This is a genomic window from Cyanobacteria bacterium FACHB-DQ100 (assembly GCA_014695195.1).
Classification (GTDB): domain Bacteria; phylum Cyanobacteriota; class Cyanobacteriia; order Leptolyngbyales; family Leptolyngbyaceae; genus Leptolyngbya.
Genome location: JACJNW010000016.1, coordinates 1 through 114,475, shown reverse-complemented (window position 1 = coordinate 114,475; position 114,475 = coordinate 1). Strand labels below are relative to the sequence as shown.

Annotated in this window: 119 protein-coding genes and 1 pseudogene (1 of these 120 cut by a window edge); 65 read left to right on the top strand and 55 right to left on the bottom strand. The window is 47.2% G+C overall.

The features are described from left to right. Together H6F51_04600 and ssuE are read right to left on the bottom strand one after the other, a co-directional pair. Positions 1-599, bottom strand: a pseudogene (locus H6F51_04600) (FAD-binding protein); it reaches 472 nt to the left of the window's first position. Between the two features lie 539 nt (positions 600-1,138). After that, positions 1,139-1,705 carry an NADPH-dependent FMN reductase gene (ssuE, locus tag H6F51_04595; GenBank protein ID MBD1821779.1) on the bottom strand — a complete coding sequence of 189 codons (567 nt, stop codon included), beginning with the start codon at positions 1,703-1,705 and terminating at the stop codon, positions 1,139-1,141. 444 nt (positions 1,706-2,149) lie between these two features. Between ssuE and H6F51_04590 the strand changes: the two genes are divergently transcribed. The 6 genes from H6F51_04590 to H6F51_04565 all read left to right on the top strand — a co-directional run bounded on the left by H6F51_04590 (position 2,150) and on the right by H6F51_04565 (position 6,917). Next, on the top strand, positions 2,150-2,557 hold the full coding sequence (locus tag H6F51_04590) for a DUF202 domain-containing protein (GenBank protein ID MBD1821778.1): 408 nt from the start codon (positions 2,150-2,152) through the stop codon (positions 2,555-2,557). 356 nt (positions 2,558-2,913) lie between these two features. Further along, a complete protein-coding gene (locus tag H6F51_04585) occupies positions 2,914-3,897 on the top strand; it encodes a sulfonate ABC transporter substrate-binding protein (GenBank protein ID MBD1821777.1) in 984 nt (327 codons plus the stop codon). 6 nt (positions 3,898-3,903) lie between these two features. After that, on the top strand, positions 3,904-4,686 hold the full coding sequence (locus H6F51_04580; GenBank protein MBD1821776.1) for an ABC transporter permease subunit: 783 nt from the start codon (positions 3,904-3,906) through the stop codon (positions 4,684-4,686). 13 nt (positions 4,687-4,699) lie between these two features. Then, entirely contained in the window at positions 4,700-5,491 is a 792-nt protein-coding gene (locus tag H6F51_04575; GenBank protein ID MBD1821775.1) for an ATP-binding cassette domain-containing protein, read from the top strand. Between the two features lie 19 nt (positions 5,492-5,510). Continuing rightward, on the top strand, positions 5,511-6,665 hold the full coding sequence (gene ssuD, locus H6F51_04570; GenBank protein ID MBD1821774.1) for an FMNH2-dependent alkanesulfonate monooxygenase: 1,155 nt from the start codon (positions 5,511-5,513) through the stop codon (positions 6,663-6,665). Positions 6,666-6,701: 36 nt separating this feature from the next. Further along, the gene (locus H6F51_04565; GenBank protein MBD1821773.1) at positions 6,702-6,917 is read left to right on the top strand and encodes a hypothetical protein; all 216 of its coding nucleotides are present in this window, start codon (positions 6,702-6,704) and stop codon (positions 6,915-6,917) included. Positions 6,918-7,174: 257 nt separating this feature from the next. Here H6F51_04565 and H6F51_04560 read toward each other — a convergent pair whose 3' ends face one another. Further along, positions 7,175-7,765 carry a pentapeptide repeat-containing protein gene (locus H6F51_04560; protein MBD1821772.1) on the bottom strand — a complete coding sequence of 197 codons (591 nt, stop codon included), beginning with the start codon at positions 7,763-7,765 and terminating at the stop codon, positions 7,175-7,177. A 347-nt stretch (positions 7,766-8,112) separates the two neighbouring features. On the opposite strand from H6F51_04560, the gene H6F51_04555 reads away from it, so the two are divergent. After that, entirely contained in the window at positions 8,113-8,922 is an 810-nt protein-coding gene (locus tag H6F51_04555; GenBank protein MBD1821771.1) for a PhnD/SsuA/transferrin family substrate-binding protein, read from the top strand. Here the strand turns inward: H6F51_04555 and H6F51_04550 are convergent. Both H6F51_04550 and H6F51_04545 read right to left on the bottom strand, forming a co-directional pair. Beyond that, entirely contained in the window at positions 8,909-10,165 is a 1,257-nt protein-coding gene (locus tag H6F51_04550) for a tetratricopeptide repeat protein (GenBank protein ID MBD1821770.1), read from the bottom strand. The two genes, H6F51_04555 and H6F51_04550, sit on opposite strands and share 14 nt — an antisense overlap. Positions 10,166-10,470: 305 nt before the next feature. Then, on the bottom strand, positions 10,471-11,337 hold the full coding sequence (locus H6F51_04545; protein ID MBD1821769.1) for a lysophospholipase: 867 nt from the start codon (positions 11,335-11,337) through the stop codon (positions 10,471-10,473). 321 nt (positions 11,338-11,658) lie between these two features. Between H6F51_04545 and H6F51_04540 the strand changes: the two genes are divergently transcribed. Both H6F51_04540 and H6F51_04535 read left to right on the top strand, forming a co-directional pair. Further along, positions 11,659-13,041, top strand: a complete 1,383-nt coding sequence (locus H6F51_04540) for an LLM class flavin-dependent oxidoreductase (GenBank protein MBD1821768.1) — start codon at positions 11,659-11,661, stop codon at positions 13,039-13,041. Positions 13,042-13,270: 229 nt separating this feature from the next. Continuing rightward, the gene (locus H6F51_04535; GenBank protein ID MBD1821767.1) at positions 13,271-13,540 is read left to right on the top strand and encodes a hypothetical protein; all 270 of its coding nucleotides are present in this window, start codon (positions 13,271-13,273) and stop codon (positions 13,538-13,540) included. 4 nt (positions 13,541-13,544) lie between these two features. On the opposite strand, the gene H6F51_04530 is transcribed toward H6F51_04535, so the two are convergent. Further along, positions 13,545-14,138, bottom strand: coding sequence for a Crp/Fnr family transcriptional regulator (locus tag H6F51_04530; protein ID MBD1821766.1), 594 nt, complete (start codon positions 14,136-14,138; stop codon positions 13,545-13,547). Between the two features lie 388 nt (positions 14,139-14,526). Beyond that, complete coding sequence (locus H6F51_04525) at positions 14,527-14,820, bottom strand: hypothetical protein (GenBank protein ID MBD1821765.1); 294 nt, start codon at positions 14,818-14,820, stop codon at positions 14,527-14,529. 669 nt (positions 14,821-15,489) lie between these two features. On the opposite strand from H6F51_04525, the gene H6F51_04520 reads away from it, so the two are divergent. Then, positions 15,490-15,927, top strand: coding sequence for an Rrf2 family transcriptional regulator (locus tag H6F51_04520; protein MBD1821764.1), 438 nt, complete (start codon positions 15,490-15,492; stop codon positions 15,925-15,927). Positions 15,928-16,231: 304 nt separating this feature from the next. Here H6F51_04520 and H6F51_04515 read toward each other — a convergent pair whose 3' ends face one another. Next, on the bottom strand, positions 16,232-16,537 hold the full coding sequence (locus H6F51_04515; GenBank protein ID MBD1821763.1) for a hypothetical protein: 306 nt from the start codon (positions 16,535-16,537) through the stop codon (positions 16,232-16,234). 359 nt (positions 16,538-16,896) lie between these two features. Then, positions 16,897-17,871 carry a sulfurtransferase gene (locus tag H6F51_04510; GenBank protein MBD1821762.1) on the bottom strand — a complete coding sequence of 325 codons (975 nt, stop codon included), beginning with the start codon at positions 17,869-17,871 and terminating at the stop codon, positions 16,897-16,899. 1,157 nt (positions 17,872-19,028) lie between these two features. On the opposite strand from H6F51_04510, the gene H6F51_04505 reads away from it, so the two are divergent. The 6 genes from H6F51_04505 to H6F51_04480 are packed head-to-tail and all read left to right on the top strand — an operon-like array spanning position 19,029 to position 23,851. After that, positions 19,029-20,486 carry an APC family permease gene (locus H6F51_04505; GenBank protein MBD1821761.1) on the top strand — a complete coding sequence of 486 codons (1,458 nt, stop codon included), beginning with the start codon at positions 19,029-19,031 and terminating at the stop codon, positions 20,484-20,486. Between the two features lie 2 nt (positions 20,487-20,488). Then, positions 20,489-21,211 carry a cadmium resistance transporter gene (locus tag H6F51_04500; protein MBD1821760.1) on the top strand — a complete coding sequence of 241 codons (723 nt, stop codon included), beginning with the start codon at positions 20,489-20,491 and terminating at the stop codon, positions 21,209-21,211. 10 nt (positions 21,212-21,221) lie between these two features. Further along, positions 21,222-21,839 (top strand): hypothetical protein, encoded by a 618-nt coding sequence (locus H6F51_04495; protein ID MBD1821759.1) that lies wholly within the window; start codon positions 21,222-21,224, stop codon positions 21,837-21,839. A 14-nt stretch (positions 21,840-21,853) separates the two neighbouring features. Next, positions 21,854-22,570 carry a phosphatase PAP2 family protein gene (locus tag H6F51_04490; protein MBD1821758.1) on the top strand — a complete coding sequence of 239 codons (717 nt, stop codon included), beginning with the start codon at positions 21,854-21,856 and terminating at the stop codon, positions 22,568-22,570. A gap of 15 nt (positions 22,571-22,585) precedes the next feature. Then, a complete protein-coding gene (locus H6F51_04485) occupies positions 22,586-23,422 on the top strand; it encodes a sulfite exporter TauE/SafE family protein (GenBank protein ID MBD1821757.1) in 837 nt (278 codons plus the stop codon). Then, a complete protein-coding gene (locus H6F51_04480) occupies positions 23,423-23,851 on the top strand; it encodes a DUF1634 domain-containing protein (GenBank protein ID MBD1821756.1) in 429 nt (142 codons plus the stop codon). On the opposite strand, the gene H6F51_04475 is transcribed toward H6F51_04480, so the two are convergent. Next, on the bottom strand, positions 23,842-24,696 hold the full coding sequence (locus tag H6F51_04475) for a prohibitin family protein (GenBank protein MBD1821755.1): 855 nt from the start codon (positions 24,694-24,696) through the stop codon (positions 23,842-23,844). The genes H6F51_04480 and H6F51_04475 overlap by 10 nt on opposite strands. Before the next feature lie 85 nt (positions 24,697-24,781). Here H6F51_04475 and H6F51_04470 point away from each other — a divergent pair, with 85 nt between their 5' ends. Continuing rightward, positions 24,782-25,447: a cadmium resistance transporter gene (locus H6F51_04470; protein ID MBD1821754.1), complete on the top strand. Its 666-nt coding sequence runs from the start codon at positions 24,782-24,784 to the stop codon at positions 25,445-25,447. Between the two features lie 15 nt (positions 25,448-25,462). On the opposite strand, the gene H6F51_04465 is transcribed toward H6F51_04470, so the two are convergent. The 5 genes from H6F51_04465 to H6F51_04445 all read right to left on the bottom strand — a co-directional run bounded on the left by H6F51_04465 (position 25,463) and on the right by H6F51_04445 (position 29,015). Next, positions 25,463-25,750, bottom strand: a complete 288-nt coding sequence (locus H6F51_04465) for an NIL domain-containing protein (protein MBD1821753.1) — start codon at positions 25,748-25,750, stop codon at positions 25,463-25,465. 39 nt (positions 25,751-25,789) lie between these two features. Further along, the gene (locus tag H6F51_04460; protein MBD1821752.1) at positions 25,790-26,587 is read right to left on the bottom strand and encodes a sulfite exporter TauE/SafE family protein; all 798 of its coding nucleotides are present in this window, start codon (positions 26,585-26,587) and stop codon (positions 25,790-25,792) included. Positions 26,588-26,589: 2 nt separating this feature from the next. Continuing rightward, positions 26,590-27,018: a hypothetical protein gene (locus tag H6F51_04455; protein MBD1821751.1), complete on the bottom strand. Its 429-nt coding sequence runs from the start codon at positions 27,016-27,018 to the stop codon at positions 26,590-26,592. 208 nt (positions 27,019-27,226) lie between these two features. Then, positions 27,227-27,688, bottom strand: coding sequence for an Rrf2 family transcriptional regulator (locus H6F51_04450; GenBank protein ID MBD1821750.1), 462 nt, complete (start codon positions 27,686-27,688; stop codon positions 27,227-27,229). A 313-nt stretch (positions 27,689-28,001) separates the two neighbouring features. Then, a complete protein-coding gene (locus H6F51_04445) occupies positions 28,002-29,015 on the bottom strand; it encodes a TOBE-like domain-containing protein (protein MBD1821749.1) in 1,014 nt (337 codons plus the stop codon). Positions 29,016-29,278: 263 nt separating this feature from the next. Here H6F51_04445 and H6F51_04440 point away from each other — a divergent pair, with 263 nt between their 5' ends. Beyond that, positions 29,279-30,184 carry a LysR family transcriptional regulator gene (locus H6F51_04440; GenBank protein ID MBD1821748.1) on the top strand — a complete coding sequence of 302 codons (906 nt, stop codon included), beginning with the start codon at positions 29,279-29,281 and terminating at the stop codon, positions 30,182-30,184. Between the two features lie 301 nt (positions 30,185-30,485). On the opposite strand, the gene H6F51_04435 is transcribed toward H6F51_04440, so the two are convergent. Beyond that, positions 30,486-31,226 carry a phosphatase PAP2 family protein gene (locus H6F51_04435; protein ID MBD1821747.1) on the bottom strand — a complete coding sequence of 247 codons (741 nt, stop codon included), beginning with the start codon at positions 31,224-31,226 and terminating at the stop codon, positions 30,486-30,488. A 364-nt stretch (positions 31,227-31,590) separates the two neighbouring features. On the opposite strand from H6F51_04435, the gene H6F51_04430 reads away from it, so the two are divergent. After that, the gene (locus H6F51_04430) at positions 31,591-32,757 is read left to right on the top strand and encodes a sulfate ABC transporter substrate-binding protein (GenBank protein ID MBD1821746.1); all 1,167 of its coding nucleotides are present in this window, start codon (positions 31,591-31,593) and stop codon (positions 32,755-32,757) included. A 6-nt stretch (positions 32,758-32,763) separates the two neighbouring features. Here the strand turns inward: H6F51_04430 and H6F51_04425 are convergent, their stop codons facing one another. Together H6F51_04425 and H6F51_04420 are read right to left on the bottom strand one after the other, a co-directional pair. After that, complete coding sequence (locus H6F51_04425) at positions 32,764-33,039, bottom strand: hypothetical protein (GenBank protein MBD1821745.1); 276 nt, start codon at positions 33,037-33,039, stop codon at positions 32,764-32,766. A 311-nt stretch (positions 33,040-33,350) separates the two neighbouring features. After that, a complete protein-coding gene (locus H6F51_04420) occupies positions 33,351-33,974 on the bottom strand; it encodes a hypothetical protein (GenBank protein MBD1821744.1) in 624 nt (207 codons plus the stop codon). Positions 33,975-34,576: 602 nt separating this feature from the next. Here H6F51_04420 and H6F51_04415 point away from each other — a divergent pair. Next, positions 34,577-35,077, top strand: coding sequence for a DUF1003 domain-containing protein (locus H6F51_04415; GenBank protein MBD1821743.1), 501 nt, complete (start codon positions 34,577-34,579; stop codon positions 35,075-35,077). Positions 35,078-35,435: 358 nt separating this feature from the next. Here H6F51_04415 and H6F51_04410 read toward each other — a convergent pair whose 3' ends face one another. Beyond that, on the bottom strand, positions 35,436-35,780 hold the full coding sequence (locus tag H6F51_04410; GenBank protein MBD1821742.1) for a hypothetical protein: 345 nt from the start codon (positions 35,778-35,780) through the stop codon (positions 35,436-35,438). On the opposite strand from H6F51_04410, the gene H6F51_04405 reads away from it, so the two are divergent. Continuing rightward, positions 35,774-36,154, top strand: a complete 381-nt coding sequence (locus tag H6F51_04405; protein MBD1821741.1) for an SMP-30/gluconolactonase/LRE family protein — start codon at positions 35,774-35,776, stop codon at positions 36,152-36,154. The two genes, H6F51_04410 and H6F51_04405, sit on opposite strands and share 7 nt — an antisense overlap. Positions 36,155-36,507: 353 nt before the next feature. Here H6F51_04405 and H6F51_04400 read toward each other — a convergent pair whose 3' ends face one another. Further along, the gene (locus H6F51_04400) at positions 36,508-37,047 is read right to left on the bottom strand and encodes an NAD(P)H-dependent oxidoreductase (GenBank protein ID MBD1821740.1); all 540 of its coding nucleotides are present in this window, start codon (positions 37,045-37,047) and stop codon (positions 36,508-36,510) included. 112 nt (positions 37,048-37,159) lie between these two features. On the opposite strand from H6F51_04400, the gene H6F51_04395 reads away from it, so the two are divergent. Continuing rightward, complete coding sequence (locus H6F51_04395; GenBank protein MBD1821739.1) at positions 37,160-38,962, top strand: oligoendopeptidase F; 1,803 nt, start codon at positions 37,160-37,162, stop codon at positions 38,960-38,962. A 136-nt stretch (positions 38,963-39,098) separates the two neighbouring features. On the opposite strand, the gene H6F51_04390 is transcribed toward H6F51_04395, so the two are convergent. From H6F51_04390 to H6F51_04345, 10 genes are all read right to left on the bottom strand, one after another. Then, a complete protein-coding gene (locus tag H6F51_04390) occupies positions 39,099-40,532 on the bottom strand; it encodes a hypothetical protein (GenBank protein ID MBD1821738.1) in 1,434 nt (477 codons plus the stop codon). Between the two features lie 43 nt (positions 40,533-40,575). Then, a complete protein-coding gene (locus tag H6F51_04385) occupies positions 40,576-41,754 on the bottom strand; it encodes a glycosyltransferase (protein ID MBD1821737.1) in 1,179 nt (392 codons plus the stop codon). Between the two features lie 53 nt (positions 41,755-41,807). Continuing rightward, positions 41,808-42,761, bottom strand: coding sequence for a glycosyltransferase (locus H6F51_04380; protein ID MBD1821736.1), 954 nt, complete (start codon positions 42,759-42,761; stop codon positions 41,808-41,810). 9 nt (positions 42,762-42,770) lie between these two features. Continuing rightward, positions 42,771-43,763, bottom strand: a complete 993-nt coding sequence (locus tag H6F51_04375; GenBank protein MBD1821735.1) for a glycosyltransferase — start codon at positions 43,761-43,763, stop codon at positions 42,771-42,773. 31 nt (positions 43,764-43,794) lie between these two features. Continuing rightward, positions 43,795-44,964 carry a glycosyltransferase family 4 protein gene (locus H6F51_04370; protein MBD1821734.1) on the bottom strand — a complete coding sequence of 390 codons (1,170 nt, stop codon included), beginning with the start codon at positions 44,962-44,964 and terminating at the stop codon, positions 43,795-43,797. 43 nt (positions 44,965-45,007) lie between these two features. Further along, the gene (locus H6F51_04365) at positions 45,008-46,165 is read right to left on the bottom strand and encodes a glycosyltransferase family 4 protein (protein ID MBD1821733.1); all 1,158 of its coding nucleotides are present in this window, start codon (positions 46,163-46,165) and stop codon (positions 45,008-45,010) included. A gap of 82 nt (positions 46,166-46,247) precedes the next feature. Further along, on the bottom strand, positions 46,248-47,165 hold the full coding sequence (locus H6F51_04360; GenBank protein ID MBD1821732.1) for a hypothetical protein: 918 nt from the start codon (positions 47,163-47,165) through the stop codon (positions 46,248-46,250). A gap of 54 nt (positions 47,166-47,219) precedes the next feature. Further along, a complete protein-coding gene (locus tag H6F51_04355) occupies positions 47,220-48,653 on the bottom strand; it encodes a lipopolysaccharide biosynthesis protein (protein MBD1821731.1) in 1,434 nt (477 codons plus the stop codon). After that, a complete protein-coding gene (locus H6F51_04350) occupies positions 48,650-49,636 on the bottom strand; it encodes a glycosyltransferase family 2 protein (GenBank protein MBD1821730.1) in 987 nt (328 codons plus the stop codon). The genes H6F51_04355 and H6F51_04350 overlap by 4 nt, the downstream gene beginning before the upstream one ends. Positions 49,637-49,722: 86 nt before the next feature. After that, on the bottom strand, positions 49,723-50,406 hold the full coding sequence (locus tag H6F51_04345) for a sugar transferase (GenBank protein ID MBD1821729.1): 684 nt from the start codon (positions 50,404-50,406) through the stop codon (positions 49,723-49,725). A 960-nt stretch (positions 50,407-51,366) separates the two neighbouring features. On the opposite strand from H6F51_04345, the gene H6F51_04340 reads away from it, so the two are divergent. Next, positions 51,367-52,287, top strand: a complete 921-nt coding sequence (locus tag H6F51_04340; protein ID MBD1821728.1) for a WecB/TagA/CpsF family glycosyltransferase — start codon at positions 51,367-51,369, stop codon at positions 52,285-52,287. Between the two features lie 293 nt (positions 52,288-52,580). Here H6F51_04340 and H6F51_04335 read toward each other — a convergent pair whose 3' ends face one another. Further along, a complete protein-coding gene (locus tag H6F51_04335) occupies positions 52,581-53,867 on the bottom strand; it encodes an O-antigen ligase family protein (protein MBD1821727.1) in 1,287 nt (428 codons plus the stop codon). Positions 53,868-54,425: 558 nt separating this feature from the next. Here H6F51_04335 and H6F51_04330 point away from each other — a divergent pair. Then, the gene (locus H6F51_04330; GenBank protein MBD1821726.1) at positions 54,426-56,486 is read left to right on the top strand and encodes an AAA family ATPase; all 2,061 of its coding nucleotides are present in this window, start codon (positions 54,426-54,428) and stop codon (positions 56,484-56,486) included. A gap of 75 nt (positions 56,487-56,561) precedes the next feature. Next, positions 56,562-56,924 (top strand): hypothetical protein, encoded by a 363-nt coding sequence (locus tag H6F51_04325; GenBank protein ID MBD1821725.1) that lies wholly within the window; start codon positions 56,562-56,564, stop codon positions 56,922-56,924. A gap of 7 nt (positions 56,925-56,931) precedes the next feature. On the opposite strand, the gene H6F51_04320 is transcribed toward H6F51_04325, so the two are convergent. The 5 genes from H6F51_04320 to H6F51_04300 all read right to left on the bottom strand — a co-directional run bounded on the left by H6F51_04320 (position 56,932) and on the right by H6F51_04300 (position 63,811). Continuing rightward, a complete protein-coding gene (locus H6F51_04320; protein MBD1821724.1) occupies positions 56,932-58,329 on the bottom strand; it encodes a glycosyltransferase family 4 protein in 1,398 nt (465 codons plus the stop codon). Positions 58,330-58,339: 10 nt separating this feature from the next. Continuing rightward, on the bottom strand, positions 58,340-59,086 hold the full coding sequence (locus tag H6F51_04315) for a class I SAM-dependent methyltransferase (GenBank protein ID MBD1821723.1): 747 nt from the start codon (positions 59,084-59,086) through the stop codon (positions 58,340-58,342). 269 nt (positions 59,087-59,355) lie between these two features. Next, on the bottom strand, positions 59,356-60,699 hold the full coding sequence (locus H6F51_04310; protein MBD1821722.1) for a glycosyltransferase: 1,344 nt from the start codon (positions 60,697-60,699) through the stop codon (positions 59,356-59,358). A 5-nt stretch (positions 60,700-60,704) separates the two neighbouring features. Continuing rightward, the gene (locus H6F51_04305) at positions 60,705-61,919 is read right to left on the bottom strand and encodes a glycosyltransferase (GenBank protein MBD1821721.1); all 1,215 of its coding nucleotides are present in this window, start codon (positions 61,917-61,919) and stop codon (positions 60,705-60,707) included. 104 nt (positions 61,920-62,023) lie between these two features. Beyond that, entirely contained in the window at positions 62,024-63,811 is a 1,788-nt protein-coding gene (locus tag H6F51_04300; GenBank protein MBD1821720.1) for an ABC transporter ATP-binding protein, read from the bottom strand. A gap of 667 nt (positions 63,812-64,478) precedes the next feature. Between H6F51_04300 and H6F51_04295 the strand changes: the two genes are divergently transcribed. After that, positions 64,479-66,530, top strand: a complete 2,052-nt coding sequence (locus H6F51_04295) for a hypothetical protein (protein ID MBD1821719.1) — start codon at positions 64,479-64,481, stop codon at positions 66,528-66,530. Positions 66,531-66,650: 120 nt separating this feature from the next. Here H6F51_04295 and H6F51_04290 read toward each other — a convergent pair whose 3' ends face one another. Further along, positions 66,651-67,871 carry a M28 family peptidase gene (locus tag H6F51_04290; GenBank protein ID MBD1821718.1) on the bottom strand — a complete coding sequence of 407 codons (1,221 nt, stop codon included), beginning with the start codon at positions 67,869-67,871 and terminating at the stop codon, positions 66,651-66,653. A 441-nt stretch (positions 67,872-68,312) separates the two neighbouring features. Between H6F51_04290 and H6F51_04285 the strand changes: the two genes are divergently transcribed. Then, on the top strand, positions 68,313-68,867 hold the full coding sequence (locus H6F51_04285) for an FHA domain-containing protein (protein ID MBD1821717.1): 555 nt from the start codon (positions 68,313-68,315) through the stop codon (positions 68,865-68,867). On the opposite strand, the gene H6F51_04280 is transcribed toward H6F51_04285, so the two are convergent. Continuing rightward, positions 68,864-69,832, bottom strand: coding sequence for a tetratricopeptide repeat protein (locus H6F51_04280; GenBank protein ID MBD1821716.1), 969 nt, complete (start codon positions 69,830-69,832; stop codon positions 68,864-68,866). The two genes, H6F51_04285 and H6F51_04280, sit on opposite strands and share 4 nt — an antisense overlap. Positions 69,833-70,009: 177 nt before the next feature. Here H6F51_04280 and H6F51_04275 point away from each other — a divergent pair, with 177 nt between their 5' ends. From H6F51_04275 to H6F51_04265, 3 genes are read left to right on the top strand one after another with little or no spacing between them, the layout of a single operon-like run. Continuing rightward, the gene (locus H6F51_04275; GenBank protein MBD1821715.1) at positions 70,010-70,453 is read left to right on the top strand and encodes a cobalamin biosynthesis protein; all 444 of its coding nucleotides are present in this window, start codon (positions 70,010-70,012) and stop codon (positions 70,451-70,453) included. Further along, on the top strand, positions 70,404-70,928 hold the full coding sequence (locus H6F51_04270; GenBank protein ID MBD1821714.1) for a pentapeptide repeat-containing protein: 525 nt from the start codon (positions 70,404-70,406) through the stop codon (positions 70,926-70,928). Before H6F51_04275 ends, H6F51_04270 begins: the two co-directional genes overlap by 50 nt. 9 nt (positions 70,929-70,937) lie before the next feature. Then, positions 70,938-72,053, top strand: a complete 1,116-nt coding sequence (locus H6F51_04265) for a 5-(carboxyamino)imidazole ribonucleotide synthase (protein MBD1821713.1) — start codon at positions 70,938-70,940, stop codon at positions 72,051-72,053. 180 nt (positions 72,054-72,233) lie between these two features. Here H6F51_04265 and H6F51_04260 read toward each other — a convergent pair whose 3' ends face one another. Both H6F51_04260 and H6F51_04255 read right to left on the bottom strand, forming a co-directional pair. Next, on the bottom strand, positions 72,234-73,205 hold the full coding sequence (locus H6F51_04260; protein ID MBD1821712.1) for an ABC transporter substrate-binding protein: 972 nt from the start codon (positions 73,203-73,205) through the stop codon (positions 72,234-72,236). Positions 73,206-73,410: 205 nt separating this feature from the next. Beyond that, positions 73,411-73,665 (bottom strand): hypothetical protein, encoded by a 255-nt coding sequence (locus H6F51_04255; protein ID MBD1821711.1) that lies wholly within the window; start codon positions 73,663-73,665, stop codon positions 73,411-73,413. Positions 73,666-73,892: 227 nt separating this feature from the next. Here H6F51_04255 and H6F51_04250 point away from each other — a divergent pair, with 227 nt between their 5' ends. The 7 genes from H6F51_04250 to H6F51_04220 all read left to right on the top strand — a co-directional run bounded on the left by H6F51_04250 (position 73,893) and on the right by H6F51_04220 (position 81,392). Next, entirely contained in the window at positions 73,893-74,621 is a 729-nt protein-coding gene (locus tag H6F51_04250) for a phosphoribosylaminoimidazolesuccinocarboxamide synthase (GenBank protein MBD1821710.1), read from the top strand. 155 nt (positions 74,622-74,776) lie between these two features. Continuing rightward, positions 74,777-77,209, top strand: a complete 2,433-nt coding sequence (locus H6F51_04245) for a BamA/TamA family outer membrane protein (GenBank protein ID MBD1821709.1) — start codon at positions 74,777-74,779, stop codon at positions 77,207-77,209. Continuing rightward, entirely contained in the window at positions 77,210-78,064 is an 855-nt protein-coding gene (locus H6F51_04240) for a UDP-3-O-acyl-N-acetylglucosamine deacetylase (GenBank protein ID MBD1821708.1), read from the top strand. Positions 78,065-78,099: 35 nt separating this feature from the next. Beyond that, positions 78,100-78,603 (top strand): 3-hydroxyacyl-ACP dehydratase FabZ, encoded by a 504-nt coding sequence (fabZ, locus tag H6F51_04235; GenBank protein MBD1821707.1) that lies wholly within the window; start codon positions 78,100-78,102, stop codon positions 78,601-78,603. 53 nt (positions 78,604-78,656) lie between these two features. After that, a complete protein-coding gene (gene lpxA, locus H6F51_04230; GenBank protein MBD1821706.1) occupies positions 78,657-79,466 on the top strand; it encodes an acyl-ACP--UDP-N-acetylglucosamine O-acyltransferase in 810 nt (269 codons plus the stop codon). After that, positions 79,463-80,656, top strand: coding sequence for a lipid-A-disaccharide synthase (gene lpxB / locus H6F51_04225; protein MBD1821705.1), 1,194 nt, complete (start codon positions 79,463-79,465; stop codon positions 80,654-80,656). The genes lpxA and lpxB overlap by 4 nt, the downstream gene beginning before the upstream one ends. Before the next feature lie 58 nt (positions 80,657-80,714). Further along, positions 80,715-81,392, top strand: coding sequence for a GvpL/GvpF family gas vesicle protein (locus H6F51_04220; protein MBD1821704.1), 678 nt, complete (start codon positions 80,715-80,717; stop codon positions 81,390-81,392). 2 nt (positions 81,393-81,394) lie between these two features. Here H6F51_04220 and H6F51_04215 read toward each other — a convergent pair whose 3' ends face one another. Continuing rightward, on the bottom strand, positions 81,395-81,745 hold the full coding sequence (locus tag H6F51_04215) for a zinc ribbon domain-containing protein (protein MBD1821703.1): 351 nt from the start codon (positions 81,743-81,745) through the stop codon (positions 81,395-81,397). 50 nt (positions 81,746-81,795) lie between these two features. After that, positions 81,796-82,113: a TIGR03792 family protein gene (locus H6F51_04210; GenBank protein MBD1821702.1), complete on the bottom strand. Its 318-nt coding sequence runs from the start codon at positions 82,111-82,113 to the stop codon at positions 81,796-81,798. A gap of 75 nt (positions 82,114-82,188) precedes the next feature. Between H6F51_04210 and H6F51_04205 the strand changes: the two genes are divergently transcribed. From H6F51_04205 to H6F51_04195, 3 genes are read left to right on the top strand one after another with little or no spacing between them, the layout of a single operon-like run. Then, a complete protein-coding gene (locus tag H6F51_04205) occupies positions 82,189-83,037 on the top strand; it encodes a TIGR02587 family membrane protein (protein MBD1821701.1) in 849 nt (282 codons plus the stop codon). Between the two features lie 9 nt (positions 83,038-83,046). Next, on the top strand, positions 83,047-83,439 hold the full coding sequence (locus H6F51_04200) for a TIGR02588 family protein (protein ID MBD1821700.1): 393 nt from the start codon (positions 83,047-83,049) through the stop codon (positions 83,437-83,439). Further along, positions 83,439-83,999 carry a molybdenum cofactor guanylyltransferase gene (locus tag H6F51_04195; GenBank protein ID MBD1821699.1) on the top strand — a complete coding sequence of 187 codons (561 nt, stop codon included), beginning with the start codon at positions 83,439-83,441 and terminating at the stop codon, positions 83,997-83,999. The genes H6F51_04200 and H6F51_04195 overlap by 1 nt, the downstream gene beginning before the upstream one ends. On the opposite strand, the gene H6F51_04190 is transcribed toward H6F51_04195, so the two are convergent. Beyond that, positions 83,983-84,690 (bottom strand): lipoate--protein ligase family protein, encoded by a 708-nt coding sequence (locus tag H6F51_04190; GenBank protein MBD1821698.1) that lies wholly within the window; start codon positions 84,688-84,690, stop codon positions 83,983-83,985. The two genes, H6F51_04195 and H6F51_04190, sit on opposite strands and share 17 nt — an antisense overlap. Positions 84,691-85,073: 383 nt before the next feature. Between H6F51_04190 and H6F51_04185 the strand changes: the two genes are divergently transcribed. Beyond that, the gene (locus tag H6F51_04185) at positions 85,074-85,547 is read left to right on the top strand and encodes an Orange carotenoid protein (protein MBD1821697.1); all 474 of its coding nucleotides are present in this window, start codon (positions 85,074-85,076) and stop codon (positions 85,545-85,547) included. Positions 85,548-85,645: 98 nt separating this feature from the next. On the opposite strand, the gene H6F51_04180 is transcribed toward H6F51_04185, so the two are convergent. Beyond that, positions 85,646-86,134 (bottom strand): YbjN domain-containing protein, encoded by a 489-nt coding sequence (locus H6F51_04180; GenBank protein ID MBD1821696.1) that lies wholly within the window; start codon positions 86,132-86,134, stop codon positions 85,646-85,648. A gap of 243 nt (positions 86,135-86,377) precedes the next feature. Here H6F51_04180 and H6F51_04175 point away from each other — a divergent pair, with 243 nt between their 5' ends. Next, positions 86,378-87,253: a DUF2267 domain-containing protein gene (locus tag H6F51_04175; GenBank protein ID MBD1821695.1), complete on the top strand. Its 876-nt coding sequence runs from the start codon at positions 86,378-86,380 to the stop codon at positions 87,251-87,253. Between the two features lie 21 nt (positions 87,254-87,274). Here H6F51_04175 and H6F51_04170 read toward each other — a convergent pair whose 3' ends face one another. Then, complete coding sequence (locus H6F51_04170; GenBank protein MBD1821694.1) at positions 87,275-87,610, bottom strand: Dethiobiotin synthetase; 336 nt, start codon at positions 87,608-87,610, stop codon at positions 87,275-87,277. A gap of 332 nt (positions 87,611-87,942) precedes the next feature. Here H6F51_04170 and H6F51_04165 point away from each other — a divergent pair, with 332 nt between their 5' ends. The 6 genes from H6F51_04165 to H6F51_04140 all read left to right on the top strand — a co-directional run bounded on the left by H6F51_04165 (position 87,943) and on the right by H6F51_04140 (position 90,751). Continuing rightward, positions 87,943-88,500, top strand: a complete 558-nt coding sequence (locus H6F51_04165) for a pentapeptide repeat-containing protein (GenBank protein MBD1821693.1) — start codon at positions 87,943-87,945, stop codon at positions 88,498-88,500. Between the two features lie 121 nt (positions 88,501-88,621). Beyond that, positions 88,622-89,035, top strand: a complete 414-nt coding sequence (locus H6F51_04160) for a hypothetical protein (GenBank protein MBD1821692.1) — start codon at positions 88,622-88,624, stop codon at positions 89,033-89,035. Positions 89,036-89,230: 195 nt separating this feature from the next. After that, a complete protein-coding gene (locus H6F51_04155) occupies positions 89,231-89,497 on the top strand; it encodes a DUF1232 domain-containing protein (protein ID MBD1821691.1) in 267 nt (88 codons plus the stop codon). A 38-nt stretch (positions 89,498-89,535) separates the two neighbouring features. Continuing rightward, positions 89,536-90,090, top strand: coding sequence for a hypothetical protein (locus H6F51_04150; protein MBD1821690.1), 555 nt, complete (start codon positions 89,536-89,538; stop codon positions 90,088-90,090). A 54-nt stretch (positions 90,091-90,144) separates the two neighbouring features. After that, entirely contained in the window at positions 90,145-90,336 is a 192-nt protein-coding gene (locus H6F51_04145) for a YqaE/Pmp3 family membrane protein (GenBank protein MBD1821689.1), read from the top strand. A gap of 43 nt (positions 90,337-90,379) precedes the next feature. Continuing rightward, complete coding sequence (locus H6F51_04140; GenBank protein ID MBD1821688.1) at positions 90,380-90,751, top strand: phage holin family protein; 372 nt, start codon at positions 90,380-90,382, stop codon at positions 90,749-90,751. Positions 90,752-90,865: 114 nt separating this feature from the next. On the opposite strand, the gene H6F51_04135 is transcribed toward H6F51_04140, so the two are convergent. Further along, positions 90,866-91,399 (bottom strand): zinc ribbon domain-containing protein, encoded by a 534-nt coding sequence (locus H6F51_04135; protein MBD1821687.1) that lies wholly within the window; start codon positions 91,397-91,399, stop codon positions 90,866-90,868. Between the two features lie 157 nt (positions 91,400-91,556). Between H6F51_04135 and H6F51_04130 the strand changes: the two genes are divergently transcribed. From H6F51_04130 to H6F51_04120, 3 genes are all read left to right on the top strand, one after another. Further along, positions 91,557-92,987 carry a circularly permuted type 2 ATP-grasp protein gene (locus tag H6F51_04130; GenBank protein ID MBD1821686.1) on the top strand — a complete coding sequence of 477 codons (1,431 nt, stop codon included), beginning with the start codon at positions 91,557-91,559 and terminating at the stop codon, positions 92,985-92,987. Positions 92,988-92,999: 12 nt separating this feature from the next. Next, complete coding sequence (locus H6F51_04125; protein MBD1821685.1) at positions 93,000-93,950, top strand: alpha-E domain-containing protein; 951 nt, start codon at positions 93,000-93,002, stop codon at positions 93,948-93,950. Between the two features lie 79 nt (positions 93,951-94,029). After that, positions 94,030-94,551, top strand: a complete 522-nt coding sequence (locus tag H6F51_04120) for a Uma2 family endonuclease (protein ID MBD1821684.1) — start codon at positions 94,030-94,032, stop codon at positions 94,549-94,551. Here the strand turns inward: H6F51_04120 and H6F51_04115 are convergent. Beyond that, the gene (locus H6F51_04115; protein MBD1821683.1) at positions 94,544-95,683 is read right to left on the bottom strand and encodes an alpha/beta hydrolase; all 1,140 of its coding nucleotides are present in this window, start codon (positions 95,681-95,683) and stop codon (positions 94,544-94,546) included. The two genes, H6F51_04120 and H6F51_04115, sit on opposite strands and share 8 nt — an antisense overlap. 1 nt (position 95,684) lies before the next feature. Continuing rightward, positions 95,685-96,329: a C40 family peptidase gene (locus H6F51_04110; GenBank protein ID MBD1821682.1), complete on the bottom strand. Its 645-nt coding sequence runs from the start codon at positions 96,327-96,329 to the stop codon at positions 95,685-95,687. A gap of 26 nt (positions 96,330-96,355) precedes the next feature. Here H6F51_04110 and H6F51_04105 point away from each other — a divergent pair, with 26 nt between their 5' ends. Further along, positions 96,356-97,291, top strand: coding sequence for a serine hydrolase (locus tag H6F51_04105; GenBank protein MBD1821681.1), 936 nt, complete (start codon positions 96,356-96,358; stop codon positions 97,289-97,291). A 148-nt stretch (positions 97,292-97,439) separates the two neighbouring features. Here H6F51_04105 and H6F51_04100 read toward each other — a convergent pair whose 3' ends face one another. Next, the gene (locus H6F51_04100) at positions 97,440-98,597 is read right to left on the bottom strand and encodes a putative N-acetylmannosamine-6-phosphate 2-epimerase (GenBank protein MBD1821680.1); all 1,158 of its coding nucleotides are present in this window, start codon (positions 98,595-98,597) and stop codon (positions 97,440-97,442) included. 392 nt (positions 98,598-98,989) lie between these two features. On the opposite strand from H6F51_04100, the gene gvpA reads away from it, so the two are divergent. The 11 genes from gvpA to H6F51_04045 all read left to right on the top strand — a co-directional run bounded on the left by gvpA (position 98,990) and on the right by H6F51_04045 (position 106,968). Further along, positions 98,990-99,208 carry a gas vesicle structural protein GvpA gene (gvpA, locus tag H6F51_04095; protein MBD1821679.1) on the top strand — a complete coding sequence of 73 codons (219 nt, stop codon included), beginning with the start codon at positions 98,990-98,992 and terminating at the stop codon, positions 99,206-99,208. A 102-nt stretch (positions 99,209-99,310) separates the two neighbouring features. Next, on the top strand, positions 99,311-100,201 hold the full coding sequence (locus tag H6F51_04090; GenBank protein MBD1821678.1) for a hypothetical protein: 891 nt from the start codon (positions 99,311-99,313) through the stop codon (positions 100,199-100,201). Positions 100,202-100,221: 20 nt separating this feature from the next. After that, positions 100,222-101,370 carry a gas vesicle protein GvpN gene (gene gvpN / locus H6F51_04085; GenBank protein ID MBD1821677.1) on the top strand — a complete coding sequence of 383 codons (1,149 nt, stop codon included), beginning with the start codon at positions 100,222-100,224 and terminating at the stop codon, positions 101,368-101,370. 24 nt (positions 101,371-101,394) lie between these two features. Beyond that, positions 101,395-101,754, top strand: coding sequence for a gas vesicle protein (locus H6F51_04080; GenBank protein ID MBD1821676.1), 360 nt, complete (start codon positions 101,395-101,397; stop codon positions 101,752-101,754). Positions 101,755-101,790: 36 nt separating this feature from the next. Then, on the top strand, positions 101,791-102,138 hold the full coding sequence (locus tag H6F51_04075) for a hypothetical protein (protein ID MBD1821675.1): 348 nt from the start codon (positions 101,791-101,793) through the stop codon (positions 102,136-102,138). 25 nt (positions 102,139-102,163) lie between these two features. Continuing rightward, complete coding sequence (locus H6F51_04070) at positions 102,164-102,607, top strand: gas vesicle protein K (GenBank protein MBD1821674.1); 444 nt, start codon at positions 102,164-102,166, stop codon at positions 102,605-102,607. Between the two features lie 13 nt (positions 102,608-102,620). Further along, a complete protein-coding gene (locus H6F51_04065) occupies positions 102,621-103,358 on the top strand; it encodes a GvpL/GvpF family gas vesicle protein (GenBank protein ID MBD1821673.1) in 738 nt (245 codons plus the stop codon). A gap of 3 nt (positions 103,359-103,361) precedes the next feature. Beyond that, a complete protein-coding gene (locus tag H6F51_04060; GenBank protein MBD1821672.1) occupies positions 103,362-103,589 on the top strand; it encodes a gas vesicle protein GvpG in 228 nt (75 codons plus the stop codon). A gap of 30 nt (positions 103,590-103,619) precedes the next feature. After that, on the top strand, positions 103,620-104,243 hold the full coding sequence (locus H6F51_04055; protein MBD1821671.1) for a DUF2301 domain-containing membrane protein: 624 nt from the start codon (positions 103,620-103,622) through the stop codon (positions 104,241-104,243). Positions 104,244-104,349: 106 nt separating this feature from the next. Beyond that, a complete protein-coding gene (gene dprA, locus H6F51_04050; GenBank protein MBD1821670.1) occupies positions 104,350-105,480 on the top strand; it encodes a DNA-protecting protein DprA in 1,131 nt (376 codons plus the stop codon). A 186-nt stretch (positions 105,481-105,666) separates the two neighbouring features. Then, a complete protein-coding gene (locus tag H6F51_04045) occupies positions 105,667-106,968 on the top strand; it encodes a response regulator (protein MBD1821669.1) in 1,302 nt (433 codons plus the stop codon). Positions 106,969-107,007: 39 nt separating this feature from the next. Here H6F51_04045 and H6F51_04040 read toward each other — a convergent pair whose 3' ends face one another. Continuing rightward, positions 107,008-108,174, bottom strand: a complete 1,167-nt coding sequence (locus tag H6F51_04040; protein ID MBD1821668.1) for a ferrochelatase — start codon at positions 108,172-108,174, stop codon at positions 107,008-107,010. 220 nt (positions 108,175-108,394) lie between these two features. Between H6F51_04040 and H6F51_04035 the strand changes: the two genes are divergently transcribed. Continuing rightward, complete coding sequence (locus H6F51_04035) at positions 108,395-109,552, top strand: site-specific integrase (GenBank protein MBD1821667.1); 1,158 nt, start codon at positions 108,395-108,397, stop codon at positions 109,550-109,552. A gap of 1 nt (position 109,553) precedes the next feature. Further along, complete coding sequence (locus tag H6F51_04030; GenBank protein ID MBD1821666.1) at positions 109,554-110,177, top strand: class I SAM-dependent methyltransferase; 624 nt, start codon at positions 109,554-109,556, stop codon at positions 110,175-110,177. 267 nt (positions 110,178-110,444) lie between these two features. Here H6F51_04030 and H6F51_04025 read toward each other — a convergent pair whose 3' ends face one another. The 5 genes from H6F51_04025 to H6F51_04005 form a co-directional block, all read right to left on the bottom strand. Continuing rightward, positions 110,445-111,242: an ABC transporter ATP-binding protein gene (locus H6F51_04025; protein ID MBD1821665.1), complete on the bottom strand. Its 798-nt coding sequence runs from the start codon at positions 111,240-111,242 to the stop codon at positions 110,445-110,447. Positions 111,243-111,586: 344 nt separating this feature from the next. Then, the gene (locus tag H6F51_04020; protein ID MBD1821664.1) at positions 111,587-112,840 is read right to left on the bottom strand and encodes an ABC transporter permease; all 1,254 of its coding nucleotides are present in this window, start codon (positions 112,838-112,840) and stop codon (positions 111,587-111,589) included. Positions 112,841-113,041: 201 nt separating this feature from the next. After that, positions 113,042-113,413, bottom strand: coding sequence for a hypothetical protein (locus tag H6F51_04015; GenBank protein MBD1821663.1), 372 nt, complete (start codon positions 113,411-113,413; stop codon positions 113,042-113,044). Positions 113,414-113,750: 337 nt separating this feature from the next. Then, entirely contained in the window at positions 113,751-114,254 is a 504-nt protein-coding gene (locus H6F51_04010) for a hypothetical protein (protein MBD1821662.1), read from the bottom strand. A 114-nt stretch (positions 114,255-114,368) separates the two neighbouring features. Continuing rightward, positions 114,369-114,475 (bottom strand): IS1 family transposase (locus H6F51_04005; GenBank protein MBD1821661.1); only part of this gene is annotated, 107 nt, incomplete at its 5' end.

Here is a 114,475-nt window from a genome sequence, read left to right as displayed (position 1 = left end):
GGCATCAAATAGCCATCACCAGTGAGCACATTACATCCTAATGCTTTGCTTAAAAAGGCACACCCGCCCGTTGCAATCACAACAGCTCCAGCTTTGATGATCCATTGTTCTCCCATTTGGCGTTGAATTCCTGTTGCTCCTGCACCTCTGCCTTTTGCATCAATCAGCAATTCCAGAGCAGGACAATTATCTAAAATTCTTACACCTGCTCGCCGGATTTGCTTTCGCATCAGACGCATATATTCGGGACCTTGAATTGACTGACGTTGGGAGTCTCCATTCTCGTCGATCGGAAAAGGATACCCCCCCTCCTCATCCACTGACGATTAGCAAGGAATCCTCCCAATGCTTCTCGGCTTGCCATCGCTTGTTCCCGCAAGTCTGGATCGGCTTGTACATACCACACCATTTCCCACAGGTGCAGAAGATCCACTTGTGCCGCAATAGCCTTTATCAACTAAAATCACTTTCGCATCTTGAGATGCTGCGCCCCATGCAACCCAAGTTCCTGATAGTCCACCTTCAATGACAAGCACATCTGTTTCTAGTGTCAGCGCACTATCTTTAGTTTTTCCACTTCTAACTCGTCTAGCTGTCATAGGCACCTCTCCTTATCAATTGATGATGTTTATGGCGTTGATACTTGCCGATCTTTGATGTCAAACTCTGATTTCAGCAATTTCTGCTCGGCTAAGAATTGCTTTGCTGAGTTCAACAGCTTCAAACCTTCTGGTGTAAAAGGTTGTCGGGATATGGGGAAATCTCGTAGGATTCTTGGATCACAGGTAGTGGATAGAGATCGTTACTCACTTTCGCTAAAAACTGATAGAACGCTTCTAGATTCGCTTTGACTTCTTGCAAAGCGCATTGCCGGCTCTGACTCTATTTCTGAGGTAGACAAGGATGGCGCTAGTGAAATGTTAGTAAATTAAGACTTGTCGATACCGATCTACTATCAATTCATCAATTAACCGTAGATGAAAATTATTATTACAAAGTCTTTTCCTAGAACTCAAGGTTTTTGATCAAAATATATGTAAAGCAAATGACTAGGAACTCTAACTATTTTAGAAAAGTAGCAGATGAGCAAGAGCAATCTCACCCGCTACTGAAATGTGATGAGAATCAATCTCCAGCATTAACTCGCATGAACCAGCACCTGAGACGTAGATGCAGTGCTTTGAATTGCGGAAATAAACTCCTGTAAAGACTGGTCTAGACGTTCCTCAAGTTCTTCCTCAAGTTGAAGCGTATCATCGGCTTGTCGCTGAATTTGCTTATCCACAGCATAAACTGTGCTGATAAAGTGACGTGCTCCGAGTTCGGACAAGACGGGCTTGAGCGCATATTCGATCGACAACAAGTGAGCAATCGTGCCACCAGTCGCAATGGGCAGAACAATCTTACCGACCAGAGCTTTTTGAGGTAACAGATCCAAAAATGCTTTGAGAACACCAGTATACGAAGCTTTGTAAATCGGAGTTGCGATAATAATGCCTGCTGCTTTCTCAAGTAACGCTTTTGGTTCTTCCAAGGCTGGACTGTCGTACTGTCCAAGTGCCAGAACTTCCGCAGGCAGATCCCGAACCGAGAGAATCCTTGTTTCAATCGCCGCCGATTCTAGCTGTTTAGATGCCTCTTCTAAGAGGCTATAAGTTCTTGAAGGATGAGAAGGGCTGCCTGCGATCGCTAAAACATAAGACATAAGTTGAACTCCTAATCAACTAATTACTTTTATTTCTGAATCTGCGGTAAACCTACCGAATTACTGCACATTAACTGTTAGTATGTCATAGATTACAGTTCCAGAAAAGTACTCCTGTTACAAAACAATCTCGTGGCAACTTAACTCAACGATAGAATGAGTGTACTGATTCAACTCTATACCAATAGTCCAGTCCGAATCAGGCGGTAATAATGCTGTAGTTGCAAAGGGTTGAGTAGTTGGGATGCTCAAACACACTCACTTTATCAATCGCTTCCCACGGTAAACTTAAATCATCTCTATCTACATTGCATCAATTCAACTTATCGATTTAGCAATCAAGAACTTTTGGCTTTATGAGAAAAAAGTTCAAATCTAACTGTGGTTAGTGTTGAAGCCACTCCCCGAATGCTCTGATCAAAGACGAGTGAAGCTTGAGAATTTATGAGTGCAGACCTTCAGGAAAAACCGAAAAAGCTGAATCCCAATCGAATTCGGGATCATCTTGCCAATGAACGAACCTATCTTGCTTGGATGCGAAGCGGTATTGCTCTAATGGGATTTGGTGTCTTGATTGTGCGACTGCGAATTCTGCGCCCCCCAATGGCTCCTCAACCTCCCGGAGCAGGCTGGAAACTTGGACTAGCCTTTGCGATCGCTGGTCTTCTCTCGGTCTTTCTTTCTACTCAGCACTACTTTGCGGTTCGCAACGACATTGAAGAAGACACCTATGAACCTCCGGATCGCTGGGTCATTCTTTCAAGTTTGACGATCGTGCTATTGGGATTGGGAGTCATTTATTACGTCTTCACGGTCCCGCTAGAGCTTCTGAATGCTGTTGTAATCGAATAAAACTCTGAGGATTTATTTTTATCCCTATTGCGATTCAGATTTGTGTTAGCTGCGATCGTTGAAAATCGTATTGTCCTGCACAGTTTTCCCGGTCGTTCCAAAATTCGAGCAGCAAGAAAAGGCTGTAAAGATCATTGTGCCTAAAATAGTCTGTGTTTTGTAACAAAGGTACTTTATCCAGTTGCAATCAATCTGTCATGCTGCTAATCTGGCTTAAATAATTCGGTAACCCGATCGATTTACCGTAGTAAATTTGGAGAGAAAAAGTGTTCACAGCATTGAAAAGAACCTCGATCGATGAAAATAGAGGTAAACAAGCTAAGCGAGAGCAATTTCGTCTGACACGATCGTTTGCCGTGTTATGCACGCTTGGCTTTGGGATCAATGTTGTCCTAAGCGCTTGTTCTGCCAGCAGTTCGTCTAATGCAATTGCGCCAACTTCCGCAACCAATACGTCTACCACGCAGAATGTTGAAGGCAAAGTCCTTCGGGTGGGGTATCAAAAATTCGGTACGCTCAACATTTTGAAGGCGAAAGGCAACCTTGAACAACGATTAAAAGGACAAGGTGTTTTAGTGCAATGGACACAATTCCCAGCCGGGCCTCAGCTACTTGAGGCGCTCAATGCAGGCAGTATTGATTTTGGACATACCGGGGAAGCTCCGCCAGTCTTTGCTCAAGCCGCAGGCGCACCTCTTGTTTATATTGCGAATCAAACCCCAAACCCAAAGGGAGAGGCGATTTTGGTGCGAAAAGATTCTTCGATTCAGTCCGTGAAAGATCTCAAGGGGAAGAAAGTTGCATTCAATAAAGGCTCCAATGTTCACTTTTTTCTGGTGCAAGCGTTGAAAGAGGCAGGTGTAAAGTACGAAGAGATTCAGCCTGTATTTTTGCCGCCTGCGGATGCAAGAGCAGCCTTTGAACAAGGAACGGTCGACGCTTGGGTCATTTGGGACCCGTTTTTTACTGCGGCAAAGCGAGCAACTGAAGCGCGAGTGATCCGAGATGGAGAGGGCTTAGTTGCAAATCGGGAATTTTATTTAGCTGCAAAACCATTCACAGAGAAAAATCCAGAGCAAGTAAAAGCGATCGTGGAAGAAATTGAGAAAGCAGATGCTTGGGCAAAGGCGAATGTGAAAGAAGCTGCCGCACAACTATCACCACAGCTTGGAATTGAAGCACCTGTATTAGAAGAGGTGTTAGAGCGTCGTCCTTCGGGCGTTCAAGCGATTAAGCCCGATGTTGTGAGCTATCAGCAGCAAATTGCAGATACCTTTCTTCAGTTGGGCTTACTGCCCAAATCCGTGAAGGTTCAAGAAGTCGCGAAAGTTCAGCAATAGGTTGTCATGCAGAAAACATTTCGTAAGTTTAGAGCCAAGCAGCTTGTTCCGTGGGCAGTGCCGATCGTGCTGATTGTTCTGTGGCAGGGATTAGCGCAGGCTGGAATTTTATCCACTCGTGTTCTCCCGGCTCCCACTGCGGTGGTTCAGGCTGGAATTCAGTTAGCCAGTACGGGTGAATTGTTCCGAAATCTGTGGGTGAGTACCACTCGCGCATTTACAGGTTTAGTGATCGGCGGATCGATCGGCTTTGGATTAGGCTTGCTGACGGGTTCGCTTCCTGTAGCTGAAAAGCTCCTTGATACCACAGTGCAAATGTTGCGAAACATTCCGCATCTAGCCATGATTCCTCTTGTGATTCTATGGTTCGGCATTGGCGAGGAAGCAAAGCTCTTTCTAGTTTCAATTGGCGTATTTTTTCCCATCTATCTCAATACTTTTCACGGAGTTCGGACAGTCGATCGAGGGTTGATTGAAATGGGAAAAGTATACGGCTTAAGTTCTACAGGGTTGTTTTGGCAGGTCATTTTACCTGGAGCAATTCCCTCGATTCTTGTCGGCTTGAGATATGCACTCGGTTTTATGTGGCTCACTCTAATTGTTGCTGAAACAATTGCATCTGATTCTGGAATCGGATATATGGCGATGAATGCTAGAGAATTCATGAGAACAGATGTCGTGGTATTCAGCATTTTGATGTATTCGTTGCTTGGAAAAGTTGCAGATACAATCGCGAAATTCTTAGAAACAAAGCTGCTACAGTGGCACCCCAGTTATCAAATTGCTTAAGGCAGGGAAATCAATGACATCACCCAGTTTAGGAGCAGCCTTACAACTCCGGCAGTTAAGCCAAACCTACGGTCAGCAGCGCGTTTTGCGTGACCTAAATTTAGAGGTTGCAGCAGGTCAGTTCGTTGCGATCGTCGGTCGGAGTGGATGCGGCAAAAGCACGTTATTACGCTTGATTGCAGGATTAGAGCGATCGACAAGCGGCACAATTTTGATAAACGGAGAACCTTTGCGCTCTCTCAATTCCAATGCCCGTGTCATGTTTCAAGATGCGCGATTGTTGCCCTGGAAGCGAGTGCTGAACAATGTGGGATTAGGGGTTCGGCATCGCTGGAAAGATAAAGCAATTTGGGCATTGCAGCAAGTTGGATTAGAAGAGCGATCGCAGGACTTTCCACTAGTTCTTTCTGGAGGACAAAAGCAGCGTGTTGCTTTAGCAAGAGCGTTAGTGAGCAATCCGCGTCTACTGCTTCTCGATGAACCGCTCAGTGCTTTAGATGCTCTGACTCGGCGTGAGATGCAGCACTTGATCGAACAGCTTTGGCAGGAGCAGCAATTTACTGCTCTACTGGTGACACACGATGTCGATGAAGCAGTCGCACTTGCCGATCGCGTGATTTTGCTCGAAGCAGGTGAGATTGCGATCGACCTTCCGATTTCTCTGCCACGCCCTCGCGATCGCAGTAGTCCAGCCTTTATCCATCTCGTTGAGCAGGTTCTAGCACGAGTCATGCAATCAGAGAAGGCTTCTAAGCCTCGGAATTCGGCTGATTTATCAATTTTTGAAGTTCCAGTACGCAGATAGACAATCAGGAGAAGCATTGATGCAAGTTCTTTGGTTTATTCCAACTCACGGAGATGGTCGTTACCTTGGAACCTCGATCGGGGGACGAGCGACGGACTATGATTATTTGAAACAAATTGCTCAAGCAGTCGATCATTTAGGCTTTTTCGGAGCATTGCTGCCAACAGGTCGTTCTTGCGAAGATGCCTGGATTGTTGCTTCTACACTGATGCCGTTGACGCAACGAATGCGGTTTCTGGTTGCAGTACGTCCGGGATTAGTTTCTCCTGGAGTTGCTGCTCGGATGGCGGCAACCTTCGATCGACTATCGAATGGACGCTTGTTGATCAATGTGGTAACAGGTGGTGATCCAGTTGAATTAGCGGGTGATGGACTGCATTTGAGCCACGACGATCGCTATCGCTTAACCGATGAATTTTTAGCGATTTGGCGCGAAATTGCTCAAGGAAACGAAGTCACTCAGAAAGGTGACCATCTCAACGTTCAGGGTGGAAAACTGCTGTTTCCGACCGTTCAGAAACCTTATCCTCCGCTTTGGTTTGGGGGTTCTTCACCGATTGCTAAAGAGATTGCTGCAAAGCACGTCGATACCTATTTAACTTGGGGTGAACCACCAGAACAGGTTGCTGAAAAGATTCAATCGGTGCGGCGATTGGCGGAACAACAAGGACGATCGCTAAAATTCGGCATTCGCCTGCACGTTATTGTGCGCGAGACAGAAGGTGAAGCTTGGGATGCTGCGAATCAATTGATCCGGTATGTTGATGAGGACGCGATCTCGACTGCACAGAAAGCTTATGCCCGAATGGATTCTGAAGGACAGCAACGCATGACTCAGTTGCACAACGGGAGTCGTGAAGCATTGGAAATTAGTCCGAATCTGTGGGCGGGTGTTGGTTTGGTACGAGGAGGAGCGGGAACGGCGTTAGTCGGAGATGCAGATACGATCACGGCGCGAATGCTGGAGTATTCCAACATCGGAGTTGATACCTTCATTCTGTCAGGCTATCCACACTTGGAAGAAGCCTATCGCGTCGCAGAATTGCTATTTCCTAAGTTGCCTTTAAGTCACTTCACTCCAACCGAGCAGAAAGTGATGTTCAGCCCGTTTGGAGAGATTGTTGCGAATGAGAAATTTCCAAAGCAACAACAATCAATCACTACCGTAGACTGATTTCACCATTTCACTTAATTTAGATGCGGTGGGACTATGATATTTCACAATCTGATTGAGCGAGAAATTTCGGCAGGTGAACCTTGGGGGACGAAGGAATCAGAGAGTTACGAACGTAAAGTTCGTGATGTTTGGGAGATTGAAACCCCACGAGAAGCAATGCGGAATACGAGCGAGATAATTTTTCATAATCTGCACTGGAGCCATCGATCGCTCTCTAAGTTCCGATATTCCCGTCATTTCGATCGCTAATAACGTTCTCATTTTTCTACACATCAGTGCTGAAGAGGTCAAATTTCCGAACTGTATGAGGCTTACAAGCCAGACATCAAGATTGGAACCGCATAAACGGCTTGTAGCTGGCTCTACCGCACTCACTCCAAAATATGATGCGCCTCATGCCTTCCAATTATCGTTCTTCGTGAGGCAGAGACGCTTGGAAGCGGCTCCAATCTTGGTTTGGGTAAACAATTCAAACAATATAGATTCTGGTTTGTAACCTATTGGAGCTACTGAATTGTAGTTCCTCTAAAGCCGATCGCACCTTCTACATCGGCTCCACGCAGATCTGCGCCTTCGATTCTTGCATTTGTCAAGTTAGTCTTTTCCAGATCTGCTCCCTGTAGATTTGCCCCTTGTAGGTTGGCTCCTTGCAGATTAGCTTTCTCCAGATCCGCATCAAATAGATTGGCTCTTTCAAGGTTTGCACCTGCAATGTTCGTTTTACCCAAATCCGCTCCTTGCAGGTTTGCCCCAGCCAGGTTTGTCCCCTGTAAGTTCGCTCGCTCCAATCCCGCCTTCTGCAAATTTGCTCCTTCCAAGTTCGCAGCCTGTAGATTCGCATCTTTCAAAGCTGCTCCAACTAGGTTACAGCCCACACATTCCTTTGTTTTCAGTAAACGTCTAACATTGTCTGCAACCGTTGATAGAGGGACGGTGGTTTGAGCGGCAATTAATGAATCTGGTGAGATCGTAGTCTGAGTAGGAGACTGCGTTGATACTGCCAGCGCACTCGACTGATCAAACAGAAAAGTCCCTGCTACAAAGACTAGAAATGCTGTTACGAGCCATTGAGATAACTTTTTAGATGTAAGTTTCATGAATTTCTCCCAAATTAGTATCTGTCCTAAACACGCCGTAATCTCAAGGTACTGTTCTTATTCCATAAGAGCAAATACTATTGTTTGTCAAAACGACAAGTAAAAGTTATTAGTAAACAATGACTGGAGAATAATTCTCGTCATAGTTCTGGTTTACACTATGAGCTTGTTCAATACAGTAAAGTGTTGCTGACGACGATCGCGATCGTAGTGGGAGAATCCGAAAACAACACCTTTGAACTCCTATCAATATCATTTCGCGCCTGACATCAACCTGAATCTATAACTACGGTAACTCGGTAGATTTTTGATTATTATACAGAAGGAATGTTCTACAGTTGCCTCGAATGATTCAGAAAGCACAACTTGTTTCATTGAATGCTGTTTCTTATTTAGCTCCCAATTGGATGCAGCATTATCAGGCGATCGCACGTTCGATAAGTCAAACGCTTCACTGTGAGATCCAACTTCTCGCGAGCGACCGCGATCCGCTCGATGACCTACGAGATCGTCAGATTGATCTTGCCTTTATTTGTGGATTGCCATTTATTCGGAACGATCGCATTGCACCGGGACAATTGAGAGCGATCGCGGCTCCGGTGATGCAAGCAGATCGATATCAGAATTGTCCAATTTATTTCTCAGATGTTATTGTTCGTGCCGATAGCCCGTTCTATCGCTTCTCAGATTTAGCAAATTCTACGGTTTGCTACAACGACCCTGGCTCGAATAGCGGTTATTATCTACTGCGGTATCGCTTATTGCAAGAGCGCTCAACTCACTTTTTCAGACAAGCCGTTCAATCGGGTTCGCATCAGACCTCAATTCGCTGGGTGATTGAGGGAAAAGCCGATTGTGCTGCGATCGACAGCACCGTTTTAGAGCAAGAACTGCGCGTATTTCCTGAACTTGCAGATCAGATCCGCATTGTTGAATCGAGTGATCCTTGTCCGATGCCGCCAATTGTTGTTTCTCAACAGTTAGGTGAAGATTTGATCGAGCGAATTCAAACTGCATTACTGCAACCCGATGCAGAATTAAAGGCGGCAATGGCTCGAATGAATGTGAGCCGATATGCCGCCGTGACAACCCAGTATTATGATGCAATCGCAAAAATCTATGACACTGTGACCAATTCTCGTTTTAGCCAGCTTTAAAGGCTTGCCACTGAGATTCATGCTGCAAGACTGCGTGTTGATAGATTTGCTCGAACAATTTCCGTTGAGTTCGACTTCCACCGACTGCTTGTAGCTTTGGTAAGTTTGGCTGCAATTGCGCGATCGCGATTGTCCAATTGCCTTGAGCATGGGCAATCAGCCCTTTTGCAACAGGAAGAACGACCTGAAGCCAAATGGACTGTGATTCAGGTGTAACTCGTTGTGCATGACTTGTCCAACTGTGCAGCAAATCATTCACCCAATCCGTGTATCCTGCACGCCCTAGTGCATAAACATAATGCAAATCTTGAAACGGTAATCTGTGTTCGTGCAAGCGTGCATGAAGATAAGGAGCGATCGCGTTCCAGCGTTGCCCAACTTCTACACCTTGCAACTCTAATCTGATTAAGGTTGCGATCGCTCCAACTTGATCTTTTGATGAGAACGAATTCGCTCTTCCCCAAATGTGTTGATCGTAGAGCGCTAACACCTTTTCAACATTGCCTAACGCTAAGTAGTACAGTGCAACGTGCCACCAATTATGGGTGTATAGCATTGAGTTGCATTGCTCCCAAGTATCCGAATGCTTCTCCATCCAAGCAATGCCTGCTGCGGGGCGGTTCTGCTCTTCTAACACATGGGCGATCGCGTGCTGTGCCCACGGATCAGCACGATTCAATGCGATCGCCTGTAATCCGACTTTCATCGCCTGATCAACCTCACCACACTGCTCTAATCCAAACGCAGTCATTCCATATAAATAGTGGAGATGCGGGCTGTCTAAATTCATAGGCAGCACTTTTTCAGCAATTTGCAGCAATCGTCTCGCATCTCCCCGATAAAAGTAGTGATATTGTCCCTGTTGAACCGAGATCAAATCTTGGGGATAGTGAAGCGCGATCGCTTCATGCAGATTAATGGCTTCAGATATGTCCCCCCGCGCCCAAGCCGAGATCGCGCTGATATACCATTGCTCTCGTTCAGTTGCGATGGGTGCATACTGTTGTGCAACTTTGAGATGAGCCATAGCAGTGCGATGCGCGATCGCAGTTTCTTGAGAAAGGTAATACGCGGCTGCATACGCTTGCGCGATCGCACAGGTCGGATCGAGGGATAGCGCTTGTAAAATTGCGGATTCAGCTTGATTGCCGTAGTACAGAGATTGGTCGATGAAGCGGTCGAGAGCAGCGATCGCGCCCTCCGCATCTGTCCGAACAGTTAGCCCTTGTGTGTCAATCACCATAAACAATTCTAGAAATTACGTTAATTCGATAGAATTACCGTATTTAATTTCACCAAGTATGTCACACTGCAATTCGACTGAGCAAGTAAAGTGGATTACAAAATTGCTTAAATCTAATTATCTGTGTGATGCAGAAAAACTTTCCTCAGGTTCTCCAATACAAGAATCATTGAGTGGCGTGACTAAAACGATCAAGCCGAATACTGGATCGCTCTAATGTTCACGCCATTCAATGGCATTCTGGCGACTATGGGCTAGAAGAGTTCCTGGGGTGTTTCAGCAATTACAACAATCAGTGTTGTAGCTCATCGTGTGTTTTGTGTAGAGTACGATGTAATCGATTTTGCTGTACGACAGTTTAACCAATGCTCCAAATCAATCAGGAGTTCTTCATAGTTAATGTCATTGTGAGGCGCATGACGGCTTCCTGGATATTCCCGTCGCTCTTTGTCGAGGACTGATAACTGTTCAAAGAATGCACGACTTCCTTCAGGATGAGCAACCTGGTCATCTCCGCCATGCAGAATGAGGATCGGAACTTGCAAGTGTGCAGCCTGAGCTTCAACTCGTGCGATCGTCGCAAATAACTCCGTTCCCAAACGGGCACTGCCACAAGAATGAACCAGAGGATCTTGAGCACAAGCATTGAGAACGGTGCGATCGCGGGAAATCGCTTCGAGATCAATGCCAACCTTGAGTGTGAAGCGCGGTAAAATTCGCGATAAGCTGCGCCCCAGGAGAATCTTTTTCGCTGAAATGCCGTTCAATCCAAAGGCAGGAGCGATCGTAATCACACCTTGAACAGCAGCCGGAAAGTGTAAGGCATACTCCAGGGCAATCATTCCCCCTATACTATGTCCAAGCACAAAGCAAGGAAGATTCGTTGTCGATTGAATCTGTCTTAAGAACAGATCTAGATCAGTGCGAAATTCAGACCAGGAATTGATGTGACCACGCTGACCTGATGAGTGCCCATGACCCCGTAAGTCTAGTGCATAGATTGCATATCCAGCAGGAACTAAGTATTGAACAATATTGTTGAATCTACCACTGTGGCTGCCTAAGCCGTGAAGTAGGACTAGGACTGCACGAGTGTTACGCACTGGATGCCAACTTTGATAGTAAAGTCTGAGTCCTCCAACGCTTTTGAAGAACCCCTGAGAATGTTGCATTGTAATAATTTCTGATTGTTTCTGAAAAGGATTCCTCATTCAATCACAGCAATTTCAAAAATCTTTGTTACTTTGATCACTTCAATTCGGTTCATCAGAACTATCTTATGTTGCTGGAATGCTGCTATCTCTCCGTTTAAGTTTAATCTTGACTTAATCGATAGACATATCGTAAATTATTTCATCACTCGCAATCAACGTATTAATCGCAAAGTGAACCCTGTAACAATCGCGATCGCCCAATCAATACAGCAATACAGAAACGGCAGCTACATTACCGTTTTGACTCTTCTACGCATATAGAACTCTAGGACATCCGCTATGAATAGAAACAAAAAGCAATTAAAACTAGGTGCATTCTTGCCAGGATCGGGGCATCATGTGGCAGCATGGCGGCATCCTGATGCCCAAGCCGACGGTGGACTTAACTTTCAGCACTATACGCAGATTGCTCAAACCGCAGAGCGCGGTAAGTTCGATATGCTATTTCTTGCGGATGTGGTTGCCGTTGCTGACCGAGGACAAGGAACACCTGCTTCGAGCCGGTTGGGACAATTCACGGCTTATTTTGAACCCTTCACACTGCTATCTGCCTTGTCTGTGGTTACAGAGCGAATCGGTCTTGCTGCAACCGCTTCAACGACCTTTAATGAGCCGTATCATATAGCGCGTAAGTTTGCTTCACTCGATTACCTGAGTAAGGGTCGCGCAGGATGGAATTTAGTAACCTCCTCAACTGAAGCGGAAGCCCTGAACTTTAATCGCGATCGACATATGGAACATTCATTACGCTACGATCGCGCACTAGAGTTCTTCAAGGTTGTCACCGCCTTATGGGACAGTTGGGAAGATGATGCTTTTTTGCGCGACAAAGCTTCTGGGCTGTATTTTGATCCAGATAAGTTGCACATACCAGATCATAAAGGTGAGCATTTCTCGGTGAAAGGTCCGCTCAATGTGGCGCGACCTCCGCAGGGCTACCCGGTGATTATTCAGGCAGGTTCTTCTAAAGATGGTAAGAATCTTGCGGCACAGACCGCAGAAGTTATTTTTACGGCTCAACAAACTTTGCAAGATGCTCAAGCGTTTTATGCAGATGTCAAAGCAAGAGTTGTACAGCATGGACGATCGCCGGATCACGTCAAGATTATGCCGGGAGTGTTTCCAGTCATTGGCAGAACTGAGCAAGAAGCAAGAGATAAATACAATCAGCTTCAAGAGTTGATTCATCCGCAGGTGGGAATCGCACTGCTTTCAAGTATGATCGGTGCTGATTTGTCAGGTTATGAGGTTGATGCTTTGCTTCCAGACCTTCCAGAAACGAATGGTGGAAAGAGCCGTCAGAGGCTATTAATCGAACTCGCTCACCGAGAGAATCTAACCATTCGACAGCTTTATTTTCGGATTGCTGGAGCGCGGGGACATTGGACGATCGTGGGCACTGCAGCGCAAATTGCAGACCAGCTTGAGGAGTGGTTTATTGATGAAGGCGCAGATGGTTTTAACATCATGCCTCCTTATTTACCGAATGGTCTAGATGACTTTGTGGATCTAGTCATCCCGGAATTGCAGCGACGAGGATTGTTCCGGACGGAGTATGAAGGAGCTACACTACGAGAGCATCTTGAATTACCAAGACCTGTCAATCAACATCATTTAACGATCGTTGAGCAGCAGCGATCAACAATTAAGGTTCCTGTTTAGAACTGCAAAAAGTATTGTCATCAGAAATGAGCGCTTAGGATCATGGCATCCAAACCTTCTCCAGATCACAATATAAGTTCTTAATTTCTGATGACTTTTCTACTGCCAGCTTATCAATCAATTAGTGCTGAAAGTAGAAAGTACAGACAACAAAATTTAAAAGCCCAAATATTTGATTTGGGCTAAATTACTTAGGTTAAATTGTGTCGTACTGCTTTATCGTACTGTTTTGGGAAAGCACAAACCAAAGCTTGTAAAATATCCTCAGATCAAGCTGCACTTAAATCTGCAACTAATATACTTTAGCCTTGATACTTACTCGACTATTGTCGCTGCTCGACGGCGGCAGAAACAATCTTGGTTAAAGCTGTTGAAGTCAGATTTAGAAACGATCGCGGTTCTATTTCTCTTGGCGCTCAGTTTTGCAACCGCAGTCGCTATCTTCACGCCAGAACCACCTGCCCCGAATGCTACCCAATCTCAGCGGATTAATTCTTAGTGCCTTAAATCTCGTAGTGCCAGATTGCTTCCGGTTGCAGTAATGTCACCTGATTCGGCAGTCGCTGAACAATGCCTTGCTGCTCGAATTGCTTAAGGACACGGGTAATCGTCACGCGAGTGGTTCCTAGCATTTCTGCTAAGTCTTGATGCGTCAGGCGCAGTTCAATCAAGTGTCCATGCTGCACTTCACGCCCAAACTTCTTCGATAGCCAAGTGAGTAGCTTTAACAGCATCTCCTCCACTCGGCGATGGCTGCGAATCAACATGAACTCTTCAGCCTGCTGTACTCGCTCCAGTAGAAAAGCAGGATCAGGATGCCACTCATTCGGAGAAAGTGGCGTGACCTCAACATCAGTTAGGCACTCGATTTGATAGGGATCGATCGCACAGAGAAACTTCCCAACTACATCTCCTGCGCCACATAAGCTCAATGTGACGGTTGAGCCATCTTCTAGCCAACTGAGGGTTCGTACCACTCCCGATTCAATTCGCCAAAGCGCAATTTGTTGAAGCGGAATTGTTGATCGACGTTTAAACGTTCGCGTTGCAGATTGGGCTGGCAATCGGGAAACAACACAGGGAAGAATGGACTGCATGAGCAAGCCTCGGATCTAACAGAAGTGCAGGATAGCTACATAAGGCGATCAACAAAGATCATCTGAAAAACACATTAATTCGACCGATTTACCGTATTTATAGAATCTGATACTAGCACGATCGCGCCTTTTGTAAAACATTTAAGAATCGCCAATTTGATTCTTCGGAATTTAAGACAGCGCGTTTAGGGGATTAACAATAGAAAATCTACCTATGCAAAACTTTAGTGAGAAACAAAAAGCCTAAAATTCATATCCTCTGAGCTAGATAAACTCCAACGAGCAATACAGCTTCTAGTTTCCAACCGTGCAAATGCACACCATAGCCAAGACTAAGTTAAGTTCAACTCGATCGTTGATGCCTTAAAGACAAAAGCGAACCGATGAGTTAATCAACAAGCAGGACTTTTCGACATTCTGCTTCAGAGGGCTGAACCTTCATCAAGTCAACCAGTCGTGAAAACCAATAAATAATCTCCGGGTCGCAGCAGGTCGTGAGACGCGCAATCTCTACTGCTAACTGATATGCAGTTTCACCTCTGGCGTGATCGTTCAGCCCTGCATGAGCCAGTAGATCAGCTTTCAAATCTCCTGGATATTGAGGCAGGTGCTTCTCACCCTGGAACTGAAGGCGATCGAGCAACGGTTGCCAATCGATTTTTGTATCAATGTTAGGGTTCATCATTTGCATAATCAATTTGATATGCTTTTACCCTAAGAATTTACAACGATAAAAGCAAGCATTCTTTTTTGTTAGTTTCATAACTTCACGTTATGAAGAAAGTCATGATCTTACCAAATCATAAAATATTTGCTTCGTAGAGCTTATGAAGTGAGCTTTGTGCCCCTTGCTTGACTGGTAGCTTGAAGATTAGGCATTTCTTGCCGACAGGTATGACAAAACCAGTACACTCCTGTTCTACGAATATGGCGAAGTAGTTTGTTAGAGCAGCAGGGGCAAGCACTCATTTGTCATTCTAATGAGAAAACATCTACCTCTATGTTACTGACTTCTTCCAGGAATAACCACATAATCCAATCGACTTTTAGGAGAATTGAGATCATTTCTTTAAAAGCCTATAAGCCGCCCGACTGCTGAGAATCTCGTTTCTTGTACTCGTTCTATCGAAAATGTTTCTTAATATCTGATGTAGCAACCTAGACAACGGATTTGTTGAAGTGAGGCGTTCAGGTGCATAATAAATTAAGGTGATGATTTTAAGAACAAATAATATTTGAAGTTATGAATAAGACCCTATATTTTGAGAAAAGTCCATACCTCGATCGATAAATAGAAAAATACGTTTGCCCTAATTCTAAAACGGCTTGCTCATTTTCCCGAAACTCCGCCATGCTTCTAGAACTTTCAGGTCGAACAAAATATGCACTCATGGCGATGCTGGAACTCGCTTCCATTTACAACAGTGGTGAGACGCTCCAAATTCGTCAGATCGCAGCTGCTCAGAATATTCCCGATCGCTACCTAGAGCAATTACTGGCAACCCTGAGACGAGGAGGGTTAATTTCGAGTGAGCGTGGAAAGAAAGGAGGGTATCTTTTATCGCGACCGCCGTGGAAGATTACGCTGCTTGAAATCGTCAGCTGTATGGAAGGGGGCGATTCATCTGAGGCGAACGATGATTCTGAGTCTGTTTCGGTCAGGGCTATTTCTGAAATTTGGCAAACCGTGAGAAAAGCAGCAGATGATGTGCTGGAGAAAAACAGCTTGCAAGATCTTCTAGACAAACGCAATTATTTCCAGCAGCCGATTACGATGTACTACATCTAAATTACCAAGCCATAGACACATCAGTAGAAGCAACTGATAAATTGTGTGGCGAGTTCGTTAATTGCACTGCGCTCTGGGATTGCCGAAGAGAGCTACGAAACTGAACAACGAAATTGTTTAATGTCGCCATGTCCATCAGAAAAGCGTCATGACCATGCGGATAATGAAGTGTCGTAGGCGTTGCGTTTGGAATTAAGGCGGCAAGCTCTTCTTGTTCGATCGAAGGATAAAGAACATCAGAACTAATTAAAACAATCAGATAGGATGAAGCACGATCGTTGAATAAACAAGATGATTCAGAGCGCTAAATCTTTAGATTGAACTTCCTAGCCATTTCAATAATTTCCACACTGCTCCAGTGAAAAATCCTCTGTCGTTGAGCATTGTGAATACAAATTTGACTAATACCGAACTCCTCCTGAACCAGACGAGCGATCGGAATTAGCTCTAGATACAGCATTGGATCAATTGTTACGTCCTGTTCGCAGTGAATCAGCAACAAATTTGTTGTTGTAAGTGGGAGCAAGGTAAGACGAGCATTTTCAAGCAACTTCGGCGCGATCGTGAGTAGACGATTGACAATGCTTGGTTCTTCAATATTTGAGGACATAAACTTTCCTATTACACTGCATTTAGACGAGATAAAGCACGATCGCAAAGCAGCCCCGCGACGATCGTGCTTCGAGCTTTTAGTAAGATCCGGGTGGTTCTTTTCGGGGCGGATCAGAAGGCGGTGTGCAAGCAAGCAATCTAGACGAATCCGAAATTAAAGTTGGAGCAGCGATCGTGAAACCTGCAACTGCTCCAACTGTCAACAAAGAAATGAAGATAAATTTCATCGTAAGTTACCTACCCAAAACGAACTATAAAATTGCAGCGATACAAGCATGATCTACCTTTTTGTACAGGAGCAATAAACTGCTGACAGACAGGGTGCATCTGCTTGCATCACTACATCGAGAACACTCGTTAAGCCACCTTATCAGCACCCGTTTCAACAGGTAGATCTGACTGGCTATACTCCGTCCACGATCCTTCGTAAACCCGCACTTTGGGATACTTCAATAGATGTTTCAGCACGACGTATTGTAATGTTGCTTCCCGCCCGGTGCTGCACGATACGATCACATTGTCCGCAGGCGTAATCTTCTTCGATGCTAGGATTTGCTTAATTTCATCCAAAGACTTCAGCTTGTGGAAGTTTCCTTCGCTCGTCGCTGGATTGCCCGTTGTAAACGATACCCAAGGAATGTTTCGCGCTCCCGGAATATGACCATTGCGCGTCCAGATCTTCTCTTCACCACTAAACAATTTAGGTGGTCTTGGATCAATGAACTTGACTGTTGGTTGATTCAGAAAGCCGCGCACGTCCGCAAGCGTCACTCGAATTAAGGGATTATCCTGAACGGTAAAGCGAGTCGGCTGATACTTAGGAAATTCTTGGGTTACAGGTTGCCCAGATGTCTTGTACGCCGCAAATCCACCATCTAACACAGCAATATCTTTCACGCCCGATCGTTCTAACAAATAAGCCACCATAGTTGCGCCGAGAACATCGCGCCCATCCGAGTACACCAACACGCGGCTATTATTTGATACCCCTGCTTGCGAGAAAAGCTGCCCTAACTTGCTTGTGTTCCAATATTGCACAGGCAGCAAGCCGTTGGGACCGCGAAATGTGTTGTCTGCAATATGAACGGCATTTGGCAAGTGCCCTGCAAAATACTCCAATGGGTTAATGCGAACATCTAGAACCCGGAGATTGCGATCGCTGCTATTTTTCGCTACCCAATCCGGGGAAACAAACTGAATGGTTGCACTTTGGCTTGCCATTAACGGCGAACCCGAAAAAGCTGGAATGGCAATGAGGCTAACTAGCAGCGCAGCTAACACCGCTAGAACTTTGGGCTTCTTCAGCCTGAGACGCAGTAATTTCCGAATCATGACCTTAACCTGAAATGATGAGGGTTGTAAAAGGAATGAGCGCTCCAAAAATACGGTATTTCGACCGGTTTACTGGACAAATCTATTTTCTAGAATTCCACAAATCGACAAAGATCTCAAGCCCGACAGCATCGAAAAGTTAGACATTGCAGAGATTAACTAACTTAAGTAGATAGATGCTCTAGCTGATCCCTCCAAAGAACAAGGGAATAAGAAGTATGCTCAGCAGGATAAGCAGAGTAGTGATACAGACCAGCGTTAGGGTGAGAAGGGGAGTAGCACGATTCATCAAATTTCCTGACCCATATTTCAGTGGTTAAGGTTCTCGTAACTTTCAACTGTCAAGGATTCATTCTCCCGTTGGTTCGCGGTAGCCCTAGGTCGGCACAGGCTCATCTATTTGCAAAGATGCAGAAATTGAATTAGCGAACGGGATGATAGACAGGAGAGATTGTGCTGAGCGATCTTCACATTGAGTTTTTAGAGATTTCTACTTGACCCAACGGTGCGATCACTCAATAAATACGATAAACCGATTGAATTACCGTATTTACTTAGATTAGATAGTAACACGATCCTGAAATCTGTGAAACATACAGCCCCAGTCGAGCAGGAGATCACCCTGCTACCGTCTAGGTGAAATCCGCATCACAGTCACTTGATTGCAGAATCTAAGCTAGAACGATGCAACACAGAAGCTCATCTTTGCGCTCAAAAATTATCTCGATCGCACTTCTAAAGGCTTTAAAACTATCGGTAACTTCCTAGTTCAGAAATTCCCGTAATTAGGTCAAATTTGAGGTGATTATTTTAGTAGCAAATGAAATTTTTCAGTATTTCTTATCCTCTTTAAAGCCTATAAAGGTGATTGGATTAGGTGAAATTCTGCACTTATTTTATTTGCTTGAAATCCTTAGAAGTCTTTTTATTCAAAGGTTTATTCTCAGATACGGCAAAAATTAATTTCATATTTTTATAACATTTCGCTTCAATCATCTCGGTTTATCGTTTTGACAAGAAAGACTACTTGCTTCTATCAAGTAATAGGAATACAGTGAAAAACAACAAATCTAAATCGATTTTGAATCGGGCAAACCTTATCCATTCACACATACAGACAGACCCCGGCTCTCAAACATTACAAGGAACGCTCTATCATGACTGCTGAAATTCCTATCTCTCCAAGCCTGCATGGCTTAAAGCGAGAGTGTCTCTCTTACGGTGAGGTGTTAGCCCAATCTTTTGCAGTGCTTGCTCCAACGACAGTCCCAGCGGCGGTGATGGGCTTAATCTACGCTTCATCAGGAAATGGCACTTGGCTCAGCTTTTTGCTGGGGATGATCGGACTGCTTTTCGTGGGCATCAACATTAACGAATTTGCCCGCCGCTCTGCTTCTCCGGGGTCGCTCTATTCCTATGTGGTGAAAGGATTAGGTCCAACCGCAGGGATGTTGAGCGGTTGGGGATTGATTTTGGCTTACTTGTTCACCGGAATGTCTACTTTGTGCGGCTTTGCGATTTTTGGACAGAAGCTGCTGGGTTATGTTGGCATTCATACTCATATCTTGACGCTGTTTGCGGTGGGAGTGGCTGCGGCTTGGTATGCTGCCCACAAAGACATTCAACTCTCTGCCAAAATGATGTTGCTGCTGGAAGGCGCATCGATCGCTTCTATTTTGCTGCTCGGCATTCTGATTTGGGGACACAAGGGATTTGCGATCGATCCGGCTCAACTCACATTACAAAACGCAACTCCGGGCGGGATCACGGCGGGAATTGTCTTAGTTGTGTTTGGATTTTCGGGCTTTGAAAGCTCGACTTCGCTCGGAGATGAAGCCAAAAATCCCCTCAAATCGATTCCAAAGTCGGTCACGCAGAGTACGATTCTGGCAGGATTGTTCTTCATTTTCATGGCTTACGTCGAAGTTTTAGCATTTCAAGGTGCATCGGTCGATCTGGCAAAAACAGAAGCACCGCTTGACTTCCTAGCGCACCAAGCAGGCGTAGATTTCTTAGGCATCTTGATCAGCTTAGGAGCACTGTTGAGCTTTTTTACTTGTACGCTGGGCTGTATCAATCCAACTGCACGAGTCTTGTTTCTGATGGCGCGGCATGGTGTGTTTCATACCTCGCTAGGTGCTTCTCACGAAGAGAATCTCACACCGCATACGGCGATCGCGCTCGCTTCGCTCCTAACCTTTGCGATCCCGACAGCCGTTTTATTGTTTGGTGTCACTCCGTTTGAAAGTCAAGGTTATTTTGGCACAATTTGCACCTATGGCTTTTTGCTAGTGTACATTCTGATCTCGATCGCGGCTCCGGTGTACCTGCATCGCTTGGGTCAACTCCGTCTGAAGAACATTGTCGTCTCTGTCTTTGGGGTTGCATTTATGATGCTTCCCGTCTTGGGAACGATCGGGATTCCTGGCAGCGATTTGTTTCCAGTTCCAGAGCCTCCTGCCAATGTCTTTCCCTATCTGTTTTTGTTGTATGTTGCCGTAGGTTTTGCCTGGTTTGTGTTCCAGCGTTACCGTTTCCCGCGATTAGCTCGACAAATGCAGCGATCGATTGAAGCCATTCATGACCATCACGCAGAGCAAAAAAAGGTTGATTAGCGATGAATGAATTGATCAAAGCATTTTCTACAGGCATCACTGCTTTCACTGCCACAAACTTAGATGACATCGTGATTCTGATGTTGTTCTTCGCGCAAGTGAATGCTCTGTTCCGCCGCAGACATATCGTAGCGGGGCAATATTTGGGATTTGGAGCGCTGGTATTAGCAACCCTGCCCAGCTTCTTTGGAAGTGCGTTGTTTCCGCGTCCCTGGATTGGATTGCTCGGACTTGTGCCGATCGCGATCGGTGTGGTTCGATTGATCAATCCCGACTCTGATGAGCCTGAGGATGAGTCATCCAACGAGCAACCACAAAGCGATTGGTTAACCAGTTTTCTGTCTCCGCAAACTTACAGCGTGGCAGCCGTGACTTTCGCGAATGGAGGAGATAACATTGGCATCTATGTCCCTTTGTTTGCCAGTGCAACTTGGGAAAGCTTGTTGGTGATTATCACCACGTTTTTCACAATGGTGGGTGTTTGGTGCTATGCCGCCTATCGATTAAGTCGGGTTGATGCGATCGCGGATTCTCTCACTCGCTACGGGAATCAGCTCGTTCCTTTTGTGTTAATCGGCTTGGGCGTGCTGATTTTGATTGATAGCCACACGCTCGAAGATCGAGGACTAACCGTGATTGCTTTGGTGATTAGCAGCATGGGTTTGATTCATCTCATGCGTACCCACGTTCCTACCCTGACGAAACCTGAACAAAACGAACTTTAGGAGAATGATGATGAAACGATTTAAGCTAGTCTTAGTAGCTTTGGTGATGTTGATTCAGATTGCGATCGTGCCTGCCGCTCTAGCCGATGCGCCTAAGTTGACGACCACACCGGAATATACTGAAGTGACAACGGCGATCGCGGATTTGCTCAACGCTAAATCTAATCCCAAAAACTCAGAGCTAAGTCCCGTCGAAATTGAACAAAAGCTTGGCGCATTGAACTTACAGAAGTACATTCTCGAAACGGCTTCTGACTGGTCACAATGCCGAAATGAAACTGGGAAGACGATCTCCGTTTACGCTCACAAAGCGAAGAAAACGCCTCAACCCAGCACCTTGTACTATCTCGGAACTGGAAAAACCACAGATGATGATTGGAACTGTGATGGCATTTACTTGCCCACAGGTGCAAAACTTGCAGGTCAACCTGAGCTAACCCAGCCGGTCGCGCTGCAATTTGTGAGTGGAACTCAACTCACGATTACAAGCAACCCAGATGGCGAAATTGAGCTTAACTTACCCGCCGCAAAAACTTTGACTGCATCACCTGACAGCACTTTGCCCATCCCAGATCTAACCCTAGCTAGTGTTGAGGCAACTGCTCCCAATGCTCCAATTGAAGATTAGACAGCGTTAAATCAATGGCAACTTCTCGATCGTTTCCGCAATTCTTTCGTCAAATTCTGGCAGCTCGATGGCGCACCTTACTGCTCTTATTCACAGGTGTTGTATTGCCACTCATTGGCTTTGAGCAGTTCGCGATCGTCATTGGGCAACAAGGTACTTTTGCTTGGGATCAAGCAATTCTCACGGCAATTCACAGCACCGCTCAATCGATGCTTGATCGAATTGCGGTAACGATTACTCCGTTGGGTGTGTTTTATGGCGTTTTCCCCATTGCGACCCTAATCTCGATTGGATTGCTGTATCGACGGCGTTGGCGATCGCTCTCTTATCTATTGGTCACACTGCTTGGCAGTGCTTTAATCAACCGCACTGCAAAAATCTGGCTGCATCGCGATCGTCCCGATCTATGGGAAACGCTCACACCGCATACCGATTTCTCTTTCCCAAGTGGACACGCGATGTCGAGTATGTCCCTAGCTGCGGCTTTAGTGATTCTGACTTGGGGGAGCCGCTGGTGCGGATGGGTCAGTGCGATCGGAGCGGGCTTTGTAGTGATGATCGCTTGGACTCGTCTTTATTTAGGCGTTCACTTTCCCAGTGATATTTTGGCAGGGTGGATGATTTCTCTCGCTTGGGCGATCGGAGTGAGCTTAATTATTCGCCCTCATCTCGAAGCCCCATACGAAGAAACAACACTTTTACCGGATGAATTACAGTCTACCCGGAGTTAAAAGGGCAGGATTACCTTGAACATTTTAGAGTTTTCGCTATTAGTTTGGTTTGGATCGTTTGTCGCTGGCTTTCTTGGTGCTCTCACAGGATTGGGCGGTGGTGTCGTCTTGGTTCCATTGTTAACTTCAGTGTTTGACATTGATATTCGATATGCGATCGGGGCTTCGCTCGTTTCTGTGATTGCAACCTCTTCGGGAGCGGCATCGACTTACATTAAACAAGGACTTACCAATCTGAGAATTGCAATGTTCTTAGAAGTTGCAACCGTGATCGGTGCCTTAATTGGCGCGCTAATCGCAACCTTCATTTCCGTAAAGATGTTGGCGATCGTGTTAGCAATCACCTTGCTCTATTCAGCCTACCTTGCTCAACAATCGCGACCGGAATTTTGTCAACCAGAGACCAGCGATCCACTTGCTGCACAATTGCAGTTGAACGGAACCTGTCCCACTCCAAATGGCGCAATCGCTTATGAAGCACAGTCGGTTTCAACCGGATTTAGCATTATGGTGATCGCTGGAGCATTGTCTGGACTGTTGGGAATTGGTTCAGGTGGATTCAAAGTCTTAGCAATGGATCAGGCAATGCAGCTTCCATTCAAGGTTTCAACAACAACGAGCAATTTTATGATCGGAGTCACGGCTGCGGCTTCTGCGGGTGTGTACTTAGCGCGAGGCTATATCGATCCAGGACTAGCAATGCCTGTGATGCTAGGCGTATTTCCTGGCGCATTGCTCGGTGCAAAGGTTTTAATCGGCGCGAAAACTCAATCACTACGAATTCTATTTAGTCTGGTACTCGTCGTGATGGCGCTTAAGATGGTGTATAACAGCCTGATGGGAGGGGCATAGATGTATCAAGATGCAGATCCAAAAGCGGTTTCAACCCTCGAAACGCAAATCCTCACGCCCTCTCATGAAGCACAGTTATCCCGATCGATTAGCAATTTACTGCAATCTGGTGTGTGGCTTGCAAGCGCAATTGTCTTAATCGGTGGCATTCTCTACATTGTTCGACATGGGGCTGAACCTGTTGATTATCATGTCTTCAGGGGCGAACCTGCGATGTATCGATCGCCCGCAGGGATTATCACTGCAATGTTTGCAGGTCATCGTCGCGCTATCATTCAGTTTGGGCTACTGATCCTGATTGCGACGCCGATCGTCCGAGTCATTCTCTCATTCATCTCGTTTCTTCGCTGGCGCGACTTTACCTATGCTGCAATTACTGCCGTAGTTCTTTCTGGCTTGATCTACAGCTTTATTGGTGCCTACTTCTGAGGCGCTTGCAATTTCTGGCTAGTCTCAATCAGTTGTTTCAGATCCAATAGCTTTGTCCCTTCACCACCGACAATAAACGGTAAATTTCCGTTCCATTTCTCGATCGCTTGTCTCTGCAAAAGTTCAGGCGTTAAGCTCTCTCGTAACAATTGTTGAGCAACCGCTTCTCCTCTGGCTCGATTGGAGATCGCTTCTGCTTCTTTTGCGGCTTTCAGTGCGACAAACTCTGCTTGTTTTGCTTCCTGTTCTGCCACCTGTTTCGCTTCGACTGCCTCTCTAAACCGTTCTGAAAACTTAATATGCACCAGCGACAGATCATCCACAGCGATGTGATAAGGCTGTAATCGTTCAGTCAAAGCTTGATCAACCTCAGCTTTGACAGTTCCACGCTCGGTAATAATCGCCTCAGCCGTATACTTCGCCATGACGGCTTTTAGCACTTCTTCGACCGCTGGACTGATAATGCGCTCGATCACCGCCTGCTTGTTGCCAATTTGCTGATAGAGTCGGTGAACTTCTGTGGGGACGATATGCCAGTTGAGTGCAACATCAGCATAGACATCTTGTAAATCTCTAGAGGATGCTTCGGCTGAGATTTCCTGGCTTTGCACCCGAACACTGAGTTTCTCAACCGTGTAAACGATCGGAAGGATTGGATGAATGCCTTCTGACAAGACTATTTCTTGCACTGCACCAAAGCGCATCAAAACACCCCGCTCTCCAGCATTGACGATCGCAAAGAAGCTTGAAAGCAACGCCAAACAGAGCAAAACCAGGATGACTTTGAAGGCAATTTGAGAGTCTTGTGAGTTCTTCTTCGGCACTTTCAATGCTTTAAGGGTTATGTTTCAGAATCCAGAAGGTTCAGCAATCATCGAACTTTAGGAGAACTTCCGTTAATATACAACAGATACGGACGACGCTTTCTTCATGCTTCAAACTCTTTTTTTCAATCCGCTCGCAATCACACCTGTAGAAGTGGGAATTGCGATCACAACTAGTATCGCCGCTTTTGCTGCTACCAATCTCGATGACATTTTGATTCTGATGCTGTTTTTCGCACAGGTTGATCATCGGCTCCGTCCGAAACACATCTGGTTTGGTCAATATCTTGGCTTCGGACTCTTGCTTCTCGCCAGTTTGCCTGGATTTTTTGGAGGGTACTTGATTCCTCGTCCTTGGCTCGGCTTGCTCGGTTTCCTACCCATTGCGATTGGGTTCAGTCATTTCTTCCGAAAAGAAGAAACAACGCTTCAAACCGTTCATTCAGAAGTTTTAGCCCATAAGCCACAGTCTTTTCTGGCTCCTCAAACCTATCAGGTTGCCACTGTAACGATCGCGAACGGTGGCGACAATATTGGTAGCTATGTTCCTTTGTTTGCCAATAGCACTCCGATTACTCTAGCTATCACTGTAGCTGTGTTTTTTATCATGATTGCAGTTTGGTGTATAGTTGCGAATTCGTTGAGCCGTCATCCTGCAATTGCACAATTCATTACCCGCTATGGCGATCGAATTGTTCCCTTCGTGCTAATTGGATTAGGGATTTACATTTTAGTCGAGAGCAAAACCTACGAACTGCTGAAAGCGTTCTAGAAAAATTGCTAACTATTAATACCAGTCATCTTCAGTTGTGTTAGGCTTTCCCCTCATCAGCACATTGAGTGATTTCAAATAGATCAACCCTTGGCTAATTTGCTGGGGTGTTCCTCGTATTTCTATATCGCAGTAGCTTTCGCCAATATTACTCTTACCGAGGTTAGCACCTGTGATATTGACGACTAAGTTAAAATCTGAAACTAAACGAGAAAGAATGGGTTCTTGATGATATGAGGCTGAAATTTCTAGGCGTAACCGAACGCGATTCAAGGTTTGGTATCGAAGTAATGAGGATGTCATAACTGATCGCTTCTCTTCAATCGGTACAATGCTAGTTCTCTAAGCTGTATGTGCTAATTTCCAACTCACCATGACCAAAAGTAAATAGATACTAAATCGGAGCGGGCGTTGCGGAATTAGCTTACAAAGTCTTGCCCCAATCAACACTCCAGGGACTGAGCCGAGCCAAATGGGAAGCACTAAGCTCCAATCTACGGTTCCCAATGTCAAATGCCCGATCGAGGTAAACCCTAATAAGATTGCTGCTTGAGCTAAATCGGTTCCAACTAATTTGCGGGCATCGAGTTGAAAGAAAGCAATTAGCACCAATGCAAACATCGAACCCGAAGACACGCTTGTTAATCCCACAATGCAACCGAGAATTGCACCGATCGCGATCGCGCTTCCCCGCCCGCTATAAGTTTCTAAATCTAGCTTGGGTAGAGTCGGCAGTTCATATTGGGGTGCGAGAGTCATTAACAACAACTGTAATAATGCAGTTCCCGTTACTAATAAAATTGCATATCCAATTAGATGCAATAGCAATCCATCTAAATTTAAACTTTCAACATTCCTTAATTTGTGCAATAGTGCAATGCCGCAGAGCGAACCCGGCACACTACCAAATGCTAACCACTTCACAGCCGCGCAATCTACTGTTTGCTGCCGCCAGTGCTTGACTCCCCCAATCACCTTCATTAAGGTTGCTGCAACGACATCCGAACTCACGGCAACTGAGGCAGGCACTTGAAACATAAACACTAACATGGGCGTGATTAGCGATGCACCACCAATCCCAGTCAATCCGACGACGATTCCCACGGCAAAGCTGAGCGCAGTTAGCAGTAAGTAGTCCATTTCTACTGACCTCCCAGAAGCAGGGTTGTATCAATGCCAGGGAGATCAAGCACTTTTAACTGAATGAGTACAACAACCGCGATCGTAAAAATCGAAGAAGAAACGACACCCCACAGCAGTTCTTTCTTCAAATTCCGCTCTTGGGATTGAAAAACGTCGGTCGCACCTGCTTGCATCAGCAGAATTCCGATTAAATTTGAGAACCAGTATCCAATCACCGTTCCTGGCAATACCCAGCTAGAAGAGAACAGGCTGCAAACATAGCCAAATCCATATGCGACAGGCAGATTGAAAATCAGGTCATTCCACCAGCACAGCGGCGAGAGCAACCAACCGATCGCGAATAAGAGCCAGCCCCGAATTTTTTTTAGAGACAATCCTCGGAGGCTGAACTCTGTCGTTGCTTCCTGTTCTTTTTCCAACTCTCTCATACCCAAAGCAGTCCGATAAACTTACCGTATATTAGCAGGAAAATGGCGAGAGAGCGATAAACCGATAGGATTACCGTATTTTATAGAAACAACATCGAAGGACTGCATTGCCATATCTTGCTCAGAGCGATTTCAAAGCATTGCAGAGAAATCAGTTGATTTGAGTTATCAATTAATTAGGAGCCGCTGATTGAGCGCTGTACGCAGATTAGATATAGTACATCGGATTTGAATGCTGGAGCGCATCTCGCTGTTGGAGGAGATCCTTAAGCGTGGTCGATCCGAGGAGTTCCTGCGATCGCGCATTGTTTTCATACCAGATTTTGTAAATGATTTTCCGCTCGACCGTAGGAGCAGCATCAATATTCCGCTGTTTACGCTCCCCATCCATGAGCGTAACGATATCTAGGAGCGTGATTTCATGCGGATCATGCGCTAAGACAAATCCACCTTTCGATCCGCGCAGACTCCGAACGATACCACCTCGGCGTAACGTTGCCAAAATCTGCTCAAGATAGCGTTCAGGAATGTCGTGCTTTTCGTTAATTGCAGCAGAGGTCAGTGGATAAGGCTGATCACGGTGGCTTGCAAGCTCTAGAAGCGCTAGCAATGTATATTCGACTTTGGACGACAATTCCAGAAGTGTACAAATCTGAGAATTTACTTGCATATAAACTACACTTATTCGCTCGATTTAGTGTAGTTTAGCGCAAATCGCAGAATTTCAATAAAACAAAGCTATTGAGAAAGTTCCACGATCTGCACTATAGCAATCCTAATTGAGTTATAAACCTTTCCGCCCTCATCCCCAACCCTTCTCCCCTAGGGAGAAGGGAGCCAAATCTCTTGTTCCCTCTCCCCCAGGGAGAGGGCTAGGGTGAGGGCAGAATGGCTTTGATTTTACAAATGAATTAGGCTTGCTATAGAGGCCCCTAACTTGCTTGAGTAAAAGCTCAACGCAATGAGAAAAGTGAGCTTATCTCTCACGCATAAGCTGGAAACGTTTTCACTGATTTCGGCTTGATGTAGATCGGCTGATCCACTCGCAATTGCAGTTGGTTAAATCGATCGCGGCTTAAATTGGCAGTCACCAACTCTCCAGATTCCAACCGAACTTCCACAATGATTTCCCAACCGAGATGGACAACTCGATCAACCCGCGCAGGAACCGCTTCAGCCGAGGGTGCCAAGTCGATCTTGATATCGTGTGGGCGCAAAAAGATGCGATCGGACTTGAGTCCATCACGCCCATTCTCCGGCAAAATCCCTGAGTGAATCGGGACAACATTCACCGGACCAATGAAGCTCATGACAAAAGCGCTTGCGGGATGGTCGTAAATTTCAGTAGCGGTTCCGACCTGTTCAACTTTGCCTTGGTTCATCACCACAATCTCGTCTGCAACTTCCATCGCTTCTTCCTGATCATGCGTCACAAAAACCGTCGTAACGCTGACCTCTTCATGCAGGTGCCGTAACCAAGTGCGAAGCTCTTTGCGAACTTTGGCATCTAGTGCTCCAAAGGGTTCATCGAGCAATAAAACTTGGGGTTGAACTGCAAGGGCACGCGCCAGAGCCACCCGCTGCCGTTGTCCACCCGAAAGCTGAGAAGGATAACGATCGCCCAATCCTTGTAACTGAATTAATTCAAGCAGTTGCTCAACTCGCTCTCGAATTCTTGCTTTTGGTGCTTTGCGAAGCTCTAGGGCAAATGCGATATTTTCACGAATGGTCAAATGTTTGAACAACGCATAATGCTGGAATACAAAGCCGATGTTGCGTTTCTGAACTGCAGTATAGGTTGCATCTCGTCCGAGCAAGGCAATTCGCCCTCCATCGGGCTGTTCCAATCCTGCAATCATTCGCAGCAGCGTTGACTTTCCTGAACCTGAAGGACCTAACAGCGCCACCAAGGAATTTGTTTTGATGCTGAGGCTGACTTGATCGACGGCATGAAACGCTCCATAGCGCTTTGAGACGTTTTGAACTTCAATTCCCATCCTGTGTGGCTCCTTCGGCGGTACGGCTTTATTATCTACGATTTGTCTATTAAGTTACAGTATATAACGAGTAAGTCCAGGCTATATGTAACTTTTAGTACGCTTCCAGCCTGCAATCATTCGGCTTAAGCATCTACTTTCTTAACGAAAACAGCAACTTCAAAGGAATTTTCCGCTTTCTTGATCAGTTTATGCGAGTTTAGGTAATATAACAAATACCAATCAAGGACTTGTATCTCAAAGGCTAAATGCGCGATTCATAAATGACACTTGAACAATTGCGAATTTTTTTAGCCGTTGCGGAGCAGTTGCATTTCACCCGTGCAGCCGAAACTCTGTATATTACTCAACCTGCGGTTAGTGCGGCAATCCAGACGATCGAAGCAGAATATGGTGTCAAATTATTTCACCGCATTGGTCGCAGAATTGAAATCACCGATGCGGGACAACTGCTTCAGGTGGAGGCGCAGAAAATTCTTGATCAAGTTGCATTTGCAGAACGGCAACTAAGAGAATTAAACAATCTACAACGCGGTGAACTTAAAATTGGGTGCAGTTTGACGGTTGGTAATTATTGGCTTCCCGATCGCATTAGTCGATTCAAACAGCAATACCCAGGAATTTATGTTCATTGCATTTTAGGAAATGCAGAAGAGATCGGAGAAGGCACAGCGCTTGGAAGATTTGATCTTGGACTGGTCACAGGTGGAGTGAAGCAGTCTTGTCAAGAACATTTACAGCCGGAATCCGTTGGTCAGGAGCGCTTGCAGATTGTGGTTGGTCAAACTCATCCTTGGTTTGGACAGCCCACGATCGCGACTCATGAGTTATCGACCAGCACTTGGGTTATGCGCGAATCAGGATCAGGCGCACAACAAATGTTTGAGCAGGCTTTAGCGCGTTGGCATATTGAACTACCTTTGGCAGCTGCCCTAGTTCTAAGCACCAGTGAGATGGTCAAAGCAGTAGTCGAACAAGGCGTTGGAGCGGCAGCGCTACCAGAGCTAATGATTCAAAAGGAACTCAAGTTAGGAACACTTTGGGCGATCGCAGTCGTAGATCCAGAAGGCAATCCATTAGAGATTGTGCAACCGATTCTCAAGCTCAAACATCAGAAACGATTTCAAACCCGAATTGTTAAAATATTCGAGCAATTCTTAACTGAATAGCGATCGGACTAACCCGTCATTCTCTTCCAGTGCCTGGTTCCAGTTCTCCATCCCGATCCAGATCCGCAATCTTCCCAATCCCTCACGTCCAATTGCGCTCTAGCATTGGACTAAAGCCGAAGAATGCTGTGCCTTTGACATCAATCGTTGAGTTCAACCCAGCTTGTCTCACACCCCTTTGCTAAAGACACAAGAGCGATGGATGTTAGTGGCACGAGGGAATTAGGGCTGGCACTTTGCAATATATTGATAGAAGCTTGTGGGCACGGACGTTATATAAGCTGTTCTCCCTTAACAACTGCTAATTGCTATGAGACAACTCTTCTGGTGTCGCTTCTACTTCGTCTACAGCATTAGTTCGACTTAGGTGTGGATGAATTATAAGGCTGACTCCGATCGACCAGGCAATAGCAGCCATCCATCCCGCCAAAATATCACTGGGAAAATGCACACCTAGATATAATCGAGTCCAGGCGATCGTCACGACAAAGGCACTACCACCTAATATTACCGGCCACGACCAGCGAGTGCCCCAGGTCAAAATAATCAGTGCTATCACTAGGGTCATGCTACCCATTGCATGTCCACTTGGAAAAGCAAAGCCTAGCTTTGGCTCAAGTTGCTCCCACAAATGAGGTCGAACTCGGTGTAATGCAGTTTTAGCAACCCGATTCAGCATTCCACTCCCAGACAGGGTAAGAACCAGGTAGAGTAGCGATCGCCAGCGTTTACGTACTAGCAGAATCAGCCCTACAAAAGTGGTAAGTAGCGTAATGCCATGAAAGCCACCTGTTTTGGTCACAGTTTTGGCAATTTGATCGAGCAGGGGCGTTGCTGTTGTATGAATTGCCAAAAGAATTGCATTATCCCAGGCAAACCCACCTTGTTCTTGCAGCACAACTACTGCTAATGATTGAAACGCAAGCAACGGCAGTCCAATTCCGACCAGGAATAGTAGCAGAGTGACCCAGTGCGCTTGTAGTACCCGTCTGATAAATCTCAAAAAGGAGGGAGATTGATTCTTTAGATTAAAGTCCACCATAATGAACGGCTTTTGATAGATTACTTAAACGACTAATTTTCAACTCACCACTATTAAGATCGAATAAACGATCGCCCGGAGTAACTTTTGTAGAAGGAATCGACAGAACCAGTTCCCAGCCATACTTCTGGGATTGACTCTAATCATATCGCTCCCGTAAGAGTCCAATCGACCTTGCCATATTTCTGGATCACATCAGGGCAATGAGGGAAGCAGTCTTAAAAAAGAAGTCTGACATAGGCAGTCACGTTGATGACTAAAATTTATTAACGACAAGCTGTCCTACCTCACCTTGCTGTATTAATTAAGTACGGTAATTCGACAAATTTACCGTACTTAATTAACATACACAATGAGGATGCAGATGAGCAAGCTTAGATCAGGTGTGTTAAATCAGATTCAAGGAAAATCAGTTTTGTTAACTCTCGCTGCCCGAATCACGAAGCACAGAGTGCAAATTCTGCAAGCCAACCCATTAGTGCGGACATTTATTCTTCTATTTGTGGCTAGTCTAAGTTTGAGCTTGATGTTTAGCGCTTGCTCCAGCAACCCCTCTTCTAACGCAAGCCTCACACTAGGTAGTCAACAAGCCAATGTGACGCTCAACCTCGTGTCTTTTTCAGTCACTCAAGCAGCGCACGAAAAAATCATTCCCAAATTTGTCGAGAAGTGGAAGCAAGAACATAATCAAACAGTTCGATTTAATACCAGCTATGGTGCCTCTGGCCCACAAGCCCTAGCCGTAATTGAGGGGGGACAAGAAGCCGATATTGTTCATCTTTCACTGGCTCCAGATGTGAAAAAGTTAGAGCAGGCTGGTTTTATTCAACCCGGATGGGAAAAGGAATTTCCGAATGAGAGCGTTGCTAGTCGGTCAGTTGTGGCGATCGTAACTAAAGCAGGCAATCCCAAACGAATTAAAACTTGGGCTGATTTGGCAAAAGATGGGGTAAGTGTCGGGACTCCCAATCCCCAAACTTCTGGTGGAGGAAGATGGAACTTTCTGGCACTCTGGAATGCGGCGTTAAGCAATGGAGGCAGTGAAGCGAAAGCACGAGAGTTCGTCACTAAAATTTATCGAAACACACCTGTCCTTCCTGAAAGCGCCCGCGAAGCAACAGACGCATTCTTTAAAGCGAAGCAAGGAGATGCCCTAATCACGTATGAAAATGAAGTGATCTTGAAGGCGCTGAACGGTCAAAAATTGCCCTATATCATTCCTGAAACGAATTTCTCAATCGACAATCCTATTGCCATTGTGGATAAAAATGTTGATAAACATGGGACTCGTCAGGTGGCGCAAGCCTTTATTGAATTTCTCTACACATCGGAAGCACAGCAGGAGTTTGCCAAAATTGGCTATCGTCCATTGAACGACAGCGTTGCACAGGTCAAAGAGCTGAAGAGCCAGTTTGTTCCAGTTAAGACACTGGCAACCGCTAAAGGCTACGGTGGCTGGGCTGAAATTGAGAAGAAGTTTTTTAGTGAAAATGCTGTCGCGAACAGAATTCTGCAAGATAGCAAATCGTAATCAGGCTCATCCTTCCGAAAATACGGAAGTCAGAGCATTGAAATCAAAACCTTGCACAAGCTGGGTCATATCGTGGGGGAGATTGGTAATCTCCCCCCATAATTGACTAAAACTAATGCCAAAGCCATACTGCAACACCAGAACGATCGCGGCAATTGCTACAATCAACCCCGCACCAGCTTTTAAGATTCTAATCACTAGCATGCTCGATAGAATCAAGACTGCGATCGCTGCTGCGATCAACACAACTTGTGAATCAACCGAGCTCAGTAAACCATCCATAATCAAATCCGTAAATGAGTAAAAAACAACAAGAAAGTTAATTGAAGTGATTGAACGAAACAAGCTCTACAACAAAACAGGCTCTACAACAACAGGAGAAGCATCGATCGATAGTGGGGCTTGCGATCGTCGTAAGAAATTCCAAGCAACCAGCAATCCAATGATTGCTAGCCTAATCCAATTGGGTGGGACTAAATTAGGTTGCAAGGCTTTACAGAGTAGCCTTTCTAATAAGTAGGCGGGTTCTAATCAGGCATTTGGAGTTTATAAACCCGCCTCTCATTGACTTATCCGAATTTGTTTAGCACTGCCTAGTCGTCAACTTCGATCGCTGCTAAATTGCTGGGAATGCGAGACTCGATAAATGCTTGAGATAGATTTGGAACTGCCCCATCGCCGTTCCCTGCTTTTAAAACTTTTGTGGGCGGCACATTCAGGCTCAACTCTCCGGTATCTGGATCGGTTTTAGCGACCAGTTGAGTCCCATTCAAGACCTTGTAAGCTAGTGGCTGGGTAACCTCTACGCCTGCAACTTGAATGCCACTGGGAAGATAAAGCCCATTGCAGTCCCATCCTTCAGGGGTGCTTTCTCCGCTGGCTAGAAAGTACAGTTCACTGTTAGAGGCTGACTTGGATTCTTCACTCGAAGGACCATAGACAGCGATCGTTTTACCCGTATCATTGCGACACTGTCCCCACGTGATGCCAGATTCCATCGCTGCTTTCTGGATCTGCAACTCATCAATCTTTTGCTGAAGTTCGGGGCTACGACCTTGAGCTTCTTTTTGAGCCAGCAAACGATTCAAGGATTGTGTGAGTTCAATATACTCAGGATTTTTAGTAACTTTGGGAGGGTCTGCTAAAGAAGGTTGAGCGATCGCGAGGTTGACCACAAACATCAGGATGACGATCGCAAGTTTGAACAGAGTCTTCATATTTTTTCTCCAATAAACACCAGAAATATCTTATTAATGTGCTTTCTTCATCTAGTGTGAGGCTTTTACTTGCTGAGAATCTATTACAGGCACATAAATTCATCCTATGAAGCTTGATTGATAAGAGCAAACACCATTTTTTGTTAAATCAATAAATCCCTTTGATTAAATTCCTGAAGCGAGCTAATAGACAGGTTCCACCAATACTGATTGTGAATTGCTGTACATTCGTGCCAAAACATCAGGCAGCTCATCATAGACGCTAGTTCCCATACTTTGGCAGCAGCTTCCAAACAGCATCACGCTCAGTCAACTTCAACCCGCTCATTACTTCAAATTATCAACATAAAAAAGAAGAGTATTTGCACTTATTATTTGAGCTGCGTAAAGTGAAACCATAGCGAATGCAGCACACGTAGAAAACACACTGCATCTATCAGAAACTTCAAGTAACTTAACGAGAAAGGTCAGCCGTGAATTCAAATCAACCTACTCCACCCGATACCGATACCAACCGGCAATCCGCAGTTGTGATAAATCCTAGAAAGATTCAGCCTCCTGAGAAGAAGCCCTTAACTCTCGGTCAAAAGATAGCAGACAAAATGGCAGCAAAAGTTGGTTCTTGGGCGTTTTTGATTGGACAATCGACTGTGCTGGCGGGTTGGATTACGTTTAACTCTGTCCCCGGTATGCCTCACTGGGATGAACAACCCTTCATTCTGTTGAACCTGGTATTTTCGTTTGCCTCTGCTTACACTGCTCCGGTTGTCTTGATGAGCCAAAATCGTCAGTCAGAGGAAGATCGGGAAAATGCGAATCACAACTACCAGGTCACAGTACAAGCCGCTCAAAATCTCGAACTACTTCACCAAAAGTTGGATGCTGAGTATTCCAAGAAGCTAGATGAACTGACGATGTTGATCAAGCAGCAACAGCAAGCTCAGAGTGAAGTCAAAGTCGTCTTTGTCCCGGCTGAAGTGAAAAATGAGTTCGATTCCAGCATGAACACAGCCCTACCGCTGCTCAACCACCTATCGAAGGGCACGGTTTACGTCAATTCTGACAAGAAGATTGATGATATTAAAGTCAAAATTAATAACTAGCAAAGCTTGCTCTTTACCAATCGTCATCTCTTCTCTGCCAGCAATGATGGCTGATAACATTGCGCCAACGCTTAGAAGATTAGTGGGAAATCACTAGTATGAAAAATGCTGCGTAAACTTGAGCGAGACTGACGATTAAGGGAATTACAGTGCTTAATTTTAAATACTCCCGGTTAAGTTGATAGTGTCTAAGGCAAACCTCACAAGAATTAGCATCGCTGCCAGGTTTAATCTCTAGCACTTAAACGTTCATAGCGCAATCCGATCTAACAACTTCTGGCTCCAGACTTGTTCCATTACTGCGCACGCCCTTGGCGCAGCGAAGCTGTTCGCTGCACTTTCAACTTCAACCCTCTGTTTAGTTGAGCGCTTGAGCCGCTTCGCGTGAACCTATCCAAGCATCCAGATCGAGCGTGAAGTTTTTGGGATGCTGCAAGGTAAAGGAGCGCCCCTGTTTCAGTAAATCGCCTTGGCAAAGAATTGGGATGCGAGCTTGGTGGGCTTTGACCGCGAGTTCATAAGTTGGATCACCCAGATCAAACTGGGTGCGGCGAAGTTTGCAAGCGACTACTCCCATGATCGTCACTCTGCCCTCGGTCACGCCTTCGCGGATATCGGTCACAATCCCTTGAATCGTGGTATTCGGCAGGGTGGTTAACAAGTCATGCAGAATATCGAGTTGCGGGCAGCTTTGCTGTGCCAAAGGCAACGCCCTTTCACTTCTTCCAGCGTATCGAGCAACTCATACATTCGGCGAGGAAAATCGGCAAGCGTCTGGTCGGATGGGAGGAGTACTGGACTCGACGAATTTCCATTGCGCGTCCATGGGGAAGCATTGTGAACGGCTGGTGCATAATTCGCTTTGATCCCGATGGCAAAGAAATGATGCGCGTAAAACTGCCCGTTCAGCGCCCCACCGCCTGTACGTTTGGTGGAGTCGATCGAACGACACTTTACATCACAACCGCATCCGTCGGGTTAAGTGAGGCAGAAATCGAAGACAGCTTTTACTCAGGTGATTTATTTGGTTTGCCAACTCACAGCGCTGGCTTACCGACTTACTGCCTCCGGCAGTAACGAGCAACTTCTAAACTTTTCAACACTATCGGATTGGAGGAACCCATTCGCGGTTGGCTTTTTGAGTTCGTGTTTGATTTGATGAACCGCTGTAGAGATGTAAAGCAACTTTGGGTCGATCGAAGGATTGAGCCTACTATCAAAGCAACGGTTCAGTGTTTCATTTTCCCCGATACACGGGTTTCGTCTGTGATTTCGACAACGGTAGAAGATAGCGCACAACCCCCTTTCAGCAGCAGGGCTAGAAGGGGGGATTTAGGGGCAGGTCGGTTCAAATCGAAGCGAAAAAACTCATCGAACTGACGTTAATTCAGGCACAGTATCAAGCTGCATGGAATTACAAGGGAAGTACGTTAACCTCTCAATTTCTGAGTATTCTCAACCAAGCTCTGAGCAAAGGCATCAAAGCGCTTCGACAATCCTTCATCGAGTAACTTACCGTCTTCGCTAAATGCCTTCCAAGCTTGTCCAACCGCAACCTGTTCAGGAATTGTCCAAGCGTGAATCCAACGTAAAATAATTCGCAGATCATTCAGCGAATTGTTATTCGACTGTCCACCCAAGACACTAATCACGCCGGTTACTTTTCCGGTGAATTCCTCAAATCCCATTAAATCAAGCGCGTTTTTTAGCACACCGCTAACGCTGCCATGATACTCCGGTGTCGCTAAAATCACGGCATCTGCTTCACTGACAGCCTGTTTAAGCTTTGCAACCCCTGGATAATCCGGATAATCGTCGCTACCATCACAGAAGGGCAGGTTAAGCGATCGTAAATCCAAGATCTCTACCTCTGCACCCAGGGCTGCAACGCGATCGGTGGCAACTTTCAGCGCTTTTTGACTGTATGAGCCTGGTCTTAAACTTCCTGCAATGCCAACTACTTTTACCATTGAGCTGATTCCTTGGAGACGATATGCTATTATCATAAACAAAACAAACTCGTAATGACTACGCCTTAAGCCGTAATTTAGCGATTCGGTTAAAACGACAGGAGAATTTTCGATGACGCAAGCAGTTCAACTCACTCAGTTAGACAGTCCTCAAGAATGGGATTTGTCTGATCTCTATCGAGGTTTTGACGATCCGAAGTTGACGCAGGATCTAGAGGCGTTGCAGACGCAAGCCAGCGAATTTCGCGACTCATTTCGCGGCAAAGTTAAAGAGTTAACAGCAGAACAGCTAGCCGAATGTTTTAAAGCGTTAGAAGCGATCGCCGAAAAATCAGGCTATCTCTACGCTTTCCCATCCCTAATTTTTTCCGCCGACACGCGCAACACCGAAGCAAAGCAATTCCTCGACAAAGTCATGGAAGCGCTGACCGGAGTTGAAAACCAATTACTGTTCTTTGATCTAGAGCTTCAAAGTTTAGAGGCAGATAAGTTTGATCAACTACAAAAAGCTTCAGTGCTTTCAACCTATCAACACTATCTAAACCGAATTGCAAAATATCGTCCGCACACGTTGTCCGAAGAAGTAGAACAAACTCGTAATCAGGATAGTTTGACTGGACGACAAGCCTTTATTCAACTGCGATCGGTGCATCTCGGTGAACAAGAATATGAGCCGGTCACGACTCCAGACGGTCGCACGGTCAATACTGAATCTGAACTGAGCGCGCTGCTGTATCATCCTGATCCAGAGATTCGCACTGCTGCTTATCAATCGGTTCGCAAAGTGATGAAGCAGCACAATTCGCTGTATGCCTACATCATGAATACGGTTGCCCAGGATCACAAGCTGGAAAACCAGATGCGCGGCTATGAGTCAACGCTGCATAAGCAACTGCTAGCTGATGAAGTGTCTGAACCAGTGTTCCGGGCAATTATGACGGGAACGGGCGATCGCTTTGATTTATTCCAGCGCTACTACCAGCTAAAAGGTCAAGCATTGGGTCAAAAGATTCGGACTGCTGATCTTTACGCCCCTTGGACAACCGAAAGCGCTCCCCCTGTAACTTACCAAGCGGGTGTTGAGACTTTACTGTCTGCCCTGGATCAGTTCGATCCGAACTATGCTCGACGTGCAGAAGAGTTCTTCTTGAACAACTGGGTGGATGCGAAGGTGCGTCCCGGTAAACGGGGGGGTGCATTCTGCTCCTACACCTACGGCAAACATAGTTATCTGTTGATGTCGTACACCGATGACTATAATTCGCTGTTTACCTTGGCGCATGAGATGGGTCACGGGCTGCACTTTGCTTGGATTGACGATCGTCAAACTTATTTCAATAGTAATCCGCCAATGGTGCTAGCAGAAATTGCTTCAACCTTTAATGAACTCTTACTACTGGATTATCTGTTGAAGCAGGCGAAAGACGATAAAGCATTGACTAAATCGTTGATCACTCGACAGCTTGAAGATCAATTGAATCTACTGTTCCGGCAGAGTACGATCAGCCGATTGGAATTGGCAATCCACGATCGAGCGGCTCAAGGTAGCTTTGATCAGACCTTTGTGAATGGGGAATGGATGAAGCTATATCAGACCTTGTGTGGCGATGCGGTTGAAGTGCTGCCTGAGCATCAGTATGACTGGGCACGGATTGGACATATCTATTTCAAGCCGTTCTACTGTTATCAGTACACTGCATCGAACATTGTCAGCCTTGCTTGCTATCAGAAGTATCTTGAAGTTGGTAAAGACTTTATTCCGGGTTACTTGGAGCTTCTAGCAGCAGGAGGTAGCTTAGATCAAGTGACTGCACTGCGCCAATATGTGGGTGTGGATATTGAAGATCCAGCCACGATTCGAGGTGCATTGACTTATGTTGAGAAGCTGTTAGATCAGTTACAAGCAAGCCTGTAGTTTAGCAGAAAGACCTGCGATCGACGATCGCAGGTCTTTTTATTGATATTCAATAGATTCTTGACTTCGGTTTGAGCAGCTTCTTGTTCCCTAAATCGGGACTTTGAAGAGATATTACTCAGCCTGCTGAAAAGGGTTAACTCTTCAGAGAAGGTTCGCGTTCAGGCATCAGTCTTGACATCAGTTCGAGGTGGCGGAGTCTAGAGCCGAACACTAATACAACGATCGGCGGTAAAAGCACTGTTAGCGTAGACAGAATGCTGAAAATAGAAACTCCGCTTCCTGCTCCTCGATAGATTAGATTGCTTGATAAACTAAACGCTAAGCCCGCTAAAGCAAGCACAGGCGAAGTGAGATTAACAGCCGCGATCGGTAGCAAAATCGAAGCATACCAAGGCATTACCCAAGGTGTCGCAAACAAAATCAGCACCAATGTTACCCAACCAATATCCGAGATTAAATTAGTTTCGGAGTAGCGCCGTTTTAGATAAGACTTGAGTAACGCAATTCCATAGAAAGCGGCAAATCCTAGAGTTGTCAGGCGCGTAAATAGAGAAAGTAGGTTTTGCTTGGTTTCGATCGCCATTCCAGGAAAGTATGACAGTGATGCACTTAAAAGATAATGAAACGACAGTGCTGTTTTGTCTGTAACTCCTGGATTCAGTAGGCTTCTCCAAGCTTCGATCGTCGGTAGAGCCGTCAGACTTACGACTAGAATGACTGAGATCGAGGTTAGGATAAACACTCCAATGTCTTTCCAGCGACGATTTAATAGTAGAAAACTGAACACAAACGGCAACCAAATAATCGGTAACGTTTTTTCCAAAAATCCTAACCAAACCATTAATACAAGCAGGGAATACTTACGCTGCTGTAAGAAAAGCAGTAAAAGCAGCAAAGCATTTGCAACAAACACATCGATATGAGCGCAGAGTAAATGCTCAGTCAGCAATAGTGGATTTACTAAGTAAGCAATAGTAATTTTGCTTCGCCAAGCAGAGTTCTTTAGCAATGTCCAAACCAGAAACCCATTAACCGCATGAAATATCAGACAAAGCAGTTTGAAGAAATAAATCCCTGCCACTAAGTTAACTTTCACAACTGCTGCTGCCGCCATGAAAATCAACTGTGAAACAGGGCCATAAGTTGAAGACTGTGACCATGCAAGAAATGAAGATAAGCTAGAAGAAAAACTATCCGCAGAATTGAGATAAGGATTCACTCCAGCTAATCCCATCAGCCCGTAGTGAAGATATTGATAGATATCGAATGTGCGTGGATAGGTCAGAAAGGGTACGACTAAAAATAGAGCACAAACGCTCAAGATCTTGTTAAAGCTTGGAAAATTCTCTTTTTGCTTCTGAGCTAACCACAGAATATAGACGATCGTTGCTCCAATAAACTCTAGATTGATGCGCAATCGCGTAAGCTGATTGGGAAAAGGTTTATGGTGATCCTGAAGATTTGAAAGCACACTATGAAGATTGCTCCAGCCTAGAATGCTAAGCTCAAGGCAAAATAATATCGTAAATACGGCTCCAAAAGTGAACAGTGCTTTCTTCTTTGTCATAACATTTGATTGAGTTGAAACGACGAGTAACTATAGAACTGATCTATTTCATCTTCGGTTGAGAAACACCCAGAATGTCTGCATATTGCTGCGTACAGGTCGCCCAAGTGAATTGATTTAACCACTCAGGATCAATGATGCGCTTTGGAGCCGCTAAGGTCTTGAGAATTGCTGCCGCGATCGCATCACTATCTCCAACTGGGGTAAGTTCACCGTAGCGACCTTGAGCTAAAATTTCAGCCGGCCCGCTTTTACAATTGGTGGATATGATCGGAGTTCCCAGTGCCATTGCCTCGACTAAAACGGTGGGCAATCCTTCCCACTCAGAAGACAGTGCCAACATAGCTGCTTTTGCCATGTAAGCATAAGGATTTTGAGTAAACCCAAGTAAAGCCACATCATTCGATAAGCCTAAGCTTTCAATCAATTCGATCAGCCGTTCCCTTTCAGGGCCATCACCCAGGATTGCTAACCGAGCCGGTCGAACTTGCCGAACTTGAGCAAAAGCACGAATCAAGGTCGGAAAATCTTTTTGCGGATGCAACCTGCCGACAGCCAGAACAACGGGTGGTTCTCCAGACCGAAACCACGGATGTTCGACAGGTTCTTGCGCCAGCGTGAATAATTCAGGCAGAATAATCGGGTTATAGATGACTTGAATGCGCTCGCGCTTCAACCGAGTAATTCGGCTCAAATCCTCAGCCACTCCATGAGACACAGCAACAATCTCATCGGCCCAGGGATAAAATAATCGTGCAGCAAGTGGAGTAAGCCGAACAGATAGCTGAGGAATGCGCTTTGACTCGATCGACAAGTGATTATGTTCTGTCACAACGATTCGAGTCGATACCCCTGCTAGGCGCTTTGCCCAGAGGGCAATCTCACAAGGGTAATGTAGTGCTGCGAGTAATCGTTCTGGCTGAACTTGTCGAAGATAGCGAACTAATTTCGGCAAACTCAGCGGCACCCACTTTGCCTGGAGATCAACAATGCGAATCTCAGGAGGAACTTGTGATAGATAATGTCCTGACGCTCTAGCCAATACCAAATCGACGCTTAAACCACAATCGATAAAGCCGCGGGCTAGATTGAGCAATACTTTTTCCGCTCCACCTCCATGCAATTCGCGCAGAAAAATCGCAACATCAGGAGCAGGGTGAGATGTTCGATCAGGCTGTAAAGTTTGAGATTGAGGACTGTGCTTCTGGAGATTGATGGTCATAGAGTTAGGCTGGGGAGTAAAAAGCTAGGGCCAATAGGCTGCTACAAAAGCAATTATCTTGCGAACAATTGCTTTGTTTTAATCAGAAATACTTGAGACTGTTTGGGTGGTAAGGAAACAAATGCGACAATTTTCACCAGTGCTATCAGCATTCTTTTCCACTCCAACACTATCGAGAAGTCGTTTGCGATCGCACTCCAAAGAAATCGAGCCGCACACAATCCGTTTTGCCGACTTGGGGTAGATCCTAGTGAATTGAAGGTGAGATAGCGGTAGAGGGCAGAAAGGCTGCGCTTTTTCAGGTGCTGTAGGGAGATGGGTGCTTGGTTAAATGCCGCTTCAATGAGGTGCAAACCTTCTGCCTCCATTTTTAGGAAGTTCGATGACATCGAACCCGCCGTAACTCGATACAGCACTTGAGGCGAAGGCACTGCAACAAACTCGTAGTGAGCAGACAACCGCAACCACATATCCCAGTCGGCTACGGAAGATAACGCTGGATCAAAGCCACCCGTATCAGCAAAGGCTTGTCGACGAATCAAAGGATTAGAGCCATTTTCTAAAAGATTGTGCAGCAATAGCTTCTCATAGATATTGCCCGATGCCGTAACATGATTTCCGGCGCAAAAGAACTTGCCATTCTGGTCAATGTAATCCACCCAGCTATAGGCGACTGCTGCTTGAGGGTTCTTCTGCAATGCTTTGTACTGTGCTTCCAGCTTGTCTGGTGTCCAGAGGTCGTCCGCATCGAGAAAGGAAACGTACTCTCCCGTTGCTTGAGCAAACCCACGATTGCGGCTCGTTGATACGCCTGCATTCTTGTAGGAGAACACTTTAACTCGTGGATCTGTGACGCTAGAAACTACGTTCAAGGTCGAGTCTTTTGAACCATCATCGACCACAATCACTTCAAAGTCTGTGAAAGTTTGATTTAGCACAGACCGAATTGTTTCTTGAACTGTCTTTTCGCTATTGAATGCTGGGATGATTACAGAAATCTCTGGCATCTTCTTCACCTAACTTTGTGTGCTGATTGGCTTAGGCTTTTTTGCTATCTCTAAACGAACGATTCGCTTTGCTGCTTTGATCGCTGCATATGAGTGTCCAGGCGGCAGAAGAGTCACCAAAGACATCTTTGCTAAGACTCTTAGGACTGTTTTCCAGCCGAGGAGCATAGATGGATTATTTGCGATCGCGTTCCAGAAAAATCGCGCTGCAATCAGCCCGTTTTGCCGCTTCGGAGAGCCTTCAAACGCCTTAAAGGTGAGATAGTGATAAAGATTAGCAATAGCATTACGTTTTAGGTATTGTAGGGATTGAGGTGCTTGACTAAACGCTTTTTCAAGCATTCTCAAACTTCCTGTTTCCATTCTTTGAACGTTACAAGACACGGAATTACTAGACATCCGGTATAGAACTTGAGGCGAAGGCACTGCAACAAACTCATAACGAGCAGACAACCGCAACCACATCTCCCAGTCTTCTCCGAAAGCTAGTGTTGGATCAAAGCCGCCTACATCAGCAAAAGCTTGCCTACGAATTAGCGGATTAGACCCATTTTCTAAAAGGTTATTTAGCAATAGTTGCTCATAAATGTTGCCGTTTGCTGTGACGTGGTTCGCGGAGCGAAAGAACTTCCCGTCCTGATCGATGTAGTCCACCCAGCTATAGGCGACTGCTGCTTGAGGATGTAACTGTAATGCTTGATATTGTGCTTCGAGCTTGTTTGGTGTCCACAGGTCATCCGCATCGAGAAAGGAAATGTACTCTCCTGTTGCATGAGCGAATCCACGATTACGGCTCGTTGATACTCCTGCATTGTCGTAGGAGAATACCTTGACTCGTGTGTCTGTGATACTGGAAACCACACTTAAGGTAGAGTCTTGTGACCCATCATCGATCACAATGATCTCTAGCTCTGTGAAGGTTTGATTCAACACGGACTGGACTGTTTCTGTGATAGTATGTTCGCCATTGAACACTGGAATGATTACAGAAATTACGGGCATCTGCTTCACCTGACAATATAAATGTATTTGCTTAGTACAAGGAGCTAGCACGCTTACTTTCTAAATCACTGGATTCATCAGAATTGCCTTCGTTAGTACCCGCAGACAAAACCTGCACGATCGTGTCTGCTACAGCGTCCCAATTTAATTGAGTTCTGATTTTGTGGCGCGCAGCTTGAGACATTGACTCTAGACGAGCAGGATGGCTCAGGAGATCAATCATAGCGGCTGCTAGTGCGTCAGGTGTGAGCTGGTCAAGTACGATTCCATTGTGCTGATGATCTACAATCTCTGGCATTCCGTCCCGATCGCTCACGATGCAGGGCACACCATAATTCATCGCCTCCATAATAAAGCGCGGAAAAGGATCACAAGGAGCAGGAGCAGCCACGATATCGGAGGCAAGAAACAACTGCTTTAGTTGTTCGCGTGAAATGTCTCCTGGATTTTCAACCCCCGCCCGTTGCTTGAGTAGCTTTCTGCCAACTAGCACTAATTTTGCATCTGGCAAAACTTGTCTGACCTGCTCGAAAGCAGCGAGAACGAGATCCCCACCTTTACGCTGAAAGTCCGACCCGTTAAATAGAATCTGCTGGCTGCCGAAGGTTTTTTTGCCTTGATAAGGCTCCAGAAAATCACCGGCTCCACCCACTACAGTGATGCGATCGGACGGAATTTGATAGTCTTCAATCAGCGATCGCCGCACTACATGACTTTGAACAAATAGATGCTTGGCTTTCTCGAAGAGTTGTTGTTCGCACTCAAGCCATTCCTCTCGTTGTGTGCGGTTGAGAAAGTAACCCCAAGGAATTTCACTCTTTTCAGAAAGGCGCATTGTATAGTCTAACAACAAGACATAAGGGATATCTTGCTGATCCCACAACGGACTAAAGGTATTAAGAAGGTGGAATACCAAATCTGGTTTGTACTCTAGCTGCTTAATTGCCTGCTCAAACCGCCGAGATTTAGCAATAAACTCGCGTTTGTTTTTTTCATACAAAGTGTCTGCTTTGCTCTTGGAGAAGACCCTCAAAGCGTAGACATATTTCAACAGTAGTCTTGGTATTTTTGCGTCATACCACTCGTTTTCACGCTGCAAAATTTGTACCTGATTACAGCGCGAAGCTAAAGCTTGAAAAAGAAAATTGTGTCTCGCTATATAGGGAGCTTCTCCGGTTGCCAGAATATTAGCTTGTAGCATTTTAGGTTTTACCTCTTGTGATTACTTATTTCTGATCGTTGTGTTATGCAGGCTCTCGCAGCCTCACAGATGCTCGATCGCTTCGATCTGCTTCCGCCATAGCAAAGATTGTATGTGCAATTTGATCCGCGATCGTGTTCCAGTTCAACTGCGTTTTCATTTTGTGTCGTGCTGCCTGAGACATCACAGTTAGCTTCTGGGGGTCATTGAGCGTATTGATCATCACTTCTGCTAGTTGTTCTGGTGTTATTTGATCGATAACAATTCCATTGATGTCGTGATCAACAATCTCCGGCATACCATCGCGATCGGAAACAATGCAAGGAGTACCATAGTTCATCGCTTCCATCAAAAAAGTTGGGAAGGGATCGCAATAGGCAGGGGCAACGACTAGGTCGGATTGCAGAAATAACTGATGCAAGTCCGAACGCGAGGCGATATGACCTGGATTCACAATGCCTGCTTCTTCAAACGGCAGTTTTTTACCCACGACGACAAGCTTAGCTTCGGGGATCACGCGCCGAACTTGTCTGAACGCTGCCAAAACAATCTCTCCGCCTTTGCGCTCAAAATCTGAACCGTTAAATAGAATCTGTCGGCTACCGAACGTTTTTTCACCCGCGTAAGGTTCCTGAAAATCTCCAGAAGAACCGACAACAGTTATCTTATCCGCAGGCATGCCATAGTCCTGAATCAGCGATCGCTTCACCACATGACTCATACTAAAAATGTGCGTTGCTCGGTGGTAGGCTAAACGCTCACACTCAAACCAGTCCTGACGGGATCGATCGCTTAAAAAGGTCGCCCAAGCAGACCAATTTCGTTCTGCAAGGGCGGTTGTGTAATCTAGCAACATCGCATAAGGAATGGTGTTATTCCACGCCGGACGATAGGTGCCAAAAATCTGAAGCACGAAATCTGGTGGTTTGCTCAGGTGCTGAATTCTGCGCTCTGCTTGTTGGGACTTGAGTACAAACGCCGTTTTATTCTTTTGAAACACAGCATTTGCTTGACTTAAAGAGCCTGTCCGCAGCATTAGCAGTCCTTTGAGAACTGTTCTCGGTAACTTAGCTTCGTACCATTCACTTTGTCGAGGCAGAAAGTCTAGCCGACTAAAATGACTTGATAAAGCGTTGAATAGAAACTGGTGACGCTCCAAAAAGATCGATTCACCTGTCACCAAAAGAGATTTAATTTCCATTGTTTTATGGGAGTGTTCTATGCGAGTTAAAGTACAGCCACAAAGGATGAAGATACGACAAGCCAATAAAGTTAGGTGACAATTACATACTGGCTTTGATTGGCTCTGCGATCGATAAAGGAGTAAATCCTTCAGGGCTAATACAAAACCCTTGGCTCAAGTCAGTTAGGCTCGGATCAGCAAGTCGAGGCAGTTTTTCCCAAGCAGCCTGATCCCCAAACTGCGTTTGTAGGTATCGGCTTGACTTCCAATTCATGAAGTGCAGATACATCATTTCCTCACCCGTTTCAACGGTTAATTTACCTTGATACCAAGACCACTTTGTCGGATAGCGGTATGTCCCATCCATCCACGGAAAATCAGACAAAATGGTGCTGAAGCGCTCTTTAAAGAGATGATTTCGCTTGTAGGGATCGAAAACTGCCCACACTCGACGCACAGGCGATGGAAGTCGCCGATGCCCCAGCAGCAACTTGCCGAAAAATGCTTCATCTATCCCCGAAATTAAGGGTTGGCTCATGAGGTCTTGCCAACCGGGGATCTTACGGAAAGCATGAATCCATTGTTCGTTATTCTTGATGAGGAAGAGGTGCCCAGAGACGCGATCGGGATGAGTTGACAAGGTGTTATGGCATAGAGCTTCATCTGTGTAGAACGCTCTTAGATTGCCGTAGATGACATCAATGTCACTAAAGCCAAAATAATCATAACCCTCTAGATAGTCTTGATGAATCACTCCATACGCAGGTCTAAGATTACAGATAGCATAAGAAGATTGGGTGTTAAAGTTAATTCCCAAGCGATAGGAAGCCATCTGTTGATAGTCTTGAAAGCTCATCCGAACAAACCGAACGTTGGTCGGAGCATTCTCAGGAATCGGACAATCTGTAAAGAAAAGCCAATCGATCGTTGGATTCCAGCGGCAAGATTCGAGATAAAACCTAAACCATTCAGGCCACTGACCGAAATAGGGCATTAATAGAATAATCTTTTTCTGCATAAGCCTTAACCACACCGAATTACACAATCAAATTACACGGGATAACAGTGGGAACTATCGACTATGACGCAAAGCAATCACGCGATGAAACAACTTAGTCAGCAACAGTTGATATTGGAAAAACTGCTCAGGAACAAAGAAGCGGAGACATAACACATAAGTCAGTAAGAAGGTAAAAGGTCTTAGAATCAAAGGCATTTGCAGTGAGATTAAAATTCCTGGAACACTGAGTAGAACTGGAATAAAGCAGGAAAGCAAAAATTTTCTCAGCGGCCAGTGGAACTGTTTACACGCAGTCCACCAGTACAAGAGCGTCCAGACGATCCCCAGCACGATCGCTACCGCCAAACTCACGCCCACGATGCCACCTTGCCAAGCCCCAATCACAAAGCTAAGCACCGCAATCGGAGCCATCTGAAGACTGACTTTCGCATTCAAATCCGGGCGACCTTTCGCAACTAACATCGAGTAAAGCGGCGAGTTCACCACGCGGAAATATCCATAAAACAATAATCCAGGTAGCACAGTACAAATCGGTATCCAGTTCGCACCAAAGAGCAGCGTCACAAATTGGGGATCGAAGACTAGAAAAATGATCGCGTAGCTCGCAGCCGCAAAGAACGCAACCTGCTCAACCACCTTGAACAACGCATCTTCTTGCTCCTCGATCGGAAGCTGTGCAAAAACAGGCATTCCTAACTGATTGAGCAAAGAACTCAAAATGCTAGAGACGGTCATTGATAGCTGATACGCAAGGTTATAAAACCCCAAGCTGGCACTGCCTAAAATCTTGCCAACCGTGAAGTTATCCGCATTAAAGCTAAGATATAGCCCGATACTTGACCCCACAGAACCTAAACAAAAGGTGAAAACTTCCGATCGTACCTCTGGATCAAGTTGCAGCCGGAAACGGTGTCTTGAGTAGTGCCGCGATAGCAAGCAGTTGATCACCCAAGAAGCAGTATCTCCAATCACAAACGACCAGTATTTGAACCCAAGCAAGGCGGCTCCAGTAGTACAGAGTAATCGAGTCAGCGAACTGACTAAACTGATATGCGCTAACGCTTGGTACTGCATTCGGCGCGTCATGATCCCGCTGTAAACATAGGCAGCAGAGGACAACACCAGATTAAACGAGAATGCAATTAGGATACCAGTCAGTGCAGGTTCACGAAAGAAGTCAGCAACTACGGGAGCAGTCACTACCATTGCCAAGGCCAGTACCACACCCGTCAGTAAACTAACGGTGTAGCTTGTATTAACATACTTCGGATTATCCGCGCCCTTGTAGATAATAAAGGCTCCGGCTGTGTCTTGAGTAAATAGCGTAAACAGTGACCAAAACACATACGCAATCCCAATTACGCCAAAGTCTGCGGGCTGAAGCAATCGCGCCAACACCACGCTACTGAGAAAGACAAAAATTCGAGTGACAAACGTGGCGTAGGTAATCCACAACCCACTTTTAATCAGTGAGGTTGATTTCATAGACTTTTGCTCTGGATTGTTTTTGCAGGGGTCGATCGATTGTGAGAGACATCAAGCGATCTCCGGATCAATTGTTTAGACAAGGGTGAAAGCTTCACTGCAATCAGCGTTAACAACGATCGAGGGTCAGTGTAAAAGATAGAGCGATCGCTCTTCCAGGCCTGCTGTATCAATTGTTGCGCTTGTTGGGTATCCCCTCCTGTTAGCGCCAAACGAGCTAGGAAACGATACATATAGGCATAGGCAGTCGGTAGGTACGGTTCAAGCTGTTCTCTAGAGCGTTGATAAGCCGCTTGAAGCACTTGTTCTTGCGATCGCTGCATTTCCGCCACGTTAAACGAAAGTCCAGACGGGCGAACCCGGTAGCAGCACAAAGGACGAGGCTCCCGGTAGAAACGCCATCGACCTGTTGCTGCGACCCGTAACCAAAAATCGATGTCTTCACAACTACGCAGGGCTTCGTCAAACTCTCCCACTTCATCTATCAGAACTCGACGAAACACGGCATTTGAACCATGACCGACAAAGTTCTTATACATCAAAGACACTAATGGATCAGCGGCAATTGGCTTGCCGCTCAAAGACATCCAACTGCGCTGCCCATCATCGCGAATGATGTGTGAAGCACTGTAGACTATTCCAACGCTGGGATCACGATCGAGCCGCTCGACATGGTTGGTTAACTTATCGGGTTCGTAGCGATCGTCTGCGTCTAGTAGCGCAATATAGTCAGCCTGAGCCTTGTGAATTCCAGCATTGCGAGCCGATGACAAACCCCCATTCGGCTTTGTGATCAGTTGAAAGCGCGAGTCGCGTTGACAAAACTGCTCAGCGATCTCAACGGTTCGATCGGTTGAACCATCATTGACCACGATCGCCTCGAATGCTCTTAGAGACTGCTGCTCCAGAGATATCAAGGCTTCTTCAAGATAAGCGCCAACATTATAGGCTGGAATGATGACGCTAACTTTAGGTTTGCTCATGGAAATTTCTTACCTCGAAAACTCCTACACCATGCGCTAAAGGCTGCAAGCGCGTGAAATCACAGCAAAATCACGGCGCTGATAACCTAGTAGGCACCTCGTCGATCGAACACAATCCAAAGCGTTTTCCCAATGATCTGGAGATCATAGAGTGGAGTCCACTTCGCTTGGTACTGAAAATCAAGCTTTAGAATCTGCTCGAAATCATGAATCTCAGAGCGACCGCTCACCTGCCACTCTCCGGTAAGACCTGGCTTAACGTTCAAGCGCTGCCAGTGATGCGATTCATATTGAGTCACTTCATCCTCGGTAGGTGGACGAGTCCCAACTAAGCTCATCTCTCCGCGTAGTACATTCCAAAACTGGGGTAGTTCGTCTAGGCTAGTTCGCCGCAGAAATCGTCCTACTCTTGTCACGCGGGGATCGTGCTTATTCTTAAAGACTAATCCTTGCGCTTCATTGGGAACTTGGTCTTTCAACAGGTCTGCATTCTCCACCATTGAGCGAAACTTACAGATATAGAAGGGCTGTCCCCGCAGACCGAATCTTTTCTGTACATAGAGAATTGAACCTTTACTGTCTAGCTTAATGGCTAAGGCGATGGGAATAAAGACCAATGCCAAAATACATAAACCGACAATACTTCCAACTACATCTATCGATCGTTTAGACACCGAAACCGTAGAACGATGCTGAGGTAATGAATTGAGGGATACAGGAATCAAATCGTTAGCAGTAGGCACCAAATTTGAGAAAGCTACGATCTTCATTTTTTGTCACCGCCATCAACAGGAAATAGATTAATCGATGATTATTAAAGAACTAGGACTGTCTTAAAAAGTAATAGTTCCAGCAAACTTGTGGTGTCAACAAGGCACTGTGGTGTCAACAAAATATTGATGTAAAAGCGAATATCAAAAGCAATGCTGAGTATTAATGTAGATCATAGCGGCAAGCACGAAAGGGACAAGGCAGTTTTTGTAAAGATGCAATGAAGATTTCTAGATTAAAAATTGTTACGTTCTACGTGTATACGGAAAAAATAGGGTGAATCTTCTCCCTCTAAAGGTGTAAGCCCGTAATTCTTCATGAAAACTATAAATAACGTACTAGATTTATGAAATTCCTGTAAAGCCTTGATAAATATGCCTGTTGCGCTTTGAGGAGGTTCAATTAATTTTTCAAGAATTAATGAAGTAAAGCTGGATGAAAAATAGCAGCTAAATTCGACCAATCCTGCTCACAGTCACAGCTTCTGCAACTCGCGCGTTAAATTCAAGCTAGTTTTTATTCACTGCATACCTCTTTTGGGAGATGTTCCTGTGATTTGCGGCTTCTTATGATTCGGGCTGTTACGCTTAGGCACAGGAATTAGTCGTGCTTCGGAAAAGAGCCTGTTTTTCATTAAGGCCATCTCTCCGAGATTCGAGAAAATAAACTGTGTAGTATGAAGCTTTCCTGCACACAGCGCAGACGGCTTTCGCTTCTCAGCTTGACTCAGTCTGAACCAGTTTAATGGTTCTGTAGTTTCCGGGTTCTGACTGTTGGGGCAGAGGTTATAAGAGTGCTAATTGCTATCATTTATCAATGTTGATCACTTAGAGCTTCGGGAGGAGAGTGCGCTCTAAGCTGTGCTTCTACCGATAATTGCATCCTGAATGCTTTGAACTAAAGTCACTCTTTAGCTGAACTCACCCTAACGATCGCTAGATAAAGCCATCCAAGCAGCTATGATCGGACAAACAAAATTGCACCAATTAAAAGATTCACCCAGTTTGAGTGTCTATTTGCTAGGGCGGCGGATTACTTGTATGACGGTTGCCGCGATTGTCGATGCCATTCATACGGCTTGCACTGAGGGTACAAAGCTCACGGTGGCACATTACAATGTTCACGGCTTCAATTTGTCAATGCAGCTTCCGTGGTTTCATAACTTTCTTCAAAGCGCCGAGATCGCTCACTGTGATAGCGTCGGTATTCTCAAAGCGATCGGATTCATGGGTCTGAAGCTACCCTTGCAGTATCGTGCTTCCTACAGCCTTTTGATGCCTAAATTGTTGTCGCACTGTAACCAGCAGAATTTTTCGATTTTTCTGCTAGGCGCAAAGCCAGAATGTGTCGATGCCGCGATCGCACAAGTTCGGCAGCAGTACCCGAATGTGCAAGTTAGTGGACATCATGGCTACTTTGACATTCACAATCCTGATGCAAACGGACAGGTCGTGCAACAAATTAATCAAGTCAAGCCGCAGATTTTGGTGGTTGGTATGGGAATGCCCATTCAGGAGGACTGGATTCGCCTCAATCGAGATCAGTTGGATGTCAATGTGATCATGATGGGGGGCGCAGTGATCGATCGCTTGGCAGGCATCGTTCCAGACTGTCCACCCCTGCTTTCTGATTTGGGATTAGAGTGGGTGTATCGATTGTTTCGTGAGCCAAAGCGCCTAGCAACTCGCTATTTACTAGGCAATCCTGCATTTCTGCTCCATATTGCCTTAGCGAAAGCGTATTCGTTTTCGCTGAGGGTGCAGCTTATGGAGCCGCTTAGCCGCTCTAAAAAGCTTTCTAACACAGGAGTTGAGTCGATTAGAGCAGAGTTGAAGTCCGCTGAAAATCGACTGGTTGATGCTGACGCCATCTCTGGATAAAGAGCGATCCTAAGTGATACCAGATTGATTTGTGGATGCGACAGATTCTCGCCCCCTAAATCCCCCAGAATGGGGAAGACTTTGAGTATGATCTGTCGCATTCTATGTTTAATTCGGTATGACGCACCACACTGATGCTTCGTGTACCCCATAAGGGCGCGAATCTCTCGTAAAGACACGAACACCGTAGGTGCTTTACTGCATCTACGGTGTTCGTGTCTTTACCCGAATTTGTAGCGAGTCTGTAGGAATTGAGGGAGCAACCTGGGTAGATGAGCGTGAGTGAGTCCGAATTAACCTTGTCCAGATAGCTGATCCCAGCTTGTGAAGCGAACGTGCTGACATTCTGCTTCACACAGTACCGCTCCTAACCAGACAAAGAAAAACCACAGATTGACTGCCATCCAGCTAAGCGGAGTGGCATTACAAGCAATATAGAGTGCAATTAGCCCCGCGAATGCCCATTTACAATTCGCGCTACCTCGAATGGCAGTCGCATAAGCTGCAAAAAGAGTCAGAAGCATTGCAGCGATCAAAGCGATAAATCCTACGATGCCATTCAAATATAGAACAGCCGCATAGGTCGAGAATGAACCCAGCGTAATGTAGACATCTTCGTAGAGGTGCGCTTTCCCTCGGATTACACCCCAGCCAATCCAAGGAGACTGCTGCCAAGCCTCAAGCGTTTCGCGCACCACGATCGCACGTTCCTGCGAAGAAGATGCACGCACCTGTGTAAAACCCTCGGCAGGCTTACGCAAGAGTTCCTCGATCGTCAAACCAAAGATGCTGCATCCCATCAGGGTCGCTGTCATACTCCACAGCGAAAGCTGGCGAAACAATCCACTTTCAAGACAAGCACCAACCAACAAAGCAATCGGCAAACAAATCCAGGCACTCCGACTTGCGCTCACGGTCAATCCGGCAACTGCACCAAGTAGGGCGAAACGTCGGAGTTGTTGATCGCGCTCTCCTAAACAAATCAAAAAACACAAAAGCGAACACAGTCCTAAAATTGGGGGATCAGGTGTGTAGAGAACCGTTCTGGGCAATGGCACCCCAAAAAACGGCGCTAAATCTGCAAACATTACCCGCAAGCTACCCTTATCCCCCGGAAGCAACCGCGCCAATGGTGGTGTGTAACCATCGCCGCCAATGTTGAGAATCAGCATGGCAACTTGAATGCTGATCGTCACCAAATAGCCTGCTGACATCCAGGCGATCGCTCGCGTCACAATCTCGACTCGTAACCGATTGAAAAACGGCAAAGCAAGACAAGCAAAAATGAGAAAGTAGCTTTTTGCAAATGTCACTACTGCTGCCGCTGCGACCATCAAATCAAACCCCATGTCGTTGATCCCCAGTGCTGCCGTCCAAAGCATTGCGATCGACATCGCTAACCAAGCCCACACATAGTTGGGTAATGACTTTTGAATCAAGTGATCAAGGCTAAAGTGAACGGCTAACAAGCCAATGACAAGAGCAGGATAGAAAAGGGGCTGAATTCCCAGTAACCACCAAAGCGGTGTGAGAATGATTGTCCAGTAGATTACGCGCTCAGAGCGCGACAAAGGACTCATTCCTTGAGTGATAAACTTCGGTTTGATCGAAGGCAGATCGAACATACGGGTTTTAAAAAAATTCCGGTTAGTGATTAAAGGATTACTCTATTACTTTAGATAGAGAACGAGCGCGATCAGGAAGACCTCATACCAAGGCAAAGCAGTTCTACTGGTCTGGAAAGGGTAGCTTTAAACTAAATTGAAAAAATCAGCCGATCGATACATTGATCGGGCTTGAGTGACTCCCAAACTCAGGTTATTTGGCTACTGCTGACAAAGGTTGGTCTTACTGGAACAAAAAATTTCTATCTATTTGCATATTGAAAACAGTAACATTCTTCATAAAATATAAAGCAACTCTAGACTTGTCAATCATCTGCGGAAGTAGGGGAATGAGAGACATTCACCTGTAAGAAATATCTGTAAAGAACACTCGTGGAACAATTTGTTTGAAAAATTGTTTGAAAAGCGCAACCCTCTTCCTAACTCAGTGAGCTAACAAATTACTTGGAATTGTTGTTGCTTGACTATGATTTGCTATATTTGGATACCTGAGAATCTTCTAGGAGCGATCGCATGAAAAAAGTAGTATCGATTGCTTCTAGGCATTGGAAAGCGCTGCTCGGCCTTAATGCACTTGTCGCAGCCGCAGCAATCGCTGCGATCACAACCACTCCTAAAAGCTGGACAGCAACGGCTCAACTCATTCTACCCCTAACAAATGGCGGGAACCTGGATGCTAACCTAGGCACACTTGGCTCTTATCGAGAGAGTGATCCAAGCTTTTCATCTCAAATTAACCCGCTCAAGATTCAGCAAGCGGTGTTGTCGAGTGATGCTTTACTCGAAAAAGCCTGGAAGGCTGATCCAGAGCGTACTGGGTCAGACAAACCGCGCCACTATGGGCAGTACTTCAGCGTGACGACCTTAGATCAGACGAGCATTATGGAGCTAGCAGTGACTGGATCGAGTCCAGAAGTTGCGAAACAACGAACGATCGCGATTCTTAATGCTTACAAGCAGCGCCTTGGCGAACTGCGGCAGGCAAACAGCACTGCACGTGATGCGACGACGCAAAGACAGCTTGAACAAGCCCGACAAAGACTGCTGAAAGCACAGACTGAGTTAGCGCGATTTAAGCAGGCTACGGGTTTGGTCAATGATGAAGAGCAAACCAAAGGGCTGGTTACAGCCATCAATACGTTAGAGACTGAACAAGCTCAAGCCGAAGCCGAAGCAAGAGCAAACCGATATCGTGCTAATACGCTAGCAGCCCGATTAAATTTATCTTCCGCTGCCGCAGTTCAAGCGTTGGGGTTGGATCAAAACGAAGATTACAAGCAAATTCGCAGTAAGCTTACCGAAGTAGAAACGACGCTAGGTAGATTGAGAGCGACCTTTACCGATCGTACTCCTCAAGTTCAAAGAGCACTGGCTGAGCGCAATAGTCTCCGGTCTCAACTCCAGCAGTATGTTGGGCAGGCAGCAGGACGGATTAACGCTAATACCAACTTCACAACCGGAGCAGAAGGACGCGCTGAATTAATTCAGCAGTTGGTGTTATCAGAAAGCGATGCGAATGGACAACAGCAACGCGCTGAACAACTGCGGCGACAGATCGCACAACGACGACGATCGTTGTCCGCGCTTCCTGCGAATCAAGCTAAGTTAGCCGCATTGCAGCGACAAGCAGATGCGACGGAAGGGTTGTACAAAGGGCTAGTGGCTCAGGTGCAGCAGTCGAATCTAGATGCTTTTAATGCTTATCCCAATATTCAGGAATTAAATGCACCTGTAGTTGATCCGAAGCCAACTAGCCCGAAAAGGTCGATCATGTTGATCAATGCGATCCTGGCTTCAATCATCGGTAGTATAGCGCTGCTGTTACTTCTGGAGGCTCGTAACCCGCTGCTCAGCCCGAAAGATTTGCAGTCGATGAAATTTGCTTTAGTGGCTCGGATTCCGATGTTCAAGCGATTGTCGATCGACCCGAATCTAGGCACTGAAAGCGAGATTGAGTTTCAGCGCTTGGCATCAGCCGTGAGTTTGCAACCGCTCAGGAGTCCGCGTCTGTTAATTACCAGTGGGATGGCGGATGAGGGAAAAACAACAATCACTCTCCAGCTTGCTTATGCTTTAACCGATTTAGGGTTTAGAGTATTGCTTGTCGATGGAGATTTCCGTAAAGCCGAGTTAAGCCATCAACTTGGATATCCGCACAATGCTTTAGGCAACTTCCAGAACGATCGTGCTCTGAGTGGTCACGTGGTGTCGTTGCAGCCGAATCTGGACTTTGTGCCAACAATGCCACATCAAGGGAAGATTGTCGATCTGGTAACGCGAGGACGGTTTGAGCGCTACTTAGCAGCAGCAGAAGCACAGAACGATTATGACTATGTTTTAGTCGATAGTGCGCCTGTTAGCTCAACTAGCGAAACTGCGCTGATGGCTGCGATCGTGCCTTACGTGCTATTTGTGGTTCGTCCAGGTTTTAGTGCCCGGAATGCCGTGAATGATAGTCTAGAGCAGTTAACGCAGCATCAAGCGAGATTACTTGGCTTGGTACTCAATGGCGTAGAAGCTCAGGGAAGCCCTTATGCGTATCGATCGAACTCGTCCTTAGCAAGTTATTCGTGACCTACGCAAGCATCTCAATGAGGTAGTGCCCTTCAGGGCAGGATAGAATAGGGCGTGGCATCAAAGAGGTTTTGAGTGGAAGTCACTCACGACGACAATGCTCAAACGCGAGAGATCGTTGGGACCCAGTTGGGAGATCGGAGTGCGGTATCGGCTCAAGCGTTGTGGGACTCGATGCCGCCTGTATACCGGCAATGCGCGGTGATTTACACTGACCATTGGAGCGCTTATGGTGCAGTGCTACCCAGGAAACGACATCGCAGTGTCGGTAAAGACGGTGGGTTGACAGTTATAACGGGTGTCCCGGTTGGTCAGAAAGTGCTTGTCGTTCTCGAAAAAGTTAGGCAACCACATTTCAGCCATTTGGAATTTTGTGTATCACTACATTTTGTGCACCACTACAAGGCGACACGACGACGCAAGCTAGCTTTTGTTTGATGCCAGACTATTCTCCTAACCTTCTTGAGCCTTCGTAACTCTCATCCGTTTGATCAAGCAATCGGTGCGGAAACAGAACTTGTTTCAATTGTTGACCGATCGCTTCGAGTGAGAAGGCTTGTTCTGCTCGCTGACGCGATCGCGCTCCTAGTTGAGTCCTCAACTCTGGCTCGTTTAAGACACGATCAAGGCCCTGCATCAGTGCAGAGGCATCTTCACGCGGCACGATCAGCCCACCAGAGTTTTCCTGCTCGATGAGAATGTCCGGAATGCCGGGTGCATCGGTGGCAACAATCGGCAAGCCTAATGCCATTGCCTCGATCGGTGCAACTGGAAACCCTTCGTGACGCGATGCCAGTGTGTAAAGATCCGCCGCCGAAAGATACTGCTGAATTAAGCCGCGATCGCGCACGTATTCGTTGATCCACAAAACTCCGCGCAGTTGCTTCGCGGCGATTAAGTCACTTAATGCTTGTGCATCGCTCCCCGTGCCCACTAGCACAAGCCGCAAATCCCGGTGCGGGTATTTCTGACATAACTGCTCCCAAGCTGCGATCAAAATGTCTAATCCTTTGCGGTGCAAATCAATCCGCCCGTGACTGATGACGACATCCGCTTCGATGGGGAGACCGAGCGCAGCGCGGCAGGAGTGGCGATCGCTGGATCGCCACTCCTGCACGTCCATTGGATTGAAAATTTGTGCAATTTTTGCCCCTGGCATGCGGTAGCGTTGCTGCAACCTTTGAATTTCCGTTTGAGTTGCCACAATCAGTCCAGCAGAGTGATGAAGAGAAGACGGACGGACAAACCGTTCTAAGCGGCTCAACTGAAAATCACCACCCTGAAAGGTTGCAAATACAGGCAACCGCAACCATTGTCCCAGCAGCACACTTAGATCAAATCGAGCATATTCGTATTCCTGGCAAAGAATCGCTTGACACTGTTCACGCCTTAACTCCTCTGCTAAAGACAAAAGAGGCGTTGCCAGATACGGCGCAATATCTTTCAGCAGTTTTAATGCTGGACGACGCGACCGAGGTTGCTTGCCGAAAGTTTCCTCGATCGTCCAGCCATAAGGATGACGCATGGGACGACGTGCGACACTGTGGAGCTTTGAGGCAGGCAAGAAGCAAAGCGTTGCTCCGGTCGGCTGGTGAATTCGTCGTTCTGGCTGTGTGACCTGGTTTGAGATGCAAAAAACCACGGTTCGCACACCCACTCGTTTAAGCGCTTCAACATAGCCAAACAGCCAACCTCCCGTCATTTGCGTACAAAATGAATCCAAAGAAACCCCAATGCTGTTGAGAAAGTCTTCAATCAGATCTCCCCAAGGCAACAGTGCGATCGTTGGTTGAGTTAGGGAGTTTTGAGTTGGAGAATTTTGAGTTGGAGAGCTTGCTGTCATGTGCTGCTCCTTAGATTTTTTGCCACATCGAAGCTGTTTCTGTTCCCTTGGATTCAGGTCGATGCAGCCAATGGCCTATCCACATTAATGGACTAAGCAGCGTACAGAGTGCCTGACGGGTGTAGCGTGATAAGCGTGAAAAAGCAATATCATGCCCGACGATCGTGAGAGGATTAATAAACGTCGCAGTCTTTTGACAAGGAAGTGCGATTAAGTCTTGTAGCTGCTCGATCGTGTAGCCGCGCCGCACATGCCCCCAATCTGCCATCACTTCTTTGTCTTCCGGGCAGATGGGTTTCATGAAGCGGTAGTAAGGAAATCGCCAGTTTTCATTTGGAGTGCTAATTAGCAAAAATCCACCTGGCTTGAGAACACGCTGTGCTTCTAGGATGGCAGTTTTGTGGTCGGGGATATGTTCTAGCACATCAAACATTGTCACTGCATCAAAGCTATGGTCTGCAAACGGCAGTGCAGTTGCATCACCACAGACAAACCGCACCCGCGCTTGTTGATTACAGGACGAGTGTTCATGCTCAGGGTCCAGATCAAGATTGGTAATCTGAGCATTCGGGTAAAGCATCGCAGTGAGACCGCTAGAGCCACCGCCCACTTCAAGAATGGACTGGAGCGATCGATCCGGTGCAATGTGATAAATTGCCCGCATCTTCTCACGGTAAAAAAAGCCTTGAGTCAACGGATGCGGAAAGGGATTACGGGACAAGAACTGCGGTAATGGTACTTTGTGCATTGTTTTCATAGAAGACATAGGAAAATTGGGGCAGTAAAGTTACTCAAAAAGTATGAATCTACCGAATGCGACTAGGAAACGCAGCAGATTACTGAGTTGTGTGAGGTAGCCTTCTTTGCAGGATACTCAGGGTTAGAGCAGGTAAGGCAGACAACACTGATCTCAGTGACCAATTCTTCGGATCGCTACTTATTTCTGCGGCATACCATTGCACATCGATCAGGTGCCCGAATATCTTGATAAAGCGTAAATAGGTCTGCATAAGCGACTGCGAATTATCAAGAATAGCGATGTAGGGAACGTTCAGCTTGGGATTTGCCATCGCTGAGCGCAATTGCAGAGTTTCGTGCAGAGTTTCGCAGATAAAACCCAACCCCAGCCAGATAGCCCAAAAGCTCAATCTCCACTGTTCTTCGCTCTGCTCTTTGCTCTGCGGTGGGGTTCTTAAACAGTCCTTTGAGCAAGCTCAGCGTGCGCTCCTTGAATGTAGCCAGCAAACGCCGCAGATTTCCCCAATGTCGATACTTCTCAAACTGAACCAGTAATGCAGCACTATTTCCGCGCATATAGGCATACATCTGTTGCTGCAAGCTCTCCATGTCTTGCCGATGGTAATGGTAAACCACAGCAGTCGGATGATATAAACATAGCCAGCCTGCGGCTAAAACCCGATACCAAAACTCCGAATCTTCGCTACACCCAGAGGCTCCAGCGCCGAGTCGCGGATCAAACTCACCGACTTGCTCGATCGCTTTGCGTCGGATTGCCATATTTGCCCCAGCTCCAAGCTCCCAAACCGGAGCGCCGCAATATCTCATGCCCTCGAAAAACTGAGCATCAAACACGCGAGTGCGATAGCCCCGATTAAAGCTATGACGTGATTCAAAAATCCATTGCGACTCAGTTTCAAGCTCTGCGGCGATCGCCAACCCCAGCACGACCATCACGTTCGGATTGTGAAAGCCTTGCATGAGTCGCCAGATCCAATCGGGATGTACGACAACGTCATCATCGGTAAACGCAATCAAATCACCACAACTGTGAGCAATGCCAGTATTTCGCGCTCGACTTAAGCCCGGTTGCGACTCTAATACATATCGAACTTGGGGAAACTGCGCCATCAGCTTGCGTGTGGCATCTGAACGAGGAGCGCTGTCTACGACTAAAATTTCGGTTGGCGCAACAGTGAGGCTTTGCAGCGATCGTAGACATTGTTCAAGTTGTTCAGGTCGATCGCGGGTGCAAATCACGACCGAAATGGTTTCATCTGGCACTCGTCGATCTGTTGCAATCTGATCGAGCAAGGCTAACGGGCGATCGAGCGATTGCAGCGTAGCAAAATCAGGTGGCGGAGCTGGAATTACATTTCTGCAACCTTTTGGTAAGGGGGGATTGAAGCCATGATCGAGCAAATAACTCCCGATCGTTGGGGTAATCGTTTGCAGAGCAAGATCGGTGAGTTGTGCTTCTGACAGAGGCAACAGTGACTCTGGAATCTTTCGATGACCAAGCGGAATGTTGCGCCACCAAAACACAACATATAACCCTTGATAGCCCGGCTCTAAGTGCACTGCTGGAAAGCCTGCGCTCAGATCTAAGTGTAGAATTTGACAGGGAACCATAGAGTTCACGAAAATTGCCTCCGAATTTGTTGAATGCGATTGCGAGATCGACCATATCCACCCATCAGCCCCTCAATGCCACCCCATAACTGAGCTACCACCATTGCAGGCGGTAAAACCCGGCGATCGTGACTAAAGCTCTTACGAAGTTGCCTGAATTGGTCTTTGAACCACCAGCGAATCAGGCTATAAAATCTTGGGCGCAGTGCTGGATCGGTTTGGCAGGACTTCACCACAAACGCCATAAATCCTAATCCCCAACTCCAATACTGTCGCCGTAGCTTTTCATATTCGCGACGATGGCGATGAAATACAAGATAGCGCGGCTCATACACTAACGGATAGCCCGCTCTGACCACGCGATAAAAGATATCTAAATCGCCCCCTCCTGGAAGCGGTGCCCCCGTATCTAACGCATCATCAAATCCACCCAGTTGTAGCAAGGCATCGCGGCGAAATGCCATATTGCAGCCTGCTCCAAAAATTCCCGACCCGCAGGGATAAAAGGGATTATCTGGCTCCGATTGTCCATAGTAAATTCTGTCAAATCCGCGCCGAAAGCCGCCCGCTTGCTCAAACAAGACCTGGGCATCGGTTGCTAGTTCATAGGGTAGCACCAGGCCTGTAAACGCCGCAGCCTCTGGGTACTGTGCGATCGCGCTCCGGAGGCCTGCAAGCCAGCCGCGATCAACCGCAACATCATCATCAATAAACGCCAGCATCTCGGTCTGAACCGTCTGTAAAGCGCGATTGCGGGCAAAGTCAAGACCCGGTTTAGGCTCTTGCACGTAGTGCACTGTAGGCAGCGATGCGACCAGCGTTTCAGTTCGCTGATCTGAAGGCGCGTTGTCTACCACAAGCAGTTCAAAAGCGGCGGGATCACCCTGTAGGGCCAGTAAATGCTGCAAGCACCGTGCTAAATCTTCTGGGCGATCTTTAGTGCAAATGACAACGGTGAGCGTAGGCAGGGTTTCTGGCTTCGTATCTAGAGACAACTCATCCCCAATGCTCTCTTGCAGAATCTTCTCACCCACTTCTGCCGCAATCCACTCGGCGATCGTGTCTGGCAGAATCACACTATTTGGGGCAAGCGACTGCATTAAAAAACCAATGGCACGATCGCGGCGACGAACGATTAAACCAATGCCCGTCTGTGCCTCCGATAGCGTTAAGGTGGGTAGAGGTTGGGTAATTTCAATTTCATGCAATAAGTAAGGCACTTCGGATTTCCTCTGGGTTGAACTTATACTAAATCTCTAAAATTCAGCGATAGATGAACACCTTAAACCTCGTAACTCAAGGCTTTTTCAATCCAAAATTGGTCTTAGGCACTGCGGTATTGCAACTGGTACATCTTGGTGAATAGTCCGTTCAGTTGAAGGAGATGCTGAAGGTCTCCTTGCTCCACCACTCGTCCGTGATCCATCACAATGATTTGATCGGCTTGCTCGATCGTCGAGAGTCGATGTGCTATCACGATCACGGTACGGTTTTGGCTGAGTGTTGCCAGCGCCTGCTGGATTAAGTCTTCGGAAATGCTATCTAGGGCATTAGTGGCTTCATCTAGAATCAGGATGTCAGGATCGCGAACGATCGCCCGTGCCAGAGCAATACGCTGACGTTGTCCACCTGATAACCGCATACCGCGATCGCCCATTTCAGTTTCATAGCCGTAGGGCAGTTGCAAAATAAAGTCATGAGCATTTGCCAATTGGGCTGCGGCAATAATTTCATCATCTGTAGCATCGAGCCGTCCGTAAGCAATGTTTTCGCGAATAGTGGTGCTGAACATAAACACATCCTGGCTGACAATCGCTAAGCGATCGCGCCAAGCATTGAGATTGAATTTCCGCAGAGGAGTGCCGTTAACATAGATTTCTCCTTCGCTCGGATCGCAGAAGCGGCAGAGCAGATGGAGCAGCGTCGATTTTCCTGCTCCAGAGGGGCCAACGAGTGCCGTCGTCTTACCCGGTGGAATCCAAATTGAAATGTCCTCTACCGCAGGCTTTGGCTGCGCAGGGTAGCGAAATCCAACATTGCGAAACGCGATCGACTGCTGCAAACCTGGAAACGGCAGTGCTCCTGACTGGAGATAAGGCTTATCAGAGCGATCGAGCAAAGTACTCACTTCAGCGATCGAGCTAGTCAGGCTAAGCAAAGACACGCAAGCGCTATCAATTTGTTTGACCTTCGGTTGTAGTCGATAGAGGATAAACACAAAGGTCAGCAAGGTTGGCAAAGTCGCTTGGGCTTGATTGACCGCAACGACCAAAATAAACAATACGAGAGTCGCGGATAGCAGTTCCGACAGGGGGGGGACAATACCACTCAGCACTGCTAATTTGAAAAACATGTCGCGGACTTGCCCTGAGGCGGCATCAAATCGAGCTTGCTCATAGCTTTCGCGTCCAAATGACCGAATCACCCGCATTCCGCCTAAGCTTTCCCACATTCGCCCAGCAAGGCGTTTGTTGGCTTCTACAGCCTCATAGCTGTAAGGCTTCACGCGACGGGTAATCGTTTGAATACTGAGTGAAATTAGCCCGATCGCAGCACTGACAATCAAAGTCAATTGCCAGGAAATCAACAGCAAAAAACCAACAAACACCAAAACAGTGCAAGTATCAATAATTAAGTTCACAAACACTTTCAGCGCTTGGCTGGTTTGCCAGGTCTCTGTGCCTAAAGTATTCATGAACCTACCCGACTCGCTGCTTTCAATAAAGCTATAGCTCACCCTCATCAACTGCTGATGGATCTTCGATCGCAGCTGATGACCAATGCGGGAGTCAAGCCAAGAAAACAGAATTGCATTGCCATAAGTCAGGCAAGACTTGATCAAAATGCAGCCAAAGATAAATAAAGCAATTAGAAAAAAGCGCTGATTCGGCGAAACATCTCCCAAAATCTGGGTCAGGAAGCGCAGAAAAGAATTGCTGGTGCCTTGAGAATCCGGCTGCTGAAGACTTTGAAACAAGGGGATAAACAAGCTAATCCCCAGCCCTTCAGACAGTGATGACAAAATTCCCAGCACCACGATCGTAGGAATTGCCCAAGGATAGAGCTCCAAAAATGGCAGCAGTCCTCGAATTGGCTCCAATGTTTTCAACATAAATTTTTTAATGAAAATGAAAAGCCATGAGGTCTTTATTGCATTGTCCGGTTAAGTGTATCCCATGATCCAGAAGCTTACTGCCATGGGTTATATCTATCGTTAAAGAAATAACAACTTCGGAGATAATGTTAGATAAAGAATTATTGCTCAACATCTTCAATAAGATAGATGTTACGAGATGTGTCAATATCGATCGGTATAGCTATCGCGAGATAGCGAGGGTATATTACAAGCAAAGCGATCCGGCTCAAGTGTTGCAATTTCCCTGCTGACAACATATGGACAAAGCAAACTTTTGCAGTTGGTTTTTCCGAGTTGGTATAGAATGTCCAAGACTAAACTACTGAGTTTTCAGTTCAGTCGGCAGATTCATTGCTGATACTCAGTTCCAGCATCTACCACGATTACTCAACCTTGTTGTAATTTACACGAACACATTTATGTTCGCCATGAAAGAAAATTAGGGAGCTGGTGAAGCGTTTGTAAATCTTGAATCAAGCTTGCTCGTCCTAGGGGTTTTGCTCTAGTTCGTTGCACTCTAAGTTTTTCGCAAATCGATCTGTTTACATTACTTGATGCTGCAAAAGTATCAAGTGAGCGAGTTTGACTTGTTTAGTTCTGGCTTGTTCAATCTAGTCTCGCAATTACTACCTGGAAAGAAACAATGACAATTTTAGATCCCGGCTTTTCATCAGAAAGCCGTAGCCTTAGCGCGATCGAATCTATCCCCCAATCGGGAGCGATCGCGCTTGAAAACAATCTGACCAGCACTTCACCGCTTACCCGCAGCAGTGCTGGCAATGGTCTACAGGCACAGTATTACCAGGGAAAAGGCTTCAGCAATCTCAAGCACACCCGCACAGATGCAACTGTGAATTTTGACTGGAAAAGAGACGCACCCGATGCTTCGCTGCAATCGGACGATTTTTCAGTGCGATGGACGGGACAAATTTGGTCAAAGCATTCTGAAAACTATACGTTCTATACGCGCTCTGACGATGGTGTGAGACTGTGGGTGGACGGAAAGATTGTGATTGATCATTGGACAGATCACTCTGTAACTGAGGATCAGGGAAGCATTGCCCTTGCTGCTGGGCAACCCCACGACATCAAGCTAGAATACTATGAAAACGGCGGAGATGCTGTGATTGAGCTGTTGTGGTCAAGCCCAAGTCAGGCTAAAGAAGTGATTCCACAGAGCCAGCTTGATGCGATCGCTGCCCCCGCTCTGATATCTTCTGCACCCGATCAAACTAGTCCAATGATTCCGGTCACTCTTGATACTATTGTCGCTCCGATCATTCAACCTCAAGCTGGCTCAGACAATCAACCTATTGTCTTAGATTCCACAGCATCTATTAGCGCCATGAGCAAAGACAGCATCACGACTACCGTCGATTGGAATAGCGGCAAGGGAGGAAATACAGCCTTCGGTTATGGCGTGAATGCTTATCAAGGCTTCCGGACGGGAACGTTTGATAGCGCAGCTTACAAAAGCAACATGGCAACCATGAGTCCGGGTATGATTCGGTTTCACAATGGCAGTACGATGCAGGATTCCAGCACTTCAGATGGTCTCATTGATACGGCTCGTCAAACTTGGGATGCCAACAAAGCGAAATCGGCGCTGTCTGCTTCATTCGCGGCGTTTGGGCAGAATCAACCGGAGCGCATGATCAACATTCCGACTTGGCCCGATTGGATGGATGCCGATCGCGATGGCTTCCTCGATCGCAATCAGTTTGATAATTTTGCTCGGCTCTGTGCCGATTTAGTCAAGATCGTCAACCAGGATGCTCGGCTCAAGGTGAAGTATTGGGAAGTGACGAATGAAAAAGACAATGACTACTTTGTGCAGTTCCGGGACAATAGTGGCTGGGGTGGATTGAAAGATTCGAGCAAGCCCGATCGTTTAAATGAACTGATCACGATTTATAACAAAGCGGCGGTTGCAATGAAGCAAGCTGATCCGACGATCAAAATTGGCGGGCCTGCGGTCGCGCGTCCAGATCTTCAGCCGTTCTATGTTCCATTCATCAAGGGAACGATCGATCATCTAGACTTTTTTACCTATCACTATTACGCCAGTGGTAATGCTTCTACCGCAGACCAGGACATCTTTAATGCAACTCGATTTATCGGTGGCTACACTAAAACCATTGTTGCAGCGTTAAAAGCTGCAAGTCCAAACCGAACGATTCCGGCCATGTTGGGTGAATATAACATTAGCTGGACGTGGGAAAGCCGCGATCCACGCATGGCTAACTACAAAGGGGTAGTATTTGATGCGTTAAGTATTGCTCAAGCGCTCACAAATGGCGCGGCTGGGACGCTTGCCTGGAATGAAAAAGATGGCATTTATGGCAAGATGGACGACCAGGGAAATCTGCGCCCCGGTGGGGAATTTTTGCAGTTGTTAAATCGCTATATGATTGGCGATCGAATCTCGACCACAACGAGCAACGAAAATGCAATTACAACTTTTGCTGTGAGTAACACCGCTCAAGGTTACAAATCCTTTCTGATTATCAATCAATCTAATAATTCACAACAGGTGCAATCGAGCTTCACCGGATGGAGTCCTCGTCAATCATCCGTCGCTACTCACACAATGTCAGCTTCTGGATACAGCCAGAAAACAGTCAACTGGTCAAACCTCAAAAATGGCATTGTTGTGCCCAGTAATTCAGTGATTCTGCTAACTTTTGCTGATTAGTGTGCGAATGAGATCGATAGCGATCCTGCTTGAGTTGTAAACGCTAAAAGAAGTAGGGAGTACGGGGCGGGAAAGGGAATGATACCCCACGCCCCACTTCACAACTGATTTAGAATCGCTTTATCTTGGTGATGCTTGATTGAGAATAGTGGAGATGATCTTTAGTGCTGTTGCTTGGGTTTCTCTCAGCAAACGAGGCTCAACAAGGGTATCTCCTGGTGAATGATAGTTTGGGTCTTTACCCCGGAAGAAAAACAAAGTGGGTACATTTTTCGCTTTAAAAGACAGATGATCACTCCCGCCAAGCTGATTGGAACTGACAGTCCCATTGATTGAGGATGTGATCGCGCTCATTGCACCCGAACCTTCCAGCAACAATCGATCGTTAATCCCGACCATATCAAAATTCAGCATTGCTTTGAGTCTAGCCAGAAACTGCGAAGTTGCTCGATCGACAAACGCCTCCGATCCTTTTAGCCCATCTTCCTCTCCATCAAACGACACAAACCAAATCTGACGAGCTTGTGGCGATTTTGAGAGCGATCGCGCCAACTCTAAAACAACTGCGGTTCCCGATGCGTTATCATTCGCGCCCGGAGAGTATTCGACCGAATCGTAATGTCCGCCGATGATTAACTGAGGCTGTTTGATATCCGGCAAATGGGCAATCACATTTCGCCCGAGCGCGTTGGGCTGTGCTTTAACCCTCAAGGTTGCAAAAATGCTTGTACCTTGAGCTTGTTGCAGCAGAGAGGTTCCTACTTCCTGAGAAAGCGATGCTGCGGGGATTGCAGAAGCCTTGAGCAACATTCCGCGAGTATTTCCAGGCTGATTATTCACAATCAAAATCCCGAGCGCCCCTGCCGCTGCTGCGTTCTCGATTTTTTCCGCAAACTGAAGATTGCCGCCGCGCTGAACGATCGCAATTCGATTTCGTACATTCACCGCTTTAAAGTCTTCAGCTCGCCCAAAATTCGGCACAGCGACTAACTGACCTGTCACATTCCCCGCAACAGAGCGAACCAGTGCCCAAGCTCCGATCGTTTTGCCATCGGCGATCAAACTCGACCCCGCATCTGCAAACTTCGGATAGGTAAAGGTCTGGATTTCAACCTGATACCCCGCCTTGCGATATTCAGTAATCAAATACTCGCTTGCCTGCTCTGCCCTAGAAGATCCTGCCGCCCGCGCCCCTATCTTCACCAGCGCCTGCACATCGGCATACAGCAAATCCGCTGCAACTAGCGCATGAGTCGCAATCAAACAGAGCGCGATCGCTCCCCCAAGCCAAGTATGCCATGCTCGCACTACACGTCGCGTTCGATGTAACCAATAGAACATGAAGATCTCAGGAAGTATGGTTTGTTTTAGCTTAATCAGTCATTTCCGCAGCGATTTGAGCCGTGCTCATCAACAGAGCGCTGAATTTACTTTGTCACTGGAATTTTAGTAAAGCGCGTTCATAGAAGCGTTATACTCTGGTGGCTAGATTACTTAGACTTGATAAAAATTTAAACAACGTTCTCCGTAATCGCTTCCGTATGAAGCTTGTAAGAAAAACTGCCTCAAATGCTTGCACCCTATCAAAAGGTAGGATTTATTCTACCTAGCCCACCTTTCGCAAGCAGGCGATTTATTATTTTTATAACTTCTGTTCTATAGATGTTCATGTCGATATTTAAGGAATCTTGCAGCTTCGTGGGTTGTCGCTAAATTCAAAACCGGGTCGTCGTCCAACAGAATGTTTTACCTTATTCAACGCTTAACGCTCGGACACCAGCTATGTTAAATTTGCCGCAACCAAACAATAGTGGCGATCGTGCGCTCCAGTTCTTGCAAACTTATCCGGCGATTTCGCGATCGCTTCTAGTCGATTGCGGACATGACATCGATAAAATTTCGACCCTGGTTGAGCCTATTCTTGATGCTCCAAAGCGTTGCGCTACGTCCTATTACATTCAGGCAGTCACGACCGGACGAACTGCTTTTCTCGCCACAAATCTGTCGAATCCAAATCACTCTCAACCCAGTGCGATTGCTTCTACTTGGGTGATTGGTCGGAGCCGCAAGTGCGCGATTGTGGTTCCAGATCCTTCGGTTTCACGCTGTCATGCGGTCATCGGTCACAGTGTGGATGAAGGATTCTATCTAATGGATGTGGGAAGCAGCAACGGCACCTTTCTCAACCATCAACGCTTGCCTGCATTAGAGCGGCGATCGCTCCTAGATGGCGATTCGATCTCGCTGAGTCATCTGCTAATCGAGTTTTTTGTGGTCAGCACGAAAGAGGTGTTTGACGGGTGGAACGAACCCACTCGCGCTTCGGAAAAATCTTAGATCGAATTTTTCACGGTCAGCGACGGGATCTGAGCGGATAGCTGCTTTGCTCGTTGCAGATTGGCGTGTGCAGCCTCGTAATTCAAATCCGTTTCTACTGCTTTCTCAAACTGAGCGATCGCGTCTTTCATTTTCCCTTGCCGTTGCAGCACTGCGCCTAGCCCGTTGTGCGCGATCGCGTGACTGCTGCCGAGGTTGCTTTTGCGTTCGTTCGGCTGTCTCAAGACTGCTTGGTAAGCGGCGGTCGCCTGATCGAATTGCTCTTGGTTCGCCAGCGTATGACCCAGAAAAACGTGCGCCCACGTGTACTCTGGCGCAATTTCTGTTGCTTTATAGAACAGGTTGAGGGCTTCGTCAACTCTGCCTTGCGTTTGTAGTGCCCGACCCAAGCCGACAAATGCGATCGCTTGCGCTGTTTCCGTTTTCTCTGGGGCATTTAGGGCTTGTTGATAGGACGCGATCGCTTCCGAAATTTTCTTTTGTTGCGTCAAGACATTACCGAGTCCCGTATAAGCATTCATCTGCTGCGGGTTGGCATCAATGGAGCGACGGTAGGCAGCGATCGCTTCTTCGAGTCGTTTGCGATCGGCGAGGGCATTTCCCAACCCGCTATAAGCGGCAGCATTTTTGGGATTGATGTCGATCGAGCGGCGGTAGGCAGCGAGTGCTTCTTCGGTACGGCGCTGAGTCGTTAACACTTCACCTAAGCCGTTATAGGCATCAGCGTTTTCCATATCAAGGACGATTGCTTTACGATAGACGGCGATCGCCTCGTCGTACTTGCGGCTTTGCTGAAGTTCGTGACCCAAGTTTACGTAATATGCCGGATCGCCTAGCGCCAGATCGGTCTTCAGTTGTGGGGTAGAAGCGCGAACTGCATCGGAAGCATCGTCGCATCCGGTGGTCAATGCCGCAGCCGTTAAGGTCAGAAGCAAAGGAAAAACTGAGCGTTTAGAAACTTGCATTGCTGGTGCCTCGATAGGTTAGTGACAAGTCGTAATCCTGTATCTATCGCACCCTGATCCGTCTTATTCTGCATTAAGAGAGATGAAATGCAAAATAGAGCCTGGTAGCTCTGTACGAACTTTTAAGTTCTATCATGGTTTCGTGAAAATTTCATTTTGTCTTTGTGGGTTTTACTGATGCTCTGGATTGGAATCGGCTGTCGGCGTGGAGTTTCAAAAGCAACGATCGCCGACGCAATCGCCCTAGTTCTAAAGCAGTATCAGCTATCCGAGTGTGAAATTATCGGAATTGCTACGGTCGAGCGCAAATTCGATGAAGCCGGACTTTTAGAATATTGCCAAGACTACAATTTCTCGCTGTCTTTTTTTTCAGCCGAGCAGCTTCAGGCGATTCCGGTGCCAAATCCCTCGATCGACCGAATTGGAACACGGAGTGTCGCAGAAGCGGCAGCGCTGTGCGCCGCCGGATCGGGGTTTTTGCGAGTGCCCAAGCAAGCGATCGGTAAAGCTGTAACCCTTGCGATCGCGGAAATTCCAGGTAAGCTGAAAAGTGTTGATTTGGCGGTAGGACATGAGGATGCAGCGATTTGCGATCGGTCTACTCACGATTTTGATCTGTAGCGTTTGGATGATGAGCGCGATCGCTGATCCCATTCAGGGGAAACGCTACGATCAGCAGTATCGCCCGCCGTTGTCCTACAGTAATGCCGATGTCAGGGGACAAGATTTTTCCGGACAGACGCTGCGATTTGCCGAATTTACCAACGCCAACTTGACCGATGCAAATTTTTCGAGTGCTGATCTGGCTGGTGCAGCAATGAGTGCCTCGAATATGACGGAAACGAATTTACACGGCGCGAATTTGCAGCAGGCGATGGTTGATCAAGTGCCGATGGTGCGCGTCGATTTGAGCGATGCGAATCTGACCGATGCGATGCTGCTACGGAGTGCATTTCTCGATGTTAATATCACGGGGGCAGATTTTACCGGAGCGATTCTCGATCGCGCTCAGATTCGCGAGTTGTGCAAAGTGGCGCAGGGGACGAATTCTAAAACTGGAGCAGACACGCGGGAATCGCTCGGCTGTCCATCTTAGGAGGCGAGTATGCGAATTGGAGTAATTGGCGGCGGACAGTTAGCCTGGATGATGGCAGATGCCGCTAAAAAATTGAACCTAGAATTGGTGATTCAAACCCCAAGCTCAGATGATCCGGCAGTGGCGATCGCCCAAGATACCCTCTTTGCGCTCGTCAACGATGCAGCCGCGACGACAAAGTTAAGCGATCGGGTGGATGTGATCACGTTTGAAAACGAATTCGTAGATCTCGCTGCTCTGTCTCAGATCCGATCGGCTTGCTTTCGTCCTAGCCTGTCTGCTTTAAAGTCGCTTTTAGATAAGTATGATCAGCGCTGTTTTCTCAAAGCGAATGGTTTACCCACTCCAAAGTTCTGGCAACCTGGAGAGCAACCTGTTTCATTTCCCATCGTTGTGAAGACTCGCCGCTTAGGATATGACGGTCAGGGAACCTGGATTATTCGAGATCAAGCGGCTTGGGATCTGGCAATGACAAAACTCGATGCGGTGCCGATCGTGCTAGAAGAGTTCGTTCCGTTTGAGCGTGAGTTGGCAGTGATGGCAGCGCGATCGATCACGGGCGAGATTGTTGTTTATCCAGTTGTCGAGACTCAGCAAGAGAACCAAGTCTGTCGTCGCGTGATTGCTCCGGCTGAAATTTCGGAATCCGTTGCAAAGGAGATTTCGGCGATCGCTCATACCTTGCTCGATCAGCTAGAAGTGGTCGGAATCTACGGAATTGAACTCTTTTTAACCAAAGACGATCGCGTTTTGGTGAATGAAATTGCACCGCGAACTCACAATTCGGGACACTATACAATCGAGGCTTGTGAAACCTCACAGTTTGAACAGCAGCTTCGTGCTGTCAGTGGTTTACCTTTGGGGAACGCAGCGCTGATTTGTCCTGGAGCAGTGATGGTGAATTTGCTGGGATTTGAGCGGGCAGAAAGTGATTATTTAGACAAAAGAGCGGCGATCGCGCAACTGCCCAACTCGTTTATTCATTGGTATGGCAAGTCAGAATCCCGCCCTGGTCGTAAGCTAGGACACGTCACAGTTTTACTAAATTCAGCTGTGAATCTGCGGAAATCTGCTTTAGACGTGGCAAGTGCGATCGAATCACTCTGGTATCCCTCTTCTCAGTAGACTGAAGCCCCTCATCCCCTCGCCCCTTCTTCTCAAGGAAGAAGGGGAACTGGACTTCTGGCTCCCTCTCCCGCAGAAGAGGGTTGGGGTGAGGGCGGATCTAGCAGTTTTATATTGAATTGAGCTTGTCTACTGATGTTGCTGAAGCAGTAAGAGAAGCACCTGAAGATCTAACAATTTCTAAAGCGCTTTCACAAGAGAGTCATCGTACAGTGACTGAACATCAAGGGGCTGTGGCACCACTTTGAAGTCATAAGCCGCTTTCGCTACAAGTTCAAAGCTCTTAATTGCATTGTTTGGGTGACTCAGATTGAACGCGATCGCCTTGTTGCCCTCAATATCAAATAGTGTAATTCCCTTCAGTTGTTCTCGCAGTTCTTCAGGTTGAATGCCCAACCGGTTAGAGGCGACAAAAATTGCTTCTTCATTTCTCGCTTTCAGCAGCTTGATCCCTTTGTCGGCGGCTTTGAGAAATTTGATCAAATCTTCTCTACGGTTTGCAATCAAATCTTTGTGCGTCACCAGGACATCAGCAATCAAATTAGTGCCTTTGGAGCTAAAGATAATTTCTCCGCCGCCTTCTTTGACTGCTTTGGTTAGAAAGGGTTCATAAGTTACGGCGGCATCGACTTGTTGGGTGCTAAATGCAGTTGCAGCCGCCGGAGCAGGTATATCTTTGATTTTAATATCCTTCTCGGTTAGTCCGTTTCTCTCAAGAAATGCCCGGAGAAACACTTTCTCAAACAGCACATCTTCACGCGCCAACGTTTTGCCTTTTAGATCGGCTGCTGTTTTGATGCCCCGTCCCAGGATGCCATCTGCGCCGTTTGAGTAGTCGCAAAGAAAGATAATTCTTAAATCCGGCGATTTTTCAATCATCTGGATCACATCGCCTGCGGTCATCCAAGCCAAATCGGTTTTACCTGCCAAAAACGCATCGATTTGCTCGGTATTGGACTGAAACAGCAAGTCTTGAATTTGCAGTCCTGCTTCCCGATAAAACTGCTGTTTAAGCGCAACATGATGCCCGGAATAGCCAGACCAAGGATTGGTGGAAACCGCTAAGGGTTGAGGTTCTTGAGTGGAGCAGGCAACTGTCCAAAATAGAGCGATCGCAAATACGAGCAGGCTAACAAACCGACGCTTAAACATTTTCAGGAATCCTTGGGAAATACAAAACCCCATCAGTCCAACGAGCATCGACTCAAATTAACGCTGCTCAGACTGACGTTGACAATTAATTGTAGGACGAGAATATTACGAACTTCAGTAATCAGAAGCGAAACCAAACCTACTTTGTTCCGCTAGAGACTAAAGTTACAATCCTGTCTATATTTCCCAAGGTGGAGCAGCGCCGCTAATCCTCTGTCAGGCTGCAAAACTCGTCGGTTGTCAGCCACACTTCACCATAGTCTGGCACCCAGGCAAGCCACTGATCTTCTGCACATTGGCACAGCAGCCAGGCTTGATCAAAACTGTAAGCGGTCGGTGGCTTGAGCAATTGCACCCACATCGACGGCGTGAAGCGGGGAGCACAGGGAATCGATCCATGAAAATTTTCCCATGTGGCGATAGAACTGCTAATCGCAGCAAATTCTGATTCAAGTGACATAATCCAGCTCTCTGAGGCGAAAAGTGCGCCGAATCTCAGACGCAACATAATTTTGTAGCTTATGATACTGTTTCTCATCCTTCGCCGGAGAGGTTGTATGAGAAATTTACATTGCAGTGAGGCAACGAGTAGAACGATTTGGGAGCTACTGGAGTTTGAGCGCTTGAATTAATTACCCTGCTACGAGGGCGGTAGAATGATGAAGCTTAAAATTCAGCCCATCCACCATGACTGTTGGTCAAAAACTCTACGAAGGCAAAGCCAAAATTCTCTATAGCACCGACGATCCAAACGTGCTGCTGACCTATTTTAAGGACGATGCAACGGCATTCAATGCTCAAAAGCGCGGCAGCATTCAGGGCAAAGGCGAAATCAACTGCGCGATCGCATCGCACCTCTTCAAACTGATGGAGAAAAACGGCATCCCGACGCATTTTATCGATCGCACCTCCGGGAACGAAATGCTCGTTCGCGCCGTCACCATCATTCCATTAGAAGTCGTGGTCAGGAACATTGCTGCCGGGAGTCTCTGTCAACAAACCGGACTGGAACTTGGCACCCCACTCAATCCGCCGCTTGTCGAGTTTTATCTCAAAGACGATGCGCTGGGTGATCCACTGCTCACGCTCGATCGCTTACAAGTGGTTGATCCAGCATCAGCCGCCAAAGTCGATCAGCTTAAGAGCATGGCAACGCAAATTAACACGGTGCTACAAGCCTTTTTTGAGCAATGTGGGATTACGCTCGTTGACTTCAAATTAGAGTTTGGCACCGATGCTCAAGGTCAACTTCTACTTGCTGATGAAATCAGCCCGGATACTTGTCGGCTCTGGAATCAGGCAGAAACTGACCCCGATCGACGAGTCCTGGACAAAGATCGATTCCGCCGCGACCTTGGCAACGTTGAAGATGCGTATCGGCAAGTCATGCAACGGGTACTCAACCAAACTGTATGATGCTTCTGCATCGACCAGTTTAAAATCAGTCCTACCCGGAATGAGTAACGATACTCAGGGTGCGGTACAATTTTGCCGTTTAATCGGAATCTATTTGATGTTGTGTCTGCATTGAGCAGAAAAAGTGTGAGGACGTGCGAAAACCTGTGAATACTATGCGCTTATCTCCTGTTGTGATGGCTGCGTTTGCGTTAACGGCGACGCTTGGCTTATCTCGTTCTGCCCTAGCAAAATCGCCCAATCAGCCAGCCCAACCGCAGGCAAAATCGACGACGCGAGCAGGTTCCCCTGTGCTAAAGGCATCGACCGTAAAGAGCGTCCCCGCAACCGTGAAGCCTGTGGGAACCGATGTCGTGGTCGAAGCGATTCCGGTGATGCAAAATTCGGCGGGAACTCAATCGCTCACTCCGCTCAAGAAAGTAGCTCAAGCGGGTAGCTCGATCGAGCAAGAAACGCCCGATCGCATTCAAATCAATACCTCGCCTGCTGCCCCCGCGCCCTCGGCTCCAAATATTCCAACCATTCCCAATCAGCCGAGTTCGCCGAGTGTTCCGCCAGGTTCAACGACAACTCCTCCGACTGAAGGACAACAAACTCCGCCTGGGACAACAACCCCTCCGACCGAAGGGCAACAAACTCCGCCCGTTGAGGTGCAACCGCAGCAACCCGGTCAACCGGCTCAGCCGCAGCAGCCTGCTCAGCCAACTGAACCGCCACAGCCTGCTCAACCTGCTCCAGATGAACCTAGAGTACTAGTTTCTGAAGTCGTCGTTACAGGGGTAAGTCCTGAACTCCAGCAGGAAGTTTACCGAGTGATTCAAACTCAGGCAGGACGGACAACCACGCGCACTCAGCTTCAGAACGACATCAACGCAGTTTTTGCAACCGGATTCTTTTCGACCGTGAGAGCGACTCCAGCAGATACCCCGCTTGGAGTCCGGGTGACGTTTGAAGTGGCGGCGAATCCAGTCCTACGATCGGTGCAGCTTGAAGGCAGTAAAGTCGTACCGCCGGAAGAGGTAAACCGAATTTTCAGCCCGCAGTACGGCAAAATCACGAATTTCCGGGAATTGCAAACTGGAATTCAAGAACTTACGAAGTTTTACCAAGACCGTGGTTTTGTGCTGGCACAGGTGATTAACGCGCAGCAGCCCCAGGTCAATCCGGATGGAACCGTCATTTTACAGGTTGCAGAAGGAGAAATCGAGCGGATTCAGGTGCGATTTATCAACAAAGAAGGCAACGCTCAGGATGCAAAAGGTAATCCGATTCGAGGCAGAACCCGCGAATATATCATCACTCGCGAGCTTGAACTGAAGCCAGGATCAGTCTTTAACCGCACTGTTTTAGAGCGAGACTTCCAGCGATTATTCGGATTGGGGCTGTTTGAAGATTTACGTCCCTCTCTTGATGTCGGTGAAGATCGGCGCAAAGTGGTTCTGGTAGTGAATGCGGTTGAGCGCAATACCGGAAACATCGGACTTGCGGGCGGCTTTAGTTCTGCGAGTGGTCTATTCGGCAGCGTCAGCTATGGACAGCAAAACGTGGGCGGCAATAATCAAAAGCTCAGCGCTGAGGTGCAGATTGGTCAGCGAGATCAGCAGTACGAATTGAGCTTTACTGACCCGTGGATTGGTGGCGATCCGTTCCGAACCTCCTACACCTTGAGTGTGTTTCGCCGCAGAACGATTTCGCTGATTTTCGACGGGGGCGACCCAGAAGTGCGATTGCCGAACGTCGATCGCGACCTTCCCCGAATTAATCGCACCGGAGGCGGCATCAGCTTCGCTCGTCCGTTATCGAGAAATGTGTTTGAACGGGCAGAATGGACAGCCTCGCTTGGTTTGCAGTATCAGCGCGTCACCGCAAGCGATGCGGAAGGGATTCGTCGCACCGTGGACGAACGAGGAAAACCATTGACGTTTGACCCATCGGGTAAGGATGACTTGTTGACTGGACAGCTTTCAGTCAGACGCGATCGACGCGATGATTTCCTCCGCCCGACTCGTGGATCAGTGCTGCAACTGAGTACCGAGCAATCGGTGCCGATTGGTTCCGGTAGCATTCTGTTCAATCGACTGCGAGGAAGCTACAGCTTCTACATTCCGACGCGCCTGACTAAATTCACGCAAGAGTGCCGCGATCGCGATCCGCGTCGATTAGATCAACAGCAAACCCCGCAGGGACGATGCGCCCAAGCTTTTGCGTTTAATGTCCAAGCCGGAACGGTCGTGGGAGATTTGCCACCGTATGAAGCGTTTCCGCTGGGGGGAACGAACTCGGTGCGCGGCTACGATGAAGGCGATTTGGGCAGCGGTCGCAGCTTCTTGCAAGCTACCGCAGAGTATCGATTCCCGGTCTTCTCGATTATTTCAGGAGCGCTGTTTGTGGATGCGGCAACAGATTTAGGATCGGGTCGATCGGTTCCGGGCGATCCCGCCGGAACGCGGGGTAAGCCCGGAAGTGGATTCGGCTACGGGGTCGGAGTCCGAGTGCAAGCAGGCCCGCTAGGCCCGATTCGGATTGACTTTGGCTTTAACGATCGCGGCGGAAGCAACATTCGCTTTGGCTTTGGAGAACGCTTCTAAATGGTCAACACACAGGGCTGCATCACACAGGCGCGATCGCTTGCTCAACCCTTTTCTTGCTCTGGAATCGGGCTGCATACTGGAGACCTGACAACGGCGCGAGTTTTGCCCGCAGAACCCGGACGAGGGCGATATTTCGTTAGAACCGATTTACCTGATGCTCCGGAGATTCCGGCTCGGATTGAATCAGTTCGAGAAACCATGCTTTCGACGGAACTTGTGAATGGAGCAGCAAAAGTTCGCACTGTTGAGCATCTACTAGCCGCGCTTGCAGGGCTGGGGATCAATGATGTGCGAATCGAAGTTGATGGAGCAGAAGTGCCGCTCCTTGATGGATCGGCTCGATCGTGGACGGAAGCCATTCTCCAGGCGGGAACGATCGGGCAAACGGCACAGACTTCACCGATCTCCCTCACCGAGCCTGTCTTCGTGCGGCAAGGGGATGCGTTTGTGGCAGCACTCCCCGCTCTGGAACTGCGATTTTCTTACGGGATTGACTTTGAACTGAGCGCGATCGGCAATCAGTGGCACAGTTGGCGATTTGATCCCACCACGTTTGCCGAGGAAATTGCGCCAGCGCGGACGTTTGGATTTGCTCATCAGATCGAACAGTTACGAGCAAATGGTTTAATAAAAGGCGGTTCGCTTGAAAATGCCTTAGTGTGTAGCGCTGAGGGATGGATTAATCCACCATTGCGGTTTTCAAATGAACCAGCACGCCATAAACTTCTAGACTTAATAGGAGATCTCAGTTTACTGGGGACGTTTCCAACCGCTCACTTCTTGGCATACAAGGCGAGCCATGGGTTACATACTCAACTGGTGCGTCAACTGTCGAATCTCTCATCTCATTAAGTCTGCCCCTTTCTAGCTCTTTAACTGGAACGCCCATGTCAACCTTGATTGAAACCCACACTGCCCCGAACGAGAATCTAGACGCTCCGGCTGAAACTGCCATCAAAACGACGTTCACCGTCGAAGAAATTCATCAACTGCTGCCGCATCGCTATCCGTTTGCGCTCGTCGATCGCATCATCGATTACGTTCCTGGCAAAATGGCAACCGGGATTAAAAACGTCTCGTTCAATGAGCCGCAGTTTCAAGGACATTTTCCGGGTCGTCCGATTATGCCGGGAGTGCTGATTGTTGAAGCAATGGCACAGGTCGGCGGCGTTGTCCTTACTCAAATGGCAGATGTGCAAGGCGGTCTCTTCATGTTTGCTGGGATCGATGGAGTCAGATTCCGTCGTCCGGTTGTGCCAGGCGATCAACTGGTCATGACGGTGGAACTGCTCTCGGTGAAAGCACGTCGTTTTGGGAAGATGCGCGGTCGTGCCGAAGTTGACGGACAGCTTGCCTGTGAAGGTGATTTAATGTTTGCGCTCGTCGATTGAAGACAGCCCCATGCGCTGATTTCCCCTTCTCTTTGTTCCTCTACCCTCTATCTATGACCACTACCTTGATTCACCCGACTGCTGTGATTCACCCGAATGCTCAACTTCATCCAACCGTCCAAGTTGGTGCATATGCGGTGATTGGAGAGCATGTCAAAATCGGCGCGGGATCGGTTGTCGGGCATCATGTGGTGATCGAGGGTTGGACGGAAATGGGAGAGCGCAATCAGATTTTTCCGGGAGCGGCGATCGGGCTTGAGCCGCAGGATCTGAAATACGATGGCTCACTCGGTTTGGTGCGGATTGGCAATGGCAATCAGATTCGTGAGTTTGTCACGATTCATCGCCCGACTTTTGCCGATCGCATTACGCTGATTGGCAACGGCAATTTGCTGATGGCATATGTGCATGTCGGGCATGAGTGCGTGATCGAAGATCAGGTGATTATCGCCAATTCGGTACAGATGGCGGGTCATGTCCATATCGAATCAAAAGCAAGATTAAGTGGGGTCTTAGGGATTCATCAGTTTGTCTGGATTGGACGACACGCGATGATCGGAGGGATGAGTCGGATCGATCGCGATGTGCCGCCGTTTGTGATTGTCGAGGGCAATCCTTCACGGATTCGGGCGTTTCATCAGATCGGATTGCAGCGATCGGGCTTTTCGGCAGAAGAGATTAATTTGCTGAAAAAAGCCTATCGAACCGTGTTTCGGTCTGGTTTGCCGATGAATCAGGGGCTAGAGCAATTAGATCTGCTGCCTGAAAACGAGCATATTCAACATTTGCAGCAGTTTATTCAACTCTCTTTGTCGCCCGGGCGTAGAGGACTGACACCGAGCGCAGCGGTAAGAAGCTCATGAAGAAGCGGATTTTTATCAGTACGGGTGAAGTGTCCGGCGATTTGCAAGGGGCAATGCTGGTGAGAGCGCTGTATTCCCAAGCGGAGCAACTGGGAGCAGAAATTGAGGTGCTAGCGCTGGGCGGGGTTCGGATGGAAGCCGCAGGCGCGAAATTGCTCGGCAATACAACGGAAATCGGTTCGATTGGAATTATCGAAGGATTACCGTATTTGTTGCCGACCTTGAGCGTTCAACGTCGCGCTAAGCAGTATCTCCGCGAGAATCCACCCGATTTTGCGGTAATGATTGATTACAGTGATCCTAATATCAGTATTGGGCTACACATTCGCAAATACTTGCCTGATGTGCCAACGGCTTACTTTATTGCACCGCAAGAATGGGTTTTGCGAATTAACGAGAAAAAAACGCAGTGGATTGTGCAAATTAGTGATTGCATCTATTCAATTTTTCCGTCTGAGGCAGCCTATTACAAATCAAACGGCGCGAACGCTACGTTTGTCGGACATCCCTTGATCGATCGCATGAGCAACGCACCCGATCGATCAACGGCTCGATCGAAATTAGGAATTGCACCGAATCAGACCGCGATCGTGCTGCTTCCGGCATCGCGCCAACAGGAAATCAAATATATGATGCCTGTAATTTTCAAAGCAGCGCAGCAGATTCAAGCAAAGATTCCTGGTGTACGGTTTCTGGTTCCACTATCGCTAGAAAAATACCGATCGCAGATTGTTCAAGGAATTGAGAAATACCAACTGCAAGCTCAAATTGTCGAAGGTTCACCGTTAAATGCGATTGCAGCAGCAGATCTGGCGATTACAAAATCTGGCACAGTCAATCTTGAAATTGCCTTGCTTGATGTGCCGCAAGTCGTGATGTATCGCTTATCTCCGTTTACGTATTGGGTGGCAAAGCATATCCTCAAACTCAAGTTACCGTTTGCGTCACCGCCAAACTTGGTCAACATGAAAGCGATCGTGCCCGAATTTATCCAAGATGCTGCCACGTCTGAAAATTTAACGCAGTCGGCACTAGAGTTGCTCAATCCTGAACATCGAGCGAAAACGATTGCGGACTATCAAGAGATGCGAGAGGCTTTAGGTGGAGAAGGAGCTTGCGATCGCGTCGCGCGATCGATTTTGGCGCGGTTAGGATTTTGTGAGGCTCCAGAATTCCAAACTTTCGTATGAAGTTCACCAGGAAAACCTGCACGATCGCATAGACTCAGAATGGAGCATCGTTCGAGCCATGTATACCTACGCTTTCTTCAAAACGCCAACTACACCGCTACAGCTGAGTGCAGGAATTGACGGGGATTTAGAAGTCATTGAAACGGGTGCTTTAGCAGCTTTGGTGGAACCAGAGTTAGAGTTTGAAGCGGTGCAGAACGATGATGACCGATTGGTGCAAGCCGTGCTCGCGCACGATCGCGTGATTTGTGATTTGTTTTGGCAAGTGACGATTTTGCCGCTTCGGTTTGGAACACAGTTTTTGTCTCGCGATCATCTGATTGCTCATCTGAACGAAAATCGCGACAAGTATTTAGGCAAGCTGAATCAGCTAGAAGGAAAGGCAGAATATCGGCTGAAGCTAACCCCGATCGAGCTTGAGTTACCAAGCAATCCAGAAATGAATGGCAGCACGAAAGGACGGGATTACTTTCAGGCAAAAAAGCAGCAGTATCAAGCGCATCTCGACCAAAAAGACCAGCAACAGCAGGAATTTCAGCAGATTTTGGCAGAAATTGAACAGGTCTATCCGGATGCCAAACTCAAAGCAGGTTCAGATGGGGTTGAGAAGCTGTATTTATTGATTAATAAACAGGATGAGATGTCGCTTTATCAACATCTGAGTAAATGGCAAAATCAATATCCACAATGGGAATTAGGATTAGGAGAAGCATTACCGCCGTATCATTTTGTGTAATACTAGCGGCGCGATAAGGCTAAGCCGAAGCTGAATACAAGTAGAATCACTAAAGCAATCCATCCCGCGTTTCGTCGTGCCCAAGCAGCCGGAGTCATTTCATACCGGGATGGATTGCTAACGATCGGCACTGTGGCATTGTGATACATCGTGCATTCCCAAGCATCAGGGCGTTGGGGATAGTTGCAGGTATCATCTGCATCATAGATACAGGTTTTGCAGAGGGGCTCGGTTCCGGTAGCGCGATGAAGTACGATGCCGGGATGACCATGAGCTTTGAGTGAGGTGCGACAGCGAGGACAAGCGATCGCATCGGATCGAACGGATTGACCGCAGCGAGGACAGTTAATCATAGAGTCGTAGCTAACTATAGAGTGCGTAGCTAATCATAGAGTGCGTAGCTTTACTTCACAGAGGGTTCGCTAAATTTGCGGACTTGATATTCGCCTTCTTCGGCAAATGGGAAGGATTGTCCCATTGCTGCTGTGAATCGTCGGTCAGTCTCTTCGAGAACCGAGGCGGGAATGCCTTTCCAAGCGTCTTTGGTTTGCCAGTAAATCACCATAATCAAGTCGGTGTCATCTTTGGGATTGAACCAAATTTCCTTACCGACATAGCCTGGATATTTTGACAAAGTTTCTGTCCAAATCTCAGCATCTTTTTGAATATAAGTTTCCCGAAGTTCTAGCGGAACTTTAACTTTCAGCCATTCGATAACCATACTTTCTATCTGTAGAGGAATGACACCACGATCGCAAACTCATTAGTTTAGAGTCTAACGCTTCGGGCATTGCTTATGTTGACTCATCTTAGCAAGCAGTGGAAAACTGAGCTAACAGATTTAGTTCGGGGCGCATCGGGTGGTTTTTTGCTCGGGATTCCATTGCTTTATACGATGGAGGTTTGGTGGATTGGTTCCTATGTCAGTCCATTCAGAATGCTATTTGCTTTAGTATTGACATTCTTAATTGTATTGCTATTAAACCAGGCTTCGGGATTTCGTCACGGCAACGATATCAGAACGATCAATGCTGTGAAAGATACGATTAAAGCTTTAGCGATCGGTTTAGTGTGTAGTGGTGCAACCTTAGTATTACTGCGAGAAATCAGATTCGATGCGCCGTTAATTGAAGTGCTGGGTAAATTGATTTACGAAAGCGTCCCCTTTACATTCGGTGTGGCGTTGGCGAATCAGTTTTTAGGGAAAGATGAATCGCGATCGGGTGATGATCCACCTGCACGTCAAGGTAATGCAACGTTATCGGATATTTCAGCGACTTTAATCGGTGCGCTTGTGATTGCATTTAACATTGCCCCCACTGATGAGATTCCTATGTTGGCATCAGCGGTAACAGGTGGATGGTTGCTTGCGATGATTGCAGCATCCTTGTTGGTGTCGTACTGCATTGTGTTTGCGGCAGGATTCACAAATCAATCCCAGCGCTATCAGCATAAGGGTGTGTTTCAGCGTCCTTGGGGTGAAACGATCGCAGCCTATTTAGTCTCATTGTTTGCTGCAATGCTGATGTTAGTGTTCTTTCAAAAGCTGCACTTCGATGATCCGTGGCAGTTGTGGCTAAGATACACGGTTTTACTCGGATTGCCTGCGGCGGTTGGGGGTGCAGCAGGACGATTAGCAGCTTAGGAGAAAAGGATGCCACAAGCAAAACGAGAAACTCGATCGCCTGCTGAATGGATCACGTTTGGAATTGCGAGCAGCATTTTGGGCACGATCGCTGGCTTGGTGATTTATGTGTGGGTTAGCGAGCGCTATGAACCTGCCGCCATTTCAATCGAACAGCGTGAGATTCGTAATACGAATGGGAAATTTTATGTCCCCTTTGAAGTGACGAATACAGGCGGTGAAACTGTAGAATCAGTGCAAGTGGTTGCAGAATTAAAGGCGGGCGATCGCGTTTTAGAATCGGGTGACCAGCAGATTGATTTCTTATCGAGGGGTGAGAAGGAAGAAGGTGCATTTGTGTTTCAGCGCGATCCGCGTCAGGGTCAATTAGTTGTCCGAGTCGCAAGCTATAAAATTCCGTGATGAATCATTCTCTAAGTGCGATCGTTCTTGCAGGCGGCAAAAGTTCCCGCATGGGACGCGATAAAGCGTTGATTGAGGTAGATGGCGTTCCATTGCTAAAACGAACTTGTGATGCAGCAAGGCACTGTACTGATTTGATTTATATCGTGACTTCTTGGTGCGATCGCTATCAATCAATTGTTTCAGGGGTGCAGTGGATTCAAGAAACAAGCCCACGATCGCCCCTGATTGCCTTTTCTGAAGCTCTAACGCAAGTTTCAACGGACTGGGTGTTACTGCTGGCTTGTGATTTACCTCGATTAGAAGGTGAAGCACTTAAAGAATGCACGACACAACTTTCCGACGTGCCTATTGTGGTCGCGAGAAGCCAGGAAGGATGGGAGCCTTTGTGTGGATTTTATCGCCGCGATCGACTCTCCAGCTTGCAAAGCTACATTGCGGGAGGAAAGCGATCGTTTCAGGAGTGGCTTGATTCTGAAACGGTGCAGGAATTACAGCTTCGAGATCGGCAAATGCTCTTAAACTGTAATACTCCGGATGATCTCAAAGAAGTTCAGTAATCTGATTCCATTCCAATTCTGTTAAAGGCTGAATTGTAAAATCAATTCCAAAACAATCCCTTGCAGCATCAATTAGCGTCTCTACGATCGTCTCGATCGAAACTGTTAACTCCAATAACGTTAATGGTTGACCAAACACTTGCTCAAACAATTCCACGTCTGTTTGAATCTGCATTGAGCCATGCTGCAAAATCGCATCCTCTCGCCGCAACTGAGCACTTCCAATCAATTTAATCCCGTCAAGTGTGATCAAATCTGCCCCTGTCGCAGTCCCAAAACAGTTGGGATTATGAATATATCCCCGTCCTGCGTCCCCGTACTGTAGCTGAATGCCTAACCGCTTCCATCCCTGAATGAGAAACTCACAAATCGCTTGATATGCCTGCATTCGCTTCTGCCCCAAGCCAGACATAATCACAGCGTAAGTCAAATCACCCTGATGCAACACGGCTCGACCTCCGCTTGGACGGCGCACAAGGTCGATCGCACCTCCATTCCAAGCCAAAGACTGCCAAGCATCAGGATAATGGCGCTGATGATAGCCGAGTGAGATGGCGGTGGGCGACCAAGTATAAAAGCGCAAAGTGGGTGGATGTGAGCCAGATCGATGCTGCTCTAGCAACCAGGTATCGATCGCCATTTGCAATTGTCCAGGAGCTTGAATTATGGGAATCAACCGCCACTCATTCATCTAATCAAGCTCAGTTTCAAGCTTCTTCTTTTTCTATTGTAGCAGTGATAAAAGTGTAGCAATGATAAAAGCTTGTAGAGAAAATAGGCTCAATCCGTCTGATCGCAGCTTTAATACCCAATCAATTTGTTAATGCTACAGATCCTCCGCCCCCTAAATCCCCCAGAATGGGGACTTTGAGAATTCAATCCTTCTTTGGCTTGAAGTCCCCCACTTGTGGGGGATTTAGGGGGCTTGCAAGATCTGTAGCGATTAAAGATCAATTCGGTATAAGAACCAACATCTGTTAAAAGGCAACTGTATCGTATCTATCTTTTGCAAGGTTAAGAGATCGAGTCCGACAACTACCGTGAAGACATTCACACATATTTTCTAGGAGCTTTATGTCTTACGCAATTGATTCTCAAAGCGAAAATACTAAGCGCGCGTTATCAATGTTTCAACGCTACGACATCGACACTCAGCTTGCATTACTGTGGTATGGCTATCTAGACATCAAAGATGAGCTAACACCTGCTCCCCCTGCAACTGCGGATAATCTTGCTCATATCCTTTATGGTGAAATCAAGGCTCTTCCCCAAGAACAGCAACTGCAAGCACAACGCGATATTCTCAGCGGCGCAGACAGCGAATTTGGAAAGACTTATAGTGCAATGAGCAACAGTGCGCGAATTGAAGTCTGGCTGCTTTTAGGACAGGGCATGGAAAGCGGCGAGATCATTAACGTTCCTTCAGACTACAAACTGCCACAACAAACCCATGAATTTAGCGATTTTATTTCTGGGCTGAGCTTTGAAGAACGAGTTGGATTCATGCAAGCCGGAGTACAACGCATGGGTACAACATCGAAAGCATAATTTTTAGATGCTGTGAAACTCCAAGGGTTTAGAACTCTTGGAGTTTTTGAACTTGAAGCTTTTAGACTTGAAGCTTTGGACTTGAACTTTTGTCTGAGTTAAGCGCTGCCAAACTCTGCTCGTAAAGCATCGTCCTTTTCGTCTGCGATCGTCGCCACAAGCGTAATTAATCGAGAAATCTCACCCGGTGATAAGTCTGCAACCGTGCGCGAAGAAACCACTGCGATTTGATCGTTAAAGATCGCAAAGTGCGCCTCCAGCGTCGTTAACCAATTCATCTCCAGCAATTTGCGCGTTAATTGCGCCTCATTCTGCACAGGTAGCTTTAGAACACTCGCCCACGCAGTCAACGTATCTTCATCAGTTGTACCAGTCAACTGCACGAAGGTTTCTACGCTGCCATATTTGAACTTCCAAACATAACCACCTTCACCTTCAGTGTGGCTAACCATTGCGCTATCGGTCTGGTCTAAGCTGCTGATCACCGTTTCGATCACTTGAATCAGGTCAACGCTAGCGATCGCTTCACTGCCCAGCGCGGCTGTGTTTGCGCCAGAAGTTTCCAAAGTTTGTTGATAGTTCGTCATACAGTCGCTCGTAAAAATCCGCAGTTGTGTCTACAGTTGTGTCTACGGTAGCGCTATCTGCCCCTAGTTTACCTCCGCCTTGGGGATTTCTTCATTTTTACTATAAAAGTGCGGAGCAACGATCGGTTTGTCTTCCTACTTTTGGTAGACGCAGATCAAAGTTACGAATGTCTCACATGATGGATGATGGATTCTGCCCGATCGCGGAATAGTTGGGGAGTCCCAATTTATAGGAGAAGAATTATGACGATCACGATCCGCGACGACGTGGTTTACATCATGCTGAAAAAGATTGATGAGAGCGATCAAGGCCCTGGCCCTGATCCAGTAAAGTTTACTGAAACCGACTTTACTGGCATTCCCATGACTCCTGCTGAGTTTCTCGGTCACTTAGACTATCTCAACCAAAGACAGTACATTAACGCTGAATTCTCCGGAAACGCTTACGGCAATCAAGACGACGTGCCGAATGCTGTGAATGAAGAAGAGTTTGGCTTTAGAGTTGCCAATACCTATGGTGCGCCTGATGGCCCATTGCCGCATTTAATTGAGTTCAAAAAGGCGGAACTGACTCAGCGGGGGCGGGATATGCTCCGAGATATGGAAGTCAATCCGCCGAAAACCATGCAAAAGGGGCAAACGGTTCCGATCGCGACCAAAGACACGCCCTTCCTCGAAAAAGTCGCCCTCAAAGGCGGAATTTCTGACCTGTATGATGCTCGCGACATTACCGAAGTGGTCTTCCGTACCATGCGCGACATGATGACCAATGAAGCCGTCGAACATGTCTCCGAAGAGCTGCATGTGCCGCTTGATGAAGGCAACCCCGATCGCACCCTCTACACGGCAACACCCCTTGCAACCCAAGTCTCTGACTTGTGGGAAGATACAAACCCGATCGTGCATTTCCTCAGCCACATTCGTCCGCCTCTGAAAATTAAAGCAGATACATTCTTGTTCCGAGTCAAACAAGAAGCTGGCTTACAACCGAACACTACGCCTGAACAAGTCGTTTCGGCAGTCTTTTCAGCCACCAAAGATGAGCTTTCACAAGAGCGCATTCAAGAAGTTGCACAGTTCTTGCCCGATAAGGTTCGGGAACTGTGGGAAAAAGCGTAGCGAATAGCAGCGATCGCGGAATTAAGCCTGCCAAGTGCCTGAGAAAATGCTTTTTACCGCGATCGTAATTCTTCCTAAATCCTCATTTAGCAACGGCGGACACTCTAAGCTTTTTGCCAGTCCGCCGTTAAATAACTGTCTTGCTTCACTCGAAACAAGAAATAATGCAGTCGCTAGCTGTCGATCGATTACCATTTGATCTTTCAGCGCGTCAAATACAACCTTCAATGCCAGCAAGATCGAAGTGACTTGTCCCGGCAAAGGGGGTTGACCCTGCCTTAGCCGTCCGAGGAAGGTATCAGCAGCGTTAACATTCGTGTGATCGATGAGTAAACGACGAGCAGTTTCGTAATCCACGATCGAGCGCTTCAAAGAGATTGACTGTATCACTTTAGCGCGAATTGGCAATTTTGCTTAAAAACTCATTTCTTGGATTAACGTTAGTTCGACAGAGCCTCTCACTCCGATTCTGTCCCGCCCCAAATTCTATTTTGGGTTCAATGGAACAAAGTCTACTGAGGGGGACTGTAGCCCTGAAATCTGCTCTTAGTCCTGTTCACAGGACTTCGCACGGTTAGCTCGGAATTCTATTCCGGGGCGGATGAGTAACGTAGCGAGTCGATGCGTCGAACGCACGTATCTTTTACAACATGCAGTGATGTTGACTCTTTAACAACAAAAGAACTGTTATGACACAACCGATCGACATTCAAGAATTACAGCAACGCTACGAGGCTGGAGAACGGGACTTCAGCAACGTAGATCTCGCTGAAGCGAACTTAGAAGGCATGAATTTAAGCGCTGTAGTGTTTGCAGGCGCAAACTTAGAAGGAGCGATTTTGCGAAACGCGAATCTGACTGATGCAGACTTGAGTAGCGCTGACTTGAGTGGAGCAGACCTTAGCCAAGCGACTCTCACTGGGGCAAACTTAAGCGATGCAATGTTAGAAGGCACAATTTTAGAAAGTGCACTGCTCGATCGAGCAGATTTGAGCTATGCAGATCTCGAAGTCGCAAATTTAGCTCAAGCAACTTTAACGCAAGCAGACCTCAGCCAGGCAACCCTGAGTGGTGCAGACTTGGAATCTGCTGATTTGAGTGAAGCTGACCTTGCTAATGCTGAACTCGATCACGCAAATCTCGCCGATGCAGAACTAGAAGACGCAAATTTAAGCGGCGCGAATCTGAGAGATACGACGCTCACGGGCACAATTCTAGAGGGCGATGATCCAACCCTTGCGACCTGATTGTCTACAGCAGACCTAAGAACATTGATCGTACTACTTCTAAGCTTGTACCTCGTCAAATCAATGCTTTAATAAGTGGGTTGAGCAAGTTAAATTCAGCCTTATCCGAAGGAACCACGATATGCCACGCACGAACACGCAAAAAGCTGAGAAGCTGGAGTCGTCGATCGATTTAGAGGAGCAAGATGTAGAAGAGCAAGATGTGGAGAGATCGATCGAGACAGCCGAAACCTCACCCGATGCGGCAGAAGCCCCTCAAGATATTGACGAAATTCTCAACTCATTAAAAACCCTGCTCAGTACCGTTGAAAAGCTGCAAAAGGTGCGGCAGGAAGTAGGCGACATCAAACCCCTGCTGCTGAGAATGCTGGATGGGGAATTGGTCAGTGGAGAAGAGTTAGACCAGCTTAAAACTGGAGTTGGAGGTTTAATGCGCTTAGTTCGCGCTCATAGCGATCATCAAGCAGCATTGGAAAAAGCACAGGCAGCAAGACAACTATTAGATGAGGTATTAAAGATTTCACCTGTGAGTTAAGCTATTTTTTGCGCTTAAATTCTTAGTGTTCGCGGGGTTGCTACGACGATCGTAGCAACCCTATTTTGGTCTCAATTCCTGCGCTGTCAGGAATGCCAGTAGGTCGTAAGAATACACCAACTTCAAGGGTTTTCCACACCAGACTGCTGCTTCTAGATCTGTCAAGATAGTCTTGTCGGTCGAAAGAGTCCTTCAGTGAAAAAAGTCATCGCCCAGCCCCTGTACAACTGGTACCGCGCACTTCTCCGCAACTCTAAATATCGTTGGATTGTGATTGCCGGAAGCTTGCTTTATTTGGTTAGCCCAATTGATTTTGCAACTGATGTAATTCCAGTTCTTGGTTGGATTGATGATGGCATTGTGGTGAGTGTATTAGCAGCCGAAGTCTCTCAGATTCTGGTTGAGCAACTCAAAAACCGCAAAGCTAAAGCGAGCAATCTCGACTCGATCGCAGCTAACTGAATCAATTAGCAATCCTTTATTTAGGTGGAAGGTGAATGATGACTGAACCGAACGATCGCCTTAACTCGCAAGAAATCAAAGCAGAAAGCGAAACTCGCACCGCTAGAATTTTCCAAATCATTCAAAGTGCGACTGCGGCTGTGATCACAGAGCTAAAAGCAGGCACAGATGAAAGCTCTACACACTCACAAACGACTTCAACTGCCAGCCAAAACGCTGCATCAAAGACAGCCAAAGCGCCTTTCCGGACAACGGCTACTCAAACCCAAATTGCTAAGCAGATCAAAAGCTTGCTGCTTAAGTTAGATGCCAAGCTAACCGATCGCTATGGTGATGCTTATCATGCACAGCTGCGTAATCAATATGCAACTATTCAACAGCGTTTAGAACAGTTCCGAATCTGGTACGCCAAGTCTAGAGCCAACGCAGCAACAATCCAGACCGCTCCACTGCAGCAGAAACAAGCTGAAATCGAGCTTAAGGTTGCAGACCAAGGTACTTTGGTGGCTCGCAAAGAACAGCAGATTCGGCAGCAGATTAAGCAACGTCTGAGTGCAGCCATTCGTACAGTGCAGCAGTCGGATAGAACCTAAGTCATCAAGGTTGGAGTCTTACCCATTTTTGTCATTCACGATGAGGACAATTTTATGCAACTGTTCCGACTACTCCTCGCCATTCTTCTGCCCCCTGTTGCAGTGTTTCTTACCTATGGTTTTAGCTTTACGCTATTGATCAGCATTGCACTCACACTATTCGGCTGGGTGCCTGGGATTATTCATGCACTGTGGGCAATTTCTAAGGCAGATGCAAAACTCAATCAGCCTACAGGCTCTGTCTAGCATTGATTCACTCTGTTTAACTATCTACCCAGGAGAACTTCCTATGCTTACCTTTTTGCTCACGATGTTGACCACTGCGCTCGGCTTACTCGTTGTAGATCTGGTGATTCCGGGTGTGACGATCGCAAGCTTCCCTGCTGCGTTGATTGCTGCCGTCTCGGTTGGATTGGTCAATAGTTTCGTTAAGCCTGTGCTTTCTTTGTTGTCTTTGCCGATTAACATCTTGACGCTTGGATTGTTTTCGCTCGTTGTTAACGGGATGTGTTTCTGGCTGGCTTCACTGTTTGTTCCTGGCTTTGCGGTTCACGGGTTCCTTGCATTCATTCTGGCACCTGTGGTTCTGTCTTTTGCTACCACATTCCTCGATCGATACTTTGTGGAGAAAGGGATGGGTGCGTTGCCTGCTAAGCAGTAACAGATTTCAATTGACTTGAATGGTTCTATTTCTACAAGGGTGCAGTGTCTTCGGCTAGCCAAAGACACTGCTTTTTTTATCGACGAAAGCCCATTTCCAATGGACTTAGAACCCCTAACTCAGCTTCGCACCACACTGAGAACAAAACCGATCGCGATCTCCTACCTCTCTGCCACAGTTGCGACAGTAGCGAGCGATCGCACTACTACTACTGCTAGAAGTCGCCATACTCATCTTCATTTCGCCCATGCTCATCTGCATCGGCTCCATCTGCATCGACATATTGCCCATTCGGAGCGGTTCTAAGGGCTTTATCTCTGACACTTTCATGCTAGAAGCTGCAACATTCCGCAACGGAATCTCCTGCGCTCCCAGCATCAAGGGTACTTCACTCAATAAGCTAATGCTATTTGCTTGCAGACGGATGTAATAAGCACGTTGGTTCGACTCAATTTGCAGAATAAAACCGAAGGACATTCTAAACACGATCGGAGAGGCTGACCACTGACCTAGCGACAAACTCATTTGCTGACTTTGCTGCTGTCCTGCGCTCTTGGTTTCCCAAGTAATCACAGTTTGAGTCCTCGCATTCTCGATCGCTAAAGTTTGTCCTTGTCCTAAATCTGCTACATAAGTCATCGCAATCATGGCAGAATTCCACTCCTTCACCTTGCACCGTTCACCCTTCGATCGAGCAATTCTGTCATATTTCTTGATTTTGGCACGACTATTTTCGTATTCAGCTTTACAGCTTAGAAAGTTCAGACAATCCTATTAATCAAGTAGCTTGTTTGGGTGATTGACTGTGAAGCTAGCAAATTATGATCCGGGGCATTTTTACGATGAATTATTCCATGCGCCGGGTTCGCCTCGCCCGGAAGCGATTCCACTCGTCGATCGCATCAATTCACTGTCGCTTGAAGAAATTCAGCATCGGCAGCAGGCGGCTCAGATTGCGCTGTTCAAAATGGGTGTGACTTTCAATGTGTACCGCGACAATCAGGGGACAGAGAAGATCTTTCCGTTTGATATTTTGCCCCGGACGATCGCGGCTTCAGAGTGGCAAGTCCTAGAAAAAGGACTGAAGCAGCGAATTTATGCCCTGAATCAGTTTCTCGCGGATGTTTACGGCGATCAGAAAATTGTCCGTGATGGTGTGATTCCGGCAGATGTGGTGTATTCGTCGCAAGGTTTTCTCAAGCAGTGCATGGATCTCAAGCCCCCCAAAGGCATCTGGTCGCACATTAGCGGCGTGGATTTGGTGCGCGATCGCACTGGAGAGTGGTACATTCTCGAAGACAATTTGCGCTGCCCGTCTGGGGTGTCTTATGTGCTAGAAGGGCGGCGGATTATGAAAAGTACGCTGCCGCTTGTATTTAACCGAATGCAAATTCAGCCCGTCGAAGAGTATCCGAGCCACCTGCTCGAAACTTTGCTGAATCTTGCACCCGATTACATTGATAATCCAACCGTTGTCTTACTCACACCTGGAATTTATAACTCTGCTTATTTTGAGCATTCTTATCTGGCGCAGCAGATGGGCGTGGAACTGGTGGAAGGGCGCGATCTCGTGGTGTCCGATGGCTATCTTCAGATGCGAACCACAAAAGGCTTGAAGCGCGTGGATGTGATTTATCGGCGGATTGATGATGAATTTATTGATCCGTTGGCGTTTCGTCCAGATTCGTTGTTGGGTGTTCCAGGATTGATGGAGGTGTATCGATCGGGGCGCTTGGGGCTGGCAAATGCGCTCGGAACCGGAGTCGCAGACGACAAGGTGATTTACGCTTATGTGCCGCAGATGATTCAGTATTATCTGGGCGAAGATGCGATTCTCTCGAATGTGCCCACGTATCTATGCTGGGAGCGATCGCAGTTAGATCATGTTTTAGCAAATTTGGATCAGTTAGTGGTCAAATCTGCAAGTGAATCGGGCGGGTACGGAATGCTAATCGGAACGCAGTCAACCCAAGCAGAGCGAGAAGCGTTTGCAGCAAAAATTAAAGCGGCTCCACGCAACTATATTGCTCAGCCGACCTTATCTTTATCGCGAGTTCCCGCGTTGATGGGGGATGAGTTTGAGGGCTGTCATGTAGATTTGCGCCCCTACATTCTCTACGGTGAGGATATTTATGTGACTCCGGGAGGATTGACCCGTGTGGCGCTGAAGAAAGGGTCGCTTGTGGTGAATTCATCGCAGGGTGGCGGCTATAAGGATACTTGGGTTGTGAGTTGAGGGATTAGAAAGATGTTAAGTCGGGTAGCAGATTCGATCTACTGGATGAATCGATATGTAGAACGTGCAGAGAACATTGCGCGATTCGTGGATGTGAATTTGACGTTATTACTAGATTCACCGATCGGAACTTCACAACAATGGAAGCCGTTAGTGCTGACCACAGGCGATTTGCCTATTTTTGAAGAACGATACGGAGAAGCGAGCGCAGAGAACGTAATTCGATTTCTGACGTTTGATCGAGCGTATCCGAATTCGATTATTTCCTGTCTGAATGCAGCGCGGGAGAATGCGCGATCGGTTCGTGAAATTATCTCATCCGAAATGTGGCAGCAAATTAATGCCTTCTATCACTTTGTCAACGATGCTGCAAACGAAGAAACGCTCAACTTTCAAACCTTTTTCAGCGAAGTTAAGTTAGCTAGCCATTTGTTTGCTGGAGTCGCCAGCGCCACGATGACCCACAACGACGGGTGGCACTTTGGATTAATGGGTCGCTTGTTAGAGCGGGCAGATAAAACCAGTCGAATTGTTGATGTGAAGTATTTTATTCTTCTGCCTTCGGTGAAGGATGTCGGCACAACGTTAGATCAGTTGCAGTGGATCGCGTTACTACGATCGGCAAGCGCCTACGAAATGTACCGCAAACGCGGCTTACACCGGATTACGCCGACTTCCGTTGCAGAATTTTTAGTTCTCGATCGCGAGTTTCCCCGATCGATTCGCTATTGTATTCGCCAAGCCGAACGATCACTGCATCAAATCACGGGAACGCCTGAAGGAACCTGGAATACCGAAATTGAGCGGTACTTAGGAAAGCTGCGATCGGACTTAGATTACCTTACGATTTCAGATGTAATGGAATCCGGGCTGCATGAATTTCTCGACAATTTACAGCGCCGCACGAACGAAGTTGGCATCAAGCTTTCTGAGACCTTTTTCGCGATGCAGCCTGTAAATTAGCAATCAAAGGGTTTAGGAGTCATGCGATCGTGATTGCTCAAACTGGGAAAAAACACCCGAAGAATATCTAGAGTTTGAACTGAACTCGCGTGAGCGACACGCTTATATTAACGGGGACATTGTTCTGATCACGGGCGGAACACCGGATCACAATGAATTAGCGATCGCGCTTGCCGCATCTTTAAGATCTGAATTACGAAGACAACCCTATCGCGTCTTTGCCACCGATCAACGGCTTTGGATTCCTGATTCGTCTTTGTACACTTATCCGGATGTGATGGTTTTGGAAAAGCCAATTCAGCTTCAGCTAGGACGCACCGATACGGTTATGAATCCTTGTTTTGTCGCGGAAGTGCTGTCGAAATCAACCCAAGACTACGATCGCGGAGAGAAGTGTGTGTCATATCGCACGATCGAATCTTTTCGCGAGTACCTTTTGATTGATCAGTACAAAGTTCAGGTTGAGCATTACGTTAAAACGGGTGCTCACCAATGGTTACTCACTCTATACAGCGATTTAAATGCTGTTATATCTTTTAATGTCTTCAACATTCAAATCAAAACCGCTGATTTGTACGAGAACATTGAATTTACTATTTAAGCATTGTTGCTAAAAACCGTTCAGTATAGTAGAGCGATAATTGATTACTACTTCCATTAAAGACTGCATCAAAAGCATGATCCGACCACGGAATTTCAATGAATATTGCAGTATTGCCATTTTGCTTCAATTTCTCATACAGGCTACGACCAAAACTCGATCGCACCACATGATCATGTCCACCATAGATGAGTAATGTGGGGGGAAGGTTCGATCGTACCTGTTGATACGGTGAAGCTTTGCGATAGAGATCGCAAAGCTCTACTGGAGTTCCACCCAGAAAGGCGCGTAACACTCCTCGACTATCAATCGGGTCAGGAAAAGGTGGATTGTTATAGCCTTCAATGAGATCAACTGGGCTGTAGTAGTTGACTACGGCTCGAAAGGGAAAGGCATCAATCGCGTAAGCCGTTAACATCGCTAGATGCCCGCCTGCCGATCGTCCCATGATTGCCATACGATCGAGATCGACTTCGTATTCATCTGCGTGTTGCTGAATGAATTTCAATCCGGTTTTAATATCCTCAATCTGAGTTGGAAATTTGTATTGGGGTGCGTGTCGGTAATCGATTGTTAAAACTGTGTATCCTTGCGCTGCCATATATTGACTAAATTGTTCATTTGCATTTGGCGATCCGGTTCTCCAAGCGCCACCGTAGATCATGACGATCGCTGGATTTTTCCCAGACTGCATCGGACGATAAACATTCATCCTGAGCGGCACATTATCCGGGGTTGCAACCGCAATATTCAGAGTCCGGCGAATCTCAGATTGAGGAATTCCGCGAACCGCATCGAATACAACAAAAGGCGCAGAGCGAAAGTTAGGTAGAACGCGAATTTCCCCTAAACTGGCTTTGATCGCGGCTGTCGCTTTTTGTACTGTTGCGGGAAGCTGTACAGCAGGAAGCAGACTCAAACTCAGAGCAAGCAGCATTCCAATGAAAATTGATAGAGATTTGAGGCGAAATAAGGCAAGCAAAGCGGCGATCGTATTCGTCAATACCAGCCAATGACTAATCTCTGGTGCGCCCACACTCAACGGCAACAGCGAAAAAATCGGAGCCGGAATGACAATCCAAAGTGAAATAAAAAAGCTAACGAAACAGAAAATCAGAATCAGAACACTCATCTTAATGCTGGGGAATATAGCTAGAGATCACTCTTCCTGCTCCTCGATACACCGAATAGTAATAGCGACTCACAGCATCGCCCTCTTCCGAAAGCAGATCAATTCCGATTCCATTGCGTCCTTTGTCTTTGCCAGAACTGTGAATGTAGCGATCGTCCCCCAAATAAAGCCCAACATGAGTGGCTTTCTCAGGTGTACCAAAAAATACGAAATCCCCTGGAATTAACTCCTCTACAGGCTGCAAAAAGGCTTCTTGTTGATAAGCATCTCTTGGTAAGCGAATCCCAACCGAAGCAAATGCTGCCTGCATCAATCCAGAACAATCATAGTTCGGTGCAACCGTTCCGCCCCATAGATATTCATTTGGAACAGACATTGCAGCTTGAGTAAAGGCAATAACTTCAGGAATACGATCGCGAACCTCCTGAGCCGTCCATACAGGCGATTGATACGGAGTTTCTGCTTCTTCCAAAAACTTCAAATCCTGCGGATCAAGCCATCCCGGATAATCATCCTCACAAGTCATCACCTGAAGCGGCGAATCTGACAAAATTTTGAGATAACGACCGATCGCGGCTTGCGTTGCCAATCGGGTTAAATCCGGTGAATCGTAGAGATTGAGATTCGCGATCGTGCGATAGTGCATAAGACAGAAATTTCACTCAGACGGGTATGACTTTTTTCCACAAAGACGAACGGTTAGAAACTTTGGGCGATCGAGTCTTGCAAGCGACTTGGGCAGAGTTTCGGGAACTCGCTCCAAATCAAATTGCAATGACCTGGATTGTGTATGACTCGCCCGTGTTCGTCAATACTGGCGGCGCAATTCGTCCGGAGGAGTTTTGGCAACGATCGCCCAGAGGCTTTGCTTATCGGGGAGTTGAAAATATCTACCCTGCCAGTGTGGTCAAATTGTTTTACCTCGTCGCGGCTCATGAATGGCTAGAACGTGGCATGATTCCACCCTCTGCCGAACTCGATCGAGCCATGCGCGATATGATTGTCGATTCCAGCAATGATGCAACCGGACTCGTCGTTGATGTCCTAAGCGGCACAACCGGAGGGCCTGAACTGCCTCCCGCCCCGTTTGAAACCTGGAAATACCAGCGCAACATCGTCAATCGTTATTTTCAGTCGCTCAACTGGTCAGAGTTCACTACGATTAACGTGAATCAAAAAACTTGGTGTGATGGCCCTTACGGACGAGAGCGATCGTTTTACGGCGAGAACTTTGACAATCGCAACATGCTCACAACCAATGCGACCGCAAGATTATTGCATAGCATCGTCGGTGGCGTTGCCGTTACACCGGAACGATCGCGCTCGATGATGGAGCTGATGCAGCGATCGCTCAATCCATCTGACCTCGAAGCCGATCCCGAAAACCAAGTGGTCGGCTTTATCGGCGGCGGTGTTCCCCAAACGGCAAAAGTTTGGTCAAAAGCCGGACTAATGAGCCGAGTGCGCCACGATGCAGCTTATGTTGAACTTCCCGACTTACAGCCTTTTTTGCTCGTTATCTTTACTGAGGGCAAGTCTCATAGCAACAATGAAGCGATTTTGCCGTTTGTCACCCAGAAAATTAGCGAAGCGATGAAAGAAATTTAGGACGATCGCACCCCTTTTGAGCAACGATCGCTACAGATTTTCATCCCGAATCCGGTCAAAATTACGATGTGTCCTAGAGTCAAATCACCATAACTCGGCTCCCGCAAGGGGGCTATTTCTCTTTTGGGGCTATGCTTTTGGAGCTATGTTAGAGTTCCTTCTTAAGCTGAAAGAAGCTATAGCCGGATGGATAGTCATCGACCTGAGCAAACATTTCGTAGCCTAGGTTTTCGTAAAATCCCTTCGCTTGACAGCTAAAGGTATCCAAGATCGCTTCTGTGCAGCCGCGCCGCTTTGCTTCTCGTTCTGCCATCAGCATTAATTGTTTGCCAAATCCCCGACGACGCAGCGACTCCTCGACCCAAAGCGTTTCAATCAGCAACCAATTCCACCGAGTTAGCCCAACTACTCCAGCTCTAATTTTCTGGCGATCGTCAAGCAGAAAAATCTCAATCGGCGTTCCCCGCAGTGCCCCTTGCTCAAAACATCCATCCCGGATTGTACTTTCTGCGTTGTATTGCCGCAGTTTCGATCGCACATAGCTGCGATAAGAAGGATGTTCTTGCGAGAACAGCGCAAAATGATACCGCTCATCATGCTTAATCAAAAGCGCCGGAGGTTTATGCCGTAATGCTCGATCGAATGCCTGCACTTGTGCTTCGATGCCAGTAATTGCAGTGCCAACCACAACGGCGTAAGCTCCGAGATCAAGCGCTTGTCTTGCCATCTGAGGAGATGCAATACCGCCCTCACACAAAATAGGGGTGTCTAACTTCTCCGCAAGTTGGCTGACCAGGTTAAGCGCTGGGGGTGTTTGCTGTAGAGTGGCTGGGGTATAGCCATAGAGCGTCGTTGCGATGAAATCGGCTCCAGCTTCAGCAGCGGCGATCGCCGCTTCTAGGGTATCCACGTCAGCCACCACAGGTTTATCTAATTCAGTGTGGATGCGATCGATTAAAGTGGCGACCGGTTCGGGGCGATCGCGCAGCGTCGCATCGATCGCAATCAAATCAGCCCCAGCTTCAGCGATCGCGCAAGCATGTGCAAATTGAGGCGTAATATAGATTTCAGAGTTTGGAACAGACTGCTTCCACAGTCCAATCATAGGAGCAGAAACGCGCTGACGTACCGCAGTAATATGCTCTGGTGTATCAACTCGAACGGCAACGGCATTCTCAGCGATCGCGGCTTCTGCAAGGGCTGCAATAATCGAGGGGTGCCGGAGGGGAGACTTAGGCGGGGCTTGACAAGAAACAATTAGCCCGTATTCCATTGTTTTGACCAGTTGGGCAAAGCGGTTTGTCATGAACTAAATCGGTGCTAATCGCATAGATTTTGCTGCGATGAAGAAATTTAAGCCTGAGAATTCCTTGCGTATCAATATAAACTGCGTCGCGCTTTTGATCAAATGACTAAAGCTCCATGCTTCTGCTCAAACTTGGGGTCACAGCTTTAAACTGATTCCCTTTTCTCAGGGTTTGTTACCAGAAGTGGCAGATTCGATGCGCGAATACCGTTTTAGCGCTTTGTTTCATCCGTATGACTGCTGAGGCTTGCATCGCTGCATTATGCAGATTCCGTATTTGTTCTTAGTTGTCCACAGTTGTTTCCTGTGCATCTTAAGTATGGAAGTCGCTGAATTAATGTCTGAATTAACAGGGCTACCGCATTCAACCCTACTCAACACGGAACTACATCATGGCTGTTGAAAAAGTAAACTCCTCATCCAGCTTGGCAGAAGTGGTCGATCGTATCCTCGACAAAGGAATTGTGGTCGATGCTTGGGTGCGCGTTTCACTCGTCGGCATCGAACTGTTGGCGGTTGAAGCACGAGTTGTAATCGCTTCGGTCGAGACCTACCTGAAATATGCTGAAGCGGTCGGATTGACTGCTCAAGCAGCGGTTCCTGCTGCATAGGATGCGAATTCATCGCTCCTAGATCCTGGTTGACTGGGGGATCGATCGGGCTTCCCCAGTTTTCTAGGCTTGCAAACTGCACGATTCATCATATTAAACGCAATGGCCTTTAAAGACTCCTGGCAACAGCAACGGCAGTACCGACTTCAACAGGTCGTGCAACGTCGCCAAGCCGTTTCGCTGCTTTTACAAGATACGCAGAAGCAGCGTCAAGCGCAGGCATCTCAACTCCGCAGCGATCTGAGTTTATTTCGGGAAACACTATCGCACGATGCCCGTGTACGGCGCGAAGCCCTGCAAAACTACTGTGAATCCCTCCACCAACAGACTCAGGAATTTCTTGCGATCGCTCATGCCGAGCGTGACTTAGCTTCGCAGCAGTTGAGGCACGACTTACACCAATTCCGAGCAACGCTTACCGAGACTGTAACCTCGCTTCAACGGAGCCTTCAAGCCGATCTTCAAAGATTGCAAACCGAGACACGATCGCATTTAGAAGCCGCACATCAAGCGCGGATTGAACAACGAATTCAACTCACTCGCGATTTAACCTGCTTTGTGGAGAAACTGCGCTCTGATGTAGCCGCATTTCTCACGGATGCAGCATTGGAGCGGCAAGAAAAAGCCCTACAAGCCCAGCACGATCGCAAAGCTGAAATGACTCAATTATTCGCTGAATTAGCAGAGTTCCGATCGCAGCTTCAACAATTCCGCGCCAATCTCGCTCAAACGATGTGGGGCGATCAAGCGCTTCAGCCTGCTCTGTGTGAAACTCCCCACTCCCCACTCCCCACCTCTCCCACTTCACCCAAAACCCTGATCAACGAAAAAATTTACGAATACATCGAAGTCATGCAAAGCGTTCGTCTCACTGAGCTTGAGTCCGCGCTCAGTATGACCCGAATTCAAGTGGTTGAAGGACTACGATCGCTAATTCAGCAAGGCAAGATTACGCAGCGCGATCGGATGTATTTGATTTCCACCCCAGTTTAAACCAGTAGAGGATTGCCCCCGTGACGACTGTATTAAGAGCTAGCCCCCGCCGTTTTGTCAGTACCCCTGCGATCGAACGGATTGCAACTCGCGCTTTGCGATATTTGCAATCCGGTTTTTCTGTCCATTTACGCGGCTGTGCCGGAGTCGGTAAAACGACCTTAGCGCTGCATTTAGCAGACCTGTTATCGCGCCCGATCATGCTGATGTATGGAGATGACGACTCAAAAAGCTCGGATCTCATCGGGGCACAAGCAGGATACACCCGAAAGAAAGTGGTGGATAACTACATTCACAGCGTCGTCAAAGTCGAAGACGAGATGAAGCATACTTGGGTCGATTCGCGATTGACTCTGGCTTGTCGAGAAGGTTTTACGCTGGTGTACGACGAATTCAATCGATCGCGCCCCGAAGTGAATAACGTCTTGCTATCCGCCCTAGAAGAAAAGCTTTTAGTGCTGCCTCCGACGAGCAATCAAACCGAATATATCCGCGTCAATCCCCAGTTTCGAGCGATTTTGACCTCAAACCCGGAAGAGTATTGCGGTGTGCATTCGACTCAGGATGCGCTAATGGATCGACTGGTGACGATCAACATTCCAGAACCGGATGAACTCACCCAGCAAGAGATTCTGATTCAGAAGACCGAAATTGAGCGGCTCAGTGCAGCCCTGATCGTGCGATTAATCCGATCGTTTCGGCAAAAAACCAAGGCAGACAAAGCATCAGGACTGCGATCGGCATTAGTGATTGCGAAAGTTTGCCAGGAACACAATATCCCTGTTCTGCCTGAAGATTCGGAATTTCGGGATATTTGCTCGGATGTCTTGCTGTCGCGAGCGAGCCTGCCCCTTGAAGATGCAACTAAAATACTCTGGGAACTGCTGAATGAAATGATCGGCGCGGTGGAGCCGCCATCGCTGACCTCGCAAGTAGCAGAACTACTCGATGGATTGCCACATCAGCCCACTGAACACTTGACTCAAGAACAGCAGATTTATCGCTATCTACTGCGATTAGACGGAGCAGGACTTACTGAGCTTGAAAGCGAGTTTAGTCTGGCTCGGACAGAACTTTTAGAAGCGCTGCGATCGTTAGTGGCTCAAGAACTTGTGATTCATCGCGATCGACGCTTTTTTGCGGTTGCACCTGTCCAATCCGAAGCGTAACTCACAACCCAGAGCAGTCAGAGAATGAGCAGTCAGAAATCCATGCCCACTGCGACCGGATCAACGTTAGCCGATGTCTTAGAGCGCGTTCTAGACAAAGGAATCGTGATCGCGGGAGACATTTCCGTTTCCGTTGCCACCACCGAGCTACTGACGATTCGGATTCGGCTTTTAATTGCTTCCGTCGATAAAGCCAAAGAAATGGGGATCAACTGGTGGGAAAACAATCCCCACTTCAGTTCGCCTCCAAAAGAATTAATCGAAACGAATCAGCGACTGCTCGATCGCGTTGACACGCTGGAAAAAGAACTCGCGGCCCTCCGCTCAGCGCCGAAAAAATTGACGCAGACGAACACTCTAGAATCACTGCTTGAGGATTTGTAGCATAATGGCTATAGATCAGAATTACTACTCATCGCCATGAACGACGACACTCTAAAAGAACTGCTGCTTGTCATGAAAGTATTGGCAGGTAACAATCCCCCAAATTGGCAACGTCCGTTAAAGAACTACAAGGACTTTGATTGGTCAAAGATTGGGGCAACTCCGATTAGTCAGGATGAGCATGGTGTTACCAAAGTGGTGTGGTGTGGTCATGTCTACACCCGTCGCAGTGGCGAAAACCGCAAGTTTGGAGCAGCAATTTGGTTTTCTCGCGCAAATGGCAAAGGTGAGGGCGATGAGACCAGTTACCTGAAGTTAATTACATTCAAAGATTCGGCTGAGGCGGAATCGCTCCCCGATTATGTTGTGCGGAGTTTGCGATAGCGATCGATAAGGAGTAAAGCCCCCCGTGTCCCCCCAATCAAGCCAACTCACCCCCACCTCAAACAAATCAGGACTCGCACCCTTGCTGTTGACCGTCGTTGAACTGATTCGTCAACTGATGGAAGCACAAGTGATCCGACGCATGGACAACGGACAACTGAGCGATCGCGACCTCGATCGAGCGGCGGAAAGTTTGCGCCAACTAGAGGCACAAGTCGTGCGGATGTGCGAAATTTTTGAGATTGATCCAGCAGATTTGAATATTGATCTGGGCGAAGTGGGCACGTTATTACCAAAAGCTGGAGGTTACTATCCGGGTGAACGATCAGCGAGTCCCACAATTTTGGAACTGCTCGATCGATTACTCAATACAGGCGTAGTGCTGCAAGGTGATCTCGATTTGGGACTTGCTGACATTGATCTAATTCACGCCAAACTCCAACTGGTTCTCACGTCCAAGCCCCTTTAGCCCCCGATTCACGATGAGCAATCTTTATCTCTACGGCATTTTCCCCGCTCCCGGCCCTCAAAACCTTGAACTTCAAGGACTAGACCAAAAGCCTGTTCAAACCGAAATCATAGACGGATTTGCGTTTTTGTACTCCGAAGCAAAACAAGACCGTTATCTTGCAAGTCGGCGCAATCTGCTTGGACACGAAAAAGTATTAGAACAAGCGATGAGAGCAGGATATCGCACCTTATTACCGCTCCAGTTTGGGCTAACGATCGACACTTGGGAAACCGTTGCTCACCAACTGACTGCACCGCACTCTGATCATCTTCACCGTCTGTTTGAAAAGCTGTCAGGACACCGAGAAGTCAGCATCAAACTATTTTGGGATAGCGCCGAAGAACTAAAAGCATTGATGGCGCAAGATGCAGCACTGAGAACCAAGCGAGACAGCTTAGAAGGAAAATCGCTCAGTATGGATGAGATTGTCCACATTGGGCAAGCGATCGAACAAGCGATGAACGATCGACGCGAATCGATCGTCGCTGCCTTTCAAACCACGCTTAATTCGATGGCGCTTGAAGCAGTCGAAAACGAATTGCTGACAGAAGCAATGATCTACAATGCAGCCTACTTAATTCCGTGGGATTTGGAATCGGAATTTAGTCAAAAAGTGGAATGGCTCGATCAACAGTTCGAGGGACGTTTGAAGATTCGCTACAACGATTTCACGGCTCCTTACAATTTCGCACAGTTCGATCGGGGGTGAAGCATGGTTTTACGTTTGTTATTTGCCCCTGTGACTGGGCTGGGTTGGATCGCTGAACAAATCCAAGAGCGAGTTGATGCTGAGCTAGATCAGACCGAGAACTTGAATAAGCGGTTGTTGGCTTTACAGCTTGCCTTTGATCTGGGTGAGATTCCGGAGGAAGAATTTGAAGTTCAGGAAGAAGAATTGTTGCTGGCAATTCAAGCTCTCGAAGATCAGAATTGCTCTTGAGTAGCATAGAAGAGTCGCATTGATACTCTTATGCAAACTCAAGAACAGATCGTATATCAAGGCCAATTCGGAACGTTCACGCTCGATGATCACGATCGACAAGGCGTGATTGTCTACCGCACTGGACTCGCGATCGCTGCGTTGAGTTTTGCGATCGCGGCCGGATTCGCTTTTCTCCAAAATTACGCTTGGATTACGCCACTCTATTTCATCTTTTGGGCAGCATTAGGAGTCAGTTTATTTACGATTCATATCTATCTCAAACCCCTGCATCTAGCACTTCAGGCATTCTGGGTGATCGGCGGAATTGCTTCGATCGCGCTCTTATTCATGAGTTCTGAGCCGTTAGGATTGTATGTGTATCAGCATCCCATTTGGATTTTTGGAGTTGGATTCACGTTCGCAGCGTTAACCGGAATTTTTTTCAAAGAGGCAGTTTGCTTTAATCGCTTCGAGACAAAATTCCTCACGCCGATCGTGCCACTGCTATTGCTTGGACACCTAACCGGACGGCTGCCAATCTTGTGGGAACAAGCATTATTAGGAGGTTGGGCAGTCCTATTCATCGTTTTCGCAATTCGGAAATCAATTCAATCTATCCCACCTGATATCGGGGATAAAAGTGTGTTTGAGTATCTCAAGACTCAGAGCTAGAAAAGAGAAAGCAATTAACAAATGCCACGCTCGACGAACAACCCAGCTCGTAATCTATTCACTCTGAATACGGGAATACTGAAACTGGGGTTTTGAGGATTATTCCTTGAGTGAAGAACGCGCATTTTGGCTAGCTTGGTCAAAGGTTTCAGGAGTCGGAGCCGTTTTGCAAAAGCGAATTCAAACTCATTTTGGCAGTTTGAGTACCGCTTGGACGGTTACACCAGAAGAATTAGCAGAAGTTGAAGGTATCGGAAAGCAAAGCGCGATCGCAATCTGCGCTCATCGTCATCAAATTCAGGTCGATCGCCTCCTGCAAGACCAGGAAACTCAAGACTTTCTCACGCCTGCTGATCCAGATTATCCACAGCTCCTCGCTGAAATTCCCGATCCGCCCCCGGTTCTCTACTACCGAGGTGATTTGAGCTTGATTCGAGACCTCGATCGCCAAAGCGCCGTTGCGATCGTCGGAACTCGCCAACCCTCCGACTATGGCAGACGCTGGACTCGCAAACTCAGCAAAACTCTAGCGCAGCACGGATTTATTGTGATGTCGGGCTTAGCCGACGGCATTGATGCTGAAGCTCATAGCAGTTGCCTCGAAGCAGGGGGTCAAACGATCGCCGTTCTTGGAACAGGCGTAGACGTAGTTTACCCCTACAAAAATCGCCGCCTGTATGATCAACTGCTTGAAACCGGACTGGCTCTGAGCGAATATCCTGCTGGAACCCAGCCCGATCGCGCTCACTTCCCCCGGCGCAATCGCATCGTTGCGGGCTTATCTCGTGCAGTCTTAGTGATGGAAGCCCCGATCAAATCAGGCGCACTGATCACAGCAACCCTGGCAAACGAGTACGGTCGAGAGGTATATGCGCTTCCAGGAAGTCTTGATAATCCCAGATCAGGCGGCTGTTTAGCGCTAATGAGCAAGGGCGCTCAGATCATTTTGGGTGAATCAGAACTGATTGAAGCGATCGGAGCGATTCCAGCGCTCGATCAAACGAGAGAACCGGAATCGACACAGCCCCCTCTGCTCGATCTCGCGCCTGAATTATCGCAAGTATTACAAGCCATCTCGACGATCGCTCAGCAATCTAACTACGCTTCGGCTCCATTCGATCTCATTGTTCAAACCGCAGCAATGTCTACTGCAACCGTATCCAGCTCATTGTTACAGCTAGAGCTAATCGGGCTCGTTACTCAAGTTCCTGGAATGCGGTATCAAGTGAGATCGTAGAAAGAACTCATTGAGACAAAGGACTCATTGACGTATTTTTGCTGGTTTAAGTCGGCAGTTTCTCTGAACTTTAAACAAAAATACGGAAGTTTAGCTGATCTCGCCGCTGTAGAAAAAATCCTACAATGGGCAGAAGTTTGCGATAACCAAACGATTTAAATAGCTTCATCGGGCTACTTTAACAGCATGACGGAACAGAATCTAATTTTAATAGTGGAGAGCAACGCGACAGATATGTGCGTTCTGCTGGAGGTCTTGGAGACCGCTGGATACGAAACCTTAGCTGCAAGAAGCGGCGAAGACGCGATCACCAAACTAAGCGAGGTTGTCCCTGATTTGATCTTGTTAGCTGTAATGCTGCCGGGAATCGATGGATTTGAGACCTGCTATCGCATCAAATCCAGTGAGACCACGGAAGAAATTCCGATCATGTTTATTACAGCTTGTACCCAGCCTGAAAATAAAGTGAGAGGGCTGACACTTGGAGCAGTCGATTACATCACAAAGCCGTTTCAGCAAGCCGAAGTTCTCGCTCGTGTGCGAACTCATCTCAGGCTGAGACAGCAAACCCGTCAGCTAAAGGAACTGAACGAGCAATTAGAACAGCGTGTGACTGAGAGAACCGCCCAACTTTCGCGATCGCTTGATGAATTACAAGCCGCTCAACTACAACTAATTCAGCAAGAAAAAATGTCCGCGCTCGGTCAACTGGTGTCGGGGATTGGACATGAGATTAATAACCCTTTGAACTCAATCACTGGAAACCTTGCCCATGCCCAGCAATATGTCCAGGATTTGCTCAATCATCTAGCGCTGTATCACCAGGTTTATCCCGACCCTGTAGCTGAGATCGCGCAAGATGCCGAAGCGATCGATCTGCCATATCTCAAAACCGATTTAATCCATCTGCTCAAGACCCTACAGGTTGCTGCCGATCGCATTGCTCACATTAGCCAGTCGCTTCGAGTTTTTTCCCGTGACGATAGCGAAAACGAGATTGCTCTGCAAATTCAGGAGGGGATAGACAGTACCCTTTTACTACTTCAGCATCGCCTAAAAGCGAATTCGCAACGCCCTGCGATTCAGGTGACTCGTAATTACGCGGACATTCCGCCTGTACCGTGTTATCCAGGACAGTTAAATCAAGTTTTTATGAATCTTTTGGCAAATGCGATCGATGCGATCGATGAGTCCCATCGCGCGAAAGATCCAGCAGAGATCGCCGCGAATCCCCATCAAATTCAGATTGTGACAGAGTTAAAGGCGGGTCGGGTGGTCATTCGGATTCGAGATAACGGCATTGGGATGTCCCAAACGGTGCAGCAGGAAATGTTCAAGCCAACGTTTACCACTAAGCCCGTTGGTAAAGGAACAGGACTGGGACTCGCGATCGCCTATCAGATCATTGTGGAAAAACACGGGGGAAGCCTGATATGCAATTCTGCTCCGGGTGTGGGAACAGAATTTACGATCAAGCTTCCCCTATAGAAAAATTAAGTCATGGCCTAAGAAGAATTAAGTTATAACTTAGCCGAGCAGTCCAAAAGCGTGGAGCGGGCCACGACCAAGAATCATCTCAATGATCAAGGCAATCAAGCCAATCATCGCGACTCGTCCGTTCCAGACCTCAGCGGAGGTGGTCATGCCCCATTCCCACCCTTCCTGGGGATACATCTTCACTCGCTTCTGAGGGCGAGCGACTTCTGAGAAATGGACAGACGGCGCATTCAGCGCATCCGTAACCATCGTGGCTAACTCGCCAATAAAGATTGGGTGCGTATTGAGAGCCGGAACTCGCTCAAATCGCTCAATGCCTGCTTCTTCCGCAACTTCGCGATATTCCATGTCAATTTCTTGCAGCGTCTCGATATGCTCAGACACAAAGCTGATCGGCACAACTGCGAGATCTTTTACTCCTTCTTCCGCGAGTTCTTCGAGCGCATCTTCGGTATAGGGTTTGAGCCACTCCACCGGGCCGACCCGGCTTTGATACGCCAAGGTGTAGGAGTTGGGTCGAGCGAGCGTCTTCATAATCAGCGCAGTACACTGTTCAATCTCGTGCTGATAGGGATCGCCTGCTTCTTCAACGTAGCTCACCGGAACACCGTGAGCGCTGAAGAAAACGTGAACATCGTCTGGATGCTCGAAGCGATCGAGTTCTTGAGCGATCAAATCTGCCATTGCTTGCAGGTAGCCGGGACGATCGTACCAAGTGGGAATAACGGTGTAGTCAATCTTTTGCAGGGCGGGATCTTCTTCCCAAAGTTGCTCTAAGAGCCGGAAGCTCGATCCGCTGGTGCTGATCGAAAACTGAGGATAGAGCGGCAGAACTACCAGCTTGTCGATTTGGTCGCGTTTGATTCTGGAAATTGCTTCTTCGGTGAACGGATGCCAGTAACGCATTCCGATGTAGACGCTCACTTCTTGACCGCGCTGGCGGAGTTGCTCTTGAAGCGCTTGCGCCTGTTCTTCGGTAATGCGGCGCAGCGGAGAGCCACCCCCAATTTGGAGATAGTTTTGTTGGGATTTTTTCGATCGCAGCGTCGAAATCAACCAGGCGAGTGGACTCTGAAGCCACGGGAACGGTAGTCGAATAATTTCCGGATCAGCGAACAAGTTGTAAAGAAAGGGACGCACATCCTCGATCTTGTCCGGCCCTCCAAGATTTAGCAGTAAGACTCCTACGCGACCCATAGCTATGTTATATCCCTTTTTTTCTCAGCTTTGTTACCGATTTTAACAATAAAATCCCTTACCCGTTGAAGCAAGTCTAAGCAAACTCAAAGGAAAATTCAAACTGCTAAGTAATTCATACAAATGTCAACTTTAATTAACAATTAGATTGGTTCAGCATAAGATGAAAATCCTTTAACATGAAATTCTTTTGATTCTCATTTCTTAGCATAGTTCAGGTATGGCAGATTTAGAGGCGCTAGATGCAAAAATTTCTCAAACTAATCAGCGACTGAAAGCCGCGCAATTGGGATTTCAGGTAGAGAGGCGAGGCATCCGATTGGCGCTGCGGGGAACGCTGCCACCGCGTCCGGGAAGTTCACGCTTGCGTTCACACCAACAGCGACTCAGCTTAGGAATTCCGGCAACTCCAGCCGGACTCAAGCAAATCGAGCAGGAAGCAAAAATTGTTGCTGCCCAGCTCATTCAGAATCAATTCGACTGGCAGGAATATCTCAGTTTTACCGACGGCAAACGCTTAAGTCAGCAATCTCTAAGTCAGCAGATTGATGCGTTTGAGCAGTATTTTTTCGAGCAGCCGCAACGATCGCTCAATCCCGCTGCTACGAAAACGACTTGGACAAGTGCATACGCCCCTTATCTGAAAAAACTGGTGACGATCGCGGCAGATGCTCCCGCCCTATCGCTAACGGAAGTCCTTTATAAAACGATTCACTCCACTGCAAATCATTCGCGCAGTCGCCAACTCTGCTGTACGGCTTTGGGCGCGTTTGCTGAATTTCTGAACCTCAAACTTCCGACTGATCTGAAAACGCTCTCCGGGCGATATGGTGCAGGTCAGACCCAAGCGCGTCAATTGCCTTCAGACGAAGAAATTCTGGCAATTTGGGAAAAAATTCCGAATCCAGCTTGGCGGTTTGTGTACGCCATCATGGCGACGTTTGGGTTGAGAAACCATGAGGTGTTCTACTGCAACTTTAAAGGGCTAGAGCGGGGGGAGACTTCGATCGAAGTGCTGCCGACGACGAAAACCGGAAGCCATCAAGTGTGGGCATTTTATCCAGAGTGGATTGAGGCATTTAACCTGAGAGACATTCAATTGCCGCAGGTTGAAACCGATTTAAGTAAAACCACTTTGCGTCAGGTGGGGCAACGGGTAACAGCTCAGTTTCGCCGCTACGGAGTACCCTTTTCTCCTTATGATCTGCGTCATGCTTGGGCAGTGAGAACGATTCACGTTGGGTTATCCGATACGGTTGCTGCGAAAATGATGGGACATTCGGTACTCGTTCACACGCGGACGTATCATCAGTGGATTACGCAGCGGGATCAGCAGCAAGCGGTTGATAACGCTTTGAGAAGACGCAAAGGGAATTGAAATGGCAACGATTTTAAGAGATTTAAGCTATCGGTATCAGTGGCTGTATGACGGAATTTCAAAAGTTGCCGCATTGAGCGTGGGTGGAGAAGCGCGTTTTCGGCAGTTGGCATTAACGGGCATTGAGATCAAGCCAGAAACGAAAATTCTTGATCTCTGCTGTGGTAGCGGTCAAACGACGCGGTTTTTGGTGCAGCGATCGCGCCAAGTTACCGGACTCGATGCCTCACCGTTATCGATTCGTCGCGCCCAGCAAAACGTCCCCGAAGCGGAATACATAGAAGCATTTGCGGAAAAAATGCCGATCGTCGATCGTTCGTTTGATCTGGTTCATACCAGTGCTGCAATGCACGAAATGGAGCCGTTACAATTACGCCAAATTTTACAGGAAGTTCATCGGGTTCTAAAACCGGGTGGTGTCTTTACGATGGTTGATTTTCATGCACCAACGAACCCAATTTTTGTTCCTGGATTGGCTTTATTTTTCTGGTTATTTGAGACAGAAACTGCCTGGAAATTAATCAATTTAGACCTTAAAGAATTGTTACAAGAAATCGGATTCAACGTGCAGTTTTACCAACTTTATGTAGGGGGAAGTTTACAGGTCATCCAAGCGCAGAAATAATAAGAGCGCCACCGTTGGGTAGCGCTCTTATGGTTTAGATAGGGTTAGGAAAAAGCAAATTGCTTTTTCGATAAATCAACTTTTTCTTATAGGACGGAATTATAGAAACAGCTTGTGATCTTGATGCTTTAGAAGAGGTCTTCTTGCATTTCGCTCACATGAATAAACTACAACGTGTGACCTACGAAATCGATCTACCTGAAGATAGGTTATTGCCGAATTGAATAAAGGGAAAAGCGAGAGAAAAACCCCGCCCAAAATGCTGAGTCATCGACTCAAACTTTCTCGAAAATAATCAACGGTCGATTGACCGTCACTTTGCAAAATGCCATCTTCAAGATAAGCAATGTGGTCAGCAACATCAGCAATTCGAGGATCGTGCGTCACGATGAGTACCGTTCGTCCTTTCTCCTTTGCCAACGATCGCAGCAGTTCGATTACGGCATGACCATTTTGAGAATCGAGTGCGGCGGTTGGCTCATCTGCCATGATTAGAGCAGGATTGCCTGCAAGAGCACGCGCAATCGCGACGCGCTGTTTCTGACCGCCAGAGAGGTCTCGCGGTTGGCGATTGGCGCGATCGGCGAGTCCAACCTGCTCAAGCAATTCCATCGCTTGTTGGTGGGCTGCTTTACCTCGAATCCCTTTGAGATTGAGCGCAACTTCAACATTCTCGATCGCGCTTAGGGCTGGAAATAGATTGAACCCCTGGAAAATAAAGCCGATGTTCTCCAGGCGGAATTGGGCTAACTTAGAACCGGAGAGCTTGGTAATCTCCTGACCCATGAGACGCACCGCTCCCGCAGTTGGAGTCAAGATCCCCGCTAGAATCGAGAGCAGCGTAGTTTTGCCTGATCCCGATGGCCCCATCAAAAGCTGAATATCACCGCACCGTACCGACAAATCTACTTGTTTAAGTGCTTGATAGCGCTCCCCGCCCGTCTGGTACACCATTTCGACCCCAGAGGCAGCGATCGCGCTATCCGCCCGCTCCAAACTACCGGATCGGGATTCGATCGCCCGCTCCTCAGTACGAAACATCCAATCAATCGAAGTTGCAGTCATTCTTTTAACAGACGGTAGGAAAACAGTTGAGAAGAAATAAAGTGTGGGGAGCGGTGTCGAAAACGTTCTAATTGTGACAGGGAGGGCAATTCACTAAGCCTGAGGCAAGTGAAAATCTCTACTCCAACCATAGTTAGGGTGAGGCAAAGATTTCATCCTCTAGAGGCTTAGACTCTAGATACATTTTAGAAGTTCAAATTTCGCGATCGGATGAATTCATGTGACAGTTGTGTGTACAAATGTCGAGAGTGCATGAAAAGAAGTACCATCTTCCCGTTAAGAATCTAAGAGATTATTGAAGATTTTACGCTGATCCCCGTAGTTTCAGGGAAAATTCGTCCACTTCACGCTTTAAACACGATCGCTGGATCAACCCTGGTCACTTTTTGTACTGCAAACAAGGCTGATCCAACGCACATCACCACGGTTAATACAAACATTCCGGCTCCCGTCGCAGGCGTGATCAAAATCATGATGCCTTGCGCCGCTTGTGTCCACGCACCCAATCCAAGACAGAGGGCAATACTGGGAATGTATCCTAAGACTGCCATCCAGAGCGCTTGTTCTAGAATCACGCTGTAGATTACCCAGTTTGACGCGCCCATTGCTTTGAGAGTTCCAAACTCGCGCATATGGTCGGAAACCGAGGAATAGAGGATCTGTCCGACGATCACCATCCCGACAATAAAGCCGACCGTGGCACCGAGTCCGAGGATAAAGCCAACTCCGGTACGCGTTGTCCAATAAGAGCGGGTGAGATTAGCAATTTCGGACTGAGTAAAAGCGCGGGTATTCGGTAGGGTAGCTTCGAGTCGTTGTTTTAGCTGGTTGAGATCTTGTCCCGGTTTGGCGCGAATGAGAACGAAAGAGATTGGATCTTGAACGTTGACGCGACGTGGAGAAGCGGGATTGGCAACTGGATTATTGAATCCTGGGTTTTGGTTCAAACAGGCAATTTCGCCCGCTGCCTGACGAGTACAGGTCACTCCGGTATCGGCTCCGCCGATACCATACGCATTCGCGTTTTCTAAAGAAGTGTAGATGAAAGAACTCGAAGCGATCGACTGCGTATCTTCTGTGGTGCCGACAAATTGTGCAGGTAAGGCATTAAAGGCTCCGATCGTAGCGCGATCGTTTAACTGATTCAGTCCTAATGCTTTCACGCTCTTAGAATCGACCATGACCGTGTAGGGCTGATTCAGGGCTGAGAGGCTTCCTTGGTTCACTTGCCATCCCGCAAATATGCGGCTGTTTGGGTCAAAGCCGAAAATCCGAATCGGGTTGATCTTGCCAGTACTGTCGCGCCAAATGCTCGTTCGGATCATCAAGGCTTCGGCACGATCGATCCCTGGAATTTTTTGTGCGTCTTGGACTCGTTGGGCAGGCATCGGAGAAGAGAGTTCTAGATGCACGATGTCTTTGGAAGCGACCCAAAGATCGGCGTTGGATTGATCCACCAGTCGAGCAACGGAGCGATCGAATCCGCGCAACACTCCAACCTGAATCGTCACGAGACTGACAGCGAAGACGATGCCAGCTTGAGCAACTAGGAAGCGCGGAATGTCCTCAAACAGATTTTTGCGGGCGATCGAAGCCATAGGACGGAGAGGCAGCAGGGTGGGTCGGACAGCGCAAACACGGCGTGAAGCAGAACGATCAAGTTGAACGGTCATGGATCAGAGAATCTACAGTAAATGGTACGACCAATTTCCTGGTTATACCGTTCCCTTTAGGCGAGTAGGAGCAATCAAGTTCAAAAAGTTGTGCAACAGAAGTTTCACGCGGGTTTGGAGTCTCGCTTAAGATAAGCCGACATAAGCATTCCACTCGCCGTATGTTGTTTTCGTGACGAGTTGAAATTGGTTTCCAACTAATTCGAGTCCTTTGGTTGCTGCCTTCATTCCGAACACACGCATAAACGTGGGGAGTGCTGCAATTCCGCCTGTCATCGTCCCTGCAATGATTGCACTTGCACTGGCAGCGACTAAACACTCTCTCACTGCCAACCAGAATGTTTCCTCTGCATTCGCGGGCGGATTCACCGACAAAAACGCATGAACAGTGGTGTCACGAGTTTGCAACTGTGGAAGCGGAATCCAGCCTTGATTGTCCAAAGTAACTCGCGCTTCTGGCAATCCCGGCATACTGATGATCGGAAGCAAGGTTGACATAGGAGTTTCAATCCAAACTGAGATACTGATTGTAGCTTTGGAAATACGTTTGCTGGTGGTCTGCTTAAAACTTCGCTATTCGATTTGTGAGGGTGTAGATGCGACTGGACGAAATGAGCGACCGTGTTCGTCATAGTGCCATGCAATCCCTTCTGGGTCTTGTACCTGTGTCCATTCTACAAAATTTGGTTTGTGCAAAATCTGATTTGGTGCACCGACGGGTGATGGCTTGCGAAGTCAACTTTAAGCGTTTAGCAAGTGAGGCAGTCGAACAACTTGGAGCAGGTGTAGGTGTGTTGATCGTCGGTTCTGGTTCTTCTGGCGTTGATGTCGCACTTTATCCTGAAATGTCTTCATCCCACGGTGAAGGAATCTCAGGAATGAAGGTTGGTTTTGGTTCAGAGGGCAGTGGTGCAGAACTTTGCTCTATATCTACATCTACAAAAGGTTGCTTTAGGGTCGAGTGGTTTGTGGTGGATTCTGGTGGGACTGAGCCTTCAGGGGTTGGCTCTGGATCACTGACTTCGTAAGATTCGGGGGTAGCAGATTCAGAAGACGGCTCCTGCTCAACAGTTGAGGCATCAGCAGGAGGAGTTAGCTTCACTTGTTGCATCAAGGCAATCATTAACTCTGCCATTTTAGAAATACTGATCGCCCTAGCGTTATATTCCACAATGATCGACTGCGCTAGTGGACTAATTCGCACTGTTTTAACTCCGCTCAATTCTTCAATTAAGCGTTGATAATCGCTGCTTGCTTGTGGATCGGATTCGATCCAGGGCACTCGAATGCGAATACGTCCAGCGATCGAATGAACGATTTGATATCCTACTGGTTCCAAAGGAGTTGTAATCTAACGTCAGTTGACTACATTTTAGCCTGCTGCTTTTAGAGAAAAAACCTAGAGCAGACACACTGATTGCAAAATTACGGCATTGCTGAATGAGAAGATGAATTAGACTGGAATGGGCACATCTCGAAATTTGAGGTAGTGCAGTAACAAGCGAATCGAATGACTGAGCATCTCCACTGACTTCGAGTAGCACAAGGTCTTACGATGCA

Coding starts and splice junctions, on each gene's coding strand:
- ssuE (MBD1821779.1), bottom strand. CDS start 1,705: ATGTCTTATGTTTTAGCGATCGCAGGCAGCCCTTCTCATCCTTCAAGA.
- H6F51_04590 (MBD1821778.1), top strand. CDS start 2,150: ATGAGTGCAGACCTTCAGGAAAAACCGAAAAAGCTGAATCCCAATCGA.
- H6F51_04580 (MBD1821776.1), top strand. CDS start 3,904: ATGCAGAAAACATTTCGTAAGTTTAGAGCCAAGCAGCTTGTTCCGTGG.
- H6F51_04575 (MBD1821775.1), top strand. CDS start 4,700: ATGACATCACCCAGTTTAGGAGCAGCCTTACAACTCCGGCAGTTAAGC.
- ssuD (MBD1821774.1), top strand. CDS start 5,511: ATGCAAGTTCTTTGGTTTATTCCAACTCACGGAGATGGTCGTTACCTT.
- H6F51_04565 (MBD1821773.1), top strand. CDS start 6,702: ATGATATTTCACAATCTGATTGAGCGAGAAATTTCGGCAGGTGAACCT.
- H6F51_04560 (MBD1821772.1), bottom strand. CDS start 7,765: ATGAAACTTACATCTAAAAAGTTATCTCAATGGCTCGTAACAGCATTT.
- H6F51_04555 (MBD1821771.1), top strand. CDS start 8,113: ATGATTCAGAAAGCACAACTTGTTTCATTGAATGCTGTTTCTTATTTA.
- H6F51_04550 (MBD1821770.1), bottom strand. CDS start 10,165: ATGGTGATTGACACACAAGGGCTAACTGTTCGGACAGATGCGGAGGGC.
- H6F51_04545 (MBD1821769.1), bottom strand. CDS start 11,337: ATGCAACATTCTCAGGGGTTCTTCAAAAGCGTTGGAGGACTCAGACTT.
- H6F51_04540 (MBD1821768.1), top strand. CDS start 11,659: ATGAATAGAAACAAAAAGCAATTAAAACTAGGTGCATTCTTGCCAGGA.
- H6F51_04530 (MBD1821766.1), bottom strand. CDS start 14,138: ATGCAGTCCATTCTTCCCTGTGTTGTTTCCCGATTGCCAGCCCAATCT.
- H6F51_04525 (MBD1821765.1), bottom strand. CDS start 14,820: ATGAACCCTAACATTGATACAAAAATCGATTGGCAACCGTTGCTCGAT.
- H6F51_04520 (MBD1821764.1), top strand. CDS start 15,490: ATGCTTCTAGAACTTTCAGGTCGAACAAAATATGCACTCATGGCGATG.
- H6F51_04515 (MBD1821763.1), bottom strand. CDS start 16,537: ATGTCCTCAAATATTGAAGAACCAAGCATTGTCAATCGTCTACTCACG.
- H6F51_04510 (MBD1821762.1), bottom strand. CDS start 17,871: ATGATTCGGAAATTACTGCGTCTCAGGCTGAAGAAGCCCAAAGTTCTA.
- H6F51_04505 (MBD1821761.1), top strand. CDS start 19,029: ATGACTGCTGAAATTCCTATCTCTCCAAGCCTGCATGGCTTAAAGCGA.
- H6F51_04500 (MBD1821760.1), top strand. CDS start 20,489: ATGAATGAATTGATCAAAGCATTTTCTACAGGCATCACTGCTTTCACT.
- H6F51_04495 (MBD1821759.1), top strand. CDS start 21,222: ATGAAACGATTTAAGCTAGTCTTAGTAGCTTTGGTGATGTTGATTCAG.
- H6F51_04490 (MBD1821758.1), top strand. CDS start 21,854: ATGGCAACTTCTCGATCGTTTCCGCAATTCTTTCGTCAAATTCTGGCA.
- H6F51_04480 (MBD1821756.1), top strand. CDS start 23,423: ATGTATCAAGATGCAGATCCAAAAGCGGTTTCAACCCTCGAAACGCAA.
- H6F51_04470 (MBD1821754.1), top strand. CDS start 24,782: ATGCTTCAAACTCTTTTTTTCAATCCGCTCGCAATCACACCTGTAGAA.
- H6F51_04465 (MBD1821753.1), bottom strand. CDS start 25,750: ATGACATCCTCATTACTTCGATACCAAACCTTGAATCGCGTTCGGTTA.
- H6F51_04460 (MBD1821752.1), bottom strand. CDS start 26,587: ATGGACTACTTACTGCTAACTGCGCTCAGCTTTGCCGTGGGAATCGTC.
- H6F51_04455 (MBD1821751.1), bottom strand. CDS start 27,018: ATGAGAGAGTTGGAAAAAGAACAGGAAGCAACGACAGAGTTCAGCCTC.
- H6F51_04450 (MBD1821750.1), bottom strand. CDS start 27,688: ATGCAAGTAAATTCTCAGATTTGTACACTTCTGGAATTGTCGTCCAAA.
- H6F51_04445 (MBD1821749.1), bottom strand. CDS start 29,015: ATGGGAATTGAAGTTCAAAACGTCTCAAAGCGCTATGGAGCGTTTCAT.
- H6F51_04440 (MBD1821748.1), top strand. CDS start 29,279: ATGACACTTGAACAATTGCGAATTTTTTTAGCCGTTGCGGAGCAGTTG.
- H6F51_04435 (MBD1821747.1), bottom strand. CDS start 31,226: ATGGTGGACTTTAATCTAAAGAATCAATCTCCCTCCTTTTTGAGATTT.
- H6F51_04430 (MBD1821746.1), top strand. CDS start 31,591: ATGAGCAAGCTTAGATCAGGTGTGTTAAATCAGATTCAAGGAAAATCA.
- H6F51_04425 (MBD1821745.1), bottom strand. CDS start 33,039: ATGGATGGTTTACTGAGCTCGGTTGATTCACAAGTTGTGTTGATCGCA.
- H6F51_04420 (MBD1821744.1), bottom strand. CDS start 33,974: ATGAAGACTCTGTTCAAACTTGCGATCGTCATCCTGATGTTTGTGGTC.
- H6F51_04415 (MBD1821743.1), top strand. CDS start 34,577: ATGGCAGCAAAAGTTGGTTCTTGGGCGTTTTTGATTGGACAATCGACT.
- H6F51_04400 (MBD1821740.1), bottom strand. CDS start 37,047: ATGGTAAAAGTAGTTGGCATTGCAGGAAGTTTAAGACCAGGCTCATAC.
- H6F51_04395 (MBD1821739.1), top strand. CDS start 37,160: ATGACGCAAGCAGTTCAACTCACTCAGTTAGACAGTCCTCAAGAATGG.
- H6F51_04390 (MBD1821738.1), bottom strand. CDS start 40,532: ATGACAAAGAAGAAAGCACTGTTCACTTTTGGAGCCGTATTTACGATA.
- H6F51_04385 (MBD1821737.1), bottom strand. CDS start 41,754: ATGACCATCAATCTCCAGAAGCACAGTCCTCAATCTCAAACTTTACAG.
- H6F51_04380 (MBD1821736.1), bottom strand. CDS start 42,761: ATGCCAGAGATTTCTGTAATCATCCCAGCATTCAATAGCGAAAAGACA.
- H6F51_04375 (MBD1821735.1), bottom strand. CDS start 43,763: ATGCCCGTAATTTCTGTAATCATTCCAGTGTTCAATGGCGAACATACT.
- H6F51_04370 (MBD1821734.1), bottom strand. CDS start 44,964: ATGCTACAAGCTAATATTCTGGCAACCGGAGAAGCTCCCTATATAGCG.
- H6F51_04365 (MBD1821733.1), bottom strand. CDS start 46,165: ATGGAAATTAAATCTCTTTTGGTGACAGGTGAATCGATCTTTTTGGAG.
- H6F51_04360 (MBD1821732.1), bottom strand. CDS start 47,165: ATGCAGAAAAAGATTATTCTATTAATGCCCTATTTCGGTCAGTGGCCT.
- H6F51_04355 (MBD1821731.1), bottom strand. CDS start 48,653: ATGAAATCAACCTCACTGATTAAAAGTGGGTTGTGGATTACCTACGCC.
- H6F51_04350 (MBD1821730.1), bottom strand. CDS start 49,636: ATGAGCAAACCTAAAGTTAGCGTCATCATTCCAGCCTATAATGTTGGC.
- H6F51_04345 (MBD1821729.1), bottom strand. CDS start 50,406: ATGAAGATCGTAGCTTTCTCAAATTTGGTGCCTACTGCTAACGATTTG.
- H6F51_04340 (MBD1821728.1), top strand. CDS start 51,367: ATGATCGGACAAACAAAATTGCACCAATTAAAAGATTCACCCAGTTTG.
- H6F51_04335 (MBD1821727.1), bottom strand. CDS start 53,867: ATGAGTCCTTTGTCGCGCTCTGAGCGCGTAATCTACTGGACAATCATT.
- H6F51_04330 (MBD1821726.1), top strand. CDS start 54,426: ATGAAAAAAGTAGTATCGATTGCTTCTAGGCATTGGAAAGCGCTGCTC.
- H6F51_04320 (MBD1821724.1), bottom strand. CDS start 58,329: ATGACAGCAAGCTCTCCAACTCAAAATTCTCCAACTCAAAACTCCCTA.
- H6F51_04315 (MBD1821723.1), bottom strand. CDS start 59,086: ATGAAAACAATGCACAAAGTACCATTACCGCAGTTCTTGTCCCGTAAT.
- H6F51_04310 (MBD1821722.1), bottom strand. CDS start 60,699: ATGGTTCCCTGTCAAATTCTACACTTAGATCTGAGCGCAGGCTTTCCA.
- H6F51_04300 (MBD1821720.1), bottom strand. CDS start 63,811: ATGTTGAAAACATTGGAGCCAATTCGAGGACTGCTGCCATTTTTGGAG.
- H6F51_04295 (MBD1821719.1), top strand. CDS start 64,479: ATGACAATTTTAGATCCCGGCTTTTCATCAGAAAGCCGTAGCCTTAGC.
- H6F51_04290 (MBD1821718.1), bottom strand. CDS start 67,871: ATGTTCTATTGGTTACATCGAACGCGACGTGTAGTGCGAGCATGGCAT.
- H6F51_04285 (MBD1821717.1), top strand. CDS start 68,313: ATGTTAAATTTGCCGCAACCAAACAATAGTGGCGATCGTGCGCTCCAG.
- H6F51_04280 (MBD1821716.1), bottom strand. CDS start 69,832: ATGCAAGTTTCTAAACGCTCAGTTTTTCCTTTGCTTCTGACCTTAACG.
- H6F51_04275 (MBD1821715.1), top strand. CDS start 70,010: ATGCTCTGGATTGGAATCGGCTGTCGGCGTGGAGTTTCAAAAGCAACG.
- H6F51_04270 (MBD1821714.1), top strand. CDS start 70,404: ATGAGGATGCAGCGATTTGCGATCGGTCTACTCACGATTTTGATCTGT.
- H6F51_04265 (MBD1821713.1), top strand. CDS start 70,938: ATGCGAATTGGAGTAATTGGCGGCGGACAGTTAGCCTGGATGATGGCA.
- H6F51_04260 (MBD1821712.1), bottom strand. CDS start 73,205: ATGTTTAAGCGTCGGTTTGTTAGCCTGCTCGTATTTGCGATCGCTCTA.
- H6F51_04255 (MBD1821711.1), bottom strand. CDS start 73,665: ATGTCACTTGAATCAGAATTTGCTGCGATTAGCAGTTCTATCGCCACA.
- H6F51_04250 (MBD1821710.1), top strand. CDS start 73,893: ATGACTGTTGGTCAAAAACTCTACGAAGGCAAAGCCAAAATTCTCTAT.
- H6F51_04245 (MBD1821709.1), top strand. CDS start 74,777: ATGCGCTTATCTCCTGTTGTGATGGCTGCGTTTGCGTTAACGGCGACG.
- H6F51_04240 (MBD1821708.1), top strand. CDS start 77,210: ATGGTCAACACACAGGGCTGCATCACACAGGCGCGATCGCTTGCTCAA.
- fabZ (MBD1821707.1), top strand. CDS start 78,100: ATGTCAACCTTGATTGAAACCCACACTGCCCCGAACGAGAATCTAGAC.
- lpxA (MBD1821706.1), top strand. CDS start 78,657: ATGACCACTACCTTGATTCACCCGACTGCTGTGATTCACCCGAATGCT.
- lpxB (MBD1821705.1), top strand. CDS start 79,463: ATGAAGAAGCGGATTTTTATCAGTACGGGTGAAGTGTCCGGCGATTTG.
- H6F51_04220 (MBD1821704.1), top strand. CDS start 80,715: ATGTATACCTACGCTTTCTTCAAAACGCCAACTACACCGCTACAGCTG.
- H6F51_04215 (MBD1821703.1), bottom strand. CDS start 81,745: ATGATTAACTGTCCTCGCTGCGGTCAATCCGTTCGATCCGATGCGATC.
- H6F51_04210 (MBD1821702.1), bottom strand. CDS start 82,113: ATGGTTATCGAATGGCTGAAAGTTAAAGTTCCGCTAGAACTTCGGGAA.
- H6F51_04205 (MBD1821701.1), top strand. CDS start 82,189: ATGTTGACTCATCTTAGCAAGCAGTGGAAAACTGAGCTAACAGATTTA.
- H6F51_04200 (MBD1821700.1), top strand. CDS start 83,047: ATGCCACAAGCAAAACGAGAAACTCGATCGCCTGCTGAATGGATCACG.
- H6F51_04195 (MBD1821699.1), top strand. CDS start 83,439: ATGAATCATTCTCTAAGTGCGATCGTTCTTGCAGGCGGCAAAAGTTCC.
- H6F51_04190 (MBD1821698.1), bottom strand. CDS start 84,690: ATGAATGAGTGGCGGTTGATTCCCATAATTCAAGCTCCTGGACAATTG.
- H6F51_04185 (MBD1821697.1), top strand. CDS start 85,074: ATGTCTTACGCAATTGATTCTCAAAGCGAAAATACTAAGCGCGCGTTA.
- H6F51_04180 (MBD1821696.1), bottom strand. CDS start 86,134: ATGACGAACTATCAACAAACTTTGGAAACTTCTGGCGCAAACACAGCC.
- H6F51_04175 (MBD1821695.1), top strand. CDS start 86,378: ATGACGATCACGATCCGCGACGACGTGGTTTACATCATGCTGAAAAAG.
- H6F51_04165 (MBD1821693.1), top strand. CDS start 87,943: ATGACACAACCGATCGACATTCAAGAATTACAGCAACGCTACGAGGCT.
- H6F51_04160 (MBD1821692.1), top strand. CDS start 88,622: ATGCCACGCACGAACACGCAAAAAGCTGAGAAGCTGGAGTCGTCGATC.
- H6F51_04150 (MBD1821690.1), top strand. CDS start 89,536: ATGACTGAACCGAACGATCGCCTTAACTCGCAAGAAATCAAAGCAGAA.
- H6F51_04145 (MBD1821689.1), top strand. CDS start 90,145: ATGCAACTGTTCCGACTACTCCTCGCCATTCTTCTGCCCCCTGTTGCA.
- H6F51_04140 (MBD1821688.1), top strand. CDS start 90,380: ATGCTTACCTTTTTGCTCACGATGTTGACCACTGCGCTCGGCTTACTC.
- H6F51_04135 (MBD1821687.1), bottom strand. CDS start 91,399: ATGATTGCGATGACTTATGTAGCAGATTTAGGACAAGGACAAACTTTA.
- H6F51_04125 (MBD1821685.1), top strand. CDS start 93,000: ATGTTAAGTCGGGTAGCAGATTCGATCTACTGGATGAATCGATATGTA.
- H6F51_04115 (MBD1821683.1), bottom strand. CDS start 95,683: ATGAGTGTTCTGATTCTGATTTTCTGTTTCGTTAGCTTTTTTATTTCA.
- H6F51_04110 (MBD1821682.1), bottom strand. CDS start 96,329: ATGCACTATCGCACGATCGCGAATCTCAATCTCTACGATTCACCGGAT.
- H6F51_04105 (MBD1821681.1), top strand. CDS start 96,356: ATGACTTTTTTCCACAAAGACGAACGGTTAGAAACTTTGGGCGATCGA.
- H6F51_04100 (MBD1821680.1), bottom strand. CDS start 98,597: ATGACAAACCGCTTTGCCCAACTGGTCAAAACAATGGAATACGGGCTA.
- gvpA (MBD1821679.1), top strand. CDS start 98,990: ATGGCTGTTGAAAAAGTAAACTCCTCATCCAGCTTGGCAGAAGTGGTC.
- H6F51_04090 (MBD1821678.1), top strand. CDS start 99,311: ATGGCCTTTAAAGACTCCTGGCAACAGCAACGGCAGTACCGACTTCAA.
- H6F51_04080 (MBD1821676.1), top strand. CDS start 101,395: ATGAGCAGTCAGAAATCCATGCCCACTGCGACCGGATCAACGTTAGCC.
- H6F51_04075 (MBD1821675.1), top strand. CDS start 101,791: ATGAACGACGACACTCTAAAAGAACTGCTGCTTGTCATGAAAGTATTG.
- H6F51_04065 (MBD1821673.1), top strand. CDS start 102,621: ATGAGCAATCTTTATCTCTACGGCATTTTCCCCGCTCCCGGCCCTCAA.
- H6F51_04060 (MBD1821672.1), top strand. CDS start 103,362: ATGGTTTTACGTTTGTTATTTGCCCCTGTGACTGGGCTGGGTTGGATC.
- H6F51_04055 (MBD1821671.1), top strand. CDS start 103,620: ATGCAAACTCAAGAACAGATCGTATATCAAGGCCAATTCGGAACGTTC.
- H6F51_04045 (MBD1821669.1), top strand. CDS start 105,667: ATGACGGAACAGAATCTAATTTTAATAGTGGAGAGCAACGCGACAGAT.
- H6F51_04040 (MBD1821668.1), bottom strand. CDS start 108,174: ATGGGTCGCGTAGGAGTCTTACTGCTAAATCTTGGAGGGCCGGACAAG.
- H6F51_04035 (MBD1821667.1), top strand. CDS start 108,395: ATGGCAGATTTAGAGGCGCTAGATGCAAAAATTTCTCAAACTAATCAG.
- H6F51_04030 (MBD1821666.1), top strand. CDS start 109,554: ATGGCAACGATTTTAAGAGATTTAAGCTATCGGTATCAGTGGCTGTAT.
- H6F51_04025 (MBD1821665.1), bottom strand. CDS start 111,242: ATGACTGCAACTTCGATTGATTGGATGTTTCGTACTGAGGAGCGGGCG.
- H6F51_04020 (MBD1821664.1), bottom strand. CDS start 112,840: ATGGCTTCGATCGCCCGCAAAAATCTGTTTGAGGACATTCCGCGCTTC.
- H6F51_04015 (MBD1821663.1), bottom strand. CDS start 113,413: ATGTCAACCTTGCTTCCGATCATCAGTATGCCGGGATTGCCAGAAGCG.